Origin of the sequence: Vibrio sp. 10N.222.55.C6 (assembly GCF_041473395.1) — a bacterium.
GTDB lineage: Bacteria > Pseudomonadota > Gammaproteobacteria > Enterobacterales > Vibrionaceae > Vibrio > Vibrio crassostreae_C.
Window position 1 is genome coordinate 1 of record NZ_JBFRSD010000039.1, and the last position, 104,736, is coordinate 104,736.

Here is a 104,736-nt window from a genome sequence, read left to right on the forward strand (position 1 = left end):
GGGATAAACAACAAGATAAAGCTAATCAAGCGAATGGGGTATGGGTATCGAGATACCGACTACTTCTTCTTGAAGATAAAAGCGGCTTTCCCCGGAAAGCCGCGATGAACCTAAAATAATCGGAACAACTAGCCAGCTTAGAAGAACGATAAACCTGATGTTCTATCGCTATTAACTATTAGAAGATCTATCGATCATTATCAGCATCGAACAATATCGTATAAGTAGAGTGACTGATCGCCCCCCTCCCCCTGAATGTTAAACGATGCAATAGAGTTGCTATATTTGATGGATCAAGGCCTTCAAACTAGAGTTTAGGCTGACCAAAAGATCAGGCAATATCCTCGTATTCGATCCCTCTGCCGCTAAACCCCACTATGCTACTCATTATAAAGTCACTGAGCACTCCAGCCAAGAATGCCATAAAGGTTGCCCTAGCATTTTGTTTAGCTATCTACCTTGCGTTGTATTTTAACCTTGAGAAGCCTTACTGGGCGGCTATCGTGGTCAATATATTGGCCATCACTGATACTATTACTGCTGGCAAGAAAAAAGGCATTCTCAGATTGTTGGGGACGCTTTGTGGCGCGTTTGTTGGGCTTTGGTTAATCGCTGTTTTTGGGCAAGATCGATATTATTTTTTAGCAAACATCGCACTGTTACTCGCAATTTGTATATACATGGGTTCCGATCCGGTCATCGGCTATGCTTACATTACGGCATTTATTGTCTGCATCCTGCTGGCGATATCTGGCAGCTTTGATGGTGTAGCTACATTTAATATTGCGGTACTAAGGCTGCAAGAAACCCTGCTTGGCTTCGTGGTCTATACGACCATCTATAGCGTGGTTTGGCCTGAGGATGATGACACACGCTTTAACAACGAAGTCAGTGTTGTTTTAGAGGCGATGTCTCCCCTCATTCATTCACTCGCTTACAATGACTCAGCGCAGCGTTTCCAGTTACACACGAGCTGCGAGTTAAATATTGAAAGCCCGACCTTCAAAGCGCTGAACGATCTGATGCGCCTGCCCGATTTGCATGGCCGTATGCCTGCCAGAAAGCAGTGGAAGCATCAACAGCAAACTCAAGCAATCTGGGTTGCCAAACAGTTACTGCAAAACGCCCATGATCAAGGGGTTGATCACAATGATTTTTCGATACTTAACCAGGCTATGGCTTTTATTGAAGCATCATCGGTTAATGTCGATTACAAGCCCCCTTTTCCAGAGACAGTCAAACAATTCTACCAGGGTAACTTTAAGAAAAAGCGCTTATTTGCCCGATTACTTGACAACAGCCAGCAACGATTAAGCAATACGTTAGTCGGCACAATGAGCTTCATCTCAGCAATTCTAGTCTGGATATATCTACCAATATCATCGGGAAGTCTGTTCATCATTAACAGTGCCATTTGCGCCTTGATATTAAGCAACATGCCTAGGCAAATGATAAAGCACTGGACCATTGGCTACTTAGCCTTTGGGTCACTGTTCCTCATTCAGTATGTTCTGCTGTTACCTTCGATGACCGAAGTATGGCAATTAATGGCATTTTACTTTGTTAATGTCTTTATGGTGTATCGCCTGTTCGCTGGTAATCAGTGGATGGTCTATCGAGTTCTCGGGGGCAACCTATTAGTAATGATTACCATGAGCGCAACGCAACTTGTGCCTGTTTATGACGTCACTACCCCTTTGAACCTACTCATTTATATGATGGTTGCACTGGCTTTCATCCGCTTTTACACCCGCTTAATACACCGTAAAAGTTAACCACTATAACCTCACACAAAGACCACTAAGGCATAAAGTAATGAAAATGAGTAAATGCTCTGCGCTTGTCGTTATCGACCTGCAACAAGGTATCGTTGATCAATTACCGGAAACCGTGTCCCGACCGATCATAGAGAACAGCCTTGCTCTCTGCGATGCATTTGATGATGCTGATTTACCCGTAATTATTGTTAATGTAGCCGGTCGTCCACAAGGCCGAACGGAACTGCAAAATAAAGCGGCTCAGCCTGACGCATCAAAGATCGTATGGGGAGAGGTCATCGAAAGCCTGCGCCTAAACCCTAATTATCGCTATCTAACCAAATATTCCTGGGGTGCATTTACCAACACAGATTTGCAGAAGCAGCTTTGTGAGCAAGGTATTACGGATATTTATCTGACCGGGGTAGCAACAAGTATTGGGGTCGAATCAACGGCTAGACAAGCATTTGAACTGGGTTATAACGTGGTGATTGTCGAAGATGCGATTGCAGATATGAACCCGATGAACCACCAGCACAGCTGCCAAAATATATTCCCAAAACTCAGTGTTTTAGCAAAAGCTCAAGACTTGCTATAACTGTCTCGTCCTAAAATACGTTGACCGTATTTTCATTAAACAATAAAAAGCCGACAGCGAATTAAGCTGTCGGCTGATGATCGTTCTATCTCAAGTACATTCTATCTCAAACAAGAGAAATAGGATTAAGCGTTAGCTTCACGCTCAGCGATGAACTCAAGAGCCATCTTGATACGAGCGATTACGCGCTCTTTACCAACAAGCTCCATCACTGCATCAACAGAAGGAGACTGACCGCCGCCTGTTACTGCTACGCGAAGTGGCATACCGATTTTACCCATGCCGATCTCTAGCTCTTCACATACTGCTGCAATCACACCATCTTTGATGTTTGCAGTAGTGAAATCGTCAAGCGCTTCAACCTTAGCAAGAGCAAGCTCGAGTGGGCCTTTAGCAACACCACGTAGGTGCTTCTTCGCTGCGCCAGCTTCAAACTCAGAGAAATCTTCGTAGAAGTAACGAGATTGCTCAGCAAGTTCGATAAGCGTGTTACAACGCTCGCCAACTAGCTTGATCACTTCAGTGATAGCCGGACCGTTTGTTGTATCGATCTTCTGTGCATCTAGGTGCCATTGCAGGTATTTAGCAACGTACTCAGGCTCAGAAGTCTTGATGTAGTGGTTGTTCAACCAAAGTAGCTTATCAGTGTTGAATGCAGAAGCAGACTTGCTGATTGCTTTAAGGCTGAAGAACTCAATCATCTCTTCTTGAGAGAAGATCTCTTGGTCACCGTGAGACCAACCTAAACGAACTAGGTAGTTGTTCAGTGCATTTGGTAGGTAACCTTCATCGCGGTATTGCATTACAGAAACAGCACCGTGACGCTTAGAAAGCTTCGCACCGTCATCACCAAGAATCATTGCACAGTGAGCGAAAGTTGGAACTGGCGCGCCTAGTGCTTCGTAGATGTTGATTTGACGAGGTGTGTTGTTGATGTGATCTTCACCACGAACAACGTGTGTAATACCCATATCCCAGTCATCCACTACAACTACGAAGTTGTATGTTGGTGCACCGTCTGTACGACGAATGATTAGGTCATCAAGTTGGCTGTTTGCGATTTCAATGCGACCACGGATTTGGTCATCAAATACTACGCTGCCTTCTTTAGGGTTACGGAAACGGATAACGCATGCATCACCTTCTTTTGCTGCTTCGTTTGCTGCAACAATTTTAGGGTGGTTAGCATCGTAACGAGCCATCTCTTTGTTTTCTTCTTGCTCTGCACGAATTTCATCAAGCAGTTCTTTAGACGCGTAGCATTTGAATGCTTTGTCTTCAGCAAGTAGCTTATCAACCATTTCGTTGTAACGGTCAAAACGCTTAGATTGGTAGTAAGGACCTTCATCCCATTCCATACCCATCCATTGCATGCCTTCTAGAATTGCATCAACCGCTTCTTGAGAGTTACGCTCAAGGTCTGTGTCTTCGATACGTAGAACGAATTCACCGCCTTGGTTTTTAGCGAATAGCCAAGAGTAAAGTGCAGTACGTGCACCACCAACGTGAAGATAGCCAGTTGGGCTAGGAGCAAAACGAGTTTTAACCGTCATTTAAATACCTTGATTATGTAGGTGATTCTTTTAGTGGGGTCTAATACAAAGTCTGTAATAGCCAAATATCACTAAATTTTGGGCGCTATTTTATCACCACCGCTTAAATCTACAATCAGTAGTGAATGATTAATGCGCGGATCTTGTGCGAAAGCCACTGTAGAAAGGCCAAATTCAGCTTCGATGTAGCAAATCTATAGTCTGAGCCAATAAATTATAGCCACGCTTTTCTTTAACTCCCGCTTATTTCACCAGCGTACCCCACCCATTAATATGCCACTAATATCAAATTCTTGAATTTATGTTTGACCTTACCCTTACGGAAAGGTTTATGTTAGGCGTAGATGAGAATTGGAGTATCGATATGAACCATTACACAACTGCGCTCAACGGCCTAAATTGCATGGGTTGTGCGAAGAAAGTTCGCACACTGTTTGGCGAACTCGACAATACGACGATCAATGATATATCGCCGACATACATCGATATTTCGACTCCTTTTAGTTACGTTCAACTCAACGAAAAGTTAGCGACGCTTGGTTATAGCATGGGCAATAAACTACACCTTTCGTTATCCGGTCTTAGCTGCGGTAAGTGCGTGAGCAAGCTGACTCAAGCACTTGAACACACCGAGCAAATCTCAGACCTAGAAATCAGCAAACATGAATTGTCCTTGGTTACTCTGCTTTCAGAACCCGATCTTATTGAGCTGATCGAAAGCGTGGGTTATCACGCGGCTCCCTACACTGAAGTTAATGAGCCTTTATCTAATTCAGATTCAGAAGACGATAAAAAAACAGCGCCAGTGGAGCCGACACAAGATAAACCTGCTGCTAGCCAATATACCTATCACCTGGTTCTTGAGGGAATGACGTGTGCGAGTTGTGTTTCTTCGGTAGAGAAAGCACTGAAAAAGAATGAGTTTGTCGACCAAGCTCAGATCAACCTTGCCGAACAAACTGCCTTGGTTTTCACCTCTCAAACAAGAGACATCATTGAAAACGCTCTAATAGAATCGGTGAAAGCTGCTGGTTATGGCGCTGAGTTTGTCGACGATGCAGCGACTCAACAGCAAAAACAACAAGAACAGCAACTTCGTACTCAACAAGCCTTCCTTAGAAACTCAGTAAGCGCGTTGGTAATCGGTGCGCCGCTGATGGCATGGGGTGTGTTCGGTGGCAGCATGACCATTGCCACATTTAACGATCAACTGGCTTGGGGCTTGGTTGGTGTCGTTTGTTTGATACTGCTTGCCACTTCAGGTCGTAGCTTCTTCACCAATGCTTGGCAATCACTGATGCACAAGCGCGCGACCATGGATACGTTAGTTGCTTTGGGTACAGGCGCAGCATGGTTCTACTCCATGCTAGTTGTGTTGATTCCATCATGGTTCCCTGAGGCCTCTCGCCATGTCTACTTTGAGGCGAGTGCGATGATCGTTGGTCTAATTTCTTTGGGCCACTACATTGAAGCCAAAGCCAAAGCTCGCACCACAAAATCACTACAAGCTTTGATTAACCTACAACCTCAAAAAGCGGTGGTGATTGTCGATGGCAAAGAACAAACTATTGCTGTAGAAGCTATCCAAATAGGCATGCAAGTACGCGTCAAACCGGGTGAGAAAGTGCCAGTTGATGGTGTTGTGGTATCGGGTGAGTCTTACATCGATGAATCCATGTTGACCGGTGAACCACTTCCCAACGTTAAATCGATGAGTGATGGCGTTTCAGCGGGCACTATTAATGGTGATGGCAGCTTAGTTATTGAAGCGACAGGAATTGGCTCAAGCACTATGTTGGCACGCATCATTCAAATGGTTCGCCAAGCACAAAGCAGCAAACCTGCGATTGCGAAACTAGCCGACTCTATTTCTGCCGTGTTCGTACCCGTTGTGGTCGCGATCGCAGCTGTTGCCGCCCTAGTTTGGTTTTTTGTTGGCCCACAACCAAGTGCAAGTTATATGCTTGTGGTATCGACTACCGTGCTGATCATCGCTTGTCCGTGTGCCTTAGGCCTAGCGACTCCGCTTTCTATTACCGTCGGCGTAGGTAAAGCCGCTGAGCTTGGTGTTCTAATCAAAGACGCCGATGTGTTGCAATCAGCCAGCAAAATCGATGCTGTCGTGTTTGATAAAACAGGCACTCTAACCCAAGGCAAACCAAGCGTTCAGCAGGCGTTTTATCACAACCTATCAGAACAAGAACTGCTGGCTTACGCCTATTCGGTTGAAGTCGGTTCAGAACACCCACTTGCGAAAGCCGTTTGTCAGTATGCCGAAAACCTAGAAGTTTCAGCACTCCCACACAGCGACTTTGAAAACCGCCGAGGCCTTGGAGTACAAGCCAACATTAACGGAAAACACGTCCAAGTCGGCTCTCTTAAATACCTAACCCAACTTGGTATTGATACTCAAATAGGCCGTGACTTTATCGAACTTTGCCGTACACAAGCATGGACGCCAATCTTCGTAGTCATCGACCAAAAACTGGTAGGCATATTAGGCATTTCAGACGCATTAAAAATAGATAGCACACAAGCCATTGCTCAACTAAAATCCGCCGGAATTCACACTGTGCTATTAACGGGCGACAACGACTCTGTAGCTCAAGCGATAGGTAAAAACGTCGGTATCGACGAAGTGATTTCAGAAGTGCTTCCAGAGCAGAAAGCTCAACACATTGTTCAGCTGCAACAGCAATATAAGAGTGTTGCCATGGTCGGAGACGGTATTAACGACGCGCCTGCACTTGCTCAAGCAGATATAGGCATAGCAATGGGCAGTGGCAGTGATGTCGCGATTGAAAGTGCGCAAATGACGCTACTCAACTCATCGCCATTATCAGTAAGCAACGCGATCGAGCTATCTCAAGCGACCGTGAGAAATATGAAGCAAAACCTATTTGGTGCCTTCATCTACAACTCGCTTGGTATTCCTATCGCGGCCGGTGTGCTTTACCCATTTTTCGGATTTCTGCTTAGTCCAGTAGTTGCAGGGGCAGCGATGGCGATGTCGTCAATTACTGTAGTAAGCAATGCCAACAGGCTGAGATTGTTCAAACCAACTCATTCTAATATTAATAAAAACCATATTCATGAGGTTAACCATGATTCGTAAAATTATGACTCTTACTGCACTCGCTGCAATCTCAGGACAAGCTTTAGCTACTGATGTTCTAAACCACAAATCTCCATACTGCGGCTGCTGCACAGAATGGACTGAACATATGCGAGATGCTGGGTTCGATGTTACTGAGAAGCTCCACGATGATATGAACCCAATCAAGCAGAAACTAGGGATAACACAAGAGCTAGCCTCTTGCCACACTGCAGAGATCGACGGATACGTATTTGAAGGACACATTCCAGCAGATGACATTAAAGCCTTTCTAGAAAACCCACCACGTAATGCGATTGGTTTAGCGGTTCCGGGTATGCCAATGGGTTCGCCAGGCATGGAATATGGCGATAAGAAAGACGAGTATTCTGTGTATGCGTTTAATGAAAAAGGTCAGGTGTTTGAATACCGTCACTACAACGGGAAATAGAACCTAAACAGACCAACACACAGCAATAAAAAGAAGTCATAAAAATAGAGCCTAGCATTCAGTAAACCCAAGACTGTGGTTTACTTGCTAGGCTCTTTGCTTTTGGACAGTAAAGCAAATCTTGTCGCGGCACCAACCGGGCTGTTAGTACCGCTATGTTCCCCTCGCTAATTAGCTAGCAAGCTATTTAGCAAAAAGCTATTTAGCGAAGAAGCTCACTCGGCTAATAATCTAATAGACTAAGCAACCAAGCGAATCAGCTTAGAAGCCGTAAGAAGCACCGAATACGAATGCGTTGTTCTGCTTAGAATCGCCGTTTGCGAAATCTACACCGTTAGCTTGGCTACGGAATTCAAAGTAAGGTTGAACACCTTGACGAGTCCATGTTGCACGTAACTCGTGGTCCATCGCTTCAGCATCAATCATGTATACGTTGTTGTAGCTAAGCGCTAGGTCAGCATTCACTGTGTAAGCAATGCGGTTATCCATGCGGTAGTCTGTGTCAGCATTAGCTGAAGTATCATCGATGTGTGCACGAGTACGGTTACTAATAGAGATGCCGTTGTCGAAGTTGTAACCGATCTTAACTAGTGGACGGAACTGAATGCTTTCGCCTGCAGAGAATAGGTGTTGGTAACCCGCAGCAACCCATAGGTTGTCAGTGATGTTGAAAGATTGCTCACCACCTACAGTGATGCCTGGAGTAGTATTACCTGCACCGCCATTTTCAGATTCAAGTTTGCCCAGTTGGATACCATCAAACTCAGAATAAACCGTGAAGCCGCCTAGAGAGTTGTCAAACGTGTGACCAGCTTCTAGCGTAGAAGTCATGTCAGAACCGTGGATACGGCCATCGTCATGAATTTGGATGTTACCCGTTACGTAAGAAGAACCAGCAAAAGCACTAGAAGCGAAAGCAAGAGAAAGAGCACTTAGAGCGATAATTTTTTTCATAGTAAACTGCCTTAGTTTAATTTTTTCAGCGGCACATCTTCGGTACATCATTCACCTTCACCGCTTGAGTAGTTGGTAGCCTCCCTGGCATGAAATCTATGTTGCTCGAATTAATTCGCGTTTAAAAATAAAAGGGGCAGCAGAGTGATCCCTCTCACTATCAAAAAAAGACAAGTTATTTAAAACTTTAAAATCAACAACTTAAAAAAATAAAAATTGATAAAAAACTTAAGATGGAAAAATATACAGATCGGGATCACGTTATTTCACGAAGAAAAATTAGATCTAGATAGTTGAATCACATCTGATTTAGAGTTTTTTACAGGGGGCTTATTTTTTGAAGAGAATAATGAGAAGCGCGTCACTTTTGGGATTAAAGTCACCTTATGTGCATTGTTGATGATATGACCAAAGGCGATTTCTATATGTTTCAGTTTTGGATATGCACCTAATTCGCAGTAAACAAAAAGAGCTCCCGTTTTATCTTGAATAAGATAAAGGTCAGGAGCTCTTCTACTAATAGTGCTTATCGATTATTTAACTGAGGTCACTCGACTTACTTTCTCACCACTTTCTGAAATAGAGCGGATGTAAGTCTCACCAGAAACTGATGGACGTTGTTGCTCATCGTATGTTAGCCAGTTTTCGCCATCAGCAGAGTATTGCAGCTCTACACCTGGGAATTGAACGTTCATCGCTAGCTTACCGTCAACAACCTTCGCACCTGGAACTGGTAGTCGGTAATCAATACCCGCTTTTTCTAGCTTAGCTAGCTCACGTTGACCAAGAATATTCGCGAAGCGATTAAAGTCGCTGTTCAACGCTTGCTTATTCACTAAGTTAGTTTCTTGAGAGTATTCAACACCAACCTTGTAGTCGTTTTCCCAATCTGCTCGGTGCCATGCGCGCTCTGCTGCTGCCAATACGCGAGGGAACACCATGTATTCATACTGCTCGTCAGTACGTACTGTTTCTGACCAAAGTTGAGCTGACAGACCGTAGAAAGGTTTCGCTTCAACCTCACCTTTACCAGTAAAACCATTGCCATCACGGTCTAATGATGTTTCTGCGTTTTGTGGCATGTTTTCTGGTGCGAAGCCAAACATCTTACGAGTATCGGTTGCACGTGTTGCCCAGTAGTAACCACGCTCAGCTGCATCAACTTCGTATGGCATATCCATGTATACGTAGTCTGGGTTAGAGACAATCACGTCATACCCTTTTGCTGACCAATCGTATACTGATGAAGTTCCGCCCCAGTAAAGAACGTCCCAGAAGTTCACGCGTGTACTTTCGGTCGCAAATGCTTCCTCGCCTTCGCTGTATTTCAGACCATCTTGCCATGCTTGGAAGTGGGGAATACCCTTCTCAGCAACAATCTTAGAAACCTGTTCTGCGAAGTGGCTTGGTAGATGACCGAAATCGCTTACAGTACCATCAGCGATCAATGACTGACATTGTGGTGATTGTTGGAACGGCTTATCTTGCTTAGACAAATCGATGTTGCCTTTCCAAGCCACTTTATCTTCTGCATTAATATCTTGTAAGCCTGCGCCTAACTTGATGTTTTTCGCTTCATCGCCGCCGAAGTGCCAAGTCGTTAGCGGTACGCCCGCTTCTTGGTGCATTGCCGCCACTTCAGAGATTACTTTATCGACGAAGTGAGTTGATGACTCCATACATGGGTTAATGAAGCTTTGCTTATCGTAGAACTGAACCGTGGTTACATTCGATGTATCTTGCGGATCCATCAAGCGGTATTCGTTCGCTTCTGCTTCTTTGCCTTCCGCCATGAGACGAGTGTAACGCGCTTCCATTGATACCACAGCTGAACGAGCGTGTGCTGGCATATCAATTTCAGGGATAACTTCGATGCTGCGCGCTTTAGCGTAGCTTAGGATCTCGACGTAATCCGCTTTACTAAAGAAACCAGAGCCAAAGTTGTCTGTTGTTGGACCAGAACCTAGCTGAGGCAGTAAGCAGCTTTGTTCATCCAAATCAAAACAACGATTAGACCCTACATCCGTTAGCTCTGGTAAACCTGGAATTTCTAAACGCCAACCTTCATCATCCGTTAGGTGAAGGTGCAGTTTATTCATCTTGTATGCCGCCATTTGATCTAGCGTTGCTAGGATGGCATCTTTTGAGTGGAAGTTTCGAGCAACGTCCACCATCACACCACGATAATCAAAGCGCGGCGCATCTTTAATTGACAGTTGTGGTAATGATTCAGCGTTCTGACTATCTATTAGGCCAAAAATAGACTGAACTGCGTAGAAAGCACCCGTTTTATCAAACGCTTTAATTGCAATCCCCTCTTCCGAGATGCTTAGTTCATAAGCGCCAGATTTTGCTAAATCACCCGTAAACTGAGTAGGAACAACGGCAACACTTACAGGAAGGTCACCACTCACATCTACGTTTACCACATCTGCACGTTCTTCAATTGCAGCGAACTGATCAGCGTCGAATGCGTCGTTTGGTAAAGCAATACCACCAGCAATACTTACAGAACCTTCACCCGCTTCTACCGACATTGGCGTTGGCAATAGCGTTGTTGATACATCTTGAGTTGCTAGATCAGCATTTTTTTCAAAACGCGTCACCGCTGTCGCCATTACGTTATTATCATCAGGCGTACGCTTAAGGTTATTACCCTCTAGACCAGTTACGAACGATGCAACATCTTCTGTATTCAATGATGCAATCATCTTAGGTTCTGCGTTTGGCGCCGTCACGAATGCACCTGGCATAAAGTCAGTTTCAAACAGTTGCCAGTATTCACTCGTTAACGGAAGAACCACTTCTTCACCAGCCGCAAAGCCGTCAAATTTTTCAGTAGGTTCTAGCTTGTGAAGGTCACCAGTAACGCGAGTGATCTTAAATTGCTCATTATCAACATCTAAAATAAGACGAATACTGTGGAAGTAGATGCTCCAATCTTTAGAGTCAATCGCTTCACCGTCATTGGTTAGCGTCATGTTCACTTTATTACATGACGCCCATTCAGCACCTAGGTCCTGACAAGCCAAGCCTTCATTCGCACCATGATTAGTTAGAATTTCGTACTGAACATCAAGATTATCAGCCAGTGCATTCACTACTTTTTGTTCTGGTGCTTGCGTTACTGCACAACCTGTTAGGCCAGCCAATACCGCTACAGATAGTAAGTTTCTCTTCAACATCGTATTCACCCATAAATTAAAAATTGAGTAAGAAGCAAAATGGAGCGCTTCGAAAGTTAGATAAACTATATGGGCTTATTTTTTACCGTGAATTAAATCGAGCTAATAAAGTGATCGGCTTCAAATCTCAAAAATATTGATAAATTTAATTTAAATAAAATCATCAAGTTACAAGCAACGGCACTTCCGTCATTTTAATTTTGACGTAAAATTTGAGAAATGAATCACAATCTTTTTTACCGATTTCATAAAATCGTGTCATTGGTAGTCAGAAAGGATTTAGAGTTTCAGCGTATTGTTATACTTTTCGTACAAACAACGTGACATTGTTCTCAAAAAAAACCGTTAAAAAACACCGTCAAAATCGATTTTAACGAGTTTAATACTTCCTTAAGGAGCTCCCTTTGCGTCCACTCTGGTACATGGTTTTATTCGTTCTCGCTTTTTCAGCTAGGCAAGCGGTCGCCGAGCCCCTTTATTGGCAAGCACAAAAGGATGATCTGACACTCACTATCTTAGGTTCAGTGCACGTTGGAGACGAGAGTATGTACCCCCTTCCTTCGGCGATCACCGACGCGCTAAAAAACAGTGATGGCTTAATTATCGAAACGGATATCAGAAAGTCTGATGGCGTTGTATATCCCCGCAACAAACTCACGACTGCCGATGTACTCAATACAGAACAGCTGCAATTATTAACCGACATATCAAAATCATTGGGCATGCCGACGCAACAACTGCTTCGCTCACCGCCTTGGGCAACTTCTCTCTCCATACAAATGCAGCAGTTAAAAAACCTTGGTTATGGCTCCGCCAGCGGCGTTGATGCGACGCTAGCGAACAAAGCGACTACCCAAGATGTTCCGGTTATCAGTTTGGAGCCTCTGCAATTCCAAATAGACCTGATGACAAAACAAAAGGACGACGGTAAAGAGTGGTTAGTCAGTAGCCTTGAAGAATTTGACCAAACTGATCGCGTGGTTCATTGCCTGATTGAAAGCTGGAAAGCGGGTGATTTAGCGAAGCTGGAAGCCTTCTCAGAACTGTCAGAGATGTCGCCTGAACTTGAGAAAGCATTCTTAACCGATCGCAACATAGACTGGGCAAACAAACTATCCTCCAATGATTGGAAGCTTAAGACTAAAGGGAACTACATGATAGTAGTTGGTACCTTGCACCTAATTGGAGAAGGTAACCTTATACAGTTATTAGAAAAGAAAGGCTTCAGTGTCATTCAGCAATCACAAAGCCAATCAGCCCAATGTCAATTTGAGACTAGCTAAAAAAGCTAACGATGCTCAACCTCATTTTGTTTTCGTTATAAAAGCATTTCCTTAATAACAGAATCTTTACATTTAATAGCACCATTGCAGCGCTATTATCTTTCGCTCTTTTTACCTATGGCGTTGTTCTAATGAAACCAGTACTTTTTGCTTTCCCTTTAGCCCTCACGATGCTGATGCCCTCAATAGCCTCAGCCAAAGAAACTTGTACGGTAGAACAATTTCAAGCTATCGACATTCAGCCAGATACAAAGGGGGCGTGATAGATAAAGAAAGTGGGCAATTTCTCATTACAGAGAAACCACCGATGCGCTGCGCCAATATTACGTTCACAACATCTACAACACGAAACCGTATCGCAAGCCAAATGAACAACAATTTTGAAGCAAACTTTTACGACAACCAAACGGGAAGTTCTCACTCGGTGACGTTTGATGAAGATGAAGTAAAGGCAGGTTACATTCGAATAGGCCCGAATAAGCCAGCGGAAGCGTATGTTTGTTTTGTTACCTCGGAAACACCGATAAAAGATATTACGTGCGATGTGAATTGATCATTGAGTTGCTTGAAGAAAAAAACAGGGCTAAGGGAAAGGTCCGTTTTCCGCATAGCCCTATTTTGCTGCTTACTCGGTAGCTTAAAGTATGTCTGTACTCGCTTCGGAATAACGTGCGATAATCGGATTTTCTAATGCATTCGGATCGCTCGGCGACCACATTCCACGCTTCATTCCTTTCACAATCAAATGAATCACCGCGGCATCAATAGCAGACATCACAGCAATATTGACCGGTTCATTTTGGCTATAGCCCATCTCTACTTCCAACAGTTCTTTGTAATCAACAAATCGAAATGCGCCGAACCCAATCTCGTGTGAAGAGATAGTTTTAGTGGTGGTGACACTCAATAGAACTTGCCCGGTTCTTACATCAACGGCTCTTAAGTTAACCGTCACTTGATCGGTTCTATACTGTCCTGAACCACCGACCCCAAGATACTTGGCACCCGCACCGATATTGTTTCCATGCTTGCCTAACTGCTCTAAGAACGGTCGTATGTCCTTGCGGCTACGGCCTAACCTTATCCAAATGACTTGGCGAGTCTTAGCGTCAGCAATGACGGTGGCATACCGATGCCCCTTAAAGATAGTGAACTCGTCCATGACGAGTTACCTTAGCTCCTCCCAATTTCACTGGCGGTACCACTTGTCTAAGTCGGCGTTTATCTATCTCTTTAATGGTGTACCAATGAACATTCGTTAACCGGGAGATATGTTTAATGAGAAGAAGAGGCAGTAGTTGTTCTATATAGCTTTTTAGGCGCATCGTTATACGAGCATAAGACTCTAACCAAGATAAAGACTCTGTTTTTATGCTGCAGTCACGACACTTAATCCTTCGATTTTGAACGAAAAGTTCAACAGGAGCACCGAGCAACATGGCTTCTTTTACATGACGCCATTGATACTCATGGATAGCCTAGGCCTCAAGACCACAAAAGCATTTAGCCCCAGAGTTAGGTTTAATAGTCAGATAATCAGTGATGCTGTCTGATGAAACTTTACAATGTCAAAGCCTTCCCAGAATAAAGATAGGAAGGTATGAAAACGGTAGTTTGTGTATGATTTCTGTTTGGCGAGTAAACTATATCACTTACTACCGTTTCTGTTTCTAGTTCCCGCTAATCCGCGATGAACCTCTTTAGATGTCACTTTTTATGCCGTGAAGATGATTTCAAATAAAGAATATAGGATTAAAAGTAATTTCCATTTACTGCTTAATCCTATGGGGATTGATATGTCGATATTTATCCTCAGGGAAGGTAATATAGTCATTATTCTCGGTTGACCATCGACTATAGAATTTCTCGTGTCGCCTGAGAATACTTAGCTATAATAGGGTTGCTCTCTACATTCGGGTCATTTGATTGCCACATTCCTAATGACATCCCTTTTACTATCAAATGTATCACAGCTGCATCTATCGCGGACATAACGGCGATGTTAACGGGCTCATTATTACTGTAACCTAATTCCACTTCTAATAGTTCTTGGTAATCGATGAAGCGGAATGCACCAAGCCCGATCTCGTGAGAAGAGATAGTTTTAGACGTTGTCACACTAAGAAGTACCTGTCCTGTGCGTACATCTATCGCTCTAAGGCTCACTGTAACTTGATCGGTACGATATTGGCCTGAGCCGCCAATCCCTAAATACTTTGCGCCGAGCCCTCCTGTTTTAATGTTTGAATCATAAGCAACAATGCCTCCTTCTATAACCACATTCGCTGAATTTAACGAAGATAGGTTACTGCCATGATTGGCAATCTTGGTTTCTTTTTTCTGTGCGGCACGAATAATTTTTCGTTCAGTGAGTAAGTTCTGTAATCCCTCACGTTCTAACGGAATAAACCATTGCGAGTCTAATAATGAATTTGTTAATAATGTAGTACCCCCTTGTGGTACTGCGGTGGAATATGTGCTGTTGGGGTATGGCTTATATTGCCCTGTCTGATCTCGGAAGTCGTATACAGACACTAGAATTTTTCCTTTCGGTGTCGGTAATGAAATCAAATCAGTATAAGTTGTTCCGCGCGGCATTAACTTGGGTTCAGAGTCCGCATCGGGAATATCCAGCGATGCGGAGCATCCCGTCATAATGAGTATAACTATGATAGAAAAGAGACCTTTCATAATACATTCCTTGTCTTATAGGTCTGGATTTAATCCCGCTACTTGAATCTCAGTCGATTCACCAGTTTCTTTATCAACAATTTGTACCACTAATGCAGCACCATCATCGATTACATTTAGGAAAAAGTCATCAGTTTCGAGTTGCCCTGAATTTCCATTACCAACGTCCGCTAATAACTGACTTATTAATCGAGACTCTAAGCTTGAAGCGAGTCTATCGAGTGCCGACTCTTCTTCTAAACCACCAAATGAATTAGAGTTAGGGTCAGTATAATCGTTTATCGCATTTGCATGGTTTATTAATATAGTGCTGTTTAAAGGATTACCACCAAAACTAGGATTAATTGGGGTATAAACCAACTCTGAAGCACTAACTACGTTTACTCCCAGAACAAATAAGGGAATCATTAACCAAATTGAACACTTATATCTTGCTGAACTTATCATCCTAACCACCTTAAAACTCGTCGTGTTCCATATCAAATGTATCTAAGTATTGCCTTTCCGCTTCCCAACGCACGATATAATTGCTTAGAGCACTGACCGCTTCTTGTGCTTTTTCTTTTGCTTGACGTTGTCCTGGGGAAAGGGCTGTACGGTATATCGGCTTTCTTGAATGAATAATGGTAACAATACTGCCTCTCAATGCAGTTGGCCTTTCCTCAACAGTAAAGTTTTCATTGATATCCGCATATTGCTCATTCATTTGTTGAGAGAAAAAAAAGTAAAATTTTTCCCCTAGTCGAGTCATAGTTCTATCTACAATGACCCCGTTAATTTCATTAAAGTCATTGAACCGACTTTGAAGAGCTTCATCTTGTTCTTCTAACTGAACAGAATCAGACGTTACTACGTTATGATTCGCATCACTAACCTCACTAAAAACTGGACAATGGTAAAAGCTAAATAGAGTAAACAACAATATTTTATTCATCCCTTCGAGGCCCATACCGTCAAAAATAGTTACGTAACTTACTAATATTTATGGATTGCTAAGCTGTCTAATCCTTACGTGAATATAGACCTAATGCCTTGTAATGTTAAATAAACTTTAATACTAGTTTTCTTGTTTATTTATAAAACTATCGAGTAACAATATTACTTTCCAGTAGTCAGATGTGATAGATGAATTTTAAATAAAATCGGAATTAGGTTTAGTGTTCATATTCCAATGTTACTTTAGTTTTATTAAGTAAATGGAAACGATGGTTAACTTTATTTGCGTGACGTGTACGATGTGTTCGCCATTATTTCCCGTTTAATTTATTTATCACGGATTGTATAGATAGTTTCCTATATGTATATCGATACTTCAGTTATCCGGTACAACAGAAAAATGTCAGAAATATATGACAAGGACGGTGGCAACAATGAGTAACTTAATCGAAGCTCGAACTAGGTGTCTAGCACAATTTCAGATTAAAACGGTTGTCTCTGCTGCTTTATTACTTATGTTGTTTAGTTCAACCGTTAAAGCTAGTCATGAAGAGCGCGGTGATTTTGGTGAATTCTTAAATGGGATTGATGAAGAAAAATACCAAAGCTTATTTGTTGATTACAACAGTGTGCTGAGCAACAGGGCGCCATATGACTTGGATAGTTATTCAGAGATTGACATAAATCATTCTAGCGACACTTCAGTGAGGGTCACCCAAGATAGTTTAGGTACTCACGGGAATAACCGTTCAATCATATCTACTTCAGGGAAAAGCAACAAAGTAATAGTGAATCAGAGAGGGCACGACAACAGTTCCGTTATTCGGCAAGTTGGTAATGAAAATACTGCCAAAGTTAATGAATTAGGGATAAATAATGAAGCCGTGATCATGCAAGAAGGGCATGGGAATAATGCGGAAATTACGTTAGTAAACCTTTCACCTAAACAAGGAAATCAAGTCAGTGTGAATCAACAAGGCAATGGAAACACGGCTGTGATTACGCATAGGAATCGAAGAGGCGGAGCAAACCTCGGGGTAAGTCAGGTTGGTGATGGCCTGTCTGTAGCGATAAGCGCATCCACAAACATGAGAGTTCATGTAAATCAGTCCAACTAAGTTAGTTAGTTTAGCTGAATTACAATAAATGCTTCATATGAAGCTATGTCGACAGGGAAAAAAGGGACAATATTATGAAGAAGTTAGCATTTGCGGTTGGGTTAGCAATCGTTTCATCATCTGCACTAGCGGATAGAGAAGTAGATTTTTCTGGATATCAACAAATTAGCGGATCCAGATTAGGTACTGACAATCAGAGTGTGGTTTTAGAGCAGAATAATACTGGAAGTTCTGTTCATATTACGCAAGGTGCTTCAGGGTTTGATGGAAACCGCTCAGTAGTTGATATGCGTTTGCAAGGGCATGGGACAAACAACAAAGTAAAGCTTACCCAATCTGGTGGCTATAGTTTTAATGACTCCTTAGTCAAAATTGCCGGTACATCTGGCGCAGCTAAGGTAATTGTCGACCAAGATGGTAAGTACCATGATTCAGAAGTGAAGTTATTTGGTGACTCTGATTACGCAACAGTAACCGTAACTCAGACAGGAATGGCACATTGGTCAGATGTGGGAGTGTCAGGCGACAGTGATAGTAATACTGTGACCGTCACCCAAGAAGGTAGGTCTAATGACTCCATTGTTAATATTTCAGAAAGTTCCGACAATAGAATTACAGTTTCTCAAGGGAACAGTTCTGGTGATCATAAAAACCTTTCAAATATAGCGCTGCGTGCATCGAGTAATGATAACTTAATTAACGTTACACAGACAGGCAGTCATAGTGAATCTCAAATACTGCTGACAGCGTCTAGTGGTAATCAGACTGGTAATTACTTTGGTGGCGGCTCTGGTATTAACGTTAACCAGACTTCGCACGATTATTCGTTCATTTCAATGAATGGTACAACCAACTCAGCTGTATACGTGAACCAAAAATAACGTATGTTTAAACTAATTAAAACGGCGCTTTGCGCCGTTTCTCTTCTCTCTTTTGTGGCGCATTCTGAAAACATTAAGGATGCAGGCCTCGTGTGTAAAAATGATGGTAACCAGGTCCAATTGTCTATAAAAAGAGAGCAAAATTCAGGCACTCTCGTTCTAATTTCCGCCACCCAATCTAAGACGTCGATATCAATGCAAGGGGGCGTTGCTCATTATGTTTTAGGTATCAATCAGTTCCCTATCCAGCTCTATGACCAAAAACTCGATGAAGATTGGGTTGTTGCGTCAGATTGTACGGTTACACTTTCTACTCAGTGACATTTATATCACTGATTATTTATCAATTTTTCTCTTCGAATCCTTACAGCCTTAGCACGGCCTTGCCAATATCTTTAACTATTACTTGTACTACTTCTCTCATTTCATCCTTATTAATCTTTCATTACGTTCGACTAACCTAAATCTCAAGTCTGTATTCTTTTGGCTAGCGCCGATATTGGTTGTATTTTATGGTGGGCTTGACGTAAGTGTTCATCAAGCCCCCATTGATTAGAAAATTTATGGTCCGCCCTGATATTGCAAATAATAACGTGGTGTGCGCTAATGAATTTCTAATGCATCAAACTTCGTATGATGCGCCTATGTTTTAGGTAACGGTGCATACGGCAATGTTAGTCTAACAAACCAAAACCAATATAAACCCAGGCGCATATATTAAAACGGTGCTGGTCGCCGTTTTATTTGTTTATTACCATTTAAATGGATTGGCTTCTGATTTAAATTCAGTACAGTGCCAGATAAATAGAACCCCCGAAGACAAGGTGGGGGAAACTACCCTAACCTGTGCGATAAACCCATTAAAACAAAGAGAATAGAGTAATAACAACCTTTTCAGTCAGATAATATTTTACCTTCACCGATACCATCAAATATATCTATAAGTTTCACAAATAATTCAACTTCGTAATTCGCGAAAAATCAATATGTACTATAAACTAAAAAGTCTATCGTTTAGGTAATGAGTCAAATAAAGGAGTTTCACATGGCTAAGCTGGAGGCTCAAAACGCCATTTTACTTGCGGAGAATAATTTACAGTCAATACTACTGAAAGAATCTATAGAGCAGAAAGTTGACCTAGATATCAAGCTCATGGCACCCGAACGTCTCAATATTAAGTCATTAGAAAACCAAGATTTAAATCTAATCATTATCGATTTCCCAACCATGACACAGCAACACATCGATAAATACCATGAACTGAGAGACGACGTAGCAAGTAATATTCATGAAATACTAATCAATACGCCAAACGACTTCCCTCACTCTGAGATGCTGAAGTGGCAACATCTGGTCGGTATTTTTTATGCTTCAGATACACTTGATAAGCTAGTTACTGGATTTAACTGCATTTTACAGGGTGAGATGTGGATGAGCAGAAAGCTAATCTATCAGTACATAATCTTTTACAGAGAAAGACAGTGCGCGAAAACTAGCCCTCGCTACCTCAAACTGACTAAGCGAGAGCAACAAATCATTAAATTACTTGGTGATGGGGCTTCAAACACCCAGATAGCTGACACGCTTTACGTAAGTGAAAATACGGTTAAAGCACACTTGCATAACACGTTTAAAAAAATCAAAGTTAAGAACCGATTGCAGGCTCTAATTTGGGTGAAAAACAATATCGCAGCCAGTGAATTCGTCCAATAATCCGCTGATTGCAAAAAGCCACAGCTCTCCCTTTCTATTACAAAGAGTGCTACGGCTTTCTTTAATATGGTCGGTGAAGAGCTTATTTCAAATATCAGGCGAACCCCACCTAGGTTCTAATCCCATTTCCCATACCCTGAAACGACGAAAGCCTGCTCAATGAGCAGGCTTTCTAAATGTGGTCGGTGAAGAGGGATTCGAACCCCCGACCCTCTGGTCCCAAACCAGATGCGCTACCAAGCTGCGCTATTCACCGAGATATCTAACTGGCTGATTGCCTGTCGATGGAGCGTATAATACGGATTCTAAATTTATCCGCAAGCGCTTTTTCTCATATTTATTGTGAATTCGAATCGTTCGAACAAAAGACATACAACAACACGCTTGATGTGACGAAAAACACACAGTTACCAACAAGTATTTAACTTATGAAACAGGATTGATCCAGATCAGTGAATTGATAACACCAGTTAATACACTAACCCGTGTCATATAACTTTGAGGTATACACATGGACTTTTGGCTAGATCTCCTATTTGGTAATGCGGTGGGACTATCTTCAATGATAGTAATCTTCGGGGCTCTGGGTCTCATGATGTTTTATGGAGGCTTCTTCATCTACAAAGTTATGACTGAAAAATCTCCTCACTAGAATCGCTCAGCCTAAATCATTTACTTTTAAGTATTCTTTTACTTTGTAAGTAAGTGTCAAAACGCTTTGCACCGGAGCAGACTTATTGTCTTCTCCGGTTTTTTCATTTTTAAACCCAGCCTCAACTTAGGTATACTTAACCTATCCTTCCCCAACTTGAGATACACACTATGTCTCATGATGACGACTTAGATCTATTCCAAGAAATGATGGGCGATGTTAAACGTATCGACCATGACACCGCTGAACACCAGAAAGTACACCGAGTCACAGAATCTCACCTTGCTAAGCGTGAAGCCGCTATGTGGCTGTCTGACGACGAGAAAGACTACTTATCATTAGACTATTCGCCAATGATCAAGCCAGACGATGTTGTTGCTTATAAAAAAGACGGTGTACAAGAAGGCGTATACAAAAAGCTGCGCCTAGGAAAATACCCTATTCAAGCCAAGCTCGACCTTCATAGGAAAACACTGAAAGACGCACGTAACGAAGTGCTTTCATTTTTGCGTCAGTGTTTAAGAATGGATGTTCGTACCGTCATCATTGTTCATGGTAAGGGTGAGCGTTCGAATCCACCTGCAATGATGAAAAGCTACGTGGCAAATTGGCTAACACAAATCAACGACGTTCAATGTGTTCATTCTGCTCAGCAATTTCATGGTGGTACGGGCGCAGTCTACGTAATGCTCAGAAAGAGTAATGAGAAAAAGCTAGAGAACAGAGAGCGCCATCAAAAACGCACCAGTTAATAGGTTGAGATAGATAAATGGACTAGTAACGATTTTGCATCAAGATCGATATTTCGTGCCTAGACTCACACCAAGTGCTAAAATTACCTCAGTTAACGAATTTCAACTCAAAGCAACTATCCAAAGGTTGCTTTTTGTTTATCTACATTTCCGTTGTGAAACGCTAAGAGAATATCATGTCACAAGAATCCCAAGCTAAACGCCTTAATAAATACATCAGTGAAACTGGTTTTTGCTCACGCCGCGAAGCCGATAAACTGATTGATGCAGGCCGAGTTACTATTAACGGTAAGATCCCTGAAATGGGTACTAAAGTCTTGCCAGGTGATGATGTTGAGATCGACAATAAGCCTGTTCGCTCAAAAGAGAAGCCGATTTACATTGCTCTCAATAAACCAACAGGTATCACCTGTACGACTGAGCGTGATATTCCTGGCAACATCGTCGACTTTATTGGCCACCACAAGCGCATTTTCCCGATTGGTCGTCTAGATAAGCCTTCTGATGGCCTTATCTTCCTAACCAATGACGGCGACATCGTAAACAAGATCCTACGTGCAGGTAACAACCACGAGAAAGAATACGTGGTGCGTGTAGATAAGCCGATTACGACGGAATTCTTGAAGCAAATGGGCGCTGGCGTTCACATTCTCGATACAGTCACTTTGCCATGTAAAGTAGAGAAAGAGACTAAGTTCTCATTCCGAATTACGCTAACACAAGGCCTTAACCGCCAAATTCGCCGTATGTGTGAAGCGCTCGGTTATGAAGTATTTAAACTGCGTCGTGTTCGTATTATGAATATCTCACTAGACGGTATTCCTAACGGCAAATGGCGCTACCTGAGCGACGAAGAGATCACTGAAATTTTAGCGATGTGTGAAGGCTCAGTAAGTACGGAAGATGCGTCAAAAATGAACGCGAAAGGTCAACGCATTCGCAAAGCGACTGACGCGAAACTTTTTGATAGCCGTGAAGAGAACCAAGCTTCAACAGCGCGCCGTAATCAAAACGAGAACCGTACACGCACCTACCGCGGTAACAATGCGGATGAATTCCGTCATGCACCTAATTCAAAGCGTGGCCGCAATTCATCGAATGGTGAAAGCGGTGGTAATACCGAGAACTGGAAATCGAACTCTCGTTCAGAGCGTTCTAATTCAGATAGAAATCGTTCGGATCGCAATCGCACAGATCGCGATAATACCGATCGTAGAAGCGGGAAGCCGGCAAACCGCAGCCAAGATTCAAACAGACCGAACAAACCTGCACCAAAGCGTGTTGGTGGTACTTTAGGTCTGAAGAAGTAGTCTGAATCAGTAAGACGAGACTCTCGATATAAAAACGCCCGCTAGATTAGTCTAGCGGGCGTTTTTGTTGGTCATTCGATAGTTTTATCATCATGACGACGACAATCTATAAACATAAATCAGCAAACTGGCCGCGAGTCAGAAGTGTTAAGTCTTTTGGGTCTAATTCAATCTCTAGCCCACGCTTACCTGCACTCACACATATCGTTTCAAAATCTGTCGCACTGGAATGAACGAAGGTAGGCAGTGCTTTCTTCTGTCCAAGCGGACTAATGCCACCAACAACATAGCCCGTGGTTTTCTGAGCAATCTCAGGATCGGCCATCTCTGCTTTTTTGCCTTTCGCTGCTTTAGCGGCAAGCTTTAGATTTAGCTTCTGGTCGACAGGAATAACGGCAACCGCCAAATCTTTCGCCACACCATTCAAGCAGAACAACAGCGTTTTGAATACACGTTTGGGATCTTGACCAAGCGCTTCAACGGCTTCTAAACCATAGTTCGTATTATTGGCATCATGATGGTACTGATGCACGCTATGAGCGATTTTCTTTTTCTTGGCGAGATTGATTGCTGGGGTCATAACAAATCCAAACGATAGATAAACAAAAAGCGACGCCGAGGCGTCGCTTTAGTTAAATTTATCATGGTGCTAGAGTCAATCTAATTTAGCACCTATTGATACAATTGCTTGGATTCAATTACTTGTAAACCATTTGGCCTGAAGGCGCGTACTTGTTCACGTCAACCGGGCTGTTTGCTTCTAGGTACTCTTTCAGTACTTCAGCATCAACAAAACCAGTATTTACGTAACCTGGGTGATCAGACAGTTTAGGGTAACCGTCACCACCAGCAGCGTTAAAGCTTGGTACTGTGAAACGGTAAGTTTCGTCTAGACGAAGCTGTTTGCCACCGATGAATACATTCGATACTTCACCGTTCGCTACTGTCATAGAGATACCAGCAAACTGAGCGTAAGCACCAGAATCGATTGGTTTAGTCGCTACTACATTTAGGTAATCCAGAACTTCTTTACCCGTCATGTCTGTGTAAGTCAGGATGTTTGCAAAAGGCTGTACCTTCAGTACATCTTTGTAAGTAACATTACCGGCTTCAATTGAGTCACGAACGCCACCAGAGTTCATCACAGCGAAGTCTGCTTTTGCACGCTCCATGTGAGAAGTCGCAATCAAACGACCTAGGTTGGTCTGTTGGAAACGAACGACGTTACGATCGCCTTCAAGCTTGCCATTTGTCTCAGCGATTTGAACTTCTAGCTGTGCCTGACCTTGCTCTTGGAAAGGACGTAGGAATTCAAGTAGCTCTGGGTCTTGTGCGATTTCATCTTGAATAAGAACACGTTGCTTCTTACCGTCGATCTTAACTTTCTTCTTAAGGTTAACTGGAATCAGGTCGTAGCTCACCATCTCTAGCTCGCCATTACGGAATTCGTAATCAGCACGACCTACGTACTTGCCCCACTCGTGAGCTTGAACGATGTAAGTACCGTTCTGTACGTCAGGCTTACACTCATCACCCGGCTTGAAGTTTTTCTTCGCAACGTTAGGGCCTTCCATACATACAGGCTCTTGAGAGTGACCACCAACGATCATGTCTAGATCGCCTTCGTTTAGGTAACGAGCAAGTGCGACATCACCCGGAGCATTAACACCACGTTGGCCATTTTCGTAGTGACCCATATGAGTCACAGCAAAGATTAGATCCGGTTTTTCTGTTTCTTTAAGTTCAGCGATTAGCTTCTTCGCTTCTTCTTTAGGATCACGGAAGTCGATGCCTGCGATAAATTCAGGGTTACCAATCTTTTGGGTATCTTCAGTTGTTAAACCAATAACCGCAATCTTGATGCCTTGCTTTTCGAACATCTCGTAAGCTTGGAACTTACGTTCACCTGTCGCTTTATCGTAGATGTTTGCAGATAGCATTGGGAAGTTAGCCCAGTCGATCTGCTTTTGTAATACGTCTAAAGAGTTATCAAACTCGTGGTTACCCAATGCCATGGCATCGTAACCAATTTTGTTCATACCTTTAAAATCAGGTTCTGCGTCCTGAAGGTCTGACTCTGGAACACCCGTGTTGATGTCACCGCCAGATAGAAGCAACACGCTACCGCCTTCTGCTTCAACTTCTGAACGAAGTTGGTCAACTAGCGTTTTACGTGCAGACATGCCGTATTCGCCATATTTATTCTGCCAGAAACGACCATGGTTATCGTTTGTGTGAAGAATCGTTAGCTTGTAAGTTTCGTCTTGGTTCCAATCATGAGCTGATTGAGACGCACACCCAGCTAGAGTAGCTAGAATTGCAGCACTTAGTGCTGTCTTTAGAATAAGGCGTTGCTTCATTGTCATACCTTTGAACTTTTTAGGGAATCCACTGCTTTTTTATCACTCAAACTCAACAAATGTCCGCTAAGGAAACATCGTTAGAATTTAGTAAAACATGAAGTAGTTTAAATTAAGACGGTAAACCTAACAGAGTGATTTCATATTTATGTAGGATAGATCACCTTAATCTCCTATCGAGTGTGTAACAAAGCGGCAAAGTTGCATTTGAGCAAATAAGTGATCACAGGCAAACGTTTTCATAATTTTTTAGATTATTTGTGATTGGCTCAATTCAACATCCCCGAAAAGTGACCTTCGTTAAATTTATTCTATTTATCAAAGCCTTAATTGATACGTTATAACATAGCAACTGGTAAGCTAACTGGTTTGAAAGTATCAACTTAACCGCAACTCGCTTACCGATAGGTACAAAAAAGCCGGCGTTTGCGCCGGCTGTTAATTATATGCAGTTCGATTATTTAATATCGATGTGCTCAAAGCCTTTGATAAGGTCATCAAGTGCTTTCATCTGCTTCAAGAACGGCTCTAGTTTGTCTAGAGGTAGCGCAGATGGGCCATCACAACGAGCTTGGTCTGGGTTTGGGTGAGCTTCAATGAACAGACCCGCAATACCCGTAGCAAGACCCGCTTTAGCAAGTTCAACCGTTTGCTCACGACGACCGCCAGATGCAGCACCTGATGGGTCACGCATTTGTAGAGAGTGCGTCACGTCGAAGATGATTGGGCTACCGTTTGAAGACTTCTTCATTACGCCAAAGCCAAGCATATCCACAACAAGGTTATCGTAACCCATGCAAGCGCCACGCTCACAAAGGATGATGTTGTCATTACCGCACTCAGCGAACTTATCAACGATGTTGCCAACTTGATTCGGGCTCATGAACTGAGGCTTCTTCACGTTGATTACTGCGCCAGTCTTAGCCATTGCTTCAACAAGATCAGTTTGACGAGCTAGGAATGCAGGTAGTTGGATTACATCAACCACATCCGCAACAGGCTGAGCTTGAGCTTCTGTGTGGATATCAGTAATGATCTTCACGCCGAAAGTATCTTTCAGCTCTTGGAAGATTTTGAGACCTTCTTCCATTCCTGGACCACGGTATGAATGAACTGAGCTGCGGTTCGCTTTATCAAAAGACGCCTTAAATACGTAAGGGATGCCCAGCTTCTCGGTTACTTTTACATAGTGCTCACAGATCTGCATAGCAAGATCGCGAGATTCAAGAACGTTCATGCCTGCAAATAGCGTAAATGGCTTGTCGTTTGCAATTGGCATATCGCCAATGTGAACTGTTTTTTGTTCCATCATATTCTCTCTAAGTAATTATTAATTAGTGAACTACCACTGTCTTTTCGTTCATGACGTTCACTTGAGATTTCAGTAACTCAGATGCAGGGTCATCTGGGCATTGGTCGATAAAATATTGATAATCGGTTGCGGCTACTTGGTGACAGTCTAGCTGCTGATAGATAAAACCGCGGTCACGGATTTCATATGGGTCATCAGGTACAAACGTCAAAGCAAGGTCAGTACACTTCAATGCAAGCGTATAACGCTCTTCTCGCAGCAGTGCACTCTTGAGCAGGGCTAACCACTTACCAATAATTGTTGGGTGGTCGGCGACTTCTAGGTGCTCAGGTTTCACCTTAGCTAATGGGCCGTCATGTCCAATTAACCATGCTCGCAGCGTTTGTTCGCCAACATACTCACCGTTATAAGGGTTAATATAGGCTGCAGCTTGCCCGTACCAACTTACTTTAAGTAAGAATTGAGTCGGGAAAGAGACGCCCTCTACAGGAAAGCCTAGCTTGCGACCTAGAAAAAGAAAGATCGCCCCCAGACTCACTGGAATGCCTTTCTTTCTCTCAAGCACTTTATCGATGAACGCGTTTTCCGAAGAGAAATACGCATCTTTATCGCCAGCAAAACCCCATTCATAAAAGAATAGTCGAATAAAAGATTCAAACTTCTGCTGTTCATCGGTTTCATTAACCAAAGCAAACTCGGCGTCTTTTAACAATCTCGCCAGCTCTTGCTCTGCCCAACTGTCTTGAGTTTCTGGGTTAATCGCTTTATTTAAGATCAATGCACCTTCAGCTAACTCTAGCTGGTCAAAGTCTTCATCAAAAAATTCGTACATAGATAGTTAACCGAAAAATGTTGGTGTCTTGGTCATTGCGATTTTGCCTGCCATCGCTAACCAGCCAAGCGCACCAAAGAAAGAGAATACTCTCAGTAGCTTGTTTTTACCTAGCTTAAGCGCAAAGAAACCTAATGCGATGTAAGCCATAACACAAGTTAGTTTTTCGGTTAACCATGGTGCTGCTGGTGTAAATGGAATAAAGCCAGTGATGAAAATCAAACCAATACCCGATAGCAATAGCAACGAGTCATTGATATGAGGGAAACGCTGCAAGAAAGGATGCTTAAGCTTAGGTGAGTTAGCCATCATAAGAGCGAAACGAATCGAGAGAAGTAGCGCACTTATAGCAATCGTTAATAGGTGAAAATGTTTTAGACCTTCGTACATGGTATTCCTTTATATTTTTATATGTGCTTTCGTTAACACGAGCCTCACAATACCCGTTAATGCTCTGTATTTCTGCGTTAAATGCATTATCGGGTTAAATGTATTGTCGAGTTAAAGGTATCAATTTAGCAAGTTCATCATCCATTGCTCACAAGACGATTAACAATCACTAACTATGAACAGTAACGACCCAATGTCACTCGGTCATTACCACCGTAATCTTTCTCTGTGACAACATCGAGATAACCGAGCGCCTGCATAATCTCACGAACTGCCAAACCTTGGTCATAGCCGTGTTCAAATGCTAACCAACCTTCATTTTCCAAAAAGTCGCGTGCGTTTTCAGAAATGTATCGAATATCTGCAAGCCCTTTCTCTTCAGCAACCAGTGCTGTGATCGGCTCAAAACGCACATCGCCTTGAGATAAATGAGGATCATTCTTCTCAATGTATGGCGGGTTAGAAACAATCAGAGAGAACTTCACAGTTTCTTCAGAGCTCAAAGGCTCAAACCAACTGCCGTGCAAAAAAGTCGCATTGGTGATATTGAGACGTTGTGCATTCTCTGTAGCAAGCTGCTGTGCTTCAGGGCGAAGATCAATACCCGTTACCTGTCGATTCGGCATCTCAGACGCCAATGCTAACGCGATAGCACCTGTACCAGTCCCTAAATCGAGAATCGCGCCTTGCTTGCCGTACGTTTTATCCAAAGCTACCTCAACCAAACGCTCGGTATCTGGGCGTGGGATTAATGTAGAAGGGGAAACTTTTAACGGCAGTGACCAAAACTCACGCTCACCAATTATGTAAGCCACAGGCTCACCGGTTAAGCGACGTTTTAGAAGGGCATTGAATTCAGACTCTTGCTCTGAGGTGAGATGCTTCTCAGGCCAAGTCAGTAGGTAAGATCTTGGTTTATCTAAGGCGTGACAAAGCAGTACCGCGGCATCAATAGAGGGTGATGTGTTATCACCCTCTTGAAGCTTTACGATTGCTGCTTTTAAAGCACTTTCAACCGTATATGCTGACTGCATACTGGTTAGTTGTTCTCTGCAAGTGCAGCAAGCTGATCGGCTTGGTGCTCTTGAAGTACAGGATCAAGCAAGCTTTGCATGTCACCTTCAAGTACTTCGTTAAGACGGTAGATAGTAAGGTTGATACGGTGATCCGAAACACGACCTTGTGGGTAGTTGTACGTACGAATACGGTCACTACGGTCACCCGAACCTAGTAGGTTACGACGTGTATCAGAAACCGCTGCCGCGCGGCGCTCTTCTTCTGCTTGAACAATACGAGCAGCAAGAACAGCCATCGCTTTCGCTTTGTTTTTATGCTGAGAACGCTCGTCCTGACACTCTACTACTGTACCCGTTGGTAAGTGAGTAATACGGATTGCTGAATCCGTGGTGTTAACGTGCTGACCACCCGCGCCTGATGCACGGAAAGTATCAATTTTAAGGTCGCCCGCTTTGATTTCTGGAAGATCCGCTTCTGGGATCTCAGGCATAACCGCAACCGTACATGCTGACGTGTGAACACGGCCTTGAGATTCGGTTTCAGGTACACGTTGTACACGGTGACCGCCTGACTCAAACTTCATGGTGCCGTAAACAGCGTCGCCACTAACCTTAGCGATCATCTCTTTGTAGCCGCCTTGCTCAGAAGTATTGCTGCTCATGATTTCAACACGCCAACCTTTCTTCTCAGCAAACTTAGAGTACATACGGAACAGGTTGCCCGCGAAGATACCTGCTTCATCACCACCCGCACCTGCGCGGATTTCTAGGAAACAGTTACGCTCATCGTTTGGATCTTTTGGAATAAGAAGAATCTGTAGCTCATCAGTCAGACGCTCAATTGCTGCTTTCGCATCTTTGATTTCATCTTGAGCCATTTCACGCATTTCTGCGTCGTCTTCGTTTGCCATCTCTTCAGCAGCTTCTAGATCTTCTTTCGCTTGCTGGTATGACTGGAAGCAAGCTGTCACTTCTTCAAGTTGAGAGTATTCTTTCGAAAGTGCACGGAATTTGTCTTGATTCCCGATTACATCTGGATCACCAAGTAGATGTTGAACTTCTTCATAGCGTTCAACAAGTGTTTCAAGCTTTACTAGAATCGAGGCTTTCATAATGTCTTATCTTGTTGGAGGTCTAATATTATTGAGGGTTTTCTAAGCCCAAACTCTGTCTAATGACCATTAATTTTGCAGGTTCTCCTTGCTCAGCTGCACTTTGAAGTGCGCGCGTTGGAGCATGGATCAATTTGTTTGTGAGCTTATTGCTGAGCTCGAGTAAAACTTTTTCAGGGTCACCGCCAGCGGCAAGCGATTGTAAACTTTTACTTAATAATTCTTCGCGGATTTCGTTAGCCGATTTACGGTAATCTCGAATACTGTCTACCGCTTGTAAAGAGCGCATCCAACTCATGAACGCGGCACTTTCTTCACTGACGATCGCTTCAGCTTGAATCGCTTCAACTTTACGTTGTTCGATATTGCCATCAACAATCGACTGCAAATCATCAACCGAATAAAGGTAGGCATCATTTAGATCACCAACCTGCGATTCCACATCACGTGGAACGGCAATATCAACCAATAACATCGGCTGATGCTTTCTTGTTTTTAGAGCAGTCTCAACCATACCCTTACCGATAATAGGCAATGGACTTGCGGTTGAGCTAATTACGATGTCCGCTCGATGAAGATGATCAGGGATCTCATTCAAGCTGATCACTTCAGCACCAAATTCTTCTGCTAGCCCTAGAGCACGTTCTCGAGTTCGGTTCGCCACAATCATTTTTGTACAGCCATTCGCCGAAAGGTGCTTAGCCACCAGCTCAATGGTTTCACCCGCACCAACCAGTAACACGGTTGAATCTGCGATGGATTCAAAAATATGCTTGGCTAAGGTACAGGCTGCGTAAGCTACAGAAACCGCGCTTCCGCCGATTTCAGTTTCAGTTCGAACACGCTTCGCAACAGAAAATGATTTCTGGAATAGTTTTTCCATTGAAGCATCAACGGATTTGTTCTCTCGCGAGTCCGTATACGCTTGCTTCACCTGACCTAAGATCTGCGGTTCACCCAAGACTAAAGAGTCCAAACCACAAGCAACGCGCATTAAGTGTTTAATCGCCGCCTGCTCTTCATGGATATAAAGGCTTGGCTTTAGCTCTTCTGGGCTAACTTGATGGAAAACCGACAACCAATCGATGAGTTTGTTTTTAGCCACGCCTTTAACGTCGCAATACACTTCAGTTCGATTACAGGTAGAAAGTATGACACTTCCATTCACGTGTGCATTTGCGTTAAGTTGCTTGAGTGCCTCAGATAATTTATCTGGACCAAAAGCGACTTTTTCTCGCAATTCAACCGACGCTGTATTGTGATTGATACCTACGGCAAGCAAAGACATGTATCAGAAGTTCTCGATCAGGGAATGGAAACAAGGGGCGAATTTTACTTGATGCATGGCTCTATTTAAAGAGCAAGCGGGATTTGTTTTCCTGAGTTCGTGAATTCAATGCTATAGTTGAAGCGTTTTTTAGATAAATTTGAACAAGTTGTGAGCAAATATGAGCAAACTTCGTAGAATCACGTCTCTTATTTTTATGACCATAATTATGGTGGGTTGCTCGTCTATACCTGAACAACCGACCAGTGTTGAGTGGCAAAGTCACCAAAACCGACTTCTACAGATAGAAAACTACCAAGCCTCGGGCAAGCTCGCCTACATTTCTCCAGAGCAGCGCCAAAGCCTAAACTTCATTTGGAAGCATTCACCAAATCAAAGTCAATTAAGGCTCACTACTTTTCTCGGTCAAACTGCACTGAACCTAACCATAGATCCATCGGGTGCAAAAGTCGTGACCTATGGCGATCAAGTATTTACTCATGCGAGCGCTTCAGTCTTGGTTGAGCAGCTGACAGGTTTACAGATCCCTATTGATCACCTGCCACAATGGTTCCTTGGCATTCCAGACCAAGCCGATAGCTACCAATTGAACACGACCAACACGCTTGAATCTCTCACCAAACAAGTCAGCAACCAATTATGGACACTGAGTTTTGCTAACTATCGCAATACAGAGATGCCGAATAAGCAACTATCGGGTGAAGACAACACTAAGGTAGAGATAATCCCACTCCCTACTCGATTGTCATTCAAGCAAGACAATAACAAAATCAACATTGTAGTTTCGAAGTGGACACTGAAAAGATGATAACAACGCCAACCCATTGGCCTTCTCCGGCTAAACTGAATTTATTTCTCTATATCACTGGTCGACGTGACAATGGCTATCACGAACTTCAAACTTTATTTCAGTTTGTCGATTTTGGTGATGAACTGACGGTTACCGCAAACTCAGAAACTAGCTCGATAACAATCACACCAGAAATCCCTGGGGTAGCACTTGAAGACAACCTGATCTGGAAAGCCGCTACTGCGCTACAGCAATATACCTCAACCTGTTTCGGTGCCGATATTGAACTCAAGAAAGTACTGCCTATGGGTGGCGGTATTGGCGGAGGCTCTTCAAATGCAGCAACCGTGTTGGTCGCTCTGAATTATTTATGGCAACTCAACCTGTCAGACGATCAACTCGCCGAGATCGGTTTGAAGCTTGGTGCTGACGTTCCTGTCTTCGTTCGAGGCCACGCCGCCTTTGCTGAAGGGGTTGGAGAACAATTGTCACCAGCTAATCCGGATGAAAAATGGTATCTAGTCGCCAAACCTCAAGTGAGCATAGCAACTGCAGACATATTCAAACATTCAGAATTAACTCGAAATACGCCAAAGCGAGCGCTAGCAACGCTTCTAGAGCAAGAATACGTAAACGATTGCGAAAAAATTGTGCGAATGCTGTACCCAGAGGTTGATAAGCAACTTTCATGGCTGCTACAATACGCGCCGTCGAGATTGACTGGTACAGGTTCGTGCGTTTTTGCTGAATTTAACAGCAAAAAAGAAGCCGAATTGGTGCGAGAACAACTGCCTGACACAGTTTCCGCTTTCGTAGCGAAAGGAAGAAACATTTCTCCTTTAAAAGAAACTCTGGCTGAATACCAATCAGCCCACCCACAATCTATTTAAAACTGGACGCAACCCGAGGTTTCCACCGTGCCTGATATGAAGCTATTTGCTGGTAACGCAACACCTGAACTAGCCCAACGTATTGCTGATCGTCTATACATCTCTCTTGGCGATGCTACTGTAGACCGTTTTTCTGATGGCGAAGTCGCTGTTCAAATCAATGAAAACGTTCGTGGTAGCGATGTATTCCTGATTCAATCAACTTGTGCACCAACCAATGACAACCTTATGGAATTGGTGGTAATGATTGACGCAATGCGCCGTGCTTCTGCTGGCCGTATTACTGCTGTAATCCCTTACTTCGGTTATGCCCGTCAAGATCGTCGTGTACGTTCTGCTCGTGTGCCAATTACTGCAAAAGTTGTTGCAGACTTCCTTTCTAACGTTGGCGTTGACCGCGTTCTTACTATCGACCTACACGCAGAGCAAATCCAAGGCTTCTTCGATGTACCTGTTGATAACATCTTCGGCACTCCAGTTCTTCTAGAAGACATGGCTAACCGTGGCCTAGAAAACCCAGTAGTGGTTTCTCCAGACCTTGGTGGTGTTGTACGTGCTCGTGCAACGGCTAAAGCGCTAGGTGATGTTGACATCGCTATCGTTGATAAGCGTCGTCCACGTGCTAACGTTTCTGAAGTAATGAACCTAATCGGTGATGTTGAAGGTCGTGACTGTGTTATCGTTGATGACATGATCGATACGGGTGGCACACTATGTAAAGCAGCTGAAGCGCTTAAAGAGCGCGGTGCTAAGCGTGTATTCGCTTACGCAACTCACGCTGTTTTCTCTGGTACTGCTGCGAACAACATCAAGAACTCTGTTCTAGACCAAGTTATCGTAACGGATTCTATCTCTCTATCTCCAGAGATGGCTGCGACGGGTAAAGTGACAACACTTAGCCTTTCTCGCATGCTTGCTGAAGCGATTCGTCGTATCAGCAACGAAGAATCAATCTCAGCGATGTTCAACTAATCAAAGCCCAATAGCTTTTTTTACAAAAGCTTGGTTTTAGAAACACGCGAGAGAAAGATATTAAGCACTTCAGTCAATGAAGTGCTTTTTTTATGTCTGAGTAATATTGCACTGCTAGTTATCACAAACAGGAATAATCGCGCAGCTATCAGCTAGCTCGCACCTTTTTCATAAACTGTGATATCATACGGCGCTTTTTGAAATCCCAAGAGAGATCCATACCTTGAGCCAACAAATAAAACTTCTCGTTGGACTGGCTAATCCAGGTCCAGAATACGCCAAAACTCGCCACAACGCGGGCGCTTGGGTAGTTGAAGAATTAGCGCGTGTACATAACGTGACACTAAAGAACGAACCAAAGTTCTTTGGCCTAACGGGTCGTATCATGGTTCACGGTGAAGATCTTCGTTTGCTGATCCCAACGACTTTTATGAACTTGTCAGGCAAAGCAGTTGCAGCCTTAGCAAAGTTCTACCAAATTAAACCAGAAGAGATCATGGTCGCTCACGATGAGTTAGATCTGCCTCCTGGTATTGGAAAGTTTAAAAAAGGTGGTGGTCATGGCGGACATAATGGTCTGAAAGACATCATCAGCAAGCAGGGTAACAATAAAGAATTCTATCGTCTTAGATTAGGCATCGGCCATCCAGGACACAAAGATAAAGTTGCAGGTTATGTATTAGGCAAAGCTCCTCAAAAAGAGCAAGAGTGTATCGAGGCCGTCGTTGACGAATCGGTTCGCAGCCTAGACATCTTATTAAAAGATGGCCTACCAAAAGCACAAAATCGCTTACATACGTTCAAAGCAGAATAAGGTTTATATCATGGGTTTTAAATGTGGCATCGTTGGTCTACCAAACGTTGGTAAGTCAACTCTGTTTAACGCACTGACTAAAGCAGGCATCGAAGCAGCAAACTTTCCATTTTGTACGATCGAACCAAACACAGGTATCGTTCCGGTTCCAGATCTACGCTTAGATGCATTAGCAAGAATTGTTAATCCACAGAAGATCCTTCCAACGACAATGGAATTCGTAGATATCGCGGGCCTAGTTGCTGGCGCATCTAAAGGTGAAGGTCTTGGTAACAAATTCCTAGCTAACATCCGTGAAACTGACGCTATCGGTCACGTTGTACGCTGCTTTGAAAATGAAAACATTGTTCACGTTGCTGGCAAAGTATCTCCAATTGAAGATATCGAAGTGATCAACCTAGAACTTGCACTGGCTGACTTAGACAGCTGTGAGCGTGCAATTCAACGTAACGCAAAGAAAGCGAAAGGCGGCGACAAAGACGCTAAATTCGAAATCACTGTACTAGAAAAGCTACTTCCAGTTCTAACTGAAGGTGGTATGGCACGTACTGTTGAACTTGGCAAAGAAGAAGCGGCAGCAATCGGCTACCTAAACTTCCTAACGCTTAAGCCAACAATGTACATCGCAAACGTTGCAGAAGATGGTTTTGAAAATAACCCATACCTAGACGCTGTTCGTGAATACGCAGAAAACGAAAACAACGTTGTTGTTGCTGTTTGTGCAGCAATCGAATCAGAGCTTTCTGAGCTTGATGACGAAGATCGCGAAGAGTTCCTTGCGGATATGGGTATCGAAGAACCAGGTCTTAACCGAGTGATCCGCTCTGGTTACGAACTACTGACTCTTCAGACTTACTTCACAGCTGGTGTTAAAGAAGTTCGTGCTTGGACAATCCCTGTAGGTGCAACTGCGCCACAAGCAGCGGGTAAGATCCACACAGACTTCGAGAAAGGTTTCATCCGTGCTGAAGTTGTTGGATTCGATCACTTCATCGAATTTAACGGTGAGAGCGGTGCGAAAGACGCAGGTAAATGGCGCCTTGAAGGTAAAGAATACATCGTTAAAGATGGTGACGTTGTTCACTTCCGCTTCAATGTATAATTCTGATTAAACATCTAGAAAAAAGGCCAGTGAATTCACTGGCCTTTTTGTTTTTCCCCTTTCTAAATTGTCCCTCACCAGAAAGTTAACTTCCTATATATATCGCCTTTTAGACCTGTTTTTTGTCGACAAATACGCCTCTTTGCCTAAAAAGAAACCGAACAGATGTTTATTCGCGATTTATTCAAAAAAAAAGTTGACGGGTTTCACTCAACTCCGCATAATGCGCCCCGTTCACAGCGAAGCGGCAACGTTTCGAAATGAGCAACAATATGGAAATGGCTACTTAGCTCAGTTGGTTAGAGCACATCACTCATAATGATGGGGTCGCAGGTTCAAATCCCGCAGTAGCCACCATTTCCTAAGCACTCTATTTGATATTAAAGTTTGTCTTTAGTAACAAAGAGTTTTTAGGAAATAACGCGGTCGTGGCGGAATTGGTAGACGCACCAGATTTAGGTTCTGGCGCCGAGAGGTGTGAGAGTTCAAGTCTCTCCGACCGCACCATATTGAGATATCTTTAAGATATCATTGTTGGGCTATCGCCAAGCGGTAAGGCACCGGCTTTTGATGCCGGCATTCCCTGGTTCGAATCCAGGTAGCCCAGCCACAATTTAAAGTGTAATTATCTTTAAAAAGATAATGGCATTGAAAGCAAGATTATATTATATTGTCTCGCTCTCAGATGGCTACTTAGCTCAGTTGGTTAGAGCACATCACTCATAATGATGGGGTCGCAGGTTCAAATCCCGCAGTAGCCACCATTCTTTCTTCGAGAAAGAAAAGACAACGTTATATTGAATCACCAATATTCAGTATGACTACAAAGATTTGCTGCGGTCGTGGCGGAATTGGTAGACGCACCAGATTTAGGTTCTGGCGCCGAGAGGTGTGAGAGTTCAAGTCTCTCCGACCGCACCATTATTTCTCTTTCATTAGAGAACAAATAATGAATCTATTAGATTTATTATGGCTACTTAGCTCAGTTGGTTAGAGCACATCACTCATAATGATGGGGTCGCAGGTTCAAATCCCGCAGTAGCCACCACTTATACAACGTCTTATTGAAGCACCAATATTCGATATGACTATAAAGATTTGCTGCGGTCGTGGCGGAATTGGTAGACGCACCAGATTTAGGTTCTGGCGCCGAGAGGTGTGAGAGTTCAAGTCTCTCCGACCGCACCATCATTAAATAGAACCCAGCTTTTTAGCTGGGTTTTGTTTTATCTGGAATATGCAAATCTGCTAGCCAAGTCACCAAGTATTCTCTTCTATAACCTCACTTTTAATACGATTTTATAAGACAATGTCAGCTCCATTTTCTAATTGAGTATGACTAGCCTATGAAACCCCTCCCCTTAACGATCGGTTGCTACACAGATACACCAAGTAAAAGCCAAGGTGTTTATCAAACTCAGTTAGATCTAGAAACAGGAAAACTATTACCTCTAGAGCTGATCATCAAATGTACTAACCCCTCTTTTATTACTGTAACAAAGACTGGGATCTATACTGCATCGGAAGTGGACCAGCAAAAACAGCCCCAGCTCATTCATATACCTAATGTTGATTCACAGCTAACACACAATACAAGCCTCATCTCGGGAGATCACCCTTGTCACGTCGCGATAGATCCACACAATAAGTTTGCTATCACGTCGCAATACTCATCAGGCACATTCGATATTTTTAGCTTAAGTATCAACGGCAGCATCGATAAACGACTCAAAACAATCCAGATGGTTGGTTCCGGGCCAAACAAAGAGAGACAAACTAGCCCACACGCCCATCAATGCCTGTTCTTACAAAACTCACCACAGTTTGTGACTGTCGATCTCGGCACCGATCGCATCAACTTCTATTGCTTTGATGAAGAGCAAGAAGAGTTCCTTGATGAGCCAATGCAGTCTATTAAGGTGCCCGCCGGCAATGGACCTCGCCATTTAATCTTTAACAAAGCTGAAGACAGAGCCTATGTGGTCTGTGAACTCTCTGAAACGTTGCTGACTTTGGAAAAGGTTTTAGGCATTTGGAATGTAGTGGAAGAGATTGATGCATTGCCTAATATGGAGAAGGGAGAAGCCGCAGCTGCGATTAAGCTATCGCCTGATGAGCAATTCCTTTATGTGTCATGTCGACACCAATCAAGAATCAGTAGCTTCAAAATCGACTCTGAGACTCAAAGGCTGACTTTCATTGATAGCTACGACACTGAAGGCAAATTCCCAAGAGACTTCCATATAACGAACGATGGGAAATGGCTTATCGCCGCCAACCAGCACTCCAACAACATCACCTCATTCAAGCGAGATAATGAAGATGGGTCTTTGGTTTATACAGGGTACTCTTTAGAGATCGATGCACCGGTTTGTGTGACGCAACAGCGATAGTAGTCATCTGATACAAAAAAGGAGAGCATTCGCTCTCCTTCTCTTTATAAAGTGTCTGTAATACTCAATTAAAGGCCCAGGGCATACTTCAACACTTGAGCTTTAATCGGCCCTGAGTTCTCTGCTAGCTTGAGTGCAGCATTACGCACAAACTTAAGTGGACCAATGTCGTTGCTGAATGTCTTATAGAAGAAATCCATACCGCTTTGCATCACTAGGTTGTCACCTCTTCTCATCACCTCGTAGCGTCTTGCTACAGACTGGTTCAATTCACCCTTTTCTTTGGTGACATCCAGCAGTACTGATACATCTTTGAAGCCTAAGTTAACACCCTGCCCAGCCAAAGGGTTGATGGTATGCGCAGAGTCTCCGACCAAAATACAGTTATTCTTCGAGTATGATTGAGCATGACGTCGTGTCAGAGGAAAAGAACCCGAATTCAAGACTTTGATATCACCTAACTCTTTAGGAAAGTGAGTAAGTACTTCGTTACGTAGTTTTTCAGGGGTCATTGCTGACAGTTGCTTAATACGCAGCGGAGAATCATACCAAACTAACGAGCCCAGCCCAACTTCTTGACCGTCAGAGGTTAGAGAACACAAAGGCAAAAATGAACGAGGGCCACTTGGTAGAAATTGCTGCCAAGTAATATCTTGCTGAGGTTGTTCTGTTTCTACATTGATAAGCATACAGTGTTGTCGATAATCCCAAGCCGTGATGCCAATTCCAGCTTGTTGGCGAACGGCTGAATTCGCACCATCAGCACCAATCACCCACTTCGCAGACAACTCAGCCCCTGATTGAAGCTTTACGATATTGATTTCACCAAACTCAATCACATCGAGCTTTTCTGGGCATAACAGTTCGAGATTGTCGTAGGCATCAAATTGAGACCATAAACCTAATTGAATGAGTCTGTTCTCAACGATATAGCCCAAACGAGGAAGGTCTAGTGAGGCAGCATCAAATCGAGTACGACATTCTGGGTGTTCCCAAGTCTCTAAGCGCTTGTAAGAGCAAACTCGCATTGCTGCTATGTTCTGCCATGCACCAAGATCGTCAAGTAAATCGACTGACGCCTGAGAAATCGCTGACACTCGAATATCCATCGCTTGCGACTCATCAAATGCTTGTGGGGCAAAACCTTCGATCACCGCAACACTCAGACCTTGCTTTGCAAAACCGATTGCTGTTGCTGCGCCAACCATGCCGCCACCGACTACTACAATATCGTAACTGTTCATATTTCGTACTTATCAGTTTGATTCTTTGACTGTTTTTGATTGTACTTTTTCATAACTAACTTGTAACCAAAAACCTTATTCGAAAAAAGGGTTATCCCTTATGGCATATGGCGTTAACGATAATAAAAACCACTACATAAGAGATTTGTTCAGACTACTAGTCAGTCGGTTTTGAAACCAGTACAATACGCCGCTTGCCGCTAGAGCCTGTCATAAAATTGAATACCGAATTATGACAAACGGGGCTAGCGGATGAATAATGGGCGATTTGCTCCCTTAAATTAAACTAACGATCGAGCGAACATATAATGAGTAAGAAACTGCTAATTAAAACTTGGGGCTGTCAGATGAATGAATATGATTCATCAAAAATGGCCGACCTGCTTAACGCTGCAAATGGCTATGAGCTAACTGAAGTACCTGAGGAAGCAGACGTACTACTATTGAATACTTGTTCTATCCGCGAAAAAGCGCAAGAAAAAGTATTCCACCAGCTTGGTCGTTGGAAAACGCTTAAAGATAAAAAAGAAGGTGTGGTGATCGGTGTGGGTGGCTGTGTAGCGACTCAAGAAGGTGATCACATTCGTCAACGTGCACCTTACGTAGACGTTATCTTTGGCCCACAAACATTACACCGTTTGCCAGAGATGATTAAATCATCACTGTCTAACGAAAAGCCAGTAATGGATATCTCTTTCCCAGAGATCGAAAAGTTCGATAACCTGCCAGAGCCAAAAGCTGAAGGCGCGACGGCGTTCGTTTCTATCATGGAAGGTTGTTCTAAATACTGTACTTACTGCGTTGTACCATACACACGTGGCGAAGAAGTTAGCCGTCCAATGGATGATGTACTTTTCGAAGTTGCTCAACTTGCAGAGCAAGGCGTACGTGAAGTTAACCTGCTAGGTCAAAACGTAAACGCATACCGCGGTCCAACACACGAAGGCGATATCTGTTCATTCGCAGAACTGCTTCGTCTTGTTGCTTCTATCGACGGTATCGACCGTATTCGTTTCACAACAAGCCACCCGCTTGAGTTTGGTGACGACATCATTGAAGTTTACAAAGACACACCAGAGCTAGTGAGCTTCCTTCACCTACCAGTACAAAGTGGTAGTGACCGTATTCTTACGATGATGAAGCGCCCACATACGGCTATCGAGTACAAATCTATTATCCGTAAACTGCGTAAAGCTCGCCCTGACATTCAAATCAGCTCTGACTTTATTGTTGGTTTCCCTGGTGAGTCTAAGCAAGACTTCCAAGATACAATGAAGCTAATTAAAGACGTTGATTTCGATATGAGCTTCAGCTTTGTTTTCTCTCCACGTCCAGGTACGCCAGCGGCAGATTACCCATGTGATGTACCAGCACAAGAGAAGAAAGATCGTCTGTACGAACTGCAGCAAACGGTAAACACACAAGCTATGCGTTTCTCTCGTCTAATGTTAGGCACAGAGCAACGTATCCTTGTTGAAGGCCCATCAAGAAAGAACCTAATGGAACTTCGCGGCCGTACTGAAAACAGCCGCGTAGTGAACTTCGAAGGTTCTGCTGACCTTATCGGCCAGTTCGTAGACGTGAAAATCACAGAAGTATTTGCTAACTCACTCCGTGGTGAAATAGTACGTACTGAGAAAGACATGGATCTTCGCAGCGTGATCTCGCCGACTCAAATGATGGCGAACACAAAACGCGAAGACGAGCTAGGTGTAGCGACATTTACGCCATAGGCAATACAACTGTTTGAGCACAAAGCGCAAACACAAAGCTTGAAATTACCTAACTAAGTGACCATCTTAGAAATAGGGATATCACCATCAGAAGCCCGGTCTAAATCGGGCTTTTTGCTCTTTGTTTTATTTAAGAGTGAGTGGCACAAAATGAGAGGCTAATTTGAGCAATAAAATCGTTACCTTAGAGATAAATCTAGAACCAGCAGACAACAAGCGCTTGGCAAGTTTATGCGGACCATTTGACGACAACATCAAGCATCTTGAGCGTCGTCTGGGCGTTGAGATTAATTACCGTAGCAACTTTTTCACCATTGTCGGTAAGCCTCACACTACAGCCGCAGCTTTAGACATCATCAAACACCTCTATGTTGAAACGGCTCCAGTTAAAGGCAACATAATCGATATCGAACCAGAGCAAATACATCTGGCGATCACCGAGTCAGGCATTTTGGAGCAACACGTCGAGTCTGAAATTGACTACGGCAAAGAAGTGACCATTAAGACTAAAAAAGGCGTCATCAAACCTCGAACGCCAAACCAAGCACAGTACCTAATGAACATGGTGACTCATGACATCACCTTTGGTATTGGGCCAGCAGGTACAGGTAAAACCTACTTAGCCGTTGCTGCAGCAGTTGATGCACTTGAACGCCAAGAGGTTCGCCGAATCCTACTGACTCGTCCTGCTGTTGAAGCCGGTGAGAAGCTTGGTTTCCTACCGGGTGATTTAAGCCAAAAAGTAGACCCATATTTACGTCCACTTTACGATGCGCTGTTTGAGATGCTTGGCTTTGAGCGAGTTGAGAAGCTGATTGAACGTAACGTAATTGAAGTTGCGCCACTGGCTTACATGCGTGGTCGTACATTGAATGATGCGTTTATCATTCTTGATGAGAGCCAAAACACCACGGTAGAACAGATGAAGATGTTCTTAACCCGTATCGGTTTTAACTCACGCGCTGTGATCACAGGTGATATTACGCAAATCGATTTACCTCGTGGTGCAAAATCAGGCTTACGCCATGCGACTGAAGTGCTCAATGAAGTCGACGACATTAGCTTTAACTTCTTCATGTCTGAAGACGTCGTTCGTCACCCTGTAGTTGCTCGTATCGTCAACGCATACGAGAAGTGGGAAGCAAAAGACCAGAAAGAGCGCAAAGAGTTTGAAAAGCGTAAACGTGAAGAGCGTGAAGCCAAACTTCTTGAGGCTCAGCAGGTAGTTACGACACAATTAGCAACACAAAATAGCTCTGTAATTGCAGAACAAGGTGATAAATAGATGTCTATTGAACTAGACCTGCAATTAGCGGTCGAAAATGAGCAAGGTCTTCCAACTGAGCAAGATATTCAGCTTTGGTTGGACAAAACAATTCCTCAGTTTCAAGAGAACGCTGAGTTGACGGTTCGTATCGTTGATACACAAGAAAGCCACCAGCTCAATCATGAATATCGTGGCAAAGATAAGCCAACTAACGTGTTGTCTTTTCCATTCGAGGCTCCTCCAGGGATCGAGTTAGATCTACTGGGCGACCTCATTATCTGCCGCCAAGTTGTCGAAAAAGAAGCAGAAGAGCAAAGTAAGCCTCTGCTAGCACACTGGGCTCATATGGTTGTACATGGCAGTCTGCATCTGCTAGGTTATGATCATATCGAAGATGATGAAGCTGAAGAGATGGAGTCACTCGAGACAGAAATCATGCAATCTATGGGGTTTGAAGACCCTTACATTCTAGAAAAGTAAATTGATTCTAGTAAAGTAGGTTGCAGAGAAACAATAACTCATCGAACCTGTGATTTTCACAGGAATCTGAGTTGTAACGTGTGCTATCACACTTCTGATAGCGTTATTTTTTGAGAAATCATGAACGAAGGTAACCCCCCCACTTCTGAGGGAAGTAAAAAATCTGAAGGTCCGAGTAGAAAGTCCTTCTTTGAACGCCTAGGCCAACTATTTCAAGGTGAAGTAAAAGATCGCCAAGAGCTCGTAGATGTAATCCGCGACTCAGAAATTAATGACCTAATTGACCACGACACACGCGACATGCTCGAGGGTGTTATGGAAATTTCAGAGATGCGAGTACGCGATATCATGCTGCCTCGCTCTCAAATGGTTACAGTTGAACGCACAGATGATCTAGATACATTGATTGCGCTCATTACTGATGCTCAACACTCTCGCTACCCAGTGATCAGTGAAGATAAAGACCATGTTGAAGGCATTCTATTAGCGAAGGACCTACTTAAGTATTTGGGTTCAGAAAGTGCTCCATTTGATATCGAACAAGTGATTCGCCCTGTCGTGGTTGTTCCTGAAAGTAAGCGAGTTGATCGCCTGCTTAAGGAGTTCCAAGAAGAGCGTTACCACATGTCTATCGTTGTCGATGAGTTTGGTGGAGTTTCTGGCCTGGTAACCATTGAAGATATCCTCGAAGAAATCGTTGGTGAAATTGAAGACGAGTTCGACGATGAAGAAGAGCTAGATATTCGTAAGCTGAGTAAGCATACCTTCTCTGTAAAAGCTTTAACCACTATTGAAGAGTTCAACGATACGTTTAACACTGCCTTTAGTGACGACGAAGTGGATACAGTTGGCGGTATGGTGATGACAGCACTCGGCCACCTGCCGGTTCGTGGCGAAATTGTAGAAATCGAAAACTACCATTTCAAAATAACATCAGCAGATAACCGTCGTGTGATTCAGCTACAGGTAACCATTCCTGACGAACAGCCTCTTCCGACTATCGAAGAATAACAACTTCTCTCTAAAGAGATGACAAAAATTAGATGACTAATACCTTTATTCATCGCCTATTACGGCCGCTTGCGGCCGTTTTTGTTGGCGCTATAACCACCCTTTCATTCGCTCCATACTCTATATGGCCTCTTGCTATTCTCAGCCCAGCTTTGTTGCTGTTACTGATCCACAACCGCTCTCCTAAAAGTGCGCTTTGGATTGGCTACGCATGGGGTTTAGGTCAATTCACCACAGGTATCAGCTGGGTATACGTCAGCATTGATGGTTTTGGCGGCATGCCACTGGCAGCCAACCTATTTTTGATGGCATTGCTTGTTGGCTACCTAGCCGTTTATTCAGGGCTATTTACCTGGGGTTTGAATAAATTCTTCCCTGCCAATAACCTAAGCCGCTTTTTCCTTGCAGCTCCTGCATTCTGGCTAGTCTGTGATTGGCTGCGTGGCTGGGTAATGACGGGCTTCCCTTGGCTTTGGTTAGGCTACAGCCAAATCGATTCGCCATTGGGTTCATTTGCACCGATTGGCGGCGTAGAGCTAGTAACTTTAGCGATCATTGTTTCAGCCTCTGCATTCACTTATGCGATTGTTAACCGGGCTTGGAGCATCGCTATCATTCCCGCTGTCGTATTTAGCGCAGGCTTTGGTATTCGCAACATCGACTGGGTCACGCCGAACCCTGAAAAAACCACGTCAGTCGTCTTGATACAAGGCAACGTCGATCAAGACAGTAAATGGCTACCGAGTCATCGCTGGCCAACCATGATGAAGTACACCGACCTAAGCAGAGAAAACTGGGGAGCGGATATCATCATCTGGCCTGAAGCGGCTATTCCAGCATTCGAAGTTGAGATCCCATCTTTCCTACGTAACTTGGATAGCGCAGCGAAGATGAACAACAGTTCGATCATTACCGGTGTGCTGAATCAGTCTGAAGATAAGAAATACTACAACAGTGTTCTTTCTCTCGGTGTGAATCCATACGGTGAGTACAGCTACGATCCAGACGAACGCTACCATAAACACCACCTGTTACCATTTGGTGAGTTTGTGCCGTTTGAAGATATCTTGCGTCCATTAGCACCTTTCTTTAACTTGCCAATGTCATCATTTAGCCGTGGCGACTTTGTTCAACCAAACATAGTGGCAAATGGTCGTCACTTAGCGCCGGCACTGTGTTATGAGATCATCTTTAATGATCAAGTTAGACAGAACGTAACCGACGAGACTGACTTTATTTTAACGCTCTCTAACGATGCGTGGTTTGGTCGTTCGATTGGCCCTCTGCAACATATGGAAATTGCACAGATGCGTGCTCTGGAGCTTGGTAAGCCGGTTATTCGCTCGACCAACAACGGTGTGACGGCAGTTACTGATTACAAAGGCAATATAATCAAGCAAGTGCCTCAGTTTGAAACGGCAGTGTTAAAAGCTGAACTCATTTCAACGGATGGTCAAACGCCTTATCACACAGTAGGTACTTGGCCACTGTATATCTGGGCGATGCTCAGCTTGGTGATTGGTTGGGTAATTAGAAAGCCAAAAAGCTAGATTCGACGAAAAGTGATTTGAGGGTTGACTGATCGGGTCAACCCTTTTTCATTGCTGTGGTTTTGCGTTGATACGCTATGGTTCAGAAGCTTACGGTTTAAGGGCTTTACGACTAAACCCTTTAGAACCACATTTAATGCATGGAATGATATTGGTTGGGTGGTTATATTCGGTTTGGTGACCACACTCGTCACATACTAAGGTTCCCAAGCCAATGACTTCACCCGCTTGATACAAGCCTTGGTGTTCTAAGTCTTGGAACAGTTCAACCCATTCCACCTTAGTACGATCAGTAATATCCAACAGCCCTTGCCAAATAGAGTCCGCAATCATCAAATAGAATGGACCGCTTTTACTCTCTTCATAGCTTTCGGAAAACTCTTTTAAGTCCGACTTCACGTAGGCAGAGATCAATGAAAGCTCATCTTTAGTCATATCATTAGCTGCTTTCGCAAACTTGCCCGACGTTTCGATTTTGTTGTTGAGCTCTTCAGGGCTATGCTTCAGCGTTTCAATCACCTCTTCGACGACTTCTTCATAGAGCGCTTTTTTCTTCGGCATAACAACCTCCTTAAGATAACCAACCTTTTAGTGAGCAAACGGATGCGCTGCAATGCACTCCCGCTTACAAACAAATGCAATTCATACTCTTAAGTATAGTTGCCCTGCGAAATTCAGTGAAAATTACACAATCTACTAAGCGGCAACTGCAAGTATGAAGGGTATAACTATTGTTGTACTCAGCTCCTTTAGGTATTCTATGACGATCTGTAAGACTCTGTTCTAACCGAACTCACAAATTCCAAGATAACCGGATACCATCGATGCAAGAACAATATAACCCGCAAGAGATTGAACAAAAGGTTCAACAACACTGGGATAACAGCGAGACTTTCGTTGTAAGTGAAGACCCAAACAAAGAAAAATTCTACTGTCTTTCTATGTTCCCTTACCCAAGTGGCCGACTGCACATGGGTCACGTGCGTAACTACACCATCGGTGATGTGGTATCTCGTTTCCAACGTCTACAAGGCAAAAACGTAATGCAGCCAATTGGTTGGGATGCATTCGGCCTACCTGCAGAAAACGCCGCTGTTAAAAACAATACAGCACCTGCACCATGGACTTACGAAAACATTGAGTACATGAAGAACCAGCTTAAGCTTCTAGGCTTTGGTTACGACTGGAACCGTGAATTCGCAACGTGTACTCCAGAGTACTACCGTTGGGAACAAGAGTTCTTCACTAAGCTTTACGAAAAAGGCCTGGTTTACAAGAAGACATCTTCAGTTAACTGGTGTCCAAACGACCAAACAGTACTGGCAAATGAGCAAGTAGAAGACGGTTGTTGCTGGCGTTGTGACACTCCAGTAGAACAAAAGAAGATCCCACAATGGTTCATTAAGATCACTGAGTACGCTCACGAGCTGCTAGACGATCTAGACAACCTTGAAGGTTGGCCTGAAATGGTTAAGACCATGCAGCGCAACTGGATCGGCCGCTCTGAAGGTGTTGAACTATCTTTCGCTGTTAACGGTGAAGAAGCGCCGCTAGAAGTGTACACAACACGTCCAGACACACTAATGGGTGTTTCTTACGTTGGTATCGCTGCAGGTCACCCTCTTGCAGAGAAAGCATCACAGAACAACCCTGAGCTTGCAGCATTCGTTGAAGAGTGTCGCAACACCAAAGTGGCTGAAGCTGAACTCGCAACGATGGAAAAGAAAGGTATGGATACTGGCCTAACGGCTATCCACCCTCTTAACGGTCGTGTTGTTCCTGTATACGTAGCAAACTTCGTACTTATGGATTACGGCACAGGTGCGGTAATGGCGGTTCCTGCTCACGATCAACGTGACTACGAGTTCGCAACTAAGTACGGCATCGATATCATCCCAGTAATCAAACCTGAAGATGGTTCTGAACTAGACGTGTCTGAAGCGGCTTACACTGAAAAAGGTGTACTGTTTGATTCTGGTGAATTCGATGGTCTTGCGTTCCAAGAAGCATTCGATGCAATTGCTGCGAAGCTTGAAGCTGAAGGCAAAGGTAAGAAGACAGTAAACTTCCGTCTACGTGACTGGGGTGTATCTCGTCAACGTTACTGGGGCGCTCCAATCCCAATGGTAACCACTGAAGACGGTGAAGTTCACCCAGTACCAGCAGACCAACTGCCAGTCATTCTTCCTGAAGATGTAGTAATGGATGGCGTAACGAGCCCAATCAAGGCTGACAAGTCTTGGGCTGAAACAACATTCAACGGCGAACCCGCTCTACGTGAGACTGACACGTTCGATACGTTTATGGAGTCTTCTTGGTACTACGCACGTTACTGTTCACCGCAAGCAGACGACATTCTAGATCCAGAGAAAGCAAACTACTGGCTACCAGTTGACCAATATGTTGGTGGTATCGAGCACGCTTGTATGCACCTGCTTTACTCTCGTTTCTTCCATAAGCTTCTACGTGATGCTGGCTACGTGACGTCTGATGAACCGTTCAAGCAACTACTATGTCAAGGCATGGTTCTGGCTGACGCGTTCTATCACGAAAACGAAAAAGGCACCAAAGAGTGGATTGCACCGACTGACGTAACGGTTGAACGTGACGGTAAAGGTCGCATCGAAAAAGCAGTCGACGATCAAGGTCGTGAAGTTGAACACTCAGGCATGATCAAAATGTCTAAGTCTAAGAACAACGGTATCGACCCACAAGAGATGGTAGACAAGTACGGCGCTGATACAGTACGTCTATTCATGATGTTTGCATCACCTGCAGACATGACGCTTGAGTGGCAAGAGTCTGGCGTTGAAGGGGCTAACCGCTTCCTTAAACGTGTTTGGAAATTGGTTCACGCTCACTCTTCTAAGGGTGCTGCTGAATCTGTTGATGCTTCTGCGCTATCTGGCGACCAAAAAGCACTTCGTCGTGATATCCATAAAACTATCGCGAAAGTAACGGACGATATCGGCCGTCGCCAAACGTTCAACACAGCAATCGCTGCGATCATGGAATTGATGAACAAGCTAGCGAAAGCACATCAAGAGTCTGTACAAGATCGTGCAATCCTTGATGAAGCGCTAAAAGCTGTTGTTCGCATGCTTTACCCAATGACGCCACACATCTCTTACGAAATGTGGATTGCACTGGGTGAATCAAACGTAGACTCAGCAACATGGCCAACTTTCGATGAGAAAGCGCTAGTTGAAGACGAGAAAACTATCGTTGTTATGATCAACGGTAAGCTACGTGCGAAACTAACCGTTGCTGCTGATGCAACAGAAGAGCAAGTTCGTGAGCTTGGTCTAAACGATGAGAACGCTAAGAAGTTCCTAGATGGCTTAACTATCCGTAAAGTTATCTTCGTACCAGGTAAGCTTCTAAACATCGTTGCTAACTAATTTCGTTAGCACAATGCAATTGCTAAAGAATTAACGAACTTAATTCATCAAAAGCAGTCTGTAGACAGGGTAGCTAATTGCCCTGTCTACTTATTTAAGCGCTTTAGACTTGAGCCTAACCACTCAAACGAACTAAAGCCTTTAAATAAGTATTCTACCTTCATGAGAGCCATCAAATAATGCGCCTGATTTCACTATCTTCATTGAAAGTTACTGTTGTTGTTTTAACCGTCAGCCTATTAAGTGCGTGTGGTTTCCACCTACGTGGTGATTACTCCGTACCAGAAGAACTCAACAAGATCTCCGTAACCAGTTACGACCAATACAGTACGTTTACACGTATGATGAAAGGTCAACTGCGTATGAATGATGTAGAAATTGTGCTACCGGCTGAGAATACACCTAACCTGCACATCATTAGCGAGAGTGTTGGTGAGCGTACTTTATCGCTATACCAAAATACTCGTGCCGCCGAAATTGAGCTAACATTTAACGCTTCATACCGAGTAACGATCCCAGATCTTGGCTCAAAAACGTTCTCAACCAGTGTTACCCGTAGTTACCTAGATAACCCGCTAACAGCCCTCGCAAAGTCGGTTGAACGCGACATGATCGAAGATGAAATGCGCAAGCTAGCAACTAGCCAAATCCTTCGCCAAATGGCGCGCCTAAAAGCCAACATCGCTGCAGACAGTATGGACCTTGAAGCACTAGAACACGTTCAAGTGAAAGAACTCGAAAAGCAATACAACATCAAGAATGTTGAGATCGTACCAGCTTCAGAAGAACAACCAACACTTAGCGATTCGGCTGAGTAATAGGTTTATTTGATGCGTATTTTTGCTGACCGCTTATCAGAGCAACTTATTAAACAGTTGAGTAATGTTTACCTAATTTTTGGTAACGAACCGCTACTGTTGCAAGAGAGCCGAGAAGCGATTCAAAAGGCTGCAAAACAGCAAGGCTTTGAAGAACGTCACCGCTTTGCGATTGATAGCAGTCTCGACTGGAATCAAGTCTACGACTGCACTCAAGCACTGAGCCTATTCTCTAGCCGTCAGGTCATCGAGCTTGAACTGCCAGAGTCAGGCGTCAATGCCGCAATAGCGAAAGAGCTACTCGCAATCTCCGAGCATATCCACAGTGATATCTTGTTAATCTTGGTGGGCACTAAGCTCACCAAAGCTCAAGAAAGCGCTAAGTGGTTTAAGGCTCTTTCGAATCAGGGTCACTGGGTCAGTTGCCTAACGCCAGATGTCAGTCGGTTACCTCAGTTTGTCCAAGCGCGTTGCCGTCAAATCGGTTTAACGCCAGACCCTGAAGCGATTCAAATGCTGGCGCAATGGCATGAGGGTAATCTATTTGCTCTCACCCAAAGCCTAGAAAAACTGGCTCTCCAATACCCAGATGGAAAACTCACGTTAGTACGCTTAGAAGAATCGCTGAGTCGACACAACCATTTTACTCCATTCCATTGGAGTGATGCGTTATTGGCAGGCAAAGGTAACCGAGCACAACGAATCCTGCGTCAGCTAGAAGCTGAAGGTGTCGAACCCGTCATTTTATTACGTAGCATACAACGAGAGCTTGCTCTGCTATTACAAATGCAGCAACAAATGAAACAGATGCCGATTGGTCAGGTCTTCGAAAAACACCGTATCTGGCAATCTAAAAAGCCTCTTTATAACGCCGCGCTAACAAGAGTTTCGATTTCTCAATTACACTCTTTGTTCGCGTTGCTCACTCAAGCTGAATTGATGACAAAAACTCAATATGAGCAGTCGCCTTGGCCACTAATTCATCAGTTAAGCGTAGAGTTTTGTATCCCTTCAGCTTCAATACCATTCCACGCATAAAAGCGTGTTATATTCTAGGGTCAACAAGCCCTAAACAAAGCTAAATTCAGATTAAAGGAACACCCAGTGTTACGTGAAGAACTAAAAGATTTTCTTGCAGACAAAGCCGACGACATGAAAGCAGAATCGATTGTAACTATCGATGTAGAAGGCAAATCAAGCGTTACTGATTACATGATTGTTTGTACTGGCACCTCTAAACGCCATGTTGCCTCTATTGCACAGCATGTTGCTGATGAAGTGCGTAAAGCGGGTATGCAACCTCTAGGTATGGACGGTCAGCAAGAAGGTGAATGGGTTGTTCTAGATATGGGCACAAGCATGCTTCACGTTATGCAAGAAGAACACCGTGAACTGTACCAACTAGAAAAACTTTGGGGCTAAGCTTTGAAGATCCAGTTAATCGCAGTTGGCACAAAAATGCCAAAGTGGGTTGAAGAAGGCTTTAAAGAATATAAACGCCGCTTCCCTCATGATATGCCATTAGAGCTCATTGAAATTACTGCGGGAAAGCGCGGTAAAAATGCGGATATTGCACGCATTCTTCAAAAAGAAGGCGAAGCGATGTTGGCAGCGGTTCCAAAAGGCAACCGCATTGTCACGCTTGATATCCCAGGTAAAAAGTGGGACACATCACAACTGGCAGAGCAATTGGAAAGTTGGAAGTTGGATGGACGCGACGTTTCTATCCTTATCGGCGGGCCTGAAGGATTAGCACCTGCATGTAAAGCGGCTGCAGACCAAAGTTGGTCTCTGTCTGCGCTTACTCTCCCTCACCCATTAGTACGCGTTATCATGGCTGAAAGCTTGTATCGAGCTTGGAGCATCACTGCTAACCACCCTTATCATCGAGAATAAGCGTTAATGTTACGTAAACGTAGCCAAATCCGTGATTACAAAGCAGAAGCACGACTATTTACTAATCGTGCTTTTGTTGCGTTTGCGGGGATCATAGTCATGATATCGATGTTGGTTGTTAATCTGTACAACATTCAGGTCAATCAATATCAAGACTATAAAACCCGCTCTAACGATAACCGTATCAAGGTCGTTCCAATCGCCCCTAACCGTGGTTTGATTTACGATCGTAATGGTGTACTTCTTGCCGAAAATCGCCCGGTTTTCAACCTAGAAATCACGCCAGAAAAAATCAAAGATATGGATGACACGCTCGTCCGTCTACAAGAATTAATCGAGATCCCGCCAGAGCGCATTGAACTATTTGATCGTGATCGTCGCAATTCACGACGCTTCAAGTCAGTACCTATTCTGAATCAGCTTACCGAAGAACAAGTTGCGATCTTCTCTGTAAATCAACATAAGTTCCCAGGCGTTGAAGTTACAGGTACGCTAAAACGTTTCTACCCTTATGCTGATGTGTTAACTCACGTGATTGGCTACGTATCGCGCATCAATGACCGTGATATGCAGCGCCTGGTTCGCGAAGAGAAAGACGCCAATTACCAAGCCACTCGCGACATCGGTAAACTTGGTATTGAGCGCTACTACGAAGACATGCTTCACGGTACCGCTGGCTATCAAGAAGTCGAAGTTAACAGCCGTGGACGAGTGATCCGTACTCTAAAATTTGTACCGTCGGTTCCGGGTAAAGATATCGTGCTCAACTTGGATATCAAGCTACAACTATACGTACATAAGTTACTGGATGGCCGCCGTGGCTCAGCTATCGTTCTCGACCCGAAAGACAATGGCGTGTTAGCCATGGTATCTAGCCCAAGCTACGACCCAAATGCATTCGTACATGGTATTTCGTCTAAAGGTTATAACGCCCTGCTTCAAGACAAAGACCGCCCTTTGGTTAACCGTGCAACGCTAGGTATTTACCCACCAGCATCGACGATCAAGCCATTCATTGCTGTTGCGGCTCTGCAAGAAGGTGTGATTACACCTAATACAACGCGTAATGACCCAGGTTATTGGAAGATCCCTAATTCAAAAACAAGACCATTCCGTGACTGGTTGCGTTGGGGACACGGGGTCGTTGATATAGAGAAAGCGATTGAAGAGTCAGTGGATACTTTCTTTTACCAAATTGCTTATGATCTCGGCATTGATCGCATATCCAAATGGATGATGATGTTCGGCTTTGGTGATTATACTGGCATCGATATTTATGAAGAAAGCAAAGCCAATATGCCAACTCGTGATTGGAAGATGGCAAGACACCGTGTGCCTTGGTACCAAGGTGACACCATCCCAGTTGGTATTGGCCAAGGCTACTGGACTGCAACACCCATGCAGATTGCAAAAGCCACATCAGTTTTGGTCAATGAAGGTGAAGTAACCGCACCTCACCTACTTCGTTCAACCATTGATAACGGTCGTCCATTCGATGAACAAATCATGTCGGACATTGAAACTTACCCACCGCTAACCGGGGTTAAGAAGAAGTATTGGGATATCGCTCAGGAAGGTATGAGGCTGGCTAACCACGGTAAGAAAGGTACGGCAAGACGTTCATTCCAGAAGATGTCTTACCAAACCGCTGGTAAATCGGGTACCGCACAGGTATTCGGCTTAAAAGAAGATGAAGAGTACAACGCGGATGAAATCGCAGAGCACTTACGCGATCACGCCCTCTTTACGGGTTACGCGCCTTTTGAAGATCCTGAAGCCGTCGTGACTATCGTTCTAGAGAACGCAGGTGGCGGTTCTTCTAACGGCGGCCCAGTAGTAAGAAGGATTTTAGACCATATTATCCTTGCAGAAGATTATCAAAGTGAGCCAATTAAATAATGAAACTTGATCCTTCAACTGGACGAAATAGAGCCCTATTCGAAAGGCTGCATATCGACCTGCCGCTTTTGCTTGGCATTCTGGTTTTAATGGGCTTTGCCCTGCTGATCATGTACAGCGCAAGCGGACAAAGCCTTGCGATGATGGACCGCCAGGCGATGCGCATGGCTCTGTCTTTAGGTGTGATGATCTTCCTAGCGCAAATCTCACCTCGTACTTATGAAACCTTGGCACCACTGCTATTTGTAGGTGGTGTCATCTTGCTATTGGGCGTGTTGTTCTTTGGTGAAGCCTCTAAAGGCGCCCAGCGTTGGTTAAACTTCGGCTTTGTTCGATTCCAACCGTCAGAGCTATTAAAGCTCGCGGTGCCTTTGATGCTGGCACGATTTATCGGTAAGCGCTCACTTCCACCAACATTCCAAACATTAGCGATCTCGCTAGTGATGGTGTTTGTACCGACGATTCTAATCGCAAAGCAGCCTGACCTAGGTACATCTATCCTTATCGCCGCATCTGGTATCTTCGTGATATTCCTGGCTGGTATCAGTTGGAAAATCATTGCTAGCGCGGCAATCGCATTAGGGGCATTTATCCCAATCCTATGGTTCTTCTTGATGCGTGAATATCAAAAAGTGCGTGTTAGAACCCTTTTTGATCCTGAATCAGATCCATTAGGTGCGGGTTACCACATCATTCAAAGTAAGATTGCGATAGGCTCTGGTGGTATTTCAGGAAAAGGTTGGCTGCAAGGCACTCAATCTCAACTAGAGTTTATTCCAGAGCGTCATACCGACTTCATTTTTGCGGTCATTGCCGAAGAGTGGGGCATGATTGGTATCTTGTTCTTGCTTGCTATCTACCTGTTTATTATTGGACGTGGCTTAGTGCTTGCGAGCCAAGCTCAAACCGCATTCGGTCGAATGATGGGCGGAAGTATTGTACTGAGCTTCTTCGTTTATATTTTTGTAAACATTGGCATGGTAAGTGGCATTCTACCTGTAGTTGGTGTTCCTCTTCCTCTAGTCAGTTATGGCGGTACTTCAATGGTTACCCTTATGGCTGGTTTTGGTATTTTAATGTCGATACATACACACAGAAAAGCATTCTCAAAGGCGACCTAATCGATGTCTATTACAACGTTTCAAAAAAAAGCATCCTTGGTTGAAGAGCTGCCAATCAAAAAAATAGTCTCTATCTTGGGGCTAGCGATTTTAATCAATGGTTGTTCTTCAAAGCAGCCAACAGGCCGCTACGATATTGATTCAGATATTGCACCAGACGCACCGATCTCAGTAGAGCATCTCGAGGATGCTCACCCTCAGTATGAACCTTATAGTTTAGGTGGTAACACGGATTACACTTTACGTGGCGAAGACTACAAGATCGTAAAGAAGACCGAAGGGTTTACTGAGAAAGGCAAAGCCTCTTGGTACGGTAAGAAATTTCATGGCCACTTAACGTCGAACGGCGAGATCTACGACATGTATTCGATGTCTGCGGCGCACAAAACATTGCCAATTCCAAGCTATGTAAAAGTGACGAATACCGACAATAACAAAACGACGATTGTTCGTATCAATGACCGCGGCCCATTCCATGAAGGCCGAATCATTGACCTTAGTTATGCGGCAGCTTACAAGCTCGATGTGTTGAGAACCGGCACGGCAAATGTTGAGATTGAAGTCATTACTGTGGCTATGCCAACCGACGCAAATAAAAAGGCTGCTTTACCGCAATTTATTATTCAAGTCGCAACATCTCCACATGAAGATAGAACAGAGAAGTTAGCGAAAGATCTAGCCGAAAAGCTAGAAGTAGCAACGTTCTTGCAGCCAAATGATGACAACTACCGTCTGATGATTGGGCCATTTCATGACTATGCTCTGACTCAAGAGAAATTAGAACAAGTTAAGCTAATGGGTTACCCGTCAGCTTATATAAAAAAACACACCCTAACTCGCTAATTAATCTAACAGTTACTTCTGGTAATCAGCGCTCTGGTGTGACAGAGTGATTCTGTTAATATATGAATAGTTCACCAAATAATTGCATTCAAAATGATTAAATCTAATAAACTTGTTAAATCGATTTTTGCTACTTCTGTTGCTCTTTCTGCAACGATAGCTACATCGTCATTCGCCGCTCCTATTGTTGTTCCTGATGCTCCTCAAATCGCCGCTAAAGGTTTTGTTCTGATGGATTACCATTCAGGCAAAGTACTAGCAGAGAAAGAGATGAATACTCAGCTTTCTCCAGCAAGTTTAACCAAGATGATGACGAGCTACGTGATCGGCCAAGAGCTCGACCGTGGCAACATCAACCTAAACGACGATGTTGTAATCAGTGAAAATGCTTGGGCTAAAAACTTCCCAGATTCATCTAAGATGTTCGTTGAAGTGGGCACTACGGTTAAAGTTGAAGAATTAAACCGCGGTATCATCATTCAATCAGGTAACGACGCATGTGTTGCTATGGCTGAACACATCGCTGGCTCTGAAGATGCATTCGTTGACCTAATGAACGCTTGGGCAAGCTCTATCGGCATGAAAGACACGCACTTTGCTAACGTGCACGGTCTAGACAACCCGAACCTATACTCAACGCCTTACGATATGGCGCTACTTGGTCAGGCGCTGATTCGCGACGTACCAGACGAGTACCGTATCTACTCAGAGAAGAAATTCACATACAACGGCATCACCCAATACAACCGTAACGGTCTGTTATGGGATAAGAGCATGAACGTTGATGGCATCAAAACGGGCCACACAAGCAATGCAGGTTACAGCCTAGTAAGCTCAGCGACAGAAGGCAAAATGCGCCTAGTGGCTGTAGTTATGGGCACCAAGAATGCGAATGCTCGTAAAACAGAAAGCAAAAAACTGCTTAGCTACGGCTTCCGCTTCTTTGAAACAGTGGCACCACACACAGCCGGTGAAACCTTCGTAGAAGAGAAGATCTGGATGGGTAGCAAGGACACAGTTGCACTGGGTGTCGACGAAGATACTTTCGTAACGCTACCTCGTGGTCAAGCTAAGAACCTGAAGGCAAGCTTCGTTCTTGAGAAAGAACTAGAAGCGCCAATCAGCAAAGGCGATGTAGTTGGTAAACTATTCTACCAAGTAGACGGTGAAGACGTTGCTGAATACCCACTACTAGCACTTGAAGATGTAGACCAAGGCAGCCTATTCAGCCGTCTATGGGACTACCTAGTTCTTCTGTTCAAGGGTTTATTCTAAACAAGCAAAAGGTTTGTTCTAGGTAAAACCCAAGCTTGTTGTATAGCTAACCTAATGAGTAAGTTCATGATTTACTCATTAGCGAACCAAAAGCCGCCATGTGCGGCTTTTGTTGATCTTGAGTTCGGTGATATTTACACGTAATATTCCGCCTTATTACTCGTGTCTGTTGACCGAACACGCTTTTTATCGACATTTCGCCAATTTGCGAGAGTCTAGCCTTTTGGAGCTAATCATGAACATCAATTCTGATGCAAAACTAAAAGACCTCTTAGAGTTCCCTTGTTCATTCACTTACAAAGTAATGGGCCACGCTAAGCCAGAACTGACTGAGCTAGTACTAGAAGTGATCCAGCGTCATGCTCCTGGTGACTACAGCCCAACGCTAAAACCAAGTGCGAAAGGTAACTACCACTCTGTTTCTATCAATATTACTGCGACTTCAATTGAGCAAGTAGAAACTCTTTATAAAGAACTGGGCGAGATCGAAATCGTTCGTATGGTTCTGTAATCTCCGATTACACATGAAAAACAGCGGCTTATTGCCGCTGTTTTTATTTAAAGCGCCCTATCTAGCTCAAATTCATTCAACTTAATTTTCAATAAATACAAAGAAAGTTGAAAAACCTTGCAGTCCGTCTGTAGTTAGAATCATGTTTCGCGTTTATAATGCGTTCACTTTATTAATCCTTGAGGGAGTGCAGCTTTGCAAAATAAGCTAATCGTAAAAAAATTAGGCCGTCAGGATTACGAACCTGTATGGAAAGCCATGCATAAGTTCACAGACGAACGCACGGAAGAAGACCTAGACCAAGTTTGGTTGGTTGAACACAACCCTGTCTTCACTCAAGGACAAGCAGGCAAAGCTGAGCATGTATTAAATGCCGGTGATATCCCTGTAATACAAAGCGATCGCGGTGGCCAAGTGACTTACCACGGCCCAGGCCAATTAGTGGCTTACTTTCTGATTAACATCCGCCGCAAGAAATTCGGAGTACGTGATTTGGTTACTCATATCGAGAACCTCGTAATCAATACTCTGAAAGCTTACAATATAGATTCAGCTGCCCGACCTGACGCTCCTGGTGTTTATGTCGATGGCAAGAAAATCTGTTCACTTGGATTACGTATTCGACGTGGCTGCTCGTTCCACGGGTTAGCACTCAACGTCGATATGGACCTGTCTCCATTCCTACGTATTAACCCATGTGGTTACCAAGGTATGGAAATGGCGCAGGTAAGCCAACTCGGCGGACCAAGTGAACTAGAAAACGTTGAGCAACAGTTAATACAAGAGCTCGTAGAGCTACTCGGCTATGACCAAGTAGACATTCAAGCCACCAGTAACATTACAGCAGAAGCATAAAATCATGAGCAAACCAATCCAAATGGAAAAAGGCGTTAAATATCGTGACGCTGACAAAATGGCATTAATTCCCGTAAAGAATATGCCTGCTGAACAGAAAGAAGTTCTACGTAAGCCTGAATGGATGAAGATTAAACTTCCTTCAGACAGCCATCGTATTCAAGAAATCAAATCAGCAATGCGTAAAAACAACCTGCACTCAGTTTGTGAAGAAGCGTCTTGCCCTAACCTAGCCGAGTGTTTCAACCACGGTACGGCAACGTTTATGATTCTTGGCGCTATCTGTACTCGTCGCTGCCCGTTCTGTGATGTTGCCCATGGTCGTCCTGTTGCTCCTGAAGCTGAAGAGCCGAAGAAACTGGCTAAAACAATTCAAGACATGAAACTGAAGTACGTTGTAATCACTTCAGTTGACCGTGATGACTTGCGTGACGGCGGTGCTCAGCACTTTGCTGACTGTAACCGTGAGATTCGCGAACTCAACCCAAATATTCGTATCGAAACACTGGTTCCAGACTTCCGCGGTCGTATGGACGTTGCGCTTGACCTAATGAAAGACAACCCGCCAGATGTTTTCAACCACAACCTAGAGACAGCGCCACGTCTATACCGTAAAGCGCGTCCAGGTGCGAACTACAAGTGGTCTCTTGATCTACTGAAGAAATTCAAAGAGCAGCACCCTGATATCCCAACAAAATCAGGTGTGATGATGGGTCTTGGCGAGACAAAAGAAGAGATCGTTCAAGTACTGAAAGACCTTCGCGAACATGGTGTGACTATGCTGACACTAGGTCAATACCTAGCACCAAGCCGTCACCACTTACCAGTAGAACGCTACGTGCCGCCTTCTGAGTTCGATGAGCTGAAAGAGATTGCTCTAGAGCTAGGCTTTACTCACGCAGCGTGTGGCCCGTTTGTACGTTCTTCTTACCATGCGGACTTGCAAGCTCAAGGTATGGAAATTAAGTAATCACGATTGCTTAACGAACAATGCAAAGGCGCTGAATATTATGTTCAGCGCCTTTTTTCTATCTTGTTCGTGCCGCTATAGCTTTATATTTCGTGCCACTAAGCTTTATATAAAAACAACAAAGCCACTCTTTATGAGTGGCTTTGTGCTTAATATTTCAAGTTCAGAGGAGGTAATTTCAAAAAGCCCAGATAGGGTTCTGCATTAACCGAAAGATGCCCAGATAACCGTTGCTACCAAAATTGGGCACACAAACTTCACATACATTGGCCAAACCTTACCAAACCAACCAAGTTGAAAATCAGGACTGCCTTGTTCAAGCTCTTTCACTTTTGAAGCTCGGCTCCATACCCAACCACCAAACACACAGAACATCAGTGCAGCGACTGGTTGAAGATACTGAGTTGCAATCATCGCTACCATGCCAAACATCGCAGCAAAGTTGTAAACAATCACCACACTAAACAGCGCGATAGCACCACCAATCACCCAGCTTGTTGGCGTTCGTCTAGTATTGAAACGCTCACTCACTAGCGCAACCGGGCCTTCAAGCATCGAAATCGAAGAAGTCAGTGCAGCAATCGTTAGTAGTAAAAAGAACACAATCGCAAAGATCTGTCCAAGCACACCTAAACTATCAAACATCAACGGCAAAACCGTGAATACTAGAGTGTCAGAGCTTAATAGTGAGCCGTCTTCAGCGTAGATTTGAACGCCTTTTTGCATCGCAACAAACATTGCTGGCATCACCACTAATCCAGCAATAAAAGCGACAGCAGTATCCACCAGAGTTACGTTCATCGCCATTTTTGGTAGGTTCTCTTTCTTGCTTAAGTAAGAGCCATAAACCAACATCGAGCAACCGCCAATAGTGAGTGAGAAGAACCCCTGTCCCATTGCCGCCAGAATCAGTTTTCTATCCCACACTTTCTCAAAGTCTGGAATAAGGTAATGTTTTAGGCCTTCCATCGCGCCAGATTGCGTCATGATGTAAACAAACAATAAGCCAAATAAAACAAACAGCGCAGGCATCAAACGAGTCGACCATTTCTCGATGCCTTGCTTAACACCGCCCTGCACAATCAAGATAGTCAGTACATAGAACGCGACGGTACCAAATACGTTGCGCTCAACACTGAAGCCCTTAAACCAATCAGCAATCGCTTCTAGGCCGATAAGATCCGCGACCGCACCAATTAGGAAACAGATCAACCAGCCACCAACAATACTGTAAAACGCCAACACTGCGCTTGGTACACTCAGTCCAACCCAACCGACAAACTCACCGACTTTCTTACCCAAAGGGTTTGTCGTCAAAGATCGCATGCTATCAACTGGGTTTGCTTGGCCGTGACGGCCTATAGCCATCTCAACCACCAACATAGGGAAAGCAACCACGAAGATCATGATCAAATAGACTAAAAGGAAAGCGCCACCACCGTTGCTAGCAACTTGAGTCGGGAAACCCCAAATATTACCCAAGCCAACCGCTGCACCAGCCGCTGCTAAAATAAAACCTAAACGAGAGCTAAAGTGCTCTCTTGAAGAGGAAGATTGTTGGTCCATATCGCCCGCATTAAAAATCAGTGAACTAGTTGAGAAGTACAGTAATAAAAAGCAATGATAGGCACAACCAATAAATGAACAATTCTCTGATTTTTACAATCAATGCACTATTTAGAACAACAAAATTAACAAAAAACCAGTCTTATCGTTCAATTATAAGCAACAAAGCGAAGCGGTAGGCTTAAGAAGGAAATGGATTGAATTGAGATAAATACTCGCCGTGTGGTTCCATTTATACAAACAAAAAGAGCACCGACCGGTGCTCTTACTATTCATCACTAGACTCGAATTAAATTGTGAAGACTTGGTAATCTTTTAAGTTCGGAATGATTTCATGCAGTTCTTGCTCTTGTTCTGCCATCTCATCAAGTGAATCACAGAACTCATTCGCTTCCTCCTGTACTTGTTGAGAGTGTTCTTTCATTCGCTCTTCAACTTTCAGCTTTAATTCAGCCATACTGTCAGCCAGTTCAGTCAGGTTTAGGCCACCGTCTTGTTTCATTTTTTCTGACATCGCATTAAAAGCGCTAGAGATAAATTCTTGGTTAAAGATTTCTTTCGCCTTCTCGAAATCTTCAGACCAGCCATTGGCCATCGAATCAAAGCTTTCTGCAGGCAACACTAATTCGCCATCTTTGTAATAACGCGCTTCCAGTTCTGCAAAGTAGGTTTTCATTGATTCTTTTACATTATCAAATGACTCAGGTGAATCCAGGCTAGCCGCGATATCATCAATCACGTCATTGGCTAACGCTAAGCTATCGTTGGCCATTTGTTTCGCTCGAGGTAAGTACTCACTCATGTTTTCGCGATATTTCTCAATCGCCGCTTGTTGGTCGGCATCAAGCTCAACCTTCTCACCATGAATATAGAGGTCGTTGTTATCATCAAAAACGGCCGTATCACCATTCACTTGATGGATTTCGACTTTTTGGTCATCAATTCGTAGTTCATTCTTCAAATCAACTCGACACTGAGCAGCAAACGTTGGCAAGCTCACAACAGCGATAACCGCTGTTAGTGATGCAATTAATACATTGTTTTTCATAACATCCTCTCATCAATCTGACAGATTACTATACCCTTGGTATATGCTCCTTTGTCAGAGAAACGTTTTATATCTATTAGTCAGTTAGTTAGTCGATAGAGATAACTTCGTAGCAAAACTGTTTATCTGCGACCTTAAACTCAATCTCATCACCAACTTCTTTACCCATTAGAGCCTGGCCAAAAGGTGCATTTGCCGTCACGATGGCAATCTCATTCTCATTCCACGTGACAGAAAGTCCGCCGACTCTCGGCCCCATAAAAAAGTGTTTATATTGATCATGCTCGTCAATGACCACAACGTAACTGCTCACCGTAACCTTCTCACTATCACGCAACACTAAGTTACGATAACACTGAATATCGTCTTCACACTCTTGTACCCTCACCGCTTGACCATGGGCGAGATACGAAGCTTCTAATGCCAATGTATCGTACTTATGTTCAGGCACTGTCTCTTCATCTGTCGCAGCATCAATCGCGCGTTGAGTAGCAGATTGTGCGATACGTAATCGGGATTCAAGTTGCTCTATGATTATTTGGCGAAGCTCAGACTTATTCATACTATTGGGGTGCTTTTCTATAGGAGCTACAGAATAGAATTAGGTACAATCAGGTGCAAGACATTTGATTCATCAAGCGACGCTATCATGAATGGGCGCCCGCTTTAGCATCAATACGACACTTAATAACTCAGGTAGAACATAAATGATTGAGCAGAAGCTAAAACAAGTATTCGGATTCGACTCACTGCGCAATGGGCAAAAGCAAGTCATTGATAACGTTCTATCTGGTCACTCGACTGCCGCGATATTCCCGACAGGCTCAGGTAAATCGCTGTGCTATCAATTACCAGCATTAGAGTTACCGCACTTAACCTTGGTGATATCGCCACTGTTAGCCTTGATGAAAGACCAACTCGCTTTCCTGCACAGTAAAGGCATTAGCGCAGCGGCAATCGAATCAAGCCAAGACCGACAAACCACACAACAGGTTATGCAGTCAGTGCGTAACGGTGACACCAAGATCCTCATGATCTCCGTCGAGCGCTTGAAGAACGAACGCTTTCGTCAGTTTATCTCCCAAGTGTCGATCTCACTGCTTGTGGTCGATGAAGCGCACTGTATTTCAGAATGGGGACACAACTTCAGACCCGACTACCTGAAGCTTCCTCAATACCAAAAACAGCTCAATATTCCTCAGGTTCTACTACTGACAGCCACTGCGACTACAGCGGTTATCCAAGATATGAAGTCAAAGTTTGAAATTGATGAGGAGCGCGTTGTGGTTACGGGTTTCTATCGTCAAAATCTCGATCTGTCGATTCAACCTTGTGAACAAACCAGTAAGCTAGAAACCTTGTGCAATGTGGTTAACCAAGCTTCTCTCGCTCCGACTATTGTTTATGTCACCCTTCAACAAACGGCAGAGATGGTGGCTCAGCAGCTTCGCAATGCTGGCGTTAATGCAGTGGCTTACCATGCGGGTCTTAAGCCTGAAAATAGAGATGCTATTCAACACCAATTCATGAATGATGACGTGAGCTGTATCGTCGCAACTATCGCGTTTGGTATGGGCGTGGATAAGTCCAACATTCGCCGAGTGATTCACTTTGACTTACCAAAATCGATCGAAAACTACTCACAAGAGATCGGCAGAGCTGGTCGAGATGGGCAAGCGTCTGAATGTATTTTACTGGCTAACAAACACGGTTTAAGCACACTCGAGAACTTCGTTTTTGGTGATACGCCAGACAACATATCGATCCAAGCGGTATTAAAAGAGATCTACGAAAATCAAAACATTGGCGCTTCTGGCTCGAATCAATGGGAGATCATGCTTAATCAACTATCACGTGAATCCAACATTCGTCAGTTACCGCTAAAAACACTACTGGTGTATCTCGAAATTGAAGGTGTGATTGAGCCCAAGTACAGCTACTTCGCAGACTACAAATTTAAGTTCATTCGTCCGAAACAGCAGATCACAGAGCAATTTCAAAGTGAACGTCGTCAATTTGTCGAAGCGATTTTCCAATGCTCTCCTCAAGCAAGAGTGTGGTGCCAAGTCGACTTCGATGCGCTTTGGACACACTTCCAAGCCGATCGTCAGCGTGTGATTGCGGCTATCGACTACTTCAATGAACAAGGTTGGATTGAACTAGAAAGCAAGCAGATCACCGATGTCTACGCGATCCACAATACTTCTGAAGATATGATGCAACTGTCAGAGCGTCTAACTGAGTTGTTTAAAGCAAAAGAAAACAGCGAGATAAACCGCCTTAACCAAATGCTGAATTTCTTTGAGGCGGATACTTGCCTAAGCTCACGCCTTGCGAGTTATTTTGCCGATGATAAAGCACCAACAAACTGCGGTCACTGCTCTGTATGTCGAGGAGAAGTGGCAATCTTACCAACCGTTGATGTTGAACCTATCGATGATGAGACGGTGATGACATGGATACATGAGTTTATTTCGGCTAGCCAACAACTGATTACCGACGAGGCAATTACTCGCTTCTTATGTGGAATCGCCACCCCGCTTTCAACCAAACTCAAAGCCAGTAAAATGGTCGGTTACGGCAAGCTAGAGCAGCAACCGTTCAGTGATACCTTAGCGCGAGTAAAACAACTTCCTAGGTAATTCTTACTTATAAAAAACCGACTAGGCTATGAAGCGTAGTCGGTATTCATCTCACTCATTATCTTTAAAAGAAGCTCAACTGACGCATTTGGTCTTTAGGTTGCAGCATTACGCTTAAACCAAGCAGGCGTATTTCTCGCCCCTGTTGTCTTTTCAGTATTTCACTAAGCAGCTCTTTGAAGTGTTCACGATCGAGAGAGGCATGGATGTGTTCAATCGTGGTTTGTTGAAAGTCGGCGAACTTGAGCTTAATGCCCTGCTTGATGATCGCTTTGCTTGGGCTAGCCTTTTCTAAGCGAGTCTCGAGTTCAGGAAATAGCTTATCTTCGATTACCTGCCAACATTCTGCGTAGCTTGAAATGTTTTGGGTAAAGGTGCGCTCTACACCTACCGATTTTCGCTCGCGCTCGATGATAACTTCTCGATCATCAATGCCATGACTGCGCTTCCAGAGTGATGCACCTTGACGGCCAAACTTGAGTAGCAGGTCTCGATAGTCAGACTCTTTGATATCCTTACAAGTAAAGAAACCCGCTTGGTGCAGCTTTTCTATGCTCACTTTGCCGACACCGGGAATCTTTTCAAGTGGTAGCTCATCGATCACTGATTGCACGTCTTGTGGAGGGATAACAAACTGACCATTGGGCTTATTCAGATCTGAGGCCACTTTCGCCAAGAATTTAATCGGTGCAATTCCTGCAGAAGCTGTCAGGTTCAGTTCGTTCCAAATATCACGGCGAATAGACTCGGCAATAAGTGTTGCTGAACCGTGACACCGCTTAGAATCGGTGACATCAAGGAAAGCTTCATCCAAGGAAAGTGGTTCAATGATTGATGTGTATCGAGAGAAGATTTCACGGATCTTTTTAGATATCTCGACATAGACCGACATTCTTCCCGGCACAACCAATAGATTAGGACAAAGCTGTAGGGCCTTTCCGGTAGGCATTGCAGAGCGAACACCAAACTTGCGGGCTTCATAATTACAGGTGCTCAAAACGCCGCGTTGCTTTTCATGACCACCCACTGCGAGCGGTCGATTGCGATAAGACGGGTTATCTCGCATTTCTACAGCTGCGTAAAAACAATCCATATCAACATGGATTATTTTTCTCACTTTCTCTTGGTCCGCACTACGCATCTAGAAATAACTCAACCTTACAACTGTATCTATGAACAGTATAATCAATTATTCTCAAATTTAAAATGATATAGAGTCCAGCTCAACAGGTTTCACTTCAATAGCCACCTACAATTCTGATAGTATTGTTAACGAGTATTTAGTCTATAAGTAGGGATCGCTTTTGAGTGAAAAAATACTAGTGGTAGAAGATAGCCGTGCATTCAGAAACTACCTTTACCAACAACTTAAGAACGATGGCTATGACGTAAAGTTAGCCGAATCAGTGGCACAAGCGAAAGCTATCTTAGAGCAAGAGACAGACTTCTTGTGTGCGGTATTAGATTACTGCTTACCCGACGGTCAAGACGGTGAGATCATTGACCTCGTCTTAGGCTACCAACAGAAAATCATTGTTCTGACCGGGATGTTCGACAATCAACTGCGAGAGCAAGTCCTAGCCAAAGGCGTTATCGATTACATACTTAAAGACAGTATGTCGTCAGTAAGCTACCTACTCCCTCTAGTTCAAAGAATTTCGAATAATCGCCACCACAAAGCACTGGTTGTCGATGATTCAGCGGTCGTTCGCCGTTACATAGTTCAACTTCTAGAACACCAATATATCCAAACAATCCAAGCCGAAGATGGCGAACAAGCATTAAAGCTTCTTCATAACGACCCTGATATTACATTCGTTGTTACAGACCATGATATGCCGAAGAAAGACGGTATAGCGATGATCCGTGAGATTCGACGCGATCACGACAGAAACCAGTTGGCCATTCTAGGATTATCCGGGAGTGATGATCGCACTATGACAGCGCGATTCCTTAAAGCGGGTGCCAACGATTTCCTTTACAAACCTTTTAACCAAGAAGAGTTTTTCTGCCGTATCCATCAGCTGCTTGATATGAAAGAAGCGGCTAATGAGCTATTTCGACATGCCAACGAGGATGCTCTTACTGGCTTATGGAATCGTCGCTACCTGTTCAATCATCCTTGTAAAGGCTGCGATCAACGAAACATCGCGATGATGGACATCGACTTCTTTAAGAAAGTGAATGATACCTTTGGACACGATGGTGGTGATGCCGTGCTGATCGATGTAGGGAAAATAATCAAAGATCATTTCAAAGACGATGTCGCTGTGCGCTTTGGTGGCGAAGAGTTTTGTATTCAGTCGTGCGGCGCATTTGAAAGCTTTGTTGACAACTTAGAGTCCATGAGAGAAGCCATTGAAAGCCATGTTGTTGAGCATGACTCTCAAAGAATCAAGGTCAGTATCAGTATCGGCGTAACCGATTTAGACGCGAAGTTAGATGAACAGATCAAAGCCGCTGATGAGCTTCTTTATACGGCAAAAGAGCAAGGTAGAAACCAACTAGTGTTTGCGCGTAACAGCATGCAAATCGAACAATAGTCATTCGCTTTTGTTTCCATTTTGGTATGCCAAGATTAATTGCTAGACCTCAAAACTAAAAAAGCTCAAGACGATAATCTTGAGCTTTTCAATTTGAGGGCATAGATAACTCTATCCCCTATGACTGTCACCCATTAAGCGATACGGTCTTTACTCCAAGCCGCTTCTTTTTGTTGACGCTCAGCCAGCTTCTCTTCACGGTAAGCTTCACGTGCTTCACGCTTCTTACGCGCGTCACAAGGTTCAGGGCAGTTACATACTTTATCAATACCAACAGCACCCAAACCGCCACAGCTACCTTTCACAACTTTCTTTTGGATAATGTAGCCAATTGACATCGCTGCGATTACTGCAAGAAAAACACCAAATGTAATCAGAAATGTATTCATAATTATCTCGCTTACCTTATTTACCTAAGTATGGCTTAAATGCTTCAGAAGCAATTTCTTTAAAGCCATCTGCTGTTTTTACCACCATGAACACTGGGATGTTATGTTGGTTTGCGACTTCCATTCCTTTTTCCTCACCTAAGACCATAAGGCCCGTAGATAAGCCGTCTGCAGTCATTGAAGACGGGTTTAAAACAGTCACAGAAACCACTTTATGATGAAGAGGCTTTCCTGTTTCTGGGTTGATGATGTGTGAGTAACGAACACCATCACGCTCAAAATAGTTGCGGTAGTCACCAGACGTTGCGATCGCCATATCACCAGGTTCGATGATCTCTTGAATGTTGCGTTCGTCAATACTTGGCTTTTCGATGGCAATACGCCAGCCTACACTTTCGCGGTTAAGGCCTTTTAAACGGATTTCACCGCCGACTTCTACCATATAGTTGTGAATACCAATTGAATCAAGGTAATCAGCAACAACATCAACGCCCCAACCTTTTGCAATGGTTGACAGGTCGACATACAAATTAGGCAAGTCTTTAGTTAGCTTGTTGCCTTCAACGCTCAAGTGGTGAATACCAACTTTAGCTTTACGAGCAGCAAGCTCTTCATCTGATGGAACCACTTCCGGACGAGCTTCAGGACCAAAACCCCAAAGATTAACTAATGGACCAACCGTAACGTCCAACGCTCCTTCAGTAAGACCGTTCAAACGAATGGCTTCTTTCACAACGATAGCGGTTTGTTCAGAGACTTCGAATGCGTCCGCACCTTTGTGTTGGTTGAAACGGCTTAATTCGGAATCTTCACGGTAAGTCGACATCTGGTCGTTTACTTCTTCAAGTAGACGATCGATCTCTGTATGAACTTCATTAGACTCAGGAAATTCATCACCATTGATGTATTTAATATTGTAACTCGTGCCCATCGTTGGGCCACTCAAATGCACTTGCTCTCTTGACTGCTCACAGCCCGCAAGAAAAATCAAAGAAGTTAATGCAACAAGCCAAATTCTCACTTGCTTACTCCTGTCTAATGTTGAGGATTTATATAAGGAAAAATAAGAGTAAAAAATAGGTATTTTGAATGCCTTACTCTTTCTTATATAAGCCAGTATGTTGTCAAAAGCTGTCTTAGAAAAACAAATGGCTGACTCGTAGGAGTCAGCCATAATATCAATCACTTAAGTGGATTAACCACCGAAGTCATCTAGTAGGATGTTTTCATCTTCTACACCAAGATCTTTCAGCATGCCGATAACAGCAGCGTTCATCATCGGTGGACCACACATGTAGTACTCACAATCTTCAGGAGCTTCGTGATCCTTCAGGTAGTTTTCGTACAGTACGTTGTGGATGAAACCAGTGTAACCGTCCCAGTTGTCCTCTGGTTGAGGATCAGACAGTGCACAGTGCCACACGAAGTTTTCGTTTGCAGCCGCTAGGCCATCGAAATCTTCAATGTAGAACATCTCACGCTTAGAACGCGCGCCATACCAGTAAGACATCTTACGAGTAGACTTAAGACGCTTAAGTTGGTCGAAGATATGAGAACGCATAGGCGCCATACCTGCACCACCACCGATGAATACCATTTCATTGTCTGTGTCTTTAGCAAAGAACTCACCAAATGGACCAGAAATAGTACATTTGTCGCCTTCTTTAAGAGACCAGATGTATGAAGACATAACACCAGGAGCTACGTCAGGGTTGTTTGGCGGCGGAGTTGCGATACGCACGTTAAGCTTGATGATGCCTTTCTCTTCTGGGTATGAAGCCATAGAGTAAGCACGGATCGAATGCTCTTTAACGATAGACTCATAACGGAACAAGTTGAACTTATCCCAGTCACCACGGTATTCCTCAGGAATATCGTAATCTGCGTATTTCACGTGATGTGGTTCAGCTTCAATCTGAATGTAACCACCCGCGCGGAACGGAACTTCTTCACCTTCAGGGATCGCTAGAGCAAGTTCTTTGATGAAAGTAGCTTCGTTGTTATTCGAGATAACAGTACATTCCCACTTTTTAACACCAAAGATATCTTCGTCTAGTTCAATCTCCATGTCAGTTTTCATAGCAACTTGACATGCAAGACGTTCGCCTTCGCGAGCTTCACCTTTTGTGATGTGATCAAGTTCAGTTGGAAGGATGTCGCCACCACCAGACTTAACTTTTACACGACACTGACCACAAGAGCCACCGCCACCACAAGCAGAAGATACGAAGATACCAGCGCCAGCCAGGGCACCAAGTAGCTTGCTACCAGGTTGAGTAACGATCGCCTTTTCAGGGTCGCCGTTTACTGAAATAGTGATGTCACCTGATGGTACTAACTTAGACTTAGCGAAAAGAATCACTAGTACTAGAGCCAGTACAATAATGGTAAACATCGCTACGCCAAGAATAATACTAAACATTTGTTATTCCTTATTACTGGGTGCTTACCCTACAGTTGAACACCAGAGAAAGACATAAAGCCTAACGCCATCAGACCAACAGTAATGAACGTGATACCAAGGCCACGAAGACCTGGAGGTACGTCAGAGTACTTCATCTTCTCACGGATACCCGCAAGAGCAACGATAGCTAACATCCAACCCACACCAGAACCGAAGCCGTAAACAACAGATTCAGCAAAGTTGTAGTCACGAGTTACCATGAAAGATACACCACCAAAGATTGCACAGTTAACTGTGATCAGTGGAAGGAAGATACCTAGTGCGTTGTACAAAGGTGGGAAGAAACGGTCTAGAACCATCTCTAGGATTTGTACAAGTGCCGCGATAACACCGATGAATGCGATGAAGTTAAGGAAACTTAAATCGACACCTTCAACAAGCGCGTTTTCTTTCAGGATGTGTGTGTAAACAAGGTTGTTTACAGGAACAGCGATTGTAAGTACTACAACTACCGCAACACCAAGACCAAAAGAAGTTTTAACTTTCTTAGATACCGCTAGGAATGTACACATACCTAGGAAGAAAGAAAGCGCCATGTTTTCGATGAAAATCGATTTAACTAGCAGACTAATATAATGTTCCATGACTACCTTACCCCTTCGCTTCTACTTGTTCTGGTTTGAACACACGAATTGCCCAAATCAAGAAACCAATTAGGAAGAATGCAGAAGGTGCTAGAAGCATCAAGCCGTTTGGCTGATACCAACCACCGTTGCTCACTAGAGGTAGTACTTCCATACCAAATAGTTTGCCAGAGCCTAGAAGCTCACGGAAGAAACCAACAGTGATAAGAACGAAACCGTAACCAAGACCGTTACCAAGACCATCGATTAGAGATGGGATTGGCGCAGACTTCATTGCGAATGCTTCAGCACGACCCATTACAATACAGTTAGTAATGATTAGGCCTACGAATACAGATAGCTGCTTAGAGATATCGTATAGGTATGCTTTAAGCACTTGGTCTACCACGATTACTAGTGATGCGATAATTGCCATCTGAACGATGATACGCACACTGTTAGGAATGTGGTTACGGATCAAAGAAACGAAGAAGTTAGACAGAGCAGTAACGAACATTACCGCGATAGTCATAACAAATGCTGTTTCTAGCTTAGTGGTTACCGCAAGAGCAGAACACACACCAAGAACCTGTAGCGCGATTGGGTTGTTGTCCAACACCGGCGCTAAGATGCTCTTTTTAATTTCTTTTGCACTAGACATTAGTTCAGACCTCCGTCACGAACTTTTGCTAGGAACGGACCAAAGCCCATATCACCTAACCAGAAGTCAAATGTATGTTGAACACCAACGCTAGTCAGTGTTGCACCAGAAAGGCCATCTACACCGTGCTCAGAACCTTGAGGAGCGCCACCTTTAACAACCTGAATAGCAGGTTTGTGGTTTTCGTCGAATAATTTCTTACCAACGAATTGAGCGCGCCAAGATGGGTTCTCAACTTCACCACCAAGTCCAGGAGTTTCACCTTGCTCGTAGTAAGTGATACCAGAAACTGTGTTGCCATCAGTTTCTACCGCAACGAATGCGTACATCATTGACCATAGACCGTTACCGTGAACAGGGATGATAACTTTAGAAGTTTCAGCGCCATCTTTCACAAGGTATACAGTACCCGTGTTAGCACGACGAAGGATCTTAGCGATGTCATCTTCAGCTGAAAGCTTGATTGACTGAGCTGGATCTTTTGCCGCTTTACGTTGGTCGTATGCAGTAGCGTCGCCGTCAACGAAATCGCCAGTAGCGAAATCAACTAGACGAGGTTCAATGTTCTCTGCGTACAGTTCAGGGATATTACCCGCAAGTTCAATGCCCGCAACTTCAAGGATCTTGGTTTGCTGATCCAGAACTGCGTTAGCTTGTTGCTTAGGTTTAAGAACAACTGCAGCTGTTGAAACGATGATTGAGCACACTAAGCTCAATGCGATAACAACAAACAGCGTCTTTTTAATGCTATCGTTATTACTTGCCATAGCGCGCTAGTCTCCGCTTAATGTTCTTCTCGATTACAACGTGGTCAAACAGAGGAGCAAATAGGTTTGCGAATAGGATCGCAAGCATCATGCCTTCTGGGTATGCAGGGTTAACTACACGAATCATTACACACATTGCGCCGATTAGGATGCCGTACCACCACTTACCACCATTGGTAAATGACGCTGATACAGGGTCTGTTGCCATGAAGAACATACCAAATGCGAAGCCACCTAGAACTAGGTGCCAGTGCCAAGGCATGCTGAACATTGCGTTAGTGTCAGAACCGATCACATTAAACAATGTTGATACAGCAATCATACCGATCATAACACCAGCAATGATGCGCCATGAAGCAATGCCCATGTATACGATCATTGCAGCACCGATCATAAGTGCAAGCGTTGATACTTCACCGATAGAACCTGGAATGTTACCAATGAATGCGTCCATCCAAGTGATCGTCTCACCAGATACCGTGTTCATTAGCGCGCTACCACCGCCTTGAGCCCATTGGCTAAGCGCTGTTGCACCAGAGAAACCATCAGCTGCAGTCCAAACTACGTCACCAGAAATCTGAGCAGGGTATGCAAAGAATAGGAACGCACGGCCAGCAAGTGCAGGGTTTAGGAAGTTACGACCCGTACCACCAAAAATCTCTTTAGCAACAACAACACCGAAGGTAATACCTAGTGCAGCTTGCCATAGAGGAAGTGTTGGCGGAACAATAAGCGCGAACAAGATAGAAGTAACAAAGAAACCTTCGTTAACTTCGTGCTTACGCACCATACAGAACAGTACTTCCCAGAAACCACCAACGATAAAGACCGTCGCGTAGATAGGTAAGAAGTAAGTCGCACCCAAGAGCATCTTACTGCCCCAGCCTGCATCGGCTCCTAAGGAGGCTCCAAGCATTTCGGTTAGCCAGTAGTGCCAGTTACCATCAATGATAGAAACTAGTTCTGCACCTGAATACATGTGGTTTAGTGCTGCAATAGCTTGACCACCTGCGTTGTACATACCCCAGAACATTGCTGGGAATACCGCAAGCCAAACCATGATCATGATACGTTTTAAGTCAACGCTATCACGGACATGCGAGCTTTTCTTTGTAACTGTACCTGGTGTGTAGAAAAGTGTTGCTGCAGCTTCGTAAAGCGCAAACCACGTTTCGTGTTTACCACCTGGTTCAAAATGATGCTCGATGTCTTCAATAAACTTTTTAAGGCCCATGAAAATTACCCTTCCTTCACAATTGTATCTAGGCATTCACGAAGTAACTGACCGTACTCGTACTTACCAGGACATACAAAGGTACACAGTGCTAAATCTTCTTCATCTAGCTCTAGCGCACCAAGTGCTTGTGCACTATCAACGTCGCCAGCACATAGATCGCGAAGCAGCAAAGTAGGCTCCATATCTAATGGCATTACTTTCTCGTAGTTACCAATTGGAACCATAGAGCGATCACTACCGTTTGTTGTCGTTGTCATGTTGAACAACTGACCTTTAAACACGTGACCAAGGAATGAACGAGTAACAGAGAACTTGTTCTTACCAGGCATAGCCCAGCCAAATAGCTCTTTATCACGACCTTCACGAAGAACCGAAACCTGTTGATGGTAACGGCCAAGGTAAGCATGTGGACCTGAAGCGTGAACACCAGATAATACTGAACCTGAGATCAGGCGAACTTCACCTGGCATCAACTCGCTGTCCGTCAACTCTTCAAGGCTAGCACCAATTTGAGTACGAACTAGGCGTGGGTTATTAACTACTGGACCAGCCAGAGAAACAACACGCTCAGAGTAAATCTCACCAGTAAGGAACAACTTACCGAATGCGATAACGTCTTGGTAGTTAATGCTCCACGCTACATTTTGTGCATTTACCGGATATAGGTAATGCATATGCGTGCCTGCAAGACCTGCAGGGTGTGGGCCATCAAAAACATGTTCTTCAACGTTAGACTGAGCTGAACGAGGTAAGCTAGTACCTTTTTTACAAACGTACACTTTACCGTTAGTCAGAGTTGAAAGAAGATCTAAACCAGCAACGAAAGCATCAGACTGCTCGTTAATGATTAATTCTGGCTCAGCTGCTAGCGGATTAGTATCCATAGCAGTAACGAAAATAGCCTGAGTTTCAGAATCAACTGCTGGAACCTTGCTGAACGGACGAGTTCGCAAAGCGGTCCATGCGCCAGACTCAACTAACTGAGCTTTAACCGTTTCACGGTCAAGGCCTACTAGTTGGTTAGCTTCATAGCTATTGAACGTGATTTGCTCATTGCCTGCTACTTCAATCACTACTGATTGAAGAACACGCTTAGCACCACGGTTCACTTCAATAACTTTACCGCTTGCTGGAGAAGTAAATACAACACCTGGGTTCTTTTTATCTGCAAAAAGAACTTGGCCTTTCTTCACTTCATCACCAACGCGAGCATGCATCGTAGGACGCATACCAACGTACTCTTCGCCAAGCAAGGCGACTTTAGTGATGGACTTACCATCATTAATCACCTGGGATGGAGTTCCTGCGATAGGAAGATCCAAACCCTTCTTTATTGTAATCATACGCACTTGCACTACTTTATCGGGAAAAAGATTCTTTTAATTGCGTAAATTCGGGACGTTTTAAAATCGCCCTTAGACACGACATTACAGTGTCCGGTTTTGGTAAATTTGAGATACCAAAATCGCAACATTACATTAATAAACTCATCACAAATATTATGTGAGATTTATCAGGTGCCGTATTCTAGCATTTTTTGACAACTTGATGCCATGACCAATAACTTGAATACGGCCTTTATTTGGTGAGATTTGAAGCATATGGACTCTCAAATATGTATAAATTTGACGAGCCGCACAGATAGATTGGCTTTTGAATCGTGTTTTAAACAAGAGATTAATACTCTGTCACAAACTAATATTTTACGAGTTATGTTGAAACACTGTTAATAAAAACATTACTCATTATAGGTATTTTTAGTCGTTCAAATTGCCATCAGTTTGAGTGATATAACAACGAAAACACATAGGTTTGGCGACAAAAAAGGCGGCATCACCACCTTTTGTCAATATGCTCGCTGTGTTACTTGCCACCACCCATACACATAGGGCTGTCTGGCACGTTATCGAGCTGCTTCATCCATTCATCTTTTGTATAAGTGTGAATGGACAGTGCGTGAATATTATTCGCTAGCTCTTCTGAAAGAGCTTTATTTACCGCTCGATGACGAGCAATAAGACGCAATCCTTCAAACACATCACTGACAACAATCACTTTAAAATGACTCTCAGAACCGGCCGGAACATTGTGCATATAGCTCTCATTAACCACGTTTAAATGACTTGGTGAAAACTCATTGTGCAATTTTGTTTCGATAACTTCTTGGATCATTGTGATTCCTTAATAACGTATTGGCATTATCCGTGGGATGAGTATAAACCCTAAGCGGTCGACTGTCTGAGTATTTGATAGCGAATGGCGTAGGTTTGGTTGAGTTTTTTCTATCTTGTTCAGCCTGCATTTGAGACAATATCTTTGTTATTTCTTACATAAGTATCTCAAGCAATGAAAACCGAACTTACCCTTCACGATAGAACTTTAACCTTACATCGTTTCCCGAAACGTTCAAATGAAACCCTTCAAGCTTGGGATGCGGGCGACGAATACCTGATCAGTCATGTTGAAGAGATGAACCTCGAACCTGGCAAACACATCCTGATCATGAACGACAGCTTCGGTGCCCTATCCGCTTGGTTCTCGAAAGATCATGATGTCACCATGATGAGCGACTCATTTATCTCTCATCGCGGTGCCCTGAAAAACTTGCAGCGCAATCAAAGTAACCGAGTGAACTTCTTGAACACGATGGATGATATCCCACACGGTATCGACCTTGTGATCATGCAGCTGCCAAAAACAAATCGTCACCTAATCTGGCAACTGAGCCAGCTACGCCAAGCATTGCCTGAAGGCTGCCAAGTGATCGGCGTCAACAAGGTAAAAGAGATTCACACCTCTACGCTTAACCTGTTCGAAAAATACCTAGGCGAAACCAAAACATCACTAGCGAAGAAAAAACACCGCTTAGTCTTCTCATCTCCAAACTGCCAGCCAATTCAAACGGTAGAGCCTTTTGTTGAATGGGATGTAGACGGTGAAGATATCCGCCTGAAAAATTTACCAAATGTTTACTCAGGGGAAGCACTCGATCAAGGCGCTCGCTATATGCTAGAGCACATCCCTCAAGATCCTGAGCTACGTCATATCATCGATCTTGGTTGTGGCAACGGTGTATTGAGTGTAAAAGCAGGGCAATTGAACCCACAAGCCCGTATCACCTGTGTGGATGAAAGCTTTATGGCGGTGGAATCGGCGCGCCAAAACATCAAAGATAACCTTGGTGAAGAAGGCAACTTCCAGTTCATCGCCAACAACTGTTTAGATGGCTTCAAGAAAAACAGCACCTACTTAGTGATGTGTAATCCTCCATTCCATCAGCAACAAGCGATTACGGATCACATTGCGTGGCAAATGTTCTGTGATGCAAAGCATGTTCTAAGCAATGGAGGCAAATTAATTGTTATTGGCAACCGACACCTCGGATACGATGTCAAACTAGCAAGACTATTTGGTGAAGCTAACGTTGAAACGCTTGAACTAAACCAAAAATTTGAGATATTACAAGCAACAAGAGAACCTGCGAATTTTAATAAATAAGCAGAAACGACTTCACAAGAATTTAAGATACCGAGCTTCTGGTGTGAATTTAGAAAGGATAAAGGAATGAAAAAACTGATTTTGGCTGCTTCTATTATGGCTTTGACAGCATGTTCAGCCCCTCAGCAAGAACAGATCAATGTAATGCCAGAAGCTTCACTAAGCTCAAGCAACCTTGTACAAGGCAAAACATACACACTAACCAGTAAAGATGTTCGTGCCGCTCAATATGTTGCATTGGTTGATAGTGGCCGTTCAAACATTCAGCCAATTCACGCTAAGCAAAACATGCGTATCTCTCTAGAAAATGCTGTTGCACAGCAGTTAGAGTCTCAAGGTTTTCGTGCGAGCGTAAACAGTGAAAACTCGATTGTTTTAGAGATTCACGAAGCACTCGTTACCGTAGAGCACACCATTATGGAAAACAAAATGGACGGTAAAGTAACGCTTGAAGTTACCGCTGAAACGCCTGAAGGCAAACTAGTTAAAACATTCAACGGCACTGCAACACGCACTGGTGCATTGAGTGCATCTAACGACGACATCTCTATGGTTCTTAATGACGTGATCAACTTGGTTCTTACTGAGATCGCTAACGACCAAGAGCTACAAACTTACATGAAGGAACGTTTCTAATGGGTCGTATTTTATCTTCTATCGCATTAATGCTAGTGAGCGTAAGCGTTTGGGCTGGTCCTAAAGTAAACGTGGAAACAACATTAGGCGACTTCACTATTGAGCTTAACCAAGAACAAGCACCGGTTAGCGCGGAGAACTTCCTAAAATACGTGGCAGACGGCAGCTACGAAGGCACTATCTTCCACCGTGTTATTCCTGGCTTTATGGCTCAAGGTGGCGGCTTCGATCAAGAGATGAATCAACAAGCAACTTACGCTCCTATCAAGAATGAAGGCAGCAATGGCTTGAAGAACGATACAGCAACAATCGCGATGGCTCGTACTAATGCGCCAGATTCTGCAACTCGTCAGTTCTTCATTAACTTCTCTGATAATGACTTCTTGAACGCAAAAGGTAGCAACCCAGGCTACGCTGTATTCGGCAAAGTAACTGAAGGTTTTGATGTTGTTCAAAAGATGGCAACGATTCCAACCAAGCGAATGGGCCGCATGTCAGACATACCAGTTGACCCAATCGTCATCACTAAAGTGACCCTTCTTAAGTAATCCAATCTAACGCCCTTATTTCTTAAGGGCGTTTTTCTACACAAGGACGCCCTATGTCATCAGGCACTCCCTCTCTTTCTTGGATGCAGACTTTCCGCAGCTACCTAGATAAACGCCTACTTTGGGTGTTTATGCTCGGCTGTTCGAGTGGCTTCCCATGGGTTCTTATTGGATCCAATATGTCTGGTTGGCTAAAAGATGCAGGTTTAACGCGTGCTGCCATCGGCTACTTTGGCAGTGTGTTTGCCGTGTATGCGATTAACTTTCTATGGGCACCATTGGTAGACCGAGTAAAACTGCCGGTGCTTCACGCAATACTCGGCCAGCGACGCAGTTGGATCTTTTTCTGCCAATCCATTGTTTTAATCGGTACCTTATTCATCGCAGGCGTCAATCCCGCAGAGAACTTGGCGTTTACTTCAATGTTGGCGCTCGCTATTGCCATTGCCTCAGCCACGCAAGACATCGCGATTGATGCATTTCGTATTGATACCTTCCCAAAATCCGAAGCATCAAAACTGCCGCAAGCTTCTGCAATGGCCGTAATTGGTTGGTGGACGGGGTATTCTCTACCAGGCTACCTTGCCTTTATTAACGCAGACTCAATCGGTTGGAATGGCGTGTATTACGGAATGGCAGGCGTCGTTGTCGTACTAATGCTGTTTACTCTTTTTGTCGGAGAGCCAAATACACAACGCGAAGCCCTACAAGAACAGGCTCAGCAACGCCACAATAAGGTTGTCGGTTCGAAAGTCGTGGCTTGGTTCAGTGTTACCGTGTTAGAACCGTTTTATGACTTCTTCAAACGAAACGGAGTTCAAGTTGCCATCACCCTACTGCTGTTCGTATTCCTATTTAAGATAGGTGAAGCCTTCCTAGGTCGCATGTCGATCACCTTCTATAAAGAGATAGGTTTCAGTAACGAACAGATCGGCCACTATTCGAAGTTAATTGGTTGGGGCGCAACCATATTCTTCACTTTGGTAGGCAGCGTCTTCAATGTAAAATTCGGCATTGTACGCGGACTGATGATTGGCGGTGTTGCCATGGCAGCCAGTAATCTAATGTTTGCATGGATCGCTCAAGCAGGCCCAAGTGAAACACTGTTCTTGGCAACGATTATTGTCGATAACTTCACGACCGCCTTTTCAACAGTAGCTTTTGTCTCTTTCTTAACGTTATTAACTGGGCAGGCCTTCTCTGCAACCCAATATGCATTACTCGCATCCTTGGGTAACTTCGGTCGAACAACACTGGCTTCATTTAGTGGTGAATTGGTCGATTACCTCAATGATTGGTCAACCTTCTTTATACTGACCGCACTTATGGTGATTCCAAGTTTGATCATGCTCTACTCGTTACGCCACTTTTTCACGGATTTATTAGAGAAAGCCAAAACTAACCAAGAATAGAGTCAAAGAAAACAAATAAGAAGAGGGTAGCATTGATCTACCCTCTTCTACGTTCTGTCTTCAGATCTAGTCTGTTGTTTCACTGACAATTAGGTTAAAACCCGTACCCATCGAATCATCAATCGCCACGACTTGATACACCACACCATCAGCTAAGGTTGCGGGCGCAGAGTCGATAGCCACAACTGACGGCTGACCCGCTACAGTAATCGTCACAAAGTAAGACCCCGCCGCAACATAAATGCCATTCGCATAATCTCTGAATTTCACATCACTTAGCGCCGGAGTGCTACCAGCAATACCCACCGTTTTCGGTCAAAGATAGATCAAAGACTGGATTGTAAGACGGGTTGAATTGTCATTTTTTAAGAGAAAACGCTTAGAAATGAATACTGTTGATTTTGATATGCATGTCACTCTAATTAGTAGAATCGTTTGCTTAGCACAGTATTTCACCTATTTATCCACAAAATAATCGAGTTTCACAAAATCAATAGAATTAGAGGTGCATCAAGATGCATTTCCACATTAAAGTTCCATCATTTAGATCATTAGTGTGATCAACCTCACCTTAATAATTGTAATTTTCACTCTGTCTCACTTTTATTTGAGAACAAAATCGCTATTATGCTCGGCATTCGGACATCATAAACACGCACGGATTAGCGGGTTACTTATTTCAAACATAGAGAGTTCCATTATGCGTAAATCACTTTTAACTCTTGGCCTACTTGCAGCAACTTCTGCTCCAGTAATGGCAGCGGATTATTCTGACGGCGACATCCATAAAAACGATTACAAATGGATGCAGTTCAACATCATGGGTGCAATCAACGAGAAAGGTCCTTACGAATCTACTCATGATTACCTAGAGATGGAATTTGGTGGTCGCTCTGGAATCTTCGACCTTTACGGCTATGTTGATGTATTTAACCTAACATCAGACTCAAGCAGCGACAAAGCAGACAAAGATGGCAAAATCTTCATGAAGTTTGCTCCTCGTATGTCTCTTGACGGCCTAACTGGTAAAGACCTTTCTTTCGGTCCAGTTGAAGAACTATACCTTTCAACTCTTTTCGAGTGGGATGGTAACAACGGTGGTGTTAACACTCAGAAAGTTGGTCTAGGTTCTGACGTAATGGTTCCATGGTTCGGTAAAATGGGTCTAAACCTTTACGGTACATACGACTCAAACAACAAAGATTGGAACGGTTTCCAAATCTCGACTAACTGGTTCAAGCCATTCTACTTCTTCGAGAACGGTTCATTCATCTCTTACCAAGGTTACATTGATTACCAATTCGGTATGAAAGATGAGTACGCTCAAGTAAGCAACGGCGGCGCAATGTTCAACGGTATCTACTGGCACTCAGATCGTTTTGCAGTTGGTTACGGCCTGAAACTATACAGCGATGTATACGGCTTTAAAGATGGTGCAGACCTACCATGGGACGCTTCTTCACAAGCTGATTCTTCTGGCGTAGGTCACTACGTTGCAGTAACTTACAAGTTCTAATCGAACTTCTAAGAAAAGTTTCCAAAATGGCACCCTAGGGTGCCATTTTTTATTGCTTTCATTTAATGCCTCGCTATCCTTGCAGCATCACTTTCTTATCTCGGTATTGCTGTGAACATCACTATTGTTGGACCTGGAGCTATCGGCTCTTTATGGGCGATAAAACTACTTCAAGCTGGTCATAATGTCTCTTTGTTGAGTCGCTCCCCTGAAACCTCAATTGACCTAACACTTGATGAGCAAACTTCACTTTCCTTCAGCAATAACAATATCGACAAGCTATCAACGAGTGATTTGGTTATCTTCACAGTCAAGGCTTGGCAAGTAGAAGAAGCCACCACTCCGTTACTTCAATATCTCGACTCTGACACCATTCTCATGTTCATGCATAACGGAATGGGCGCGGTCGATAATATTGCTACTCAAGTCGATGGTTACCCCGTTGTATTGGCGACCACGACTCAAGCCGCATTCAAACCCAGCCGTAATCATGTATCTCATACAGGGTTAGGCCACACCCAATTGGGTGCTTTTAACCAAGTCGGTCAGCAATGCACGTTTTTAGTTGATGTCCTCAACCATGCCCTGCCAGAGGTAAGCTGGAACCCTGAAATAAAAACTGCGCTTTGGACTAAGCTCGCGATTAACTGTGCCATAAATCCACTCACTGGGCTCAAGCAGATTAAGAATGGCGAACTTGCTGATCACCAATTTGAGGGGGTGTTGCGTTCGATAGTTCAAGAACTGACAGAAGTGATGCAAGCAGAAGGGATCGCTTGTTCATTCGACGGATTAGAAGCAAGTGTCAAGCAGGTCATCCAAGCCACGGCGCAGAACAACTCATCCATGAAGCAGGATATGTTTTACCAACGCAAGACAGAGATCGACTTCATCACTGGACACCTAATAAAAACAGCGCTTAAGCATCAGATAGAAGTTCCCGTTAACCAAAAGCTGTTCGATCAAGTCAAAGAGCAAGAAAATAGCTGGAATCATCAAGATTAGTCAGCAACGGTCAACAAGTCGCGATAAAATAACAATACCGCTAAGCATAACGCTGGCACCAATTTCCAAGATTTTAGGTAAGAATAGATGCTTGATATCAATCACATCCGAGAGCAGTTTCCTGCGCTATCCCAAACCATCAATCAACAACCATTGATTTACTTAGACAGCGCGGCAACGACACAAAAACCTCAGGTAGTTATTGATGCCATTAGCCAATATTACTCCAAACAAAATGCCAATGTTCACCGTGGTAGCCATAGCTTAACAGCGAACGCGACCAGTCAGTTTGAAGCTGCCAGAGATAAGGTCGCTCAGTTTATCGGTGCAAGCTCTTCAAAAGAGATCATCTGGACTCGCGGTGCAACCGAAGCGCTCAATTTAATTGCTCAAACTTACGCAAGAAGTATTCTTCAGCCTGGCGATGAGATCTTAGTGAGTGAAATGGAGCATCACGCTAACATAGTTCCTTGGCAAATTGTGGCAGAACAAACCGGGGCTAAAGTCGTTAAAGTACCGATGACATCGGATTGTGAATTTGACCTAGTCGCGTTTGATACGCTTTTAAATGAACGAACCAAGATTGTTGCATTAGCTCAGATAACCAACGTAACGGGTTCTCGTCAGCCGATTGAAGCCGTCATCGAGAAAGCACATAAGATGAATGCAATTGTGGTAGTCGATGGCGCACAAGGTATCGTTCATGAATCGGTTGATGTTGCTGCTTTAGGCGCTGATTTCTACGTATTCTCTGGACACAAGCTCTATGCCCCTGCGGGCATCGGTGTGCTTTACGGCAAGCTTGAATTGTTAGAAGCGATGCCACCTTGGCATGGTGGTGGCAAAATGGTCGAGCGCGTCTCTTTCTCTGGCACTACTTTTTCAGAACTGCCTGGCAAATTCGAAGCGGGCACGCCAAATGTGGCAGGGGCCATAGCACTAAGCACCGCAATAGAATGGTTAAGTGGTTTTGTACAACAAGATGTCGAAAATCATATCCACCAACTACAACACGAGACTTATCTTGCGCTCAGTAAACTGGATGACATTCAGATTTTAGGGTATCAACCTAACGCAAGTGTGATTACTTTTGTGATGGATGGTGTTCACCATCAAGATATAGCGACTCTACTGGATCAGCAAGGTATCGCAGTACGTGCAGGACATCATTGTGCTCACCCATTAATGGATGCACTTAATGTGAAAGGAACGGTTCGAATTTCATTTGGTATTTACAACAACATGGATGACGTTGATAAGCTTATAGCTGCGATAGAAAAAGCCGTTGATATGCTTTAGGGTGTGGCGAGATTATTTAGGGTTGGCGTTTAGCGTCAACCCTTTTTGTTTCTGTGTATCTGAGTGATATTAAGCACTTAACTCTTGGATTTGAGCAACAATCGCTTTTAATCCGTTTCCGCGAGATGGGCTTAGGTGGGTGATTAAACCGATGTTTTCAAAGTAACCATCAATATCGAACGCTTGAACCTGCTCTGATGTTTTTCCATCATACGCAGCCATCACTAATGCAATCAGACCGCGCACGATACGAGCATCAGAATCAGCACAAAAATACCAAACACCGTCGATGTTCTGAGAAACTAGCCAGACTTGGCTTTCACAACCAGAAACTACAACCTGCTCACTCTTCAGCTCATCAGGCATGCTAGGTAATTTCTTACCCCATTGAATCACTTGGCGATAACGATCTTCCCAGCCGCTGAATGTCTGCATCTTCGCGACAATATCATCACTGGTAATTTCAGTGCCGAATGGAGAGCTTGGGAATGACATCATTTTAATATCCAATAGATTATGACTAAATGTACAGGTGACAATGGTTAAGTGTTCTCAAGCAAATAATAAAGAACTACTTAGAGTGCTTTTGAATCAGCTTTTCAACAATACGTGAAACAGCCACAAAACCAAAAGTCGCAGTGACCACTGTCGCAGCGCCAAAACCCGTCGCACAATCCATGCGTTTTGGACCTTCTGCTGTCGCTTTCGCAGCACATACACTGCCGTCAGCTTGAGGGTATTTCAGCTGTTCAGTTGAGAACACACAATCGATACCAAACTTACGTGCTGGATTCTTAGGGAAGTTATGATGACGACGAAGGGTATCTTTTAGCTTCTTCGCGAGCGGATCTTGAATCGTCTTAGTCAGATCAGCCACTTTGATTTGAGTGGGATCGATTTGACCACCCGCACCACCGGTGGTGATCACCTTAATTTTGTTGCTACGACAATATGCCAACAGTGAAGCCTTAGCTTTCATGCTATCAATCGCATCTAACACAAAGTCGAACTCTTTCGATAGGTATTCAGCCTGATTGTCTGGGCCGATGAAGTCGTCAACCAAGTTAACTTTACACTCAGGGTTAATCAGCTTAACGCGCTCTGCCATCACTTCAATTTTGCTTTTACCAACGGTACCCGACATTGCGTGGATCTGACGGTTGATGTTGGTCACACACACATCATCCATATCGATCAAAGTCAGCTCACCTAAACCAGTACGAGCAAGCGCTTCAACCGCCCATGAACCTACACCGCCAATACCGATCACACACACGTGTGCTGCTCTAAGTATGTCGACTTCACTATTGCCATATAGGCGACGGGTGCCACCAAATCGTTGGTCATAGTTTTCTGAAGCTGGAGTGGTCAATTCACGCATTGTTGCCGCCAATTTATTTCTGAGAAAAAGAAAAGAGTGCGTTTTATACGCACTCTTGAATAAAAAGTCTAGGGGATTAGCGATTCGCTTTCAATGCCCTATTTTATTGTAGCTTACTCAACCTTTTCAGGAGGCAAAGCCCAAGGCGCTTCAGTTGCGCTGCCATCTAAACCGAGCTTCCACACACGACCAAAATGCTTGTAATGGCCCGCTTCTGTACCCGCTCGAGGGCCCATGCCGTGGTAAAGGTCCAAATGGTTTTGCTTAACCGCGCCGCCCGTATCCAAAACCAATAGCAGTCTTAGTTGATGAGCGCCGCTCCAAGTACCATCAGCATTCAATAATGGAACCTCAGCAAGAATCGGCGTCCCCATAGGCAAGATAGAGCGATCGCCCGCAACCGCCGCCATAGGTAATAGAGGAATGCCCGCGCTACCCATCACAGATAGGTCGTCTCTCGCTTCAAAAAACACGAAAGATGGGTTTTGCTCAAGCAGCTCTTTGACCACTTCAGGATCGTTTGCCAATACCCACTCTTTGATTGCTTTTAGCGACATTTTTTCGCGTGGAACTAAGCCTCGTTCAATCAGAACACGGCCAATGCTCACATAAGCTTTATTGTTCTTACCCGCGTAGGCGAAATACTGCAGCGTGTCATCATCACCGAAGTGTACAAATCCACTGCCCTGTACTTCCATCATAAATGGGTCGATACGGTTTGCTGAGTAACCTAACTCAAGGCCCTGACCTTCTAGTGCGCCGTTGTAAATCTCTTGGCGTGTTGGACACTCTTTACCACACTCAGGAAGCCCGTAAACAGGGTAACGATATTCTTCATTCGCTTCGTGGCGCAGCTCCATCACAGGAGAAAAGTAGCCCGTGAACAAAACATTGCCTTGTTTATCACCACCACCTAGTTGAGCGGTTTGAACGCCAAAATTCGCTAGCTCGCTTGGATCTCCACTCAGCATCGCCCACTCATTGAGTTGTTGATAAAGCGGCTCATAGATTTTAGCCATCGAAGGGGATTTAGAAACCACCATCTCAGCTTGTTCTGCAAATGCGGTGTAGTCTCTTGGTTTATTGGATTCAACCTGATCGACCTTATTCAAGGTGCGAGGAAATTCGTCATCAAGGTGTTGCTGAGCAAGATCAGTGGGTTGAGCACAGCCAAATAACAAAGAGGCAGCGACAAGGGGAAGCCATTTTTTAATCACAAGAGTCATCCTAAAAATTCTATGCATCGAGGATGACAAAAACAGTCAGATAACACAATCTTAGATTGTAAGAGTTTACAAGAAGATAACCTATCGGACGGAGTTATCGATATGGCCCTTAAGGCGGAAGATGGGATTGTAGTGACTGTCAGAATCGAGCACCATTTCTGTATTGTCAGAATTGGTCATGCGGAAGCGATAGGTTTTATCACCCGCCTTGTATTCAAAGTAGTTTCCATCAAAGTCAAAGCTCGTCGAAACAACAGACCCACGAACTGACACACCATTAGCATTCAGAACAAACTCATCGGTCGCATAATGTGCAACATCTTGCTCTATCCAAGTGCCGTATATCAGATTGTCGGGCGTCGCCGCATTTTGCACTCGGGAAAGCACATCGCCGAACAAAGAAACCACCGCAAACGAACCCACTAAGGCTAGAACCATTAAACAACGTTCAATGATCTTACGCTTCAACTTAGATTGATTGCGCTGATCAGCTTCGCTGTAGAGACCTTTGGTTATCTCATCGATTTTGTTCTTTGTTGCTGGAGCTTGTTGCATTCGGTGACTACTCATAAGGATGCTATGCGCATTCTACACTGAGACAGTTTATATATTGAAGCCTAGATAAGAATAGTTTGCGCTTTATTCCAAAAAGGTGTTGTTTACATTTGAATTTAAATGCTAAATTATCGAATAAATAAACAAAATGGACTTGTTCTGTGAAATTAAGAAGTACAGCGCTAGTAAAAGGTTTCAGACAATCAACCCCTTACGTAAATGCTCACCGTGGCAAAACCATGGTCATTATGCTGGGAGGCGAAGCCGTTGCCGACAGGAACTTTGGTAACATTATTAGTGATATAGCCTTGCTCCACAGCCTTGGAGTAAAGATTGTTCTCGTTCACGGGGCAAGACCGCAGATCAACCAATTGCTCGCCAAGCAAGATTGCCATACGCCTTATCACAAGAATATTAGGGTCACTGATGAATATTCTTTGGGCGTCGCTATGCAGGCTGCTGGACAGCTTCAACTTGCCATCACCGCACGCCTCTCAATGAGCTTAAACAACACGCCGATGGCAGGCACTCAACTCAATGTTATGAGTGGTAACTTCATTACGGCTCAACCGCTTGGCGTGGATGACGGTACGGATTATTGCCACAGCGGGCGTATTCGTCGAATCGATATCGAAGGGATCAATCGCACGCTTGACCAAGGTTCAATTGTACTGCTTGGCCCTATTGCCAGCTCCGTGACAGGCGAAAGCTTTAACCTACTTTCTGAAGAGGTCGCTACCCAAGTTGCTATTCGTCTAAAGGCCGACAAGCTGATTGGCTTCTGCTCCGAACAAGGGGTAACAGATGAACGCGGTAACGTGCTCGCCGAACTCTTCCCTAAAGATGCCAAGCAAATTCTAGAACGATTAACGGAATCTCAAAATCCTGCCGAAGACATGAGCACAGGAACACTGCGCTTCTTGAAAGGAGCGATCTCCGCTTGTCGAGCTGGTGTGCCTCGTTGTCATCTAATCAGCTACAAGGTAGATGGCGCATTAATCCAAGAGTTGTTCTCTTTTGACGGTATTGGAACCCAAGTGGTCATGGCTAGTGCCGAGCAAGTAAGACAAGCTCAGATTGACGATATTGGTGGCATATTTGACCTTATTCGTCCTTTGGAAGAACAAGGCATTCTCGTTCGTCGCTCAAGAGAACAATTGGAACAAGAGATTCACCGCTTTACGATTATCGAAAAAGACGGACTGATTATTGGTTGCGCTGCACTATATGCGTATCCGGAAGATCACATGGCAGAGATGGCGTGTGTGGCGATTCACCCTGACTATCGCGATGGAAACCGTGGGCAATTGTTGCTGGATTACATGCGTCACCAATCAAAATCTCGTGATATCGACCAGATTTTTGTCCTTACTACGCACAGCCTTCACTGGTTCCGTGAACAGGGTTTTTACGAGATAGCGGTTGATGAATTACCGATGGAAAAACAAGGGTTATACAACTATCAGAGAAACTCAAAGATCTTGGCGCTCAACGTATAAATAAAGTTTTGGAGCACAATCTCACTTCGACAGAAAAATAATTGCAAATGTAATCGCTTTCTATATGAGATTTATTAACTATGCACTTTCACTCACACGTATAATTGTATAGAATTTAGACGCTTTAATAATCTTAACAAATGTTTTTATTGGAATTGCCATCTCGATAGTCATGTCGAACTCATTGAGGTGGTCACTGCACGGATTGCTATACCCGTTGACGGCCAGCACGCTAACATTAGCTCTGCTCGTTAATATAAACAGCAAAAAGAGCAATATTGATATGAGAACCATTGTTTGTAACTCGCTGCAAAGTTTTTGGGATATGGCTGATAACCAATTCTTAGAAGGGCTAGACGTACACTGCGTGTTCCCTGTTAGCGAGAATCTAAAAGAGTTTATTTTGAATTGCCAAGCAAAGTACAAGATAAACCACATATCGTTTACTCGAGCGTTTTTAGGCTCTGATTCCTAATAACGCTCAAAGCAACCAAGGATGGTTGCTTTGTGTTTATCTAGCCCTAAGTTCAAAACCTTCTCTAGCCGTCCATAACGACTAATTCGTTAAGCGACTGCCTAAACCACTCACTCGCTCTGTTTTCACCTTAATCCCACGCTTCAACACATTTGTATCGCTGAACATCATCAGTCGTTTCTTCGCACGTGTAATACCTGTATAGATAAGCTCCCGCGTTAAAATAGGGCTGAAATCTGGCGGCAAGATCATTAAGGTCAGATCAAATTCACTACCCTGAGATTTGTGTATTGTCATTGCATAAGCCGTTTCATGATCGGGCACTCGGCTTGGTAGCACAGCTTTTACGCTGCCATCGGGCAACTCAAAATAGACCTTCAAACGAGGGGTTAAGTCAGGTTGACTAGAACCCGCCTCAAGCATACAGATACCAATATCACCATTGTACAAACCCAAGCCATGATCATTTCGCGTCACCATAACAGGACGTCCGTGATACCACAGCTCATCATTATGAGGGCTCACCAAACGCCTTGCGGCCAGTGCTCTTTCAATTCTGTGGTTGAGGCCTTTAACACCAAAATCCCCTTCACGAATGGAACACAACAGTCGGCATTGGCTGAACAAATCGAGTACCGATTTCGCTCTCGCTTCTTGAGTTTCTAACTCTTCCAACGGCACATTCATTCTATTGAGGTACGCACCATACTCGTTAACCAAAGTACGCAGCATCAGGTTATAGCTGTCACTCGACAGAGGGTGGTTTTCGATATCGCCAAAACCTTTGGCAAACACTTGGTCTACTTGATTCGCAGAACCATTATTGATTGCTTTTGCCAGCTGACCGATACCGGAGCGCGCATCGAAACGATAACTCTTCTGCAGCATACACAAGCTATCCGCAATCGCAGGCGGATTCACCGCTCCAGCTTTGTTTTGTCTTGGTTTAGCTATCGCATCAAAACCTGTCATCTCTGCAATCAAATTGCCTTGCGCTGTGCTGTACCCTGCAGAGTTGAATGAACAGATATCACCGAGCACAGCACCTGCCTCTACTGAAGCGAGTTGGTCTTTATCACCCAATAAGATGAGCCTTGCGTGCTCAGGAAGTGCATCCACCAGCTTATACATCATCGACAGATCAACCATTGAAGCTTCATCCACTACCAAGATATCAAGGTGGAGTGGATTGCGTCGGTTATGCCTAAACTCAGCACGGTTAGGAATCGCGCCGAGTAATCTGTGTAAGGTGCTCGATTCGGTCGGTATGTTGGCTTTCACTTCAGGCGCTAATGGCAGCTGTTCAATTGCTTTACCGATCGACTCGGTTAAACGCGCCGCCGCTTTACCCGTTGGTGCCACTAGCTTAATCGTTGGTGTTTTACCTTGGCTGAGAGATTGCTCGACCATCGCCGACAGTAATTTGGTTACCGTGGTTGTTTTACCAGTACCCGGCCCACCAGAAATCACCGCAAAACGACGACTCAGCGCCACCGCTGCCGCGACTTTTTGCCAGTTCAAACATGCCGATAACGGCACCAAGTCGTCCAACACATCTAAGTCCGTTACCTGCTTAGCTTGTACAATCGCTTGGTCGATTGATCCCCAATCTAAAGCCTGCTCATTCACAATATCAAGATGGTCACACACCAATTGTTGGCGTAATACCTGAGACGTTTGTTGGCTTGCTTCAGCCTTGGATAAGGCGTTAAACAGAAAATGATAGCTACGTGCAAAAAGCAGATTGAGCGTTTCAGTCAGCGCTTTTTTCTGCTCAGTATTGAACTCTACCGGCTTACTTAAACGGTTTAAGGTCTCAGCCAACACAACTTCGTAGTTCCAATAACGCTGTAAATAGACACGCTGCCCATCGAACATTAGAGGCTTAACACAATCGTTGGTCGTTCCCACTAAGTTTGATGATTGAAGCACAGCCACCCAATCAATACCCAACAGTTTTTGGTTCAATTGCAGTGCAGTTTCACCGTATAACCCAAGTAACTGAGCAAGATCTGCCGCTAGTTCAGGGCCTGTCGTATGCTGCTGTATAAGCTGAGTACAAATGTGTCCTTTGCCTAATTCATGGCTCACTACTCCCGCGAGAAAGCCGATCTCTTGAGGGTAGCTCGTGGCTTGCTGAGCAAGAAAACGGGCAAATTGATAATCCAACTGACGAATAGAACCCTTATCCGCAAGAAACTGGAGTACATCCATCAGTTGCTCAGGAATAAGTGAAACTGGCTTTGCTGTGTTCGCAGTATCTATGCCGGTATTAGTGGTCGTTGTTGTCATTATAAAAGCCCCATCTGTCCAGTTTCATTGTCATTCAATTGTGCTGAACGTCTGTCTATCACTTTACCGTCAATCAATTGATCCATTTCATCGAGCAAAGCCAGTGTTGGTTTCGCCGAGAAAATACCTTGTTGAGATTGACCGTCCATTCCTCTTAAGAACAAGTAATAAACCCCACCAAAATGTTGTTCATAACTGTAATCCGCAACGCGGCTGCGTAAAAAGCGATGCAATGCCAACGCATAGATCTGATATTGCAGATCATAACGGTGGTCAGCCATCGCCGATTTCAATGCTTCGCCATGGTAGACAGCAACATCATCTCCTAAGTGATTCGATTTCCAGTCGAGTACATAGTATTTACCTTGGTGCTCAAACACCAAATCGATGAAGCCTTTCAACATACCTTGCACGGTTTGGAAACCTAGATCGCCCGCTTTGGCTGACAATGGATCGTGATATTGAATGGTTTGATTCAGTTCAGATGCAGCCAATACTTCGATCGGCAGTAAGAATTCCATCTCAACTAAACGTTGCGTCGAGTCTTTCTCGCTTAGCTTTAAGTTCTTGCCGTCTAATGCGGTGTTCAGCACTGTATCGACCAGTTGCTGAAGCACAGGTAGCCACTCTAATTCATATTGCTCTGATTCTAATAAGTGAGTGATTACTTGCGTGTTATGTTCACTGGTTGCTGGCTCGGTAAATTCAACCTCCTCAAACAAGGTGTGTAAGAAAGTACCTGGGCGAGCACCACGAGGGAACGTAAAGATAGAGCGTTCAGGCTCAATCAACTCAGACTCATCCTGCTCATCAGCCGAGTCAATATCAAAACCAGACACCTCAATGGTCGCGTCATGACTCGCACCGTGACTGCCCTGTTTGACAAGCCCCGAGTAACTGGTGATACGCCAAGCTCGGTCAATTGAAGCCTTAAGTTCACTGGCCTGTAAGTCGTCACTCACTTGCTCTGTTTGCACAAAAATTTGTTCGTGAGCGGTAGGTGTTTCGGCTAACAGCACACTGGAATTCTTACCCTCAATAGCCGATAGAGCTTGATGCAACTCGGCGATGCCTTGCTCTTGTCCGTTTTGAACCAAATAGCCCATGGCACTCAAGTGAACGCCGGTCGGCTCTTTGGTTGAACGCCCTTTACGTAGCGGTGCCATGCCAATAAAACATCCATAAACAGCACGAGTCAGCGCCACGTAAATCAAACGTAAGTCTTCCGCCAATCGCTCTTTGTCGGCTTGAGCTAAGGCACTATCGCTACCCGTAATATCAAGTACCGTGGTATCTGAATCATGGTCGTAGAACTTACCTTCACTCGCTTCACGATAGCTTGCAACGAACGGCAAAAATACTAAGTCATATTCCAAGCCTTTCGATTTATGAATGGTAACGATTTGAACCAAGTTTCTTTCTGATTCAAGGCGTTGAATGTCGTCGTCACTGCCACCTAAACCATTTTGTGCATCTGAGATTGCTTCAGCCAGCCAACGCAACAAGCCATAGTCACTGTCGAGTTCTTGTCTTGCTTGTTGCAACAATTCGCCAATGTGCATTAAATCAGTGAGTGAGCGCTCACCATTTTCTTCTTCCAGTAAGCGTTCCGCGAGATGTCGTTTACTGATCACGCTGCGAAGCATTGGCAACACGCCGCGCTGAAGCCACAACTTACGATATTCTCTAAACTCGTTAACGACGTTTTCCCACACCACTTCATCGTTGTTGAGTTCATCCAATGATGCGGCATCCAGAGCAAACAACTCCGACGCTAAACTGGCGCGTAATGCTCGGTCATTTTCAGGTGTCAGCACCGCCTGCAACAAACGTTGAATATCTTGTGCGACCAAGCTGGTGAACACACTGTCTCGGTTGGATAAATACACGCTCGCAATGCCTTGTTCCGACAGCGCATTTTTGATCAGGCGACCTTCACTGCCGGTTCGAACCAAGACAGCAATATCACCCGCATTCACGGCATGTTGTTTTTTGCCGTTATCAAAATAGGCTTGCTGGTTTTGAGAAGCGGTCAGAATGGTTTGAATTTGACTCGCCGTCGCCTCTGCCATTGCCTTGTGATATTCGCCCTTTGGTAACGGCTTGTCTTCAGCCTCTTGCAGCCAAAAGGTGAGCGCGTGTTGAGTTTGACCATTCATCACCCATTGGCGTTTGTCAGCCGATGGGCTCGCAGCTACTGGCAAAAATGGAATGTCTTGGTCGTAGATAAACGGGCTATCCGAATTCATAAACACTTGGTTTACCGCGCTGACCATATCAGCACTCGAACGCCAGTTAGTGCCTAACGTATAGTGAGCACTCACTTGGTTTCTTGCCTTAATGTAGGTAAATATATCGGCACCGCGGAAACCGTAGATAGCCTGCTTAGGGTCGCCGATCATAAACAGGCCACATTGCGGATTGTCTAAATAGATTCGACTAAAAATACTGTATTGCAGCGGATCGGTATCTTGGAATTCATCGATCATCGCCACTGGGTATAAGGTGCGGATTCTCTCCACCAGCAGTGATTGCTCATCCACATCAATGGACGCGGATAACTGAGTCAACAAATCATCAAACGATAACCACTGCTTTTGCTGTTTAGCTTTGGCTAACATGGTTCGGCAATGGGTAATGGCATGCGCCAGCAATGGAGCTTTTAGATCTGCTGGAGAATTTAAGAAGTCCTCAATCGCTTCGAAAACGGCGTGCTGAGGTGCAGTGCCTTTCGGTGTTTTTTCAATTAACGTGGCTTGTGAGAACTTATCTAGTTTATCTGGAAGCTGGTAATCATGAGTGTCGCTCTGCGCCCATGCCGTGACCGCTTCTAACCAAGTCGGTAAAGACTTCTTGGTGTAGCTACGCTTGTTCACATCTGAACCTGAAATCAAAGCCAAAAAGTCCGCTTCGGATTCGCACCACAACGCCTTAAGTTGCTTCACTTTATCTAGGTTTTGATTGTGCAGAGTTTGCAGGTCGCCCGACATTGCTTCGACGGTTAGCTTTAGTGGAGAACCCGTCAGATAACGATTTACGTCAGCCAATAGAGAAGCGGGAGAACCCCAGATATTACGAACCTCACCTGCTAATTGAATTGGCAATGGGTAGAACTGTTTACGCCAATAGTCGGCAACCACTTGTGCTTTTAGGTGGCTTTCATCGGTCACAAATTCATTATCAAAGCGGCTTCCAGACTCGAAGGCATTTTGAGTCAACATTCGCTGACAGAAACCGTGAATGGTGTAGACCGCTGCTTCATCCATTTGTCTTTCAGCGTTAAGCAGAGTTTTAGCTGCGCCAGCATGATCATCGATGGCTTGTAACAAAGGAGCAATCACTGGGTCGTCACTTTGCCCACGTGCAAACGCAATCCGTGCATCATGGATTCGAGCACGGATACGATCTCGCAGCTCAGCGGTAGCTGCTTCAGTAAAGGTCACCACCAGAATTTGGTCTACAGTTAGTGGCTCATGGTGTCGTGTAGCTTCCGTCAGATCACCTTGCGGCGCAGCAGTGCCGTGCCCCAGCAGTAAGCGCAAATACAAGCCAGCAATAGTAAATGTTTTACCCGTACCCGCCGATGCTTCAATTAAACGCGCGCCATGAAGTGGAAACGTCATGGTATCGAGTGTTTTTGGAGCGATTACCTGAACACTGCTTGTGGTCGTCATGCCTTACTGCCTTCTGATAAATTAGTTTGTTACAAATGTGACCTAGCGTAGAAAATGTCATTCAATTTACGTCCTACGCCATTTTGTTAATAGTTAGTGCGATCTCTCTCACGGATCAATTCAGATCGCCTCGCTACTATGCGCCCACGAGTTCAGGATCGCCTACGAGTTTTATACTCATGCGTTACTTTGAACCACAGAATAATGGTCCCTCTGACCTGTGGCCGTACAGCGAACGCCCTACACTAATAATGATTTACTGGCGGCCACTTTATTTCCTGTACCTGCTTCCCTTTGCCTTGATTCCCTTCACTTTGAATGCAGGCATCCCAAACGCTGACCAACAACTCTCTTTCGTTTTTCATTAATTCAGCGTGCACGCTATTGATCTTGTCGATCACAGCCACTTACTCCTGATCTGCCAGATCGGCAGCAGCCAACCTTGCCGCCTGTAGCACAAGCGTTGAATACATACGCGACTCAGTAGCCAATTCATCGTCCCATTTAGACCAGATTCGTGAGATGTAGGTATCTCTACCCTCGCCCGTGAAGGCGAAGCTGTCATTAAAGGTATCGGCCATTTTCTTAAGGGACTTTTCTTCGTCATCGACCCATTTCCCACGACTAAAGCCCGCTTCAACACCAGCTAATGCGGTTTTCGGGAAGTAAGGTAATGGCGCTGTCATGCCTTGATAAAACAGTCGTACTAACTCAGCCAGCAAACTCTTCGCCTGCTGCGCATCGCCAATCGGTTGTAGTGTTTGGTGAACCACGCCCTCTTTTCTGTCATAGCCAATAATATGGGTCGTTTTTCCGTGCCCCATAACAGCGCAGGATAGGTGATCAATCCACGCTGCCAAGTAATCTTGAGAGCGTATTTTGCCGCTACGGAAACGCACTAGACCTGATTGATAGTTTTGAGTTAACCACCCCATCAAGCGAACAGGTTTGCCTTCGCCTAACACATCAAGTTCGATATTCACTTCGAGATCTTGTTGCGGTGATCCACTCACAAATCGAATCTCTTTGGCTAAGTCTTCCGCTTGAACACGGTTGGTTTCAAATTCGATATCACCAAAGGCGCCAACCGGTAAGCGACCCTGTGCTTTTTGCTCAGAGACAAACAATCGAACCGCTTCGTCAGCGCCTTCAGGATGGTCCAGCAACACTTGCAGCAGCGCATCTTTAAGCTGGAAGCTCTCTAGCCCATTGAGTACGAATGGTTCATCGTCTTCCATTACCGGAAGAGGTGGCTCAAACACCACTTTGAGACGGCGATTAAAGAAGTACTGCACTGGCAAACGCCAAAAACGCTGTAACTCAACCAGATCCAATTCCAGTGGATAGCTCGCACCAAGTAAATAATCATCCAATGCGCGATTGAATTCACCACTGCGTTCGCCAGAACGATTTGCCGCAGGTAGCCACTCTTTGGCGTAGCTCAATACATGGCTTGCGTCACCTTGCGTGAAAGCTGCAGGGCTGAACGGTGTCATGGTGTGTTCAAAGCTGATCGCTTGAGTCAGGTTGATGCCTGAATCATCACTTGGTAGCGCTTGGTCTTCGCTTAAACTGTAGTTCTGGTGGCAGTACTCAATCAACTCAGAAACCAATACCGACGGTACTCGCTCAGTATTATCTTGAATCGAACGGCCGACATAGCTGATGTATAAACACTCTTGTGCTGACAGCATTGCTTCTAGGAATAGATAACGGTCATCATCACGACGAGAACGATCACCAGGTCGAGTGCGCCCGTTCATCAGGTCAAAACCTTCTGGCGGCATTGAGCGAGGGTAAACCCCATCATTCATGCCTAACAAACAGACGGTTTTGAACGGAATAGAACGCATCGGCATCAAGGTACAAAAGTTAACTTGTCCCGCTAAGAAACGCTGACTGATACGGGCGCCCGACAGTTTATTATTTAAGTACTGATAGATGATACTCGGCGACAACTCTTGCTTATACAAGGCATCATCAAGCTGTTCATTCAGTTGTGAAAGTGCATCACGAATCGACTTAAGCACCACCTCACCTTCCAGCTCAACCGCAAAAAAATCATCAATCATTTGCAGCAAGGTTTCACGCCACATATCGATTGATTGGGTTTCAGTTAGTCGTTGGCGGTAATGAGCGATACGGTCAATAAAGTGCGCTAACTTACCCGCAAGTTCGGCGTTAATACCCTGAACTTCGTTATAAGCCGCAATCGGAGAATGTTCAGTTTCAAACAAGCCCGCAGAGTCTGACATCGCATAGCCCAGTAACATACGCTGAATACCAAATAGCCAGGTATTTTGCTCAGTCGCAGGTAGATCAAATTCTGTTGCAGTTGAAGCATCAACCCCCCAACGAATGCCCGCCTCTTCAACCCACTGCTTAGCTTGTTCAAATTGAAATTCATCAATACCGAAGCGTGCCATCATCGCTGGGATTTCTAATAGCTCTAGAAGTTCAGAAGCTAGACAACGCGTGTTCGGTAACGCGACCAACTGCATGAACGCGGTCAGAATTGGGCTCTCTTGGTCTGCCGTTCTATCCGAGATCGAGTAAGGGATATAACGCTCACCCGGAGCATTACCAAATACCGCCTGAATAGCAGGGCTGTAAGCATTGATGTCTGCCACCATCACAATGATATCGCGTGGTTTTAAGCTTGGATCAGCATCAAACATCGCTAACAACTGGTCATGGAGAACCTCCACCTCGCGCATTGGGCTGTGACAAGCGTGTACCGTCAACGAACGATCGCCCAGCTCAACCACTTGTTTGTGGTTGCTGGAGTCTAAGATGTGATCGTCTTGGTGCTCTTCTAACTCAAGAATATCGGCTTGCAGTTGATGCAGCAGGCTGTCTCTCTCGACATCAATAAAGAACTCATGCTCTTCGCTGTCTGATTGAGACAGCAAGAACAGGTTATCTCTGCCCAGTTTACCCATAGACGCCAGTAAGCTATTACCGACCGCTTGGCTGGTATGCAGTTCGTCTTCAATATTGGCTTCAATGCCATCTTTTAATGGTGAGACTTCGCCTTCTAGCTGAGGTAAACCATCAACCAAAGCAAACTGCTTACGACGCTGCGCTTCCACTCTCGCCAAGTATTTACGGTCACGAATATCGCCCCAGTAATGTTGGCAAGGGTTGGTAAACATCAGGTGGACATCAATCTGCTCGCCAAGCGCTTTCAATGCGTCCATATAACGAGGAGGCAGTGACGAAATACCAAACACAAACAGACGTTTCGGCAGGTGTTGTAACTGGCCTTGTTGATTAGCTAACGCTTCAATGAAGTCGTGATACAAGTTACCACGGTGATATTTCGATTGGCCTTGAGAGAGCGTTTGCTCGTAGAGTGCCTTCCACAAAATCGGTTGCCAAGGGTGCTCTTGTTGCCCTTCACTATCAATCAATTCTGCAACGGGTTCTCCCGCTTCCCACATCGCCATCCACTCAGGTCGATACACCAAGTAGCCATCGAAGATGTCGGCAATTTTCTCTGCCAATTGGTACAACTTCGAATCATCTTCGTCGTTTTCAAGGTAGCGTTGTAGAGGTAAAAAATCAGGGTGGTCAAGCTTAGCGGGTAACAAACTCATCAGCTTCCATGTCATCGCTTCCTTGTTAAAAGCACTGCGTTTAGGTACATCAGGAAGCACTTGGGTAAACATATCCCAAATGAAGGTTGCTGGAAGAGGAAAGTCTATATTTGCTGCTACACCAAACTCTTTGGCGAGTTCCATCTTAAGCCATTGAGACATACCTGGGCTCTGAACCAAGATCTGCTCTTTTTCGAAAGGGTTGGCTAAAGGATCACTTTTGATTAAATGAACGAGAAGGATTTTTAAAGTATCGACTTTATTGGAATGGTAAACAGTAAACAAAGTGCACTCACGCTAATCTTGCCACAATATAAAGCCAGATTAGCATAAGTGCCGAGTTTGGATGAGGAATATAAGCTTATGAAATACCGAAAGCTTAAGGTCCGTTTATCTTTTGAACTATTGCCCTTTACAATCTGCCCGCTACCGCACTTAAAACACGGTGAGGTTTGTAGTTCATGTAATAACGAACCGCCACATAACCGACGACGAAGGTTGCCACAATCAGTTCTAGGTACGCTAGATTGAACACTTGGCTGATGTAGTGCGCTTCAACACCTTGTGCTTGCATCCACGCAGCCAGTTTGAACAAGGCTGTTGCACCAATCACGATTGGGAAAGTAAACGCTGCATAACCAGGGCTAAATGGCAGACGAAGTAGTTTGAAAAACGTCATATAGATAATGAACGTCATCAACACTGCAATACCAAATAGTAAACCAATGATCACAGGTGAAGGGTTAGCAGTAACGGTTAAGTAACCCGCCAAAGATAGGCTTGCCGGTGCTGCCATAATCGCAATCGTTGGTTTTGCAGCATCTGGCACTTCGTGAGAGAAGATCAAACGGTAAACCATGATTGGTAGCATTACTGCGTAAACCAATAAGCCGAATACCAAAGTCGCGTTAGCTACTGGCTCTAAAACTGGATTACCTGAGAAAGAGACGTCAGCGACGATAATACCGATCGGTGGCACAAACCAGCTTGGCACCATGTGGTGAATCTCAAAGTTTTTAGCTCTGTGGTACAAAAAGCTCATTAGAAACACAACATGCAAAGCCACAGAAGCCAACCACATAGCTTCTTGTAAGAATTGAGAGATTGGCGCCAAAGACGCTGACACCACCATGCACCCCATTGCAAATGTTGGTACCACACTGCCGACAACAGGGTGAGCAAGATCTTCACGCAATAGGTGACCATGAATCAAAAATTTCACAGCTAAAACAAGAAGTAATACCGCCGCAATGCCAGCACTGATCCACTGCACCAAACCCGGTGTGTGTAAGATACCTTGTGCGACTAGAACACCATCCCAACACCAGCCTAAGCTTGCAATTGCGAGTGCTAACCCTGCCATGGGTGTTGGAGCTCCTGTTAATCTATATTTAATACGTTGAATCATGTCAGCCTCTCTTAAACCTAATTCACTAAACTTGTGAACTCATCAGCTTGTTGAAGCCATAATACGCTTGCGCTTCGTTAAACAATATCCAATTATATATAACAAGTGTTCATCAATACTGAACAGAATCCATTTTCACCAGCAGAGTAAAACTAGGAATCTGATGGCTAATATTTCAATAAAACAGCTCAAAGTGTTCGTCACTATTACTCAGCACTCGACATTGACTGCTGCCTCTGAGGCTCTGTTTCTGTCTAAAGCTGCGGTCAGCATGGCACTAGGCGAAATGGAGAAACAACTCGGCCACTCTCTATTTGACCGGGTCAACAACCGATTAATTCTCAACCAAGAGGGACATAAGTTACTTCCATTGGCGGATGAAATATTACATCGTGCTGCTGGTATTGATGTTTTGTTCCGTGATGATCAGCCTTTAAGTGGCAATCTAAAGGTCGGCGCGAGTGACACGATTGGTAATCAGGTCGCACCGTTTATTTTGTCAGGCTTTCGCGAACGAACTCAACATCAGGATCAAAGCTTGTTCATTTCAAACAGTGCCCTGATCTGCCAAAAGTTGGTGGATTATGAACTTGATATCGCGCTAATTGAAGGAAAAACATTACACCCTGAACTCATTTCGAGTCAGTTTAGCAGCGATGAAATGTGTATTATTGTTAGTAATCAACATCCTCTCGTTTCAAAAGAAAAAGTGACTTTAAGCGATTTGGAAGATAGTCACTGGATTCTACGTGAATCAGGCTCAGGGACCCGCGAGTTTTTCCTTCGTGCCGTTGCGCCTCGCATCGAACATTGGTATGAATCCTTTGAACTCAACACCACTGAAGCGATCATCAATTCAGTTTCAGCCAATCTTGGATTCGCTTGTTTATCACGATTGGCGGCGCAACGAGCGATTGATTCAGGCCGAGTGAAAGCGCTCGATGTGCCACTCGACATGAAACGACGTTTCTGGATGCTGGTACACAAGGACAAATACCAGAGCCCACTACTGAAATCTTTCATGAGTTATTGTGAAGACTGGGCTACACATCAAGATTGAGGCCGCATTGTTAGGGCTCCAACTGGACTTTTAACATCAGAAACTGTATAAAAAGCCAGTAAAATTTATCAAACTTAGAGGATTAACCATGGCTGTTATCGTCAAGTACGTGGTGGAACGCAACGGAGAAGAGAAAATGACTTTTACCTCTAAAGCCGAAGCCGACGCATACGACAAAATGCTGGATATGGCTGATGAGCTTTTTGAACTTTTAGGCAAAAGCGATTTAGTTGAAGATGAAGGCAAGCAAGAAGAACTTGCAATGTACCTAGCAAAGAACAAAGAAGAAGTTCTTTACGCATTAGGTGCTAAGCGTAAGCCAGCTCCGAAAAAAGCTAAGAAGCTTGAAGCTGTTGAAGACGCAGAAGAAGATGCAGCTTAACTAGCTGATACCTTTCTAAAAAACGTCAATGACGCCTCTAATCAGAGTTCGTTATTGGCGTTTTTTATACTTATCGAAATATAATGAAGCTTGTTTATAGTCGAAATCGCTCTAAACATTCGCTTGCATGAAAGTGTGAGGAAGATCTAATCTATAGCCATCAGGTGATGGGGTTCCACCTAAGCTTTTGCTTCAACCGCCCGTTCTTTCCGAACAGTGCTAATGACTCCTACAGAATCGAAAACAGGTAATACTGTTGGACGTATCGCTATTCCTCCATTTTGAAATGGACTTAGTCTATTAAGACCAAGTTCCATGACACCTTTGGATTATCGATACTCAAGATCTGTAGTGAATTAGCCGCACCTCTTCCAACACGTCCTGTTTTCTCAACGCCCTAGGCCTTAAATGGCTCTATAAGTGAGAAAACATTATGCACTACTCTTCAGAAATTCAATCAATGTGCCCTATTCAAAGGGGTGATCTTCACAATTCAGCTCCAATTCCAGTTGAAGGCGCAATGGTTAGCCCAAAAGATGTCATCGCTATTTCTGGCTTAAGCCACGGTGTTGGCACTTGTGCACCACAACAAGGTGCTGCAAAACTGACTCTTAACGTAAAAAACGGCATCATCGAAGAAGCATTAATCGAAACGATTGGTTGTTCAGGTATGACTCAATCTGCCGCGATGGCTGCGGAAATCCTCACCGGAAAAACCATTCTAGAAGCGCTGAATACTGACTTGGTATGTGACGCGATTAACGTCGCGATGCGCGAAATCTTCCTGCAGTTTGTTTACGGTCGAACTCAGTCGGCTTTCTCTGAAGGTGGCCTAGAGATCGGCGCAGCACTAGAAGACTTAGGTCAAACACAGCGCAGCCAAGTTGGCACCAGCTACTCAACCGCAGCAAAAGGCGTTCGTTACCTAGAGCTTGCAGAAGGTTACGTAACCAAGCTTGCACTTGATGATCACAGCGAAGTGATTGGCTACGAATATCTCAACCTCGGCAAAATGATGAAGGCGATTAACCAAGGCGTGCCAGCGAATGAAGCGGCCGACCTTGCGACAGGGACCTATGGCCGCTTCGATGAAGCCGTGACCACTATTAACCCACGCCAACAGTAATTTTGCCAATTTAGAGGAAAGATATGATGAACACTCAATTTAATGAATCAGTAACTCGCGTATTGGCAGAAATGAACTTCGACTCGTTGGAGCAAGCAAACCAATACTGTTTATCACATAATGTCGACCCAAAAGCATTAGTGATGGACACCCAACCTATCGCTTTTGAAAGCGCTGCCGATGCTTATATCCTAGGCTCAGCACTGGCGCTATTTCGTAAAGCCACCAGCGCAGAACAAGCCGCTAATATTATTGGTGAAGGTCTTCAAGCATTCACCAAACCTGGCAGTGTTGCTGAACAACGCCAAGTTGGTATTGGACATGGCGCGCTAGCCGCTCGTCTTCTCAATGAAGAAAGTCACTGCTTCGCCTTCCTTGCGGGTCACGAATCTTTTGCTGCAGCAGAAGGTGCGATCAAAATCGCACTAAACGTCAACAAATCACGTCAAAACCCATTGAAAGTGATCTTAAATGGCCTAGGTAAAGATGCCGCTTATCTTATCTCACGCATCAACGGCTTCACTTACGTGCGCACTCAATACGATTACCAAACAGGTGAACTTGTTGAAACAGAACGTCGCCGTTTCTCACAAGGCCCTCGCGGCGACATCTTGTGTTACGGCGCTGATGATGTTCGTGAAGGTGTGGCTATCATGCACAGAGAAGAGGTGGATGTCAGTATTACGGGTAACTCAACCAACCCTACTCGCTTCCAACACCCAGTAGCGGGTATCTACAAAGCAGAACGCACTCGCCAAGGTTTGCCATACTTCTCAGTTGCTTCAGGCGGCGGTACAGGTCGAACATTGCACCCAGATAACGTAGCAGCAGGCCCAGCGTCTTACGGCATGACCGATACCATGGGCAGAATGCACGCTGATGCTCAGTTCGCAGGTAGCTCTTCAGTTCCTGCTCACGTGGCGATGATGGGCTTCATCGGCATGGGCAACAACCCAATGGTCGGAGCGACGGTTGCATTGGCTGTGGCAGTGAGTGAATCTCAACACGCATAACGACAAAGTGAGTCCCACAATCTGCCTGTTATGTAGAGTCTGTTAGTTGAGAATCAAGCAATAACGGACGACTAAAACTCTACACCTATCACTAAAACCAAACAGCCAGCCTTATGCTGGCTGTTTTTTATTCACATTTGCTCTACTATCTATTTCTAATAATTATTTGTATCTAAGATTAAATACATTCTGCTGTCGTATTTAACTACATATTTTCAAAGGAATAATATGAAAGAGCTCATCATTCATACCATTACCGTGTTCATGGGCTTTTTTGCCATCATGAACCCTATCGCCAACACACCGATCTTTCTTTGATTAACAGGTGATAATGATAGGGAAACGGTCAAGTCTATCGCTTTCCGCTCAGTGTTCATCGCCTTCATCATCGTCAGCACCTTTGCTGTCTCGGGTAAACTCATCTTCGACCTCTTTGGTATCGCGCTTTACGCGCTTCGTATCACCGGCGGGATCCTCGTGTTCTTGATTGGCTTTCATATGCTGCAAGGTGACTCAACACACTCTAAAGCAAAAGAGAAGGTCAACTCAGACGCTCAACAAGATGCGGCGCTCAGTATCGCCGTCTCGCCACTGGCAATGCCAATATTAGCCGGACCGGGCACCATTGCCACCGCGATGAACTTTGCCAGCACCGAAGGCATCTACGAAACCATCGTCGCCTTTGGCCTACTATGCGCCTTAACCTACGTATTGTTTGTATTTGGCGAGCGCTTCGTTAAAGCCGTTGGACCAAGCGCACTGAACGTGATTACTCGAATGATGGGGTTGATACTCGCGGTAATCGGTATGCAGATGTTGATTGAAGGGATTGAGCAAGCTTATAAGGCACTGTTTATCTAAAGAGGGGATTCACAGGAGAATGTTGATTAACGCACCAATCAATTTGTGTTGATCTGCAGTGCTTTCTCATTGCAGAAAACTATCTCTCAAAAGACAAGCAATATCATTTTACAGACTTTATCCCGATACGCCCTTTCATAACGAGGGCGCTCTCTTTATGATGAACGCAATTAAATTAACTTTGCTAACGGCAGCGCTTGTTATTCGAGCCGTTGTTTTGGAATAGCAAAATCAAGACTCAACACATGGAGATTCAACATGGCTTATTTTTCACTAGCCTTCGGTACGGCAACCAAAAATCGCGACAATAAAATCATTGAAGCGTTCTTCCCTAACCCGCTTCTAAACCCAAGCGACGCTCTTGTAGCAGCTGTAGCTGAAGTGTCAGGTTACGCTGAAGGCAACCAAGCTATCGAAATCTCTGCTGCACAAAGCGCAGAACTGGCGAAGGCATTCGCAGCAAACGATGATGCAGCTAACGCATCTTTAGCAGAAAAAGCGGCAGCGTCTGAACAGCCACTTGTTCTTGTTGTTCTTGCTACTGACGAGAAGCCAGCATCAGTTGCTGAAGGCTTCCTAAAGCTACAACTTATCTCTAACCGCCTAGTACAACCACACGGTACGGTACTGGACGGCATCTTCGGTCTACTGCACAACATCGCATGGACAAACGAAGGCCCTATCGACCTACCTGAGCTGGCTGAGCGTCAAATCGAAGCTCGCCTTGCAGGTCGTGCTCTGTCTGTAGATTGCGTAGACAAGTTCCCTAAAATGGTGGACTACGTAGTACCAACAGGTATTCGTATTGCTGACACTTCTCGTGTTCGTCTTGGCGCACACGTAGGCGAAGGCACAACAGTAATGCACGAAGGTTTCATCAACTTCAATGCTGGTACAACTGGCGTGAGCATGGTTGAAGGTCGTATCTCTGCGGGTGTTGTTGTAGGTAACGGTTCAGACATCGGCGGCGGCGCTTCTATCATGGGTACTCTGTCTGGTGGCGGTACGATGGTTATCTCTATCGGCGAAAACTGCCTACTAGGCGCAAACGCGGGTCTTGGCTTCCCTATGGGTGACCGTTGTACAGTTGAGTCTGGTCTTTACGTGACTGCGGGTACTAAGGTTCGCATGCTAGATAAAGAAGGCAATGAAGTAGAAATCATTAAAGCTCGCGATCTTGCTGGCGTGTCTGATCTTCTGTTCCGTCGCAACTCAATCACAGGCCAAATCGAGTGCCTAGCGAACAAGTCTGCTGTTGAGCTAAACAGCGAACTACACAGCAACAACTAATCTAAGCGCTAGATGCTAGATGCTAGA

The 104,736-nt window shown here is 44.3% G+C and carries 91 protein-coding genes, 8 tRNA genes, 5 pseudogenes and 1 riboswitch; of the genes and pseudogenes, 61 read left to right on the top strand and 43 right to left on the bottom strand.

Annotated elements, in window-relative coordinates; genetic code table 11:
• The 3 genes from AB4486_RS20385 to AB4486_RS20395 all read left to right on the top strand — a co-directional run.
• On the top strand, positions 1 to 108 hold a 108-nt coding region (locus AB4486_RS20385; RefSeq protein ID WP_136977434.1), incomplete at its 5' end, for a transposase.
• A 269-nt stretch (positions 109 to 377) separates the two neighbouring features.
• Positions 378 to 1,775, top strand: a complete 1,398-nt coding sequence (locus AB4486_RS20390; RefSeq protein ID WP_372098204.1) for an FUSC family protein — start codon at positions 378 to 380, stop codon at positions 1,773 to 1,775.
• Positions 1,776 to 1,821: 46 nt separating this feature from the next.
• Positions 1,822 to 2,355, top strand: coding sequence for an isochorismatase family cysteine hydrolase (locus AB4486_RS20395; protein ID WP_240698162.1), 534 nt, complete (start codon positions 1,822 to 1,824; stop codon positions 2,353 to 2,355).
• Positions 2,356 to 2,480: 125 nt separating this feature from the next.
• On the opposite strand, the gene gltX is transcribed toward AB4486_RS20395, so the two are convergent.
• Positions 2,481 to 3,908 carry a glutamate--tRNA ligase gene (gltX, locus tag AB4486_RS20400; RefSeq protein WP_372118407.1) on the bottom strand — a complete coding sequence of 476 codons (1,428 nt, stop codon included), beginning with the start codon at positions 3,906 to 3,908 and terminating at the stop codon, positions 2,481 to 2,483.
• Between the two features lie 331 nt (positions 3,909 to 4,239).
• On the opposite strand from gltX, the gene AB4486_RS20405 reads away from it, so the two are divergent.
• A complete protein-coding gene (locus tag AB4486_RS20405; protein ID WP_372118410.1) occupies positions 4,240 to 7,023 on the top strand; it encodes a copper-translocating P-type ATPase in 2,784 nt (927 codons plus the stop codon).
• Entirely contained in the window at positions 7,013 to 7,453 is a 441-nt protein-coding gene (locus tag AB4486_RS20410) for a DUF411 domain-containing protein (protein ID WP_017064149.1), read from the top strand. Before AB4486_RS20405 ends, AB4486_RS20410 begins: the two co-directional genes overlap by 11 nt.
• Positions 7,454 to 7,714: 261 nt before the next feature.
• Here the strand turns inward: AB4486_RS20410 and AB4486_RS20415 are convergent, their stop codons facing one another.
• A complete protein-coding gene (locus AB4486_RS20415) occupies positions 7,715 to 8,407 on the bottom strand; it encodes an oligogalacturonate-specific porin KdgM family protein (protein ID WP_017064150.1) in 693 nt (230 codons plus the stop codon).
• A 533-nt stretch (positions 8,408 to 8,940) separates the two neighbouring features.
• Positions 8,941 to 11,592 carry a beta-N-acetylhexosaminidase gene (locus AB4486_RS20420; protein ID WP_372118412.1) on the bottom strand — a complete coding sequence of 884 codons (2,652 nt, stop codon included), beginning with the start codon at positions 11,590 to 11,592 and terminating at the stop codon, positions 8,941 to 8,943.
• Positions 11,593 to 11,996: 404 nt separating this feature from the next.
• On the opposite strand from AB4486_RS20420, the gene AB4486_RS20425 reads away from it, so the two are divergent.
• Positions 11,997 to 12,875, top strand: coding sequence for a TraB/GumN family protein (locus AB4486_RS20425; RefSeq protein WP_029235194.1), 879 nt, complete (start codon positions 11,997 to 11,999; stop codon positions 12,873 to 12,875).
• Positions 12,876 to 13,006: 131 nt separating this feature from the next.
• Positions 13,007 to 13,428: pseudogene (locus AB4486_RS20430) on the top strand (hypothetical protein).
• A gap of 84 nt (positions 13,429 to 13,512) precedes the next feature.
• Here the strand turns inward: AB4486_RS20430 and AB4486_RS20435 are convergent.
• From AB4486_RS20435 to AB4486_RS20460, 6 genes and pseudogenes are all read right to left on the bottom strand, one after another.
• Positions 13,513 to 13,887: pseudogene (locus tag AB4486_RS20435) on the bottom strand (CsgG/HfaB family protein); the annotation flags it as partial.
• Positions 13,888 to 13,911: 24 nt separating this feature from the next.
• A pseudogene (locus AB4486_RS20440) lies at positions 13,912 to 14,037 on the bottom strand (transposase); the annotation flags it as partial.
• A complete protein-coding gene (locus AB4486_RS20445; protein ID WP_372118414.1) occupies positions 14,015 to 14,314 on the bottom strand; it encodes a helix-turn-helix domain-containing protein in 300 nt (99 codons plus the stop codon). The pseudogene AB4486_RS20440 and the gene AB4486_RS20445, both read right to left, overlap by 23 nt.
• A 415-nt stretch (positions 14,315 to 14,729) precedes the next feature.
• A complete protein-coding gene (locus AB4486_RS20450) occupies positions 14,730 to 15,566 on the bottom strand; it encodes a CsgG/HfaB family protein (RefSeq protein WP_372082650.1) in 837 nt (278 codons plus the stop codon).
• Positions 15,567 to 15,581: 15 nt separating this feature from the next.
• Entirely contained in the window at positions 15,582 to 15,974 is a 393-nt protein-coding gene (locus AB4486_RS20455) for a curli assembly protein CsgF (protein WP_032545727.1), read from the bottom strand.
• A 49-nt stretch (positions 15,975 to 16,023) separates the two neighbouring features.
• Positions 16,024 to 16,500 (bottom strand): CsgE family curli-type amyloid fiber assembly protein, encoded by a 477-nt coding sequence (locus tag AB4486_RS20460; RefSeq protein ID WP_372118417.1) that lies wholly within the window; start codon positions 16,498 to 16,500, stop codon positions 16,024 to 16,026.
• Between the two features lie 436 nt (positions 16,501 to 16,936).
• Here AB4486_RS20460 and AB4486_RS20465 point away from each other — a divergent pair, with 436 nt between their 5' ends.
• From AB4486_RS20465 to AB4486_RS20480, 4 genes are all read left to right on the top strand, one after another.
• A complete protein-coding gene (locus AB4486_RS20465) occupies positions 16,937 to 17,620 on the top strand; it encodes a curlin subunit CsgB (RefSeq protein WP_372118420.1) in 684 nt (227 codons plus the stop codon).
• A gap of 74 nt (positions 17,621 to 17,694) precedes the next feature.
• Positions 17,695 to 18,501, top strand: a complete 807-nt coding sequence (locus tag AB4486_RS20470) for a hypothetical protein (RefSeq protein WP_372118423.1) — start codon at positions 17,695 to 17,697, stop codon at positions 18,499 to 18,501.
• Positions 18,502 to 18,504: 3 nt separating this feature from the next.
• On the top strand, positions 18,505 to 18,822 hold the full coding sequence (locus tag AB4486_RS20475; protein WP_372118427.1) for a hypothetical protein: 318 nt from the start codon (positions 18,505 to 18,507) through the stop codon (positions 18,820 to 18,822).
• A 724-nt stretch (positions 18,823 to 19,546) separates the two neighbouring features.
• Entirely contained in the window at positions 19,547 to 20,215 is a 669-nt protein-coding gene (locus AB4486_RS20480) for a LuxR C-terminal-related transcriptional regulator (RefSeq protein WP_372118430.1), read from the top strand.
• Positions 20,216 to 20,394: 179 nt separating this feature from the next.
• Here the strand turns inward: AB4486_RS20480 and AB4486_RS20485 are convergent.
• Positions 20,395 to 20,471 (bottom strand) — tRNA-Pro (locus AB4486_RS20485).
• A gap of 255 nt (positions 20,472 to 20,726) precedes the next feature.
• Between AB4486_RS20485 and AB4486_RS20490 the strand changes: the two genes are divergently transcribed.
• The 3 genes from AB4486_RS20490 (at position 20,727) to rluF (ending at position 22,929) form a co-directional block, all read left to right on the top strand.
• Entirely contained in the window at positions 20,727 to 20,867 is a 141-nt protein-coding gene (locus AB4486_RS20490; protein ID WP_017062321.1) for a DUF3149 domain-containing protein, read from the top strand.
• A gap of 170 nt (positions 20,868 to 21,037) precedes the next feature.
• A complete protein-coding gene (gene smrA / locus AB4486_RS20495) occupies positions 21,038 to 21,619 on the top strand; it encodes a DNA endonuclease SmrA (protein WP_017062320.1) in 582 nt (193 codons plus the stop codon).
• Positions 21,620 to 21,795: 176 nt separating this feature from the next.
• Positions 21,796 to 22,929, top strand: a complete 1,134-nt coding sequence (gene rluF / locus AB4486_RS20500; protein ID WP_017064161.1) for a 23S rRNA pseudouridine(2604) synthase RluF — start codon at positions 21,796 to 21,798, stop codon at positions 22,927 to 22,929.
• A gap of 106 nt (positions 22,930 to 23,035) precedes the next feature.
• On the opposite strand, the gene ybaK is transcribed toward rluF, so the two are convergent.
• The 8 genes from ybaK to hemA all read right to left on the bottom strand — a co-directional run bounded on the left by ybaK (position 23,036) and on the right by hemA (position 31,239).
• Positions 23,036 to 23,509, bottom strand: coding sequence for a Cys-tRNA(Pro) deacylase (gene ybaK / locus AB4486_RS20505; protein ID WP_017069618.1), 474 nt, complete (start codon positions 23,507 to 23,509; stop codon positions 23,036 to 23,038).
• Positions 23,510 to 23,627: 118 nt separating this feature from the next.
• Positions 23,628 to 25,289, bottom strand: a complete 1,662-nt coding sequence (ushA, locus tag AB4486_RS20510) for a bifunctional UDP-sugar hydrolase/5'-nucleotidase UshA (RefSeq protein WP_017064163.1) — start codon at positions 25,287 to 25,289, stop codon at positions 23,628 to 23,630.
• A 457-nt stretch (positions 25,290 to 25,746) separates the two neighbouring features.
• On the bottom strand, positions 25,747 to 26,601 hold the full coding sequence (kdsA, locus tag AB4486_RS20515) for a 3-deoxy-8-phosphooctulonate synthase (protein ID WP_017069619.1): 855 nt from the start codon (positions 26,599 to 26,601) through the stop codon (positions 25,747 to 25,749).
• 22 nt (positions 26,602 to 26,623) lie between these two features.
• Positions 26,624 to 27,433 (bottom strand): SirB1 family protein, encoded by an 810-nt coding sequence (locus AB4486_RS20520; RefSeq protein WP_017064164.1) that lies wholly within the window; start codon positions 27,431 to 27,433, stop codon positions 26,624 to 26,626.
• A 6-nt stretch (positions 27,434 to 27,439) separates the two neighbouring features.
• Complete coding sequence (locus tag AB4486_RS20525; RefSeq protein WP_009848726.1) at positions 27,440 to 27,823, bottom strand: SirB2 family protein; 384 nt, start codon at positions 27,821 to 27,823, stop codon at positions 27,440 to 27,442.
• A gap of 173 nt (positions 27,824 to 27,996) precedes the next feature.
• A complete protein-coding gene (gene prmC, locus AB4486_RS20530) occupies positions 27,997 to 28,857 on the bottom strand; it encodes a peptide chain release factor N(5)-glutamine methyltransferase (RefSeq protein WP_372118433.1) in 861 nt (286 codons plus the stop codon).
• A 5-nt stretch (positions 28,858 to 28,862) separates the two neighbouring features.
• Positions 28,863 to 29,951 carry a peptide chain release factor 1 gene (prfA, locus tag AB4486_RS20535; protein WP_372118435.1) on the bottom strand — a complete coding sequence of 363 codons (1,089 nt, stop codon included), beginning with the start codon at positions 29,949 to 29,951 and terminating at the stop codon, positions 28,863 to 28,865.
• 28 nt (positions 29,952 to 29,979) lie between these two features.
• On the bottom strand, positions 29,980 to 31,239 hold the full coding sequence (gene hemA / locus AB4486_RS20540; protein WP_017062312.1) for a glutamyl-tRNA reductase: 1,260 nt from the start codon (positions 31,237 to 31,239) through the stop codon (positions 29,980 to 29,982).
• A gap of 160 nt (positions 31,240 to 31,399) precedes the next feature.
• Between hemA and lolB the strand changes: the two genes are divergently transcribed.
• The 13 genes from lolB to AB4486_RS20605 all read left to right on the top strand — a co-directional run bounded on the left by lolB (position 31,400) and on the right by AB4486_RS20605 (position 38,200).
• The gene (lolB, locus tag AB4486_RS20545; protein WP_372118438.1) at positions 31,400 to 32,047 is read left to right on the top strand and encodes a lipoprotein insertase outer membrane protein LolB; all 648 of its coding nucleotides are present in this window, start codon (positions 31,400 to 31,402) and stop codon (positions 32,045 to 32,047) included.
• The gene (gene ispE, locus AB4486_RS20550) at positions 32,044 to 32,919 is read left to right on the top strand and encodes a 4-(cytidine 5'-diphospho)-2-C-methyl-D-erythritol kinase (RefSeq protein WP_170962373.1); all 876 of its coding nucleotides are present in this window, start codon (positions 32,044 to 32,046) and stop codon (positions 32,917 to 32,919) included. Before lolB ends, ispE begins: the two co-directional genes overlap by 4 nt.
• Positions 32,920 to 32,946: 27 nt before the next feature.
• Positions 32,947 to 33,891, top strand: coding sequence for a ribose-phosphate pyrophosphokinase (locus AB4486_RS20555; RefSeq protein ID WP_004739814.1), 945 nt, complete (start codon positions 32,947 to 32,949; stop codon positions 33,889 to 33,891).
• A 223-nt stretch (positions 33,892 to 34,114) separates the two neighbouring features.
• The gene (gene pth / locus AB4486_RS20560) at positions 34,115 to 34,705 is read left to right on the top strand and encodes an aminoacyl-tRNA hydrolase (protein WP_004739815.1); all 591 of its coding nucleotides are present in this window, start codon (positions 34,115 to 34,117) and stop codon (positions 34,703 to 34,705) included.
• Positions 34,706 to 34,715: 10 nt separating this feature from the next.
• Positions 34,716 to 35,807 carry a redox-regulated ATPase YchF gene (ychF, locus tag AB4486_RS20565; protein ID WP_372074751.1) on the top strand — a complete coding sequence of 364 codons (1,092 nt, stop codon included), beginning with the start codon at positions 34,716 to 34,718 and terminating at the stop codon, positions 35,805 to 35,807.
• Positions 35,808 to 36,087: 280 nt separating this feature from the next.
• A tRNA-Met gene (locus tag AB4486_RS20570) sits at positions 36,088 to 36,164 on the top strand.
• A gap of 65 nt (positions 36,165 to 36,229) precedes the next feature.
• Positions 36,230 to 36,314: transfer RNA gene (locus AB4486_RS20575), tRNA-Leu, on the top strand.
• Positions 36,315 to 36,342: 28 nt separating this feature from the next.
• Positions 36,343 to 36,417, top strand: a tRNA-Gln gene (locus tag AB4486_RS20580).
• A gap of 77 nt (positions 36,418 to 36,494) precedes the next feature.
• Positions 36,495 to 36,571: transfer RNA gene (locus tag AB4486_RS20585), tRNA-Met, on the top strand.
• Positions 36,572 to 36,643: 72 nt separating this feature from the next.
• Positions 36,644 to 36,728 (top strand) — tRNA-Leu (locus AB4486_RS20590).
• Between the two features lie 50 nt (positions 36,729 to 36,778).
• Positions 36,779 to 36,855: transfer RNA gene (locus AB4486_RS20595), tRNA-Met, on the top strand.
• 55 nt (positions 36,856 to 36,910) lie between these two features.
• Positions 36,911 to 36,995: transfer RNA gene (locus AB4486_RS20600), tRNA-Leu, on the top strand.
• Positions 36,996 to 37,153: 158 nt separating this feature from the next.
• Complete coding sequence (locus AB4486_RS20605) at positions 37,154 to 38,200, top strand: lactonase family protein (RefSeq protein WP_017071286.1); 1,047 nt, start codon at positions 37,154 to 37,156, stop codon at positions 38,198 to 38,200.
• Between the two features lie 68 nt (positions 38,201 to 38,268).
• On the opposite strand, the gene AB4486_RS20610 is transcribed toward AB4486_RS20605, so the two are convergent.
• Positions 38,269 to 39,444 (bottom strand): 2-octaprenyl-3-methyl-6-methoxy-1,4-benzoquinol hydroxylase, encoded by a 1,176-nt coding sequence (locus tag AB4486_RS20610; protein WP_372101329.1) that lies wholly within the window; start codon positions 39,442 to 39,444, stop codon positions 38,269 to 38,271.
• A gap of 308 nt (positions 39,445 to 39,752) precedes the next feature.
• Here AB4486_RS20610 and miaB point away from each other — a divergent pair, with 308 nt between their 5' ends.
• From miaB to lnt, 5 genes are all read left to right on the top strand, one after another.
• Positions 39,753 to 41,177, top strand: a complete 1,425-nt coding sequence (miaB, locus tag AB4486_RS20615) for a tRNA (N6-isopentenyl adenosine(37)-C2)-methylthiotransferase MiaB (RefSeq protein ID WP_017064168.1) — start codon at positions 39,753 to 39,755, stop codon at positions 41,175 to 41,177.
• 163 nt (positions 41,178 to 41,340) lie between these two features.
• Positions 41,341 to 42,462 (top strand): PhoH family protein, encoded by a 1,122-nt coding sequence (locus AB4486_RS20620; protein ID WP_017064169.1) that lies wholly within the window; start codon positions 41,341 to 41,343, stop codon positions 42,460 to 42,462.
• Positions 42,463 to 42,924 (top strand): rRNA maturation RNase YbeY, encoded by a 462-nt coding sequence (ybeY, locus tag AB4486_RS20625; RefSeq protein WP_012603383.1) that lies wholly within the window; start codon positions 42,463 to 42,465, stop codon positions 42,922 to 42,924.
• A gap of 120 nt (positions 42,925 to 43,044) precedes the next feature.
• A complete protein-coding gene (gene corC, locus AB4486_RS20630) occupies positions 43,045 to 43,935 on the top strand; it encodes a CNNM family magnesium/cobalt transport protein CorC (protein WP_012603382.1) in 891 nt (296 codons plus the stop codon).
• Positions 43,936 to 43,967: 32 nt separating this feature from the next.
• Complete coding sequence (gene lnt, locus AB4486_RS20635) at positions 43,968 to 45,485, top strand: apolipoprotein N-acyltransferase (RefSeq protein ID WP_065584440.1); 1,518 nt, start codon at positions 43,968 to 43,970, stop codon at positions 45,483 to 45,485.
• A gap of 90 nt (positions 45,486 to 45,575) precedes the next feature.
• Here lnt and AB4486_RS20640 read toward each other — a convergent pair whose 3' ends face one another.
• Complete coding sequence (locus AB4486_RS20640) at positions 45,576 to 46,046, bottom strand: zinc ribbon-containing protein (RefSeq protein WP_017062329.1); 471 nt, start codon at positions 46,044 to 46,046, stop codon at positions 45,576 to 45,578.
• 263 nt (positions 46,047 to 46,309) lie between these two features.
• Between AB4486_RS20640 and leuS the strand changes: the two genes are divergently transcribed.
• The 12 genes from leuS (at position 46,310) to lipA (ending at position 59,074) form a co-directional block, all read left to right on the top strand.
• Complete coding sequence (gene leuS / locus AB4486_RS20645; protein ID WP_372118442.1) at positions 46,310 to 48,886, top strand: leucine--tRNA ligase; 2,577 nt, start codon at positions 46,310 to 46,312, stop codon at positions 48,884 to 48,886.
• 179 nt (positions 48,887 to 49,065) lie between these two features.
• Positions 49,066 to 49,704 (top strand): LPS assembly lipoprotein LptE, encoded by a 639-nt coding sequence (gene lptE / locus AB4486_RS20650; RefSeq protein ID WP_372118444.1) that lies wholly within the window; start codon positions 49,066 to 49,068, stop codon positions 49,702 to 49,704.
• Positions 49,705 to 49,716: 12 nt separating this feature from the next.
• Positions 49,717 to 50,742 (top strand): DNA polymerase III subunit delta, encoded by a 1,026-nt coding sequence (gene holA / locus AB4486_RS20655; RefSeq protein WP_017068505.1) that lies wholly within the window; start codon positions 49,717 to 49,719, stop codon positions 50,740 to 50,742.
• A 66-nt stretch (positions 50,743 to 50,808) separates the two neighbouring features.
• Positions 50,809 to 51,126, top strand: coding sequence for a ribosome silencing factor (rsfS, locus tag AB4486_RS20660; RefSeq protein WP_004735247.1), 318 nt, complete (start codon positions 50,809 to 50,811; stop codon positions 51,124 to 51,126).
• 3 nt (positions 51,127 to 51,129) lie between these two features.
• Positions 51,130 to 51,600 (top strand): 23S rRNA (pseudouridine(1915)-N(3))-methyltransferase RlmH, encoded by a 471-nt coding sequence (rlmH, locus tag AB4486_RS20665; protein WP_065584443.1) that lies wholly within the window; start codon positions 51,130 to 51,132, stop codon positions 51,598 to 51,600.
• Between the two features lie 6 nt (positions 51,601 to 51,606).
• The gene (gene mrdA / locus AB4486_RS20670; RefSeq protein ID WP_372101319.1) at positions 51,607 to 53,499 is read left to right on the top strand and encodes a penicillin-binding protein 2; all 1,893 of its coding nucleotides are present in this window, start codon (positions 51,607 to 51,609) and stop codon (positions 53,497 to 53,499) included.
• Entirely contained in the window at positions 53,499 to 54,620 is a 1,122-nt protein-coding gene (gene rodA / locus AB4486_RS20675) for a rod shape-determining protein RodA (protein WP_017062334.1), read from the top strand. The genes mrdA and rodA overlap by 1 nt, the downstream gene beginning before the upstream one ends.
• Before the next feature lie 3 nt (positions 54,621 to 54,623).
• A complete protein-coding gene (locus AB4486_RS20680) occupies positions 54,624 to 55,463 on the top strand; it encodes a septal ring lytic transglycosylase RlpA family protein (protein ID WP_048615264.1) in 840 nt (279 codons plus the stop codon).
• Between the two features lie 93 nt (positions 55,464 to 55,556).
• Complete coding sequence (locus tag AB4486_RS20685) at positions 55,557 to 56,738, top strand: serine hydrolase (RefSeq protein WP_017068508.1); 1,182 nt, start codon at positions 55,557 to 55,559, stop codon at positions 56,736 to 56,738.
• Positions 56,739 to 56,970: 232 nt separating this feature from the next.
• A complete protein-coding gene (gene ybeD, locus AB4486_RS20690) occupies positions 56,971 to 57,249 on the top strand; it encodes a DUF493 family protein YbeD (protein ID WP_026084358.1) in 279 nt (92 codons plus the stop codon).
• A gap of 195 nt (positions 57,250 to 57,444) precedes the next feature.
• The gene (gene lipB / locus AB4486_RS20695) at positions 57,445 to 58,104 is read left to right on the top strand and encodes a lipoyl(octanoyl) transferase LipB (RefSeq protein WP_017068510.1); all 660 of its coding nucleotides are present in this window, start codon (positions 57,445 to 57,447) and stop codon (positions 58,102 to 58,104) included.
• A gap of 4 nt (positions 58,105 to 58,108) precedes the next feature.
• On the top strand, positions 58,109 to 59,074 hold the full coding sequence (gene lipA, locus AB4486_RS20700; RefSeq protein ID WP_017064177.1) for a lipoyl synthase: 966 nt from the start codon (positions 58,109 to 58,111) through the stop codon (positions 59,072 to 59,074).
• 204 nt (positions 59,075 to 59,278) lie between these two features.
• On the opposite strand, the gene AB4486_RS20705 is transcribed toward lipA, so the two are convergent.
• The 3 genes from AB4486_RS20705 to AB4486_RS20715 all read right to left on the bottom strand — a co-directional run bounded on the left by AB4486_RS20705 (position 59,279) and on the right by AB4486_RS20715 (position 62,250).
• Positions 59,279 to 60,640 (bottom strand): sodium-dependent transporter, encoded by a 1,362-nt coding sequence (locus AB4486_RS20705; RefSeq protein WP_017059919.1) that lies wholly within the window; start codon positions 60,638 to 60,640, stop codon positions 59,279 to 59,281.
• Positions 60,641 to 60,929: 289 nt separating this feature from the next.
• On the bottom strand, positions 60,930 to 61,688 hold the full coding sequence (locus AB4486_RS20710) for a YggN family protein (protein ID WP_017059918.1): 759 nt from the start codon (positions 61,686 to 61,688) through the stop codon (positions 60,930 to 60,932).
• 88 nt (positions 61,689 to 61,776) lie between these two features.
• Positions 61,777 to 62,250, bottom strand: a complete 474-nt coding sequence (locus AB4486_RS20715; RefSeq protein ID WP_017059917.1) for a GreA/GreB family elongation factor — start codon at positions 62,248 to 62,250, stop codon at positions 61,777 to 61,779.
• Positions 62,251 to 62,395: 145 nt separating this feature from the next.
• Between AB4486_RS20715 and AB4486_RS20720 the strand changes: the two genes are divergently transcribed.
• On the top strand, positions 62,396 to 64,330 hold the full coding sequence (locus tag AB4486_RS20720; protein ID WP_017059916.1) for an ATP-dependent DNA helicase RecQ: 1,935 nt from the start codon (positions 62,396 to 62,398) through the stop codon (positions 64,328 to 64,330).
• A 64-nt stretch (positions 64,331 to 64,394) separates the two neighbouring features.
• Here the strand turns inward: AB4486_RS20720 and dinB are convergent, their stop codons facing one another.
• A complete protein-coding gene (dinB, locus tag AB4486_RS20725; RefSeq protein ID WP_372118448.1) occupies positions 64,395 to 65,471 on the bottom strand; it encodes a DNA polymerase IV in 1,077 nt (358 codons plus the stop codon).
• A gap of 163 nt (positions 65,472 to 65,634) precedes the next feature.
• Here dinB and AB4486_RS20730 point away from each other — a divergent pair, with 163 nt between their 5' ends.
• Complete coding sequence (locus AB4486_RS20730; protein WP_372118451.1) at positions 65,635 to 66,873, top strand: response regulator; 1,239 nt, start codon at positions 65,635 to 65,637, stop codon at positions 66,871 to 66,873.
• Positions 66,874 to 67,007: 134 nt separating this feature from the next.
• On the opposite strand, the gene nqrM is transcribed toward AB4486_RS20730, so the two are convergent.
• From nqrM to bolA, 9 genes are all read right to left on the bottom strand, one after another.
• Positions 67,008 to 67,262 (bottom strand): (Na+)-NQR maturation NqrM, encoded by a 255-nt coding sequence (nqrM, locus tag AB4486_RS20735; protein ID WP_009848378.1) that lies wholly within the window; start codon positions 67,260 to 67,262, stop codon positions 67,008 to 67,010.
• A gap of 16 nt (positions 67,263 to 67,278) precedes the next feature.
• Positions 67,279 to 68,283 carry an FAD:protein FMN transferase gene (locus AB4486_RS20740; protein ID WP_372118453.1) on the bottom strand — a complete coding sequence of 335 codons (1,005 nt, stop codon included), beginning with the start codon at positions 68,281 to 68,283 and terminating at the stop codon, positions 67,279 to 67,281.
• A 174-nt stretch (positions 68,284 to 68,457) separates the two neighbouring features.
• Complete coding sequence (nqrF, locus tag AB4486_RS20745; protein ID WP_017059912.1) at positions 68,458 to 69,684, bottom strand: NADH:ubiquinone reductase (Na(+)-transporting) subunit F; 1,227 nt, start codon at positions 69,682 to 69,684, stop codon at positions 68,458 to 68,460.
• Between the two features lie 29 nt (positions 69,685 to 69,713).
• Complete coding sequence (gene nqrE / locus AB4486_RS20750; protein ID WP_009848375.1) at positions 69,714 to 70,310, bottom strand: NADH:ubiquinone reductase (Na(+)-transporting) subunit E; 597 nt, start codon at positions 70,308 to 70,310, stop codon at positions 69,714 to 69,716.
• A 7-nt stretch (positions 70,311 to 70,317) separates the two neighbouring features.
• Positions 70,318 to 70,950, bottom strand: a complete 633-nt coding sequence (locus AB4486_RS20755) for an NADH:ubiquinone reductase (Na(+)-transporting) subunit D (protein ID WP_008223083.1) — start codon at positions 70,948 to 70,950, stop codon at positions 70,318 to 70,320.
• A complete protein-coding gene (locus AB4486_RS20760; RefSeq protein ID WP_372118455.1) occupies positions 70,950 to 71,717 on the bottom strand; it encodes a Na(+)-translocating NADH-quinone reductase subunit C in 768 nt (255 codons plus the stop codon). The genes AB4486_RS20755 and AB4486_RS20760 overlap by 1 nt, the downstream gene beginning before the upstream one ends.
• Entirely contained in the window at positions 71,707 to 72,951 is a 1,245-nt protein-coding gene (locus tag AB4486_RS20765) for an NADH:ubiquinone reductase (Na(+)-transporting) subunit B (protein WP_010439046.1), read from the bottom strand. The genes AB4486_RS20760 and AB4486_RS20765 overlap by 11 nt, the downstream gene beginning before the upstream one ends.
• 5 nt (positions 72,952 to 72,956) lie before the next feature.
• Entirely contained in the window at positions 72,957 to 74,297 is a 1,341-nt protein-coding gene (locus AB4486_RS20770; protein ID WP_017080319.1) for a Na(+)-translocating NADH-quinone reductase subunit A, read from the bottom strand.
• Between the two features lie 520 nt (positions 74,298 to 74,817).
• Positions 74,818 to 75,126 (bottom strand): transcriptional regulator BolA, encoded by a 309-nt coding sequence (gene bolA, locus AB4486_RS20775; RefSeq protein WP_017064186.1) that lies wholly within the window; start codon positions 75,124 to 75,126, stop codon positions 74,818 to 74,820.
• A 174-nt stretch (positions 75,127 to 75,300) separates the two neighbouring features.
• Between bolA and AB4486_RS20780 the strand changes: the two genes are divergently transcribed.
• The 4 genes from AB4486_RS20780 to AB4486_RS20795 all read left to right on the top strand — a co-directional run bounded on the left by AB4486_RS20780 (position 75,301) and on the right by AB4486_RS20795 (position 79,048).
• Complete coding sequence (locus AB4486_RS20780; protein ID WP_372118458.1) at positions 75,301 to 76,452, top strand: methyltransferase; 1,152 nt, start codon at positions 75,301 to 75,303, stop codon at positions 76,450 to 76,452.
• Between the two features lie 66 nt (positions 76,453 to 76,518).
• Positions 76,519 to 77,088, top strand: coding sequence for a YajG family lipoprotein (locus AB4486_RS20785; RefSeq protein ID WP_372118461.1), 570 nt, complete (start codon positions 76,519 to 76,521; stop codon positions 77,086 to 77,088).
• Positions 77,088 to 77,636, top strand: coding sequence for a peptidylprolyl isomerase (locus tag AB4486_RS20790; protein WP_017059906.1), 549 nt, complete (start codon positions 77,088 to 77,090; stop codon positions 77,634 to 77,636). Before AB4486_RS20785 ends, AB4486_RS20790 begins: the two co-directional genes overlap by 1 nt.
• A 53-nt stretch (positions 77,637 to 77,689) precedes the next feature.
• Positions 77,690 to 79,048 (top strand): AmpG family muropeptide MFS transporter, encoded by a 1,359-nt coding sequence (locus AB4486_RS20795; protein WP_017059905.1) that lies wholly within the window; start codon positions 77,690 to 77,692, stop codon positions 79,046 to 79,048.
• Between the two features lie 66 nt (positions 79,049 to 79,114).
• On the opposite strand, the pseudogene AB4486_RS20800 reads toward AB4486_RS20795, so the two are convergent.
• Positions 79,115 to 79,376, bottom strand: a pseudogene (locus tag AB4486_RS20800) (2-dehydropantoate 2-reductase); the annotation flags it as partial.
• A gap of 372 nt (positions 79,377 to 79,748) precedes the next feature.
• Here AB4486_RS20800 and AB4486_RS20805 point away from each other — a divergent pair.
• From AB4486_RS20805 to csdA, 3 genes are all read left to right on the top strand, one after another.
• Positions 79,749 to 80,564, top strand: coding sequence for an outer membrane protein OmpK (locus AB4486_RS20805; RefSeq protein ID WP_372118463.1), 816 nt, complete (start codon positions 79,749 to 79,751; stop codon positions 80,562 to 80,564).
• A gap of 111 nt (positions 80,565 to 80,675) precedes the next feature.
• On the top strand, positions 80,676 to 81,569 hold the full coding sequence (gene panE, locus AB4486_RS20810) for a 2-dehydropantoate 2-reductase (RefSeq protein ID WP_372118466.1): 894 nt from the start codon (positions 80,676 to 80,678) through the stop codon (positions 81,567 to 81,569).
• An 87-nt stretch (positions 81,570 to 81,656) separates the two neighbouring features.
• Complete coding sequence (gene csdA / locus AB4486_RS20815) at positions 81,657 to 82,868, top strand: cysteine desulfurase CsdA (protein ID WP_372118468.1); 1,212 nt, start codon at positions 81,657 to 81,659, stop codon at positions 82,866 to 82,868.
• A 69-nt stretch (positions 82,869 to 82,937) separates the two neighbouring features.
• On the opposite strand, the gene csdE is transcribed toward csdA, so the two are convergent.
• From csdE to AB4486_RS20835, 4 genes are all read right to left on the bottom strand, one after another.
• A complete protein-coding gene (csdE, locus tag AB4486_RS20820; RefSeq protein ID WP_102445259.1) occupies positions 82,938 to 83,366 on the bottom strand; it encodes a cysteine desulfurase sulfur acceptor subunit CsdE in 429 nt (142 codons plus the stop codon).
• 73 nt (positions 83,367 to 83,439) lie between these two features.
• Positions 83,440 to 84,249 carry a tRNA cyclic N6-threonylcarbamoyladenosine(37) synthase TcdA gene (gene tcdA / locus AB4486_RS20825; RefSeq protein WP_372118471.1) on the bottom strand — a complete coding sequence of 270 codons (810 nt, stop codon included), beginning with the start codon at positions 84,247 to 84,249 and terminating at the stop codon, positions 83,440 to 83,442.
• 113 nt (positions 84,250 to 84,362) lie between these two features.
• On the bottom strand, positions 84,363 to 85,475 hold the full coding sequence (mltA, locus tag AB4486_RS20830; RefSeq protein WP_017064192.1) for a murein transglycosylase A: 1,113 nt from the start codon (positions 85,473 to 85,475) through the stop codon (positions 84,363 to 84,365).
• A gap of 81 nt (positions 85,476 to 85,556) precedes the next feature.
• Entirely contained in the window at positions 85,557 to 86,030 is a 474-nt protein-coding gene (locus tag AB4486_RS20835) for a DUF2850 domain-containing protein (protein WP_017064193.1), read from the bottom strand.
• Between the two features lie 161 nt (positions 86,031 to 86,191).
• Here AB4486_RS20835 and argA point away from each other — a divergent pair, with 161 nt between their 5' ends.
• Both argA and AB4486_RS20845 read left to right on the top strand, forming a co-directional pair.
• Entirely contained in the window at positions 86,192 to 87,529 is a 1,338-nt protein-coding gene (argA, locus tag AB4486_RS20840; RefSeq protein WP_017065782.1) for an amino-acid N-acetyltransferase, read from the top strand.
• A 283-nt stretch (positions 87,530 to 87,812) separates the two neighbouring features.
• On the top strand, positions 87,813 to 88,004 hold the full coding sequence (locus AB4486_RS20845) for a hypothetical protein (protein WP_046224581.1): 192 nt from the start codon (positions 87,813 to 87,815) through the stop codon (positions 88,002 to 88,004).
• Between the two features lie 81 nt (positions 88,005 to 88,085).
• Here the strand turns inward: AB4486_RS20845 and recD are convergent, their stop codons facing one another.
• From recD to AB4486_RS20870, 5 genes are all read right to left on the bottom strand, one after another.
• Positions 88,086 to 90,296, bottom strand: a complete 2,211-nt coding sequence (gene recD / locus AB4486_RS20850) for an exodeoxyribonuclease V subunit alpha (protein WP_372118473.1) — start codon at positions 90,294 to 90,296, stop codon at positions 88,086 to 88,088.
• Entirely contained in the window at positions 90,296 to 93,970 is a 3,675-nt protein-coding gene (recB, locus tag AB4486_RS20855; RefSeq protein WP_372118475.1) for an exodeoxyribonuclease V subunit beta, read from the bottom strand. Before recB ends, recD begins: the two co-directional genes overlap by 1 nt.
• A gap of 245 nt (positions 93,971 to 94,215) precedes the next feature.
• A complete protein-coding gene (locus AB4486_RS20860) occupies positions 94,216 to 94,371 on the bottom strand; it encodes a hypothetical protein (protein WP_372118487.1) in 156 nt (51 codons plus the stop codon).
• 6 nt (positions 94,372 to 94,377) lie between these two features.
• Positions 94,378 to 97,854 (bottom strand): exodeoxyribonuclease V subunit gamma, encoded by a 3,477-nt coding sequence (recC, locus tag AB4486_RS20865; protein ID WP_372118478.1) that lies wholly within the window; start codon positions 97,852 to 97,854, stop codon positions 94,378 to 94,380.
• Positions 97,855 to 97,981: 127 nt separating this feature from the next.
• Positions 97,982 to 98,932 (bottom strand): TDT family transporter, encoded by a 951-nt coding sequence (locus tag AB4486_RS20870; RefSeq protein ID WP_372118480.1) that lies wholly within the window; start codon positions 98,930 to 98,932, stop codon positions 97,982 to 97,984.
• Between the two features lie 208 nt (positions 98,933 to 99,140).
• On the opposite strand from AB4486_RS20870, the gene AB4486_RS20875 reads away from it, so the two are divergent.
• From AB4486_RS20875 to dapD, 6 genes and pseudogenes are all read left to right on the top strand, one after another.
• Positions 99,141 to 100,037 (top strand): LysR family transcriptional regulator, encoded by an 897-nt coding sequence (locus AB4486_RS20875; protein ID WP_048608012.1) that lies wholly within the window; start codon positions 99,141 to 99,143, stop codon positions 100,035 to 100,037.
• 88 nt (positions 100,038 to 100,125) lie between these two features.
• Positions 100,126 to 100,419, top strand: a complete 294-nt coding sequence (locus tag AB4486_RS20880; RefSeq protein ID WP_008223840.1) for a YebG family protein — start codon at positions 100,126 to 100,128, stop codon at positions 100,417 to 100,419.
• A gap of 154 nt (positions 100,420 to 100,573) precedes the next feature.
• A riboswitch (Fluoride riboswitch) is annotated at positions 100,574 to 100,658 on the top strand.
• A gap of 194 nt (positions 100,659 to 100,852) precedes the next feature.
• Positions 100,853 to 101,545: an iron-sulfur cluster assembly scaffold protein gene (locus AB4486_RS20885; RefSeq protein WP_017071044.1), complete on the top strand. Its 693-nt coding sequence runs from the start codon at positions 100,853 to 100,855 to the stop codon at positions 101,543 to 101,545.
• A 23-nt stretch (positions 101,546 to 101,568) separates the two neighbouring features.
• Positions 101,569 to 102,558 carry a GGGtGRT protein gene (locus tag AB4486_RS20890; protein WP_372118483.1) on the top strand — a complete coding sequence of 330 codons (990 nt, stop codon included), beginning with the start codon at positions 101,569 to 101,571 and terminating at the stop codon, positions 102,556 to 102,558.
• 228 nt (positions 102,559 to 102,786) lie between these two features.
• Positions 102,787 to 103,419 (top strand): annotated as a pseudogene (locus AB4486_RS20895) (MarC family protein).
• A 258-nt stretch (positions 103,420 to 103,677) separates the two neighbouring features.
• Positions 103,678 to 104,709: a 2,3,4,5-tetrahydropyridine-2,6-dicarboxylate N-succinyltransferase gene (gene dapD / locus AB4486_RS20900; RefSeq protein WP_372058755.1), complete on the top strand. Its 1,032-nt coding sequence runs from the start codon at positions 103,678 to 103,680 to the stop codon at positions 104,707 to 104,709.
• Positions 104,710 to 104,736 lie beyond the last annotated feature (27 nt).

Bases quoted from the DNA above. Each gene is read 5' to 3' on its own strand.
- recB (WP_372118475.1), bottom strand. From the start codon at position 93,970: ATGACGACCACAAGCAGTGTTCAGGTAATCGCTCCAAAAACACTCGAT.
- hemA (WP_017062312.1), bottom strand. From the start codon at position 31,239: ATGTCTTTGCTTGCCGTAGGTATCAATCACAATACAGCGTCGGTTGAA.
- AB4486_RS20405 (WP_372118410.1), top strand. From the start codon at position 4,240: ATGTTAGGCGTAGATGAGAATTGGAGTATCGATATGAACCATTACACA.
- AB4486_RS20795 (WP_017059905.1), top strand. From the start codon at position 77,690: ATGTCATCAGGCACTCCCTCTCTTTCTTGGATGCAGACTTTCCGCAGC.
- kdsA (WP_017069619.1), bottom strand. From the start codon at position 26,601: ATGATGGAACAAAAAACAGTTCACATTGGCGATATGCCAATTGCAAAC.
- mltA (WP_017064192.1), bottom strand. From the start codon at position 85,475: ATGACTCTTGTGATTAAAAAATGGCTTCCCCTTGTCGCTGCCTCTTTG.
- AB4486_RS20610 (WP_372101329.1), bottom strand. From the start codon at position 39,444: ATGAACAGTTACGATATTGTAGTAGTCGGTGGCGGCATGGTTGGCGCA.
- AB4486_RS20470 (WP_372118423.1), top strand. From the start codon at position 17,695: ATGAAGAAGTTAGCATTTGCGGTTGGGTTAGCAATCGTTTCATCATCT.
- rodA (WP_017062334.1), top strand. From the start codon at position 53,499: ATGAAACTTGATCCTTCAACTGGACGAAATAGAGCCCTATTCGAAAGG.
- lipA (WP_017064177.1), top strand. From the start codon at position 58,109: ATGAGCAAACCAATCCAAATGGAAAAAGGCGTTAAATATCGTGACGCT.
- AB4486_RS20640 (WP_017062329.1), bottom strand. From the start codon at position 46,046: ATGCCGAAGAAAAAAGCGCTCTATGAAGAAGTCGTCGAAGAGGTGATT.
- recD (WP_372118473.1), bottom strand. From the start codon at position 90,296: ATGACAACAACGACCACTAATACCGGCATAGATACTGCGAACACAGCA.
- ychF (WP_372074751.1), top strand. From the start codon at position 34,716: ATGGGTTTTAAATGTGGCATCGTTGGTCTACCAAACGTTGGTAAGTCA.
- AB4486_RS20890 (WP_372118483.1), top strand. From the start codon at position 101,569: ATGATGAACACTCAATTTAATGAATCAGTAACTCGCGTATTGGCAGAA.
- AB4486_RS20845 (WP_046224581.1), top strand. From the start codon at position 87,813: ATGAGAACCATTGTTTGTAACTCGCTGCAAAGTTTTTGGGATATGGCT.
- AB4486_RS20870 (WP_372118480.1), bottom strand. From the start codon at position 98,932: ATGGCAGGGTTAGCACTCGCAATTGCAAGCTTAGGCTGGTGTTGGGAT.
- miaB (WP_017064168.1), top strand. From the start codon at position 39,753: ATGAGTAAGAAACTGCTAATTAAAACTTGGGGCTGTCAGATGAATGAA.
- AB4486_RS20455 (WP_032545727.1), bottom strand. From the start codon at position 15,974: ATGATTCCCTTATTTGTTCTGGGAGTAAACGTAGTTAGTGCTTCAGAG.
- AB4486_RS20885 (WP_017071044.1), top strand. From the start codon at position 100,853: ATGCACTACTCTTCAGAAATTCAATCAATGTGCCCTATTCAAAGGGGT.
- rluF (WP_017064161.1), top strand. From the start codon at position 21,796: ATGTCACAAGAATCCCAAGCTAAACGCCTTAATAAATACATCAGTGAA.
- AB4486_RS20525 (WP_009848726.1), bottom strand. From the start codon at position 27,823: ATGTACGAAGGTCTAAAACATTTTCACCTATTAACGATTGCTATAAGT.
- gltX (WP_372118407.1), bottom strand. From the start codon at position 3,908: ATGACGGTTAAAACTCGTTTTGCTCCTAGCCCAACTGGCTATCTTCAC.
- prmC (WP_372118433.1), bottom strand. From the start codon at position 28,857: ATGCAGTCAGCATATACGGTTGAAAGTGCTTTAAAAGCAGCAATCGTA.
- dinB (WP_372118448.1), bottom strand. From the start codon at position 65,471: ATGCGTAGTGCGGACCAAGAGAAAGTGAGAAAAATAATCCATGTTGAT.
- AB4486_RS20445 (WP_372118414.1), bottom strand. From the start codon at position 14,314: ATGTTGCTCGGTGCTCCTGTTGAACTTTTCGTTCAAAATCGAAGGATT.
- AB4486_RS20605 (WP_017071286.1), top strand. From the start codon at position 37,154: ATGAAACCCCTCCCCTTAACGATCGGTTGCTACACAGATACACCAAGT.
- nqrF (WP_017059912.1), bottom strand. From the start codon at position 69,684: ATGTTTAGTATTATTCTTGGCGTAGCGATGTTTACCATTATTGTACTG.
- AB4486_RS20520 (WP_017064164.1), bottom strand. From the start codon at position 27,433: ATGTACGAATTTTTTGATGAAGACTTTGACCAGCTAGAGTTAGCTGAA.
- AB4486_RS20705 (WP_017059919.1), bottom strand. From the start codon at position 60,640: ATGGACCAACAATCTTCCTCTTCAAGAGAGCACTTTAGCTCTCGTTTA.
- AB4486_RS20785 (WP_372118461.1), top strand. From the start codon at position 76,519: ATGAAAAAACTGATTTTGGCTGCTTCTATTATGGCTTTGACAGCATGT.
- AB4486_RS20475 (WP_372118427.1), top strand. From the start codon at position 18,505: ATGTTTAAACTAATTAAAACGGCGCTTTGCGCCGTTTCTCTTCTCTCT.
- AB4486_RS20465 (WP_372118420.1), top strand. From the start codon at position 16,937: ATGAGTAACTTAATCGAAGCTCGAACTAGGTGTCTAGCACAATTTCAG.
- holA (WP_017068505.1), top strand. From the start codon at position 49,717: ATGCGTATTTTTGCTGACCGCTTATCAGAGCAACTTATTAAACAGTTG.
- AB4486_RS20410 (WP_017064149.1), top strand. From the start codon at position 7,013: ATGATTCGTAAAATTATGACTCTTACTGCACTCGCTGCAATCTCAGGA.
- AB4486_RS20715 (WP_017059917.1), bottom strand. From the start codon at position 62,250: ATGAATAAGTCTGAGCTTCGCCAAATAATCATAGAGCAACTTGAATCC.
- AB4486_RS20680 (WP_048615264.1), top strand. From the start codon at position 54,624: ATGTCTATTACAACGTTTCAAAAAAAAGCATCCTTGGTTGAAGAGCTG.
- AB4486_RS20760 (WP_372118455.1), bottom strand. From the start codon at position 71,717: ATGGCAAGTAATAACGATAGCATTAAAAAGACGCTGTTTGTTGTTATC.
- AB4486_RS20420 (WP_372118412.1), bottom strand. From the start codon at position 11,592: ATGTTGAAGAGAAACTTACTATCTGTAGCGGTATTGGCTGGCCTAACA.
- lnt (WP_065584440.1), top strand. From the start codon at position 43,968: ATGACTAATACCTTTATTCATCGCCTATTACGGCCGCTTGCGGCCGTT.
- corC (WP_012603382.1), top strand. From the start codon at position 43,045: ATGAACGAAGGTAACCCCCCCACTTCTGAGGGAAGTAAAAAATCTGAA.
- AB4486_RS20720 (WP_017059916.1), top strand. From the start codon at position 62,396: ATGATTGAGCAGAAGCTAAAACAAGTATTCGGATTCGACTCACTGCGC.
- AB4486_RS20790 (WP_017059906.1), top strand. From the start codon at position 77,088: ATGGGTCGTATTTTATCTTCTATCGCATTAATGCTAGTGAGCGTAAGC.
- lolB (WP_372118438.1), top strand. From the start codon at position 31,400: ATGAGCAAACTTCGTAGAATCACGTCTCTTATTTTTATGACCATAATT.
- AB4486_RS20805 (WP_372118463.1), top strand. From the start codon at position 79,749: ATGCGTAAATCACTTTTAACTCTTGGCCTACTTGCAGCAACTTCTGCT.
- AB4486_RS20480 (WP_372118430.1), top strand. From the start codon at position 19,547: ATGGCTAAGCTGGAGGCTCAAAACGCCATTTTACTTGCGGAGAATAAT.
- ushA (WP_017064163.1), bottom strand. From the start codon at position 25,289: ATGAAGCAACGCCTTATTCTAAAGACAGCACTAAGTGCTGCAATTCTA.
- tcdA (WP_372118471.1), bottom strand. From the start codon at position 84,249: ATGCGTGAATTGACCACTCCAGCTTCAGAAAACTATGACCAACGATTT.
- prfA (WP_372118435.1), bottom strand. From the start codon at position 29,951: ATGAAAGCCTCGATTCTAGTAAAGCTTGAAACACTTGTTGAACGCTAT.
- smrA (WP_017062320.1), top strand. From the start codon at position 21,038: ATGTCTCATGATGACGACTTAGATCTATTCCAAGAAATGATGGGCGAT.
- AB4486_RS20755 (WP_008223083.1), bottom strand. From the start codon at position 70,950: ATGTCTAGTGCAAAAGAAATTAAAAAGAGCATCTTAGCGCCGGTGTTG.
- nqrM (WP_009848378.1), bottom strand. From the start codon at position 67,262: ATGAATACATTTCTGATTACATTTGGTGTTTTTCTTGCAGTAATCGCA.
- lptE (WP_372118444.1), top strand. From the start codon at position 49,066: ATGCGCCTGATTTCACTATCTTCATTGAAAGTTACTGTTGTTGTTTTA.
- AB4486_RS20390 (WP_372098204.1), top strand. From the start codon at position 378: ATGCTACTCATTATAAAGTCACTGAGCACTCCAGCCAAGAATGCCATA.
- AB4486_RS20835 (WP_017064193.1), bottom strand. From the start codon at position 86,030: ATGCAACAAGCTCCAGCAACAAAGAACAAAATCGATGAGATAACCAAA.
- bolA (WP_017064186.1), bottom strand. From the start codon at position 75,126: ATGATCCAAGAAGTTATCGAAACAAAATTGCACAATGAGTTTTCACCA.
- AB4486_RS20450 (WP_372082650.1), bottom strand. From the start codon at position 15,566: ATGAAAGGTCTCTTTTCTATCATAGTTATACTCATTATGACGGGATGC.
- csdE (WP_102445259.1), bottom strand. From the start codon at position 83,366: ATGATGTCATTCCCAAGCTCTCCATTCGGCACTGAAATTACCAGTGAT.
- ispE (WP_170962373.1), top strand. From the start codon at position 32,044: ATGATAACAACGCCAACCCATTGGCCTTCTCCGGCTAAACTGAATTTA.
- AB4486_RS20490 (WP_017062321.1), top strand. From the start codon at position 20,727: ATGGACTTTTGGCTAGATCTCCTATTTGGTAATGCGGTGGGACTATCT.
- leuS (WP_372118442.1), top strand. From the start codon at position 46,310: ATGCAAGAACAATATAACCCGCAAGAGATTGAACAAAAGGTTCAACAA.
- AB4486_RS20765 (WP_010439046.1), bottom strand. From the start codon at position 72,951: ATGGGCCTTAAAAAGTTTATTGAAGACATCGAGCATCATTTTGAACCA.
- AB4486_RS20395 (WP_240698162.1), top strand. From the start codon at position 1,822: ATGAGTAAATGCTCTGCGCTTGTCGTTATCGACCTGCAACAAGGTATC.
- AB4486_RS20770 (WP_017080319.1), bottom strand. From the start codon at position 74,297: ATGATTACAATAAAGAAGGGTTTGGATCTTCCTATCGCAGGAACTCCA.
- AB4486_RS20685 (WP_017068508.1), top strand. From the start codon at position 55,557: ATGATTAAATCTAATAAACTTGTTAAATCGATTTTTGCTACTTCTGTT.
- ybaK (WP_017069618.1), bottom strand. From the start codon at position 23,509: ATGACCCCAGCAATCAATCTCGCCAAGAAAAAGAAAATCGCTCATAGC.
- AB4486_RS20710 (WP_017059918.1), bottom strand. From the start codon at position 61,688: ATGAAAAACAATGTATTAATTGCATCACTAACAGCGGTTATCGCTGTT.
- csdA (WP_372118468.1), top strand. From the start codon at position 81,657: ATGCTTGATATCAATCACATCCGAGAGCAGTTTCCTGCGCTATCCCAA.
- mrdA (WP_372101319.1), top strand. From the start codon at position 51,607: ATGTTACGTAAACGTAGCCAAATCCGTGATTACAAAGCAGAAGCACGA.
- AB4486_RS20780 (WP_372118458.1), top strand. From the start codon at position 75,301: ATGAAAACCGAACTTACCCTTCACGATAGAACTTTAACCTTACATCGT.
- AB4486_RS20460 (WP_372118417.1), bottom strand. From the start codon at position 16,500: ATGAATAAAATATTGTTGTTTACTCTATTTAGCTTTTACCATTGTCCA.
- nqrE (WP_009848375.1), bottom strand. From the start codon at position 70,310: ATGGAACATTATATTAGTCTGCTAGTTAAATCGATTTTCATCGAAAAC.
- AB4486_RS20415 (WP_017064150.1), bottom strand. From the start codon at position 8,407: ATGAAAAAAATTATCGCTCTAAGTGCTCTTTCTCTTGCTTTCGCTTCT.
- dapD (WP_372058755.1), top strand. From the start codon at position 103,678: ATGGCTTATTTTTCACTAGCCTTCGGTACGGCAACCAAAAATCGCGAC.
- AB4486_RS20880 (WP_008223840.1), top strand. From the start codon at position 100,126: ATGGCTGTTATCGTCAAGTACGTGGTGGAACGCAACGGAGAAGAGAAA.
- AB4486_RS20875 (WP_048608012.1), top strand. From the start codon at position 99,141: ATGGCTAATATTTCAATAAAACAGCTCAAAGTGTTCGTCACTATTACT.
- ybeY (WP_012603383.1), top strand. From the start codon at position 42,463: ATGTCTATTGAACTAGACCTGCAATTAGCGGTCGAAAATGAGCAAGGT.